This is a genomic window from Marinobacter sp. SS8-8 (assembly GCF_030540945.1).
Classification (GTDB): Bacteria; Pseudomonadota; Gammaproteobacteria; order Pseudomonadales; family Oleiphilaceae; genus Marinobacter.
In genome coordinates this window covers 230,686-346,028 of record NZ_JASSVN010000001.1, presented here as the reverse complement: position 1 = coordinate 346,028, position 115,343 = coordinate 230,686, and the positions used below count along the sequence as shown (strand labels likewise).

General features: G+C 58.6%; 102 protein-coding genes and 1 pseudogene (2 of these 103 only partly in view). 59 read left to right on the top strand and 44 right to left on the bottom strand.

Annotated elements, in window-relative coordinates:
- The 6 genes from QPL96_RS01475 to QPL96_RS01450 all read left to right on the top strand — a co-directional run.
- Positions 1–805, top strand: partial view of a putative solute-binding protein gene (locus QPL96_RS01475; protein ID WP_303285087.1) — the 3' portion only. The gene continues 206 nt to the left of window position 1, outside the view; the window shows 805 of its 1,011 coding nt (coding positions 207–1,011); its start codon lies off the left edge, out of view; the stop codon is at positions 803–805.
- Positions 806–820: 15 nt separating this feature from the next.
- On the top strand, positions 821–2,872 hold the full coding sequence (locus QPL96_RS01470; RefSeq protein ID WP_303285086.1) for a TRAP transporter large permease subunit: 2,052 nt from the start codon (positions 821–823) through the stop codon (positions 2,870–2,872).
- A gap of 152 nt (positions 2,873–3,024) precedes the next feature.
- Positions 3,025–5,739: a S8 family serine peptidase gene (locus QPL96_RS01465; protein WP_303285085.1), complete on the top strand. Its 2,715-nt coding sequence runs from the start codon at positions 3,025–3,027 to the stop codon at positions 5,737–5,739.
- The gene (locus QPL96_RS01460) at positions 5,736–6,212 is read left to right on the top strand and encodes a protease complex subunit PrcB family protein (protein WP_303285084.1); all 477 of its coding nucleotides are present in this window, start codon (positions 5,736–5,738) and stop codon (positions 6,210–6,212) included. The genes QPL96_RS01465 and QPL96_RS01460 overlap by 4 nt, the downstream gene beginning before the upstream one ends.
- Before the next feature lie 67 nt (positions 6,213–6,279).
- A complete protein-coding gene (parE, locus tag QPL96_RS01455; protein WP_303285083.1) occupies positions 6,280–8,175 on the top strand; it encodes a DNA topoisomerase IV subunit B in 1,896 nt (631 codons plus the stop codon).
- Positions 8,176–8,270: 95 nt separating this feature from the next.
- Positions 8,271–10,049: an SLC13 family permease gene (locus QPL96_RS01450; protein WP_303285081.1), complete on the top strand. Its 1,779-nt coding sequence runs from the start codon at positions 8,271–8,273 to the stop codon at positions 10,047–10,049.
- On the opposite strand, the gene QPL96_RS01445 is transcribed toward QPL96_RS01450, so the two are convergent.
- The gene (locus QPL96_RS01445) at positions 10,044–11,330 is read right to left on the bottom strand and encodes an EAL domain-containing protein (protein ID WP_303285080.1); all 1,287 of its coding nucleotides are present in this window, start codon (positions 11,328–11,330) and stop codon (positions 10,044–10,046) included. The genes QPL96_RS01450 and QPL96_RS01445 overlap by 6 nt on opposite strands.
- 601 nt (positions 11,331–11,931) lie before the next feature.
- Here QPL96_RS01445 and QPL96_RS19385 point away from each other — a divergent pair.
- Positions 11,932–12,036: pseudogene (locus QPL96_RS19385) on the top strand (hypothetical protein); the annotation flags it as partial.
- Positions 12,037–12,158: 122 nt separating this feature from the next.
- Here the strand turns inward: QPL96_RS19385 and QPL96_RS01435 are convergent.
- Positions 12,159–12,416 carry a hypothetical protein gene (locus tag QPL96_RS01435; protein ID WP_303285079.1) on the bottom strand — a complete coding sequence of 86 codons (258 nt, stop codon included), beginning with the start codon at positions 12,414–12,416 and terminating at the stop codon, positions 12,159–12,161.
- A 266-nt stretch (positions 12,417–12,682) separates the two neighbouring features.
- On the opposite strand from QPL96_RS01435, the gene parC reads away from it, so the two are divergent.
- Together parC and serB are read left to right on the top strand one after the other, a co-directional pair.
- Positions 12,683–14,992, top strand: a complete 2,310-nt coding sequence (parC, locus tag QPL96_RS01430) for a DNA topoisomerase IV subunit A (RefSeq protein WP_303285078.1) — start codon at positions 12,683–12,685, stop codon at positions 14,990–14,992.
- Positions 14,985–16,217: a phosphoserine phosphatase SerB gene (gene serB / locus QPL96_RS01425; RefSeq protein WP_303285077.1), complete on the top strand. Its 1,233-nt coding sequence runs from the start codon at positions 14,985–14,987 to the stop codon at positions 16,215–16,217. The genes parC and serB overlap by 8 nt, the downstream gene beginning before the upstream one ends.
- Positions 16,218–16,228: 11 nt before the next feature.
- On the opposite strand, the gene QPL96_RS01420 is transcribed toward serB, so the two are convergent.
- From QPL96_RS01420 to epmB, 3 genes are all read right to left on the bottom strand, one after another.
- Positions 16,229–18,313, bottom strand: coding sequence for an EAL domain-containing protein (locus QPL96_RS01420; protein ID WP_303285075.1), 2,085 nt, complete (start codon positions 18,311–18,313; stop codon positions 16,229–16,231).
- 193 nt (positions 18,314–18,506) lie between these two features.
- Positions 18,507–20,312, bottom strand: coding sequence for a GTPase (locus QPL96_RS01415; RefSeq protein WP_303285074.1), 1,806 nt, complete (start codon positions 20,310–20,312; stop codon positions 18,507–18,509).
- A 222-nt stretch (positions 20,313–20,534) separates the two neighbouring features.
- Positions 20,535–21,575 carry an EF-P beta-lysylation protein EpmB gene (gene epmB / locus QPL96_RS01410; protein ID WP_303285073.1) on the bottom strand — a complete coding sequence of 347 codons (1,041 nt, stop codon included), beginning with the start codon at positions 21,573–21,575 and terminating at the stop codon, positions 20,535–20,537.
- Between the two features lie 45 nt (positions 21,576–21,620).
- Here epmB and efp point away from each other — a divergent pair, with 45 nt between their 5' ends.
- The gene (gene efp / locus QPL96_RS01405; protein ID WP_303285072.1) at positions 21,621–22,196 is read left to right on the top strand and encodes an elongation factor P; all 576 of its coding nucleotides are present in this window, start codon (positions 21,621–21,623) and stop codon (positions 22,194–22,196) included.
- Positions 22,197–22,203: 7 nt separating this feature from the next.
- Complete coding sequence (epmA, locus tag QPL96_RS01400) at positions 22,204–23,172, top strand: EF-P lysine aminoacylase EpmA (protein WP_303285071.1); 969 nt, start codon at positions 22,204–22,206, stop codon at positions 23,170–23,172.
- A 17-nt stretch (positions 23,173–23,189) separates the two neighbouring features.
- On the opposite strand, the gene asd is transcribed toward epmA, so the two are convergent.
- Positions 23,190–24,062: an archaetidylserine decarboxylase gene (asd, locus tag QPL96_RS01395; RefSeq protein ID WP_303285070.1), complete on the bottom strand. Its 873-nt coding sequence runs from the start codon at positions 24,060–24,062 to the stop codon at positions 23,190–23,192.
- A 179-nt stretch (positions 24,063–24,241) separates the two neighbouring features.
- Between asd and motA the strand changes: the two genes are divergently transcribed.
- Both motA and motB read left to right on the top strand, forming a co-directional pair.
- Positions 24,242–25,093, top strand: a complete 852-nt coding sequence (gene motA / locus QPL96_RS01390; RefSeq protein WP_303285069.1) for a flagellar motor stator protein MotA — start codon at positions 24,242–24,244, stop codon at positions 25,091–25,093.
- 32 nt (positions 25,094–25,125) lie between these two features.
- Positions 25,126–26,085 (top strand): flagellar motor protein MotB, encoded by a 960-nt coding sequence (gene motB, locus QPL96_RS01385; RefSeq protein WP_303285067.1) that lies wholly within the window; start codon positions 25,126–25,128, stop codon positions 26,083–26,085.
- Positions 26,086–26,096: 11 nt separating this feature from the next.
- Here motB and rsgA read toward each other — a convergent pair whose 3' ends face one another.
- Positions 26,097–27,152, bottom strand: coding sequence for a small ribosomal subunit biogenesis GTPase RsgA (gene rsgA / locus QPL96_RS01380; protein WP_303285066.1), 1,056 nt, complete (start codon positions 27,150–27,152; stop codon positions 26,097–26,099).
- 253 nt (positions 27,153–27,405) lie between these two features.
- On the opposite strand from rsgA, the gene orn reads away from it, so the two are divergent.
- A complete protein-coding gene (orn, locus tag QPL96_RS01375) occupies positions 27,406–27,948 on the top strand; it encodes an oligoribonuclease (protein WP_303285064.1) in 543 nt (180 codons plus the stop codon).
- Here orn and queG read toward each other — a convergent pair.
- A complete protein-coding gene (gene queG / locus QPL96_RS01370; protein WP_303285063.1) occupies positions 27,943–29,022 on the bottom strand; it encodes a tRNA epoxyqueuosine(34) reductase QueG in 1,080 nt (359 codons plus the stop codon). The genes orn and queG overlap by 6 nt on opposite strands.
- Before the next feature lie 147 nt (positions 29,023–29,169).
- Here queG and QPL96_RS01365 point away from each other — a divergent pair, with 147 nt between their 5' ends.
- The 11 genes from QPL96_RS01365 to QPL96_RS01315 all read left to right on the top strand — a co-directional run bounded on the left by QPL96_RS01365 (position 29,170) and on the right by QPL96_RS01315 (position 42,223).
- Entirely contained in the window at positions 29,170–30,723 is a 1,554-nt protein-coding gene (locus tag QPL96_RS01365) for an NAD(P)H-hydrate dehydratase (RefSeq protein WP_303285062.1), read from the top strand.
- 5 nt (positions 30,724–30,728) lie between these two features.
- Entirely contained in the window at positions 30,729–31,229 is a 501-nt protein-coding gene (tsaE, locus tag QPL96_RS01360; RefSeq protein WP_303285231.1) for a tRNA (adenosine(37)-N6)-threonylcarbamoyltransferase complex ATPase subunit type 1 TsaE, read from the top strand.
- Positions 31,230–31,264: 35 nt separating this feature from the next.
- Positions 31,265–32,638 carry an N-acetylmuramoyl-L-alanine amidase gene (locus tag QPL96_RS01355; RefSeq protein ID WP_303285061.1) on the top strand — a complete coding sequence of 458 codons (1,374 nt, stop codon included), beginning with the start codon at positions 31,265–31,267 and terminating at the stop codon, positions 32,636–32,638.
- A 20-nt stretch (positions 32,639–32,658) separates the two neighbouring features.
- Entirely contained in the window at positions 32,659–34,563 is a 1,905-nt protein-coding gene (mutL, locus tag QPL96_RS01350; RefSeq protein ID WP_303285060.1) for a DNA mismatch repair endonuclease MutL, read from the top strand.
- A 28-nt stretch (positions 34,564–34,591) separates the two neighbouring features.
- The gene (gene miaA / locus QPL96_RS01345; protein WP_303285230.1) at positions 34,592–35,599 is read left to right on the top strand and encodes a tRNA (adenosine(37)-N6)-dimethylallyltransferase MiaA; all 1,008 of its coding nucleotides are present in this window, start codon (positions 34,592–34,594) and stop codon (positions 35,597–35,599) included.
- A 50-nt stretch (positions 35,600–35,649) separates the two neighbouring features.
- On the top strand, positions 35,650–35,901 hold the full coding sequence (gene hfq, locus QPL96_RS01340) for an RNA chaperone Hfq (protein WP_008170056.1): 252 nt from the start codon (positions 35,650–35,652) through the stop codon (positions 35,899–35,901).
- Positions 35,902–36,019: 118 nt separating this feature from the next.
- Complete coding sequence (gene hflX, locus QPL96_RS01335; RefSeq protein WP_303285058.1) at positions 36,020–37,318, top strand: ribosome rescue GTPase HflX; 1,299 nt, start codon at positions 36,020–36,022, stop codon at positions 37,316–37,318.
- A gap of 83 nt (positions 37,319–37,401) precedes the next feature.
- Positions 37,402–38,607: an FtsH protease activity modulator HflK gene (hflK, locus tag QPL96_RS01330; RefSeq protein WP_303285056.1), complete on the top strand. Its 1,206-nt coding sequence runs from the start codon at positions 37,402–37,404 to the stop codon at positions 38,605–38,607.
- Positions 38,608–38,609: 2 nt separating this feature from the next.
- Entirely contained in the window at positions 38,610–39,485 is an 876-nt protein-coding gene (gene hflC / locus QPL96_RS01325; protein WP_303285054.1) for a protease modulator HflC, read from the top strand.
- A gap of 178 nt (positions 39,486–39,663) precedes the next feature.
- The gene (locus QPL96_RS01320) at positions 39,664–40,845 is read left to right on the top strand and encodes an ATP phosphoribosyltransferase regulatory subunit (RefSeq protein ID WP_303285053.1); all 1,182 of its coding nucleotides are present in this window, start codon (positions 39,664–39,666) and stop codon (positions 40,843–40,845) included.
- Positions 40,846–40,927: 82 nt separating this feature from the next.
- Positions 40,928–42,223, top strand: a complete 1,296-nt coding sequence (locus QPL96_RS01315) for an adenylosuccinate synthase (protein WP_303285051.1) — start codon at positions 40,928–40,930, stop codon at positions 42,221–42,223.
- Positions 42,224–42,275: 52 nt separating this feature from the next.
- On the opposite strand, the gene cmoB is transcribed toward QPL96_RS01315, so the two are convergent.
- Genes cmoB through QPL96_RS01290 form a run of 5 tightly spaced genes read right to left on the bottom strand, consistent with a single transcriptional unit; the run spans position 42,276 to position 45,900 of the window.
- Positions 42,276–43,268 carry a tRNA 5-methoxyuridine(34)/uridine 5-oxyacetic acid(34) synthase CmoB gene (gene cmoB / locus QPL96_RS01310; RefSeq protein WP_303285050.1) on the bottom strand — a complete coding sequence of 331 codons (993 nt, stop codon included), beginning with the start codon at positions 43,266–43,268 and terminating at the stop codon, positions 42,276–42,278.
- Positions 43,269–43,270: 2 nt separating this feature from the next.
- A complete protein-coding gene (gene cmoA, locus QPL96_RS01305; protein WP_303285049.1) occupies positions 43,271–44,050 on the bottom strand; it encodes a carboxy-S-adenosyl-L-methionine synthase CmoA in 780 nt (259 codons plus the stop codon).
- Positions 44,043–44,411, bottom strand: a complete 369-nt coding sequence (locus tag QPL96_RS01300) for a kinase (RefSeq protein ID WP_303285048.1) — start codon at positions 44,409–44,411, stop codon at positions 44,043–44,045. Before QPL96_RS01300 ends, cmoA begins: the two co-directional genes overlap by 8 nt.
- A 40-nt stretch (positions 44,412–44,451) precedes the next feature.
- On the bottom strand, positions 44,452–45,468 hold the full coding sequence (locus QPL96_RS01295; protein WP_303285047.1) for a serine/threonine protein kinase: 1,017 nt from the start codon (positions 45,466–45,468) through the stop codon (positions 44,452–44,454).
- Between the two features lie 9 nt (positions 45,469–45,477).
- On the bottom strand, positions 45,478–45,900 hold the full coding sequence (locus tag QPL96_RS01290) for a hypothetical protein (RefSeq protein ID WP_303285046.1): 423 nt from the start codon (positions 45,898–45,900) through the stop codon (positions 45,478–45,480).
- 151 nt (positions 45,901–46,051) lie between these two features.
- Here QPL96_RS01290 and QPL96_RS01285 point away from each other — a divergent pair, with 151 nt between their 5' ends.
- On the top strand, positions 46,052–47,161 hold the full coding sequence (locus tag QPL96_RS01285; protein WP_303285044.1) for an NAD(P)/FAD-dependent oxidoreductase: 1,110 nt from the start codon (positions 46,052–46,054) through the stop codon (positions 47,159–47,161).
- A 161-nt stretch (positions 47,162–47,322) separates the two neighbouring features.
- Here QPL96_RS01285 and QPL96_RS01280 read toward each other — a convergent pair whose 3' ends face one another.
- A complete protein-coding gene (locus QPL96_RS01280) occupies positions 47,323–48,057 on the bottom strand; it encodes a ComF family protein (RefSeq protein ID WP_303285043.1) in 735 nt (244 codons plus the stop codon).
- A 50-nt stretch (positions 48,058–48,107) separates the two neighbouring features.
- Here QPL96_RS01280 and bioB point away from each other — a divergent pair, with 50 nt between their 5' ends.
- The 8 genes from bioB (at position 48,108) to QPL96_RS01240 (ending at position 57,427) form a co-directional block, all read left to right on the top strand.
- Complete coding sequence (gene bioB, locus QPL96_RS01275; RefSeq protein WP_303285041.1) at positions 48,108–49,166, top strand: biotin synthase BioB; 1,059 nt, start codon at positions 48,108–48,110, stop codon at positions 49,164–49,166.
- Between the two features lie 299 nt (positions 49,167–49,465).
- Positions 49,466–50,641, top strand: a complete 1,176-nt coding sequence (gene bioF, locus QPL96_RS01270) for an 8-amino-7-oxononanoate synthase (RefSeq protein ID WP_303285040.1) — start codon at positions 49,466–49,468, stop codon at positions 50,639–50,641.
- Positions 50,638–51,396, top strand: a complete 759-nt coding sequence (locus tag QPL96_RS01265) for an alpha/beta fold hydrolase (RefSeq protein ID WP_303285039.1) — start codon at positions 50,638–50,640, stop codon at positions 51,394–51,396. Before bioF ends, QPL96_RS01265 begins: the two co-directional genes overlap by 4 nt.
- Positions 51,384–52,220 carry a malonyl-ACP O-methyltransferase BioC gene (gene bioC / locus QPL96_RS01260; protein WP_303285038.1) on the top strand — a complete coding sequence of 279 codons (837 nt, stop codon included), beginning with the start codon at positions 51,384–51,386 and terminating at the stop codon, positions 52,218–52,220. Before QPL96_RS01265 ends, bioC begins: the two co-directional genes overlap by 13 nt.
- A 60-nt stretch (positions 52,221–52,280) precedes the next feature.
- Positions 52,281–52,973 carry a dethiobiotin synthase gene (bioD, locus tag QPL96_RS01255; protein ID WP_303285037.1) on the top strand — a complete coding sequence of 231 codons (693 nt, stop codon included), beginning with the start codon at positions 52,281–52,283 and terminating at the stop codon, positions 52,971–52,973.
- Positions 52,974–53,024: 51 nt separating this feature from the next.
- Entirely contained in the window at positions 53,025–53,267 is a 243-nt protein-coding gene (locus tag QPL96_RS01250; protein ID WP_303285036.1) for a flagellar biosynthesis protein FlgE, read from the top strand.
- A 358-nt stretch (positions 53,268–53,625) separates the two neighbouring features.
- Complete coding sequence (locus QPL96_RS01245) at positions 53,626–55,425, top strand: acyl-CoA dehydrogenase C-terminal domain-containing protein (RefSeq protein ID WP_303285035.1); 1,800 nt, start codon at positions 53,626–53,628, stop codon at positions 55,423–55,425.
- A gap of 211 nt (positions 55,426–55,636) precedes the next feature.
- Positions 55,637–57,427 (top strand): acyl-CoA dehydrogenase C-terminal domain-containing protein, encoded by a 1,791-nt coding sequence (locus QPL96_RS01240; RefSeq protein ID WP_303285034.1) that lies wholly within the window; start codon positions 55,637–55,639, stop codon positions 57,425–57,427.
- Between the two features lie 80 nt (positions 57,428–57,507).
- Here QPL96_RS01240 and QPL96_RS01235 read toward each other — a convergent pair whose 3' ends face one another.
- The 5 genes from QPL96_RS01235 to leuS form a co-directional block, all read right to left on the bottom strand.
- Positions 57,508–58,143, bottom strand: coding sequence for an endonuclease (locus QPL96_RS01235; RefSeq protein ID WP_303285033.1), 636 nt, complete (start codon positions 58,141–58,143; stop codon positions 57,508–57,510).
- Positions 58,144–58,330: 187 nt separating this feature from the next.
- On the bottom strand, positions 58,331–58,594 hold the full coding sequence (locus tag QPL96_RS01230; protein WP_303285032.1) for a hypothetical protein: 264 nt from the start codon (positions 58,592–58,594) through the stop codon (positions 58,331–58,333).
- Positions 58,595–58,704: 110 nt separating this feature from the next.
- On the bottom strand, positions 58,705–59,712 hold the full coding sequence (holA, locus tag QPL96_RS01225; protein ID WP_303285031.1) for a DNA polymerase III subunit delta: 1,008 nt from the start codon (positions 59,710–59,712) through the stop codon (positions 58,705–58,707).
- The gene (lptE, locus tag QPL96_RS01220; RefSeq protein WP_303285029.1) at positions 59,709–60,296 is read right to left on the bottom strand and encodes an LPS assembly lipoprotein LptE; all 588 of its coding nucleotides are present in this window, start codon (positions 60,294–60,296) and stop codon (positions 59,709–59,711) included. The genes holA and lptE overlap by 4 nt, the downstream gene beginning before the upstream one ends.
- Position 60,297: 1 nt before the next feature.
- Entirely contained in the window at positions 60,298–62,883 is a 2,586-nt protein-coding gene (gene leuS / locus QPL96_RS01215) for a leucine--tRNA ligase (protein WP_303285229.1), read from the bottom strand.
- Positions 62,884–63,381: 498 nt separating this feature from the next.
- On the opposite strand from leuS, the gene QPL96_RS01210 reads away from it, so the two are divergent.
- Positions 63,382–63,930: a zinc ribbon-containing protein gene (locus QPL96_RS01210; protein ID WP_303285028.1), complete on the top strand. Its 549-nt coding sequence runs from the start codon at positions 63,382–63,384 to the stop codon at positions 63,928–63,930.
- Here the strand turns inward: QPL96_RS01210 and lnt are convergent.
- The 6 genes from lnt to QPL96_RS01180 all read right to left on the bottom strand — a co-directional run bounded on the left by lnt (position 63,899) and on the right by QPL96_RS01180 (position 70,719).
- Entirely contained in the window at positions 63,899–65,461 is a 1,563-nt protein-coding gene (gene lnt / locus QPL96_RS01205; protein ID WP_303285027.1) for an apolipoprotein N-acyltransferase, read from the bottom strand. The two genes, QPL96_RS01210 and lnt, sit on opposite strands and share 32 nt — an antisense overlap.
- Complete coding sequence (locus QPL96_RS01200) at positions 65,451–66,296, bottom strand: HlyC/CorC family transporter (protein ID WP_303285025.1); 846 nt, start codon at positions 66,294–66,296, stop codon at positions 65,451–65,453. The genes lnt and QPL96_RS01200 overlap by 11 nt, the downstream gene beginning before the upstream one ends.
- The gene (gene ybeY / locus QPL96_RS01195; RefSeq protein WP_303285024.1) at positions 66,293–66,766 is read right to left on the bottom strand and encodes an rRNA maturation RNase YbeY; all 474 of its coding nucleotides are present in this window, start codon (positions 66,764–66,766) and stop codon (positions 66,293–66,295) included. Before ybeY ends, QPL96_RS01200 begins: the two co-directional genes overlap by 4 nt.
- Positions 66,763–67,746 (bottom strand): PhoH family protein, encoded by a 984-nt coding sequence (locus QPL96_RS01190; RefSeq protein WP_303285023.1) that lies wholly within the window; start codon positions 67,744–67,746, stop codon positions 66,763–66,765. The genes ybeY and QPL96_RS01190 overlap by 4 nt, the downstream gene beginning before the upstream one ends.
- Positions 67,747–68,191: 445 nt before the next feature.
- Positions 68,192–69,538, bottom strand: a complete 1,347-nt coding sequence (gene miaB, locus QPL96_RS01185; protein WP_303285022.1) for a tRNA (N6-isopentenyl adenosine(37)-C2)-methylthiotransferase MiaB — start codon at positions 69,536–69,538, stop codon at positions 68,192–68,194.
- Between the two features lie 164 nt (positions 69,539–69,702).
- Positions 69,703–70,719 carry a nucleoid-associated protein gene (locus tag QPL96_RS01180; protein WP_303285021.1) on the bottom strand — a complete coding sequence of 339 codons (1,017 nt, stop codon included), beginning with the start codon at positions 70,717–70,719 and terminating at the stop codon, positions 69,703–69,705.
- 620 nt (positions 70,720–71,339) lie between these two features.
- Between QPL96_RS01180 and QPL96_RS01175 the strand changes: the two genes are divergently transcribed.
- Positions 71,340–72,551 (top strand): alginate export family protein, encoded by a 1,212-nt coding sequence (locus QPL96_RS01175; RefSeq protein ID WP_303285020.1) that lies wholly within the window; start codon positions 71,340–71,342, stop codon positions 72,549–72,551.
- A 66-nt stretch (positions 72,552–72,617) separates the two neighbouring features.
- On the opposite strand, the gene cysN is transcribed toward QPL96_RS01175, so the two are convergent.
- The 3 genes from cysN to QPL96_RS01160 all read right to left on the bottom strand — a co-directional run bounded on the left by cysN (position 72,618) and on the right by QPL96_RS01160 (position 75,793).
- Positions 72,618–74,276 (bottom strand): sulfate adenylyltransferase subunit CysN, encoded by a 1,659-nt coding sequence (gene cysN, locus QPL96_RS01170; protein WP_303285019.1) that lies wholly within the window; start codon positions 74,274–74,276, stop codon positions 72,618–72,620.
- A 59-nt stretch (positions 74,277–74,335) separates the two neighbouring features.
- Positions 74,336–75,244: a sulfate adenylyltransferase subunit CysD gene (gene cysD / locus QPL96_RS01165; RefSeq protein ID WP_303285018.1), complete on the bottom strand. Its 909-nt coding sequence runs from the start codon at positions 75,242–75,244 to the stop codon at positions 74,336–74,338.
- Between the two features lie 138 nt (positions 75,245–75,382).
- Positions 75,383–75,793, bottom strand: a complete 411-nt coding sequence (locus tag QPL96_RS01160; RefSeq protein WP_303285017.1) for a PilZ domain-containing protein — start codon at positions 75,791–75,793, stop codon at positions 75,383–75,385.
- Between the two features lie 315 nt (positions 75,794–76,108).
- Between QPL96_RS01160 and rimO the strand changes: the two genes are divergently transcribed.
- Positions 76,109–77,461: a 30S ribosomal protein S12 methylthiotransferase RimO gene (rimO, locus tag QPL96_RS01155; protein ID WP_303285016.1), complete on the top strand. Its 1,353-nt coding sequence runs from the start codon at positions 76,109–76,111 to the stop codon at positions 77,459–77,461.
- Positions 77,462–77,770: 309 nt separating this feature from the next.
- Here rimO and gatB read toward each other — a convergent pair whose 3' ends face one another.
- Genes gatB through gatC form a run of 3 tightly spaced genes read right to left on the bottom strand, consistent with a single transcriptional unit; the run spans position 77,771 to position 81,059 of the window.
- Positions 77,771–79,222, bottom strand: a complete 1,452-nt coding sequence (gatB, locus tag QPL96_RS01150) for an Asp-tRNA(Asn)/Glu-tRNA(Gln) amidotransferase subunit GatB (protein ID WP_303285015.1) — start codon at positions 79,220–79,222, stop codon at positions 77,771–77,773.
- A gap of 32 nt (positions 79,223–79,254) precedes the next feature.
- The gene (gene gatA / locus QPL96_RS01145; RefSeq protein WP_303285014.1) at positions 79,255–80,712 is read right to left on the bottom strand and encodes an Asp-tRNA(Asn)/Glu-tRNA(Gln) amidotransferase subunit GatA; all 1,458 of its coding nucleotides are present in this window, start codon (positions 80,710–80,712) and stop codon (positions 79,255–79,257) included.
- 59 nt (positions 80,713–80,771) lie between these two features.
- Positions 80,772–81,059: an Asp-tRNA(Asn)/Glu-tRNA(Gln) amidotransferase subunit GatC gene (gene gatC / locus QPL96_RS01140; RefSeq protein WP_008170132.1), complete on the bottom strand. Its 288-nt coding sequence runs from the start codon at positions 81,057–81,059 to the stop codon at positions 80,772–80,774.
- A gap of 373 nt (positions 81,060–81,432) precedes the next feature.
- On the opposite strand from gatC, the gene QPL96_RS01135 reads away from it, so the two are divergent.
- From QPL96_RS01135 to QPL96_RS01105, 7 genes are read left to right on the top strand one after another with little or no spacing between them, the layout of a single operon-like run.
- Positions 81,433–82,473, top strand: coding sequence for a rod shape-determining protein (locus tag QPL96_RS01135; protein ID WP_070973515.1), 1,041 nt, complete (start codon positions 81,433–81,435; stop codon positions 82,471–82,473).
- 29 nt (positions 82,474–82,502) lie between these two features.
- Positions 82,503–83,399 (top strand): rod shape-determining protein MreC, encoded by an 897-nt coding sequence (gene mreC / locus QPL96_RS01130; protein ID WP_339750720.1) that lies wholly within the window; start codon positions 82,503–82,505, stop codon positions 83,397–83,399.
- Positions 83,399–83,875, top strand: coding sequence for a rod shape-determining protein MreD (gene mreD / locus QPL96_RS01125; protein ID WP_303285013.1), 477 nt, complete (start codon positions 83,399–83,401; stop codon positions 83,873–83,875). The genes mreC and mreD overlap by 1 nt, the downstream gene beginning before the upstream one ends.
- A gap of 2 nt (positions 83,876–83,877) precedes the next feature.
- Positions 83,878–84,483: a nucleoside triphosphate pyrophosphatase gene (locus QPL96_RS01120; protein ID WP_303285012.1), complete on the top strand. Its 606-nt coding sequence runs from the start codon at positions 83,878–83,880 to the stop codon at positions 84,481–84,483.
- Positions 84,480–85,961 carry a ribonuclease G gene (rng, locus tag QPL96_RS01115; RefSeq protein ID WP_303285011.1) on the top strand — a complete coding sequence of 494 codons (1,482 nt, stop codon included), beginning with the start codon at positions 84,480–84,482 and terminating at the stop codon, positions 85,959–85,961. Before QPL96_RS01120 ends, rng begins: the two co-directional genes overlap by 4 nt.
- Before the next feature lie 40 nt (positions 85,962–86,001).
- A complete protein-coding gene (locus QPL96_RS01110) occupies positions 86,002–89,754 on the top strand; it encodes a YhdP family protein (protein WP_303285009.1) in 3,753 nt (1,250 codons plus the stop codon).
- Between the two features lie 15 nt (positions 89,755–89,769).
- Positions 89,770–90,612 (top strand): carbon-nitrogen hydrolase family protein, encoded by an 843-nt coding sequence (locus QPL96_RS01105; RefSeq protein ID WP_303285008.1) that lies wholly within the window; start codon positions 89,770–89,772, stop codon positions 90,610–90,612.
- Positions 90,613–90,665: 53 nt separating this feature from the next.
- Here QPL96_RS01105 and yjgA read toward each other — a convergent pair whose 3' ends face one another.
- From yjgA to QPL96_RS01045, 12 genes are all read right to left on the bottom strand, one after another.
- Complete coding sequence (gene yjgA, locus QPL96_RS01100; RefSeq protein ID WP_303285007.1) at positions 90,666–91,202, bottom strand: ribosome biogenesis factor YjgA; 537 nt, start codon at positions 91,200–91,202, stop codon at positions 90,666–90,668.
- 62 nt (positions 91,203–91,264) lie between these two features.
- On the bottom strand, positions 91,265–92,626 hold the full coding sequence (mgtE, locus tag QPL96_RS01095) for a magnesium transporter (RefSeq protein ID WP_303285006.1): 1,362 nt from the start codon (positions 92,624–92,626) through the stop codon (positions 91,265–91,267).
- 130 nt (positions 92,627–92,756) lie between these two features.
- Positions 92,757–93,026 carry an HPr family phosphocarrier protein gene (locus QPL96_RS01090; RefSeq protein ID WP_303285005.1) on the bottom strand — a complete coding sequence of 90 codons (270 nt, stop codon included), beginning with the start codon at positions 93,024–93,026 and terminating at the stop codon, positions 92,757–92,759.
- 7 nt (positions 93,027–93,033) lie between these two features.
- Positions 93,034–93,918, bottom strand: a complete 885-nt coding sequence (gene rapZ / locus QPL96_RS01085) for an RNase adapter RapZ (RefSeq protein WP_303285004.1) — start codon at positions 93,916–93,918, stop codon at positions 93,034–93,036.
- A gap of 27 nt (positions 93,919–93,945) precedes the next feature.
- A complete protein-coding gene (ptsN, locus tag QPL96_RS01080) occupies positions 93,946–94,416 on the bottom strand; it encodes a PTS IIA-like nitrogen regulatory protein PtsN (RefSeq protein ID WP_303285002.1) in 471 nt (156 codons plus the stop codon).
- Positions 94,417–94,502: 86 nt separating this feature from the next.
- Complete coding sequence (gene hpf / locus QPL96_RS01075; RefSeq protein ID WP_303285000.1) at positions 94,503–94,811, bottom strand: ribosome hibernation promoting factor; 309 nt, start codon at positions 94,809–94,811, stop codon at positions 94,503–94,505.
- Positions 94,812–94,911: 100 nt separating this feature from the next.
- Positions 94,912–96,438, bottom strand: coding sequence for an RNA polymerase factor sigma-54 (locus QPL96_RS01070; RefSeq protein ID WP_303284999.1), 1,527 nt, complete (start codon positions 96,436–96,438; stop codon positions 94,912–94,914).
- Between the two features lie 207 nt (positions 96,439–96,645).
- A complete protein-coding gene (lptB, locus tag QPL96_RS01065; RefSeq protein WP_303284998.1) occupies positions 96,646–97,371 on the bottom strand; it encodes an LPS export ABC transporter ATP-binding protein in 726 nt (241 codons plus the stop codon).
- Positions 97,349–97,915 carry a lipopolysaccharide transport periplasmic protein LptA gene (gene lptA, locus QPL96_RS01060; RefSeq protein WP_303284997.1) on the bottom strand — a complete coding sequence of 189 codons (567 nt, stop codon included), beginning with the start codon at positions 97,913–97,915 and terminating at the stop codon, positions 97,349–97,351. The genes lptB and lptA overlap by 23 nt, the downstream gene beginning before the upstream one ends.
- Positions 97,899–98,492 (bottom strand): LPS export ABC transporter periplasmic protein LptC, encoded by a 594-nt coding sequence (gene lptC, locus QPL96_RS01055; RefSeq protein ID WP_303284996.1) that lies wholly within the window; start codon positions 98,490–98,492, stop codon positions 97,899–97,901. The genes lptA and lptC overlap by 17 nt, the downstream gene beginning before the upstream one ends.
- Positions 98,489–99,049, bottom strand: coding sequence for an HAD family hydrolase (locus tag QPL96_RS01050; RefSeq protein ID WP_303284995.1), 561 nt, complete (start codon positions 99,047–99,049; stop codon positions 98,489–98,491). Before QPL96_RS01050 ends, lptC begins: the two co-directional genes overlap by 4 nt.
- 1 nt (position 99,050) lies before the next feature.
- Entirely contained in the window at positions 99,051–100,031 is a 981-nt protein-coding gene (locus QPL96_RS01045) for a KpsF/GutQ family sugar-phosphate isomerase (RefSeq protein WP_303284994.1), read from the bottom strand.
- A 187-nt stretch (positions 100,032–100,218) separates the two neighbouring features.
- Between QPL96_RS01045 and QPL96_RS01040 the strand changes: the two genes are divergently transcribed.
- The 11 genes from QPL96_RS01040 (at position 100,219) to QPL96_RS00990 (ending at position 109,005) form a co-directional block, all read left to right on the top strand.
- Positions 100,219–101,031, top strand: a complete 813-nt coding sequence (locus QPL96_RS01040; RefSeq protein ID WP_303284992.1) for an ABC transporter ATP-binding protein — start codon at positions 100,219–100,221, stop codon at positions 101,029–101,031.
- The gene (gene mlaE / locus QPL96_RS01035; RefSeq protein ID WP_303284990.1) at positions 101,028–101,810 is read left to right on the top strand and encodes a lipid asymmetry maintenance ABC transporter permease subunit MlaE; all 783 of its coding nucleotides are present in this window, start codon (positions 101,028–101,030) and stop codon (positions 101,808–101,810) included. The genes QPL96_RS01040 and mlaE overlap by 4 nt, the downstream gene beginning before the upstream one ends.
- Before the next feature lie 34 nt (positions 101,811–101,844).
- Positions 101,845–102,303 (top strand): outer membrane lipid asymmetry maintenance protein MlaD, encoded by a 459-nt coding sequence (gene mlaD / locus QPL96_RS01030; protein WP_303284989.1) that lies wholly within the window; start codon positions 101,845–101,847, stop codon positions 102,301–102,303.
- A gap of 16 nt (positions 102,304–102,319) precedes the next feature.
- Complete coding sequence (locus tag QPL96_RS01025) at positions 102,320–102,973, top strand: phospholipid-binding protein MlaC (RefSeq protein ID WP_303284988.1); 654 nt, start codon at positions 102,320–102,322, stop codon at positions 102,971–102,973.
- Positions 102,970–103,302: a lipid asymmetry maintenance protein MlaB gene (locus QPL96_RS01020; RefSeq protein ID WP_303284986.1), complete on the top strand. Its 333-nt coding sequence runs from the start codon at positions 102,970–102,972 to the stop codon at positions 103,300–103,302. Before QPL96_RS01025 ends, QPL96_RS01020 begins: the two co-directional genes overlap by 4 nt.
- Positions 103,303–103,409: 107 nt before the next feature.
- Positions 103,410–103,652, top strand: coding sequence for a BolA family protein (locus tag QPL96_RS01015; RefSeq protein WP_303284985.1), 243 nt, complete (start codon positions 103,410–103,412; stop codon positions 103,650–103,652).
- Positions 103,653–103,680: 28 nt separating this feature from the next.
- Positions 103,681–104,943 (top strand): UDP-N-acetylglucosamine 1-carboxyvinyltransferase, encoded by a 1,263-nt coding sequence (murA, locus tag QPL96_RS01010; RefSeq protein ID WP_303284984.1) that lies wholly within the window; start codon positions 103,681–103,683, stop codon positions 104,941–104,943.
- A 29-nt stretch (positions 104,944–104,972) separates the two neighbouring features.
- A complete protein-coding gene (gene hisG, locus QPL96_RS01005; protein WP_303284983.1) occupies positions 104,973–105,620 on the top strand; it encodes an ATP phosphoribosyltransferase in 648 nt (215 codons plus the stop codon).
- A gap of 118 nt (positions 105,621–105,738) precedes the next feature.
- The gene (gene hisD / locus QPL96_RS01000; protein WP_303284981.1) at positions 105,739–107,046 is read left to right on the top strand and encodes a histidinol dehydrogenase; all 1,308 of its coding nucleotides are present in this window, start codon (positions 105,739–105,741) and stop codon (positions 107,044–107,046) included.
- 113 nt (positions 107,047–107,159) lie between these two features.
- Positions 107,160–108,212 carry a histidinol-phosphate transaminase gene (gene hisC, locus QPL96_RS00995; RefSeq protein WP_303284979.1) on the top strand — a complete coding sequence of 351 codons (1,053 nt, stop codon included), beginning with the start codon at positions 107,160–107,162 and terminating at the stop codon, positions 108,210–108,212.
- Positions 108,213–108,261: 49 nt separating this feature from the next.
- Entirely contained in the window at positions 108,262–109,005 is a 744-nt protein-coding gene (locus QPL96_RS00990; RefSeq protein ID WP_303284978.1) for a Nif3-like dinuclear metal center hexameric protein, read from the top strand.
- A gap of 92 nt (positions 109,006–109,097) precedes the next feature.
- Here the strand turns inward: QPL96_RS00990 and QPL96_RS00985 are convergent, their stop codons facing one another.
- Positions 109,098–109,538 carry a YhcB family protein gene (locus tag QPL96_RS00985; RefSeq protein ID WP_303284977.1) on the bottom strand — a complete coding sequence of 147 codons (441 nt, stop codon included), beginning with the start codon at positions 109,536–109,538 and terminating at the stop codon, positions 109,098–109,100.
- Between the two features lie 194 nt (positions 109,539–109,732).
- On the opposite strand from QPL96_RS00985, the gene zapE reads away from it, so the two are divergent.
- The 4 genes from zapE to QPL96_RS00965 all read left to right on the top strand — a co-directional run.
- Complete coding sequence (gene zapE / locus QPL96_RS00980) at positions 109,733–110,866, top strand: cell division protein ZapE (RefSeq protein WP_303284976.1); 1,134 nt, start codon at positions 109,733–109,735, stop codon at positions 110,864–110,866.
- An 85-nt stretch (positions 110,867–110,951) separates the two neighbouring features.
- Positions 110,952–112,136: a thiolase family protein gene (locus QPL96_RS00975; protein WP_303284975.1), complete on the top strand. Its 1,185-nt coding sequence runs from the start codon at positions 110,952–110,954 to the stop codon at positions 112,134–112,136.
- A gap of 522 nt (positions 112,137–112,658) precedes the next feature.
- Positions 112,659–114,524, top strand: coding sequence for a DUF1302 domain-containing protein (locus QPL96_RS00970; protein WP_303284974.1), 1,866 nt, complete (start codon positions 112,659–112,661; stop codon positions 114,522–114,524).
- A 33-nt stretch (positions 114,525–114,557) separates the two neighbouring features.
- Positions 114,558–115,343, top strand: the 5' portion of a protein-coding gene (locus QPL96_RS00965; protein WP_303284973.1) for a DUF1329 domain-containing protein. Its footprint extends 576 nt past the window's final position; the window shows 786 of its 1,362 coding nt (coding positions 1–786); it begins with the start codon at positions 114,558–114,560; the stop codon falls past the right edge of the window.

The following is a 115,343-nucleotide window of genomic DNA, read 5'->3' as shown; positions in this document are numbered from 1 at the left end:
TTTCAATGCCGGCCAGTGCGATGCGGTGGCCGCCACGGACATTCGCACCCGCCCGTTCAACAGGTTCACCGGCAGTATCAGCGCGGTGGGCGCCATTCCCAGCTACGATGACCTCAAGACCCTGCTGGCGACGCTGGCCCAGCCAAAAGCGGCTCCCCTCATGAAAGCCAATGGCTATGAGGTATTGGGTATTATCCCTGTTGGCGCCGGTTACCTGTTTGTGAACGACCGCAGCATTGACACCGCCGGCGAGCTGGCCGGCAAGCGTATGGCAACACTGGATTACCAGAAAGACGCCATTCACATGGTGAACTTTGTGAAGGCCACGGTGGTGCCTTCGGACATCACGAATTTTGCGGGCAAGTTCAACAACGGGTCCGTAGACACAGCCTATGCGCCCGCTTTTGCCTATGAGGCGCTGGAGCTTTACAAGGGGGTCGGCGACAAGGGCGGCATAGTGGATTATCCGCTGGCACAACTGACCATTCAGATCATTGCGCGGGAAGACATACTCGCCGGTGACACATCCCAGAAAGCACGGGAAGTCGCCTGGAACATGTTCCCGCAGGCCATGAACCTGATCACCAGCCAGGAACAGGCGATCCCGGAGGAGAAATGGATTCGCATCCCCGAAAAGGACATTCAGGGCTACCAGGAGATGTTCCGCCAGAACCGGATTGAGATGCGCGATGGGCTCAACGGGGCGCCGAATGTCTACCACCCCAAGATGCTTGGCTTGCTCAGCAGGATCCGTTGCGCCAGTAATCCGTCTGCGTCCGAGTGCACCTCGGCCAATCGCGAATAAAGGGGCGCAACGGCGATGAACTGGCGCGCACTGACGGCCCCGGCGGCCAGGACCCTGTACCCCGTGCACCGGCTGCACGGGGCAGTACTCTTGTTGTTGCTCCTGTCCACGCTTGTTCTGGGGATGGGTAATTCACTCCACTCCCGCCTGCTGTGGGTCGGTGAGCAGACCTGGCCAAACTATTACCTGCTGAACCCCGACGCCACTGAGCCGACCTGTCAGCTGGAAATGGACGTTGACGCCGAAGTGCGCAAACGGGTGGAAGCCTACAAGCCCGATCCGGATGATTTGTTCAGTTCGCCGCCCAATCCGGAGGCTATCCGGACCTCCCTTGAACGCAACCTTGAGCTTTGTAGGCAGGAGCACGCGGCTTACAAACAGAATCTCAGGCACGCCACCCCGGCCCTCGGGGTGTTCAAGAGTGTGGAGCAGGGGCTGGCGGATTTCCTGCTGGAAAACATCGGGCTCACCAAGTATCTGTTCATCGCCATGTTCGCCCTGGCGGCGGCGGTTGCGGCCCTGGATGCCGACCATATCGCATTGCGTCTGCCAAGGAATCGCGCTGAGTGGCGGTTGAGTCAGGCGGTTCAGTTTGCCGTAAACGGGCTGATGGTGGCGTCTCTGAATGCCTATCTTGGCCGGTTGGCCGGTTCGCCGGGATCGGAATCGACGAGCCAGCTCCAGTACGCCTGGGCGGCTGTGTTTGGCCTGTTTATGGTGATCAATGCGGTGCGTTTTGTGAACGTGCCGGAACGGATGAAGGCGGGAAGTCTTGCACTGTCCTCTGGCCTGGTCCTGCCGCTGCACAGCGTCATGGGCCTGATTGCCATGAGTTACTTCTTCCTGGTGGATGGCTACGCCTCCGGGCTCGCCATCTACTTCGGGATGATGTCGAACCTGTCCTCGATGTTTATCAACATCGGCTTGTATGTCCTCGTGGGTATGGTCCTGAAGCAGACTCGCCTGCCAGAGCTGCTGCTGGACGTGATCAAACCCTGGAATCTTCCGTCGCCCATGCTGGCGTCCGTGATTATTTTCGCAACCGCCTTTCCCACCGCGTTCACCGGCGCCTCGGGAATATTTATTCTCGCTGTGGGCGGCGTGGTTTACGACGAACTCCGCCGCGCCGGTGCCGGGCGCCAGCTTTCCCTGGCCACGACGGCCATGTCGGGGAGCCTGGGTGTCGTGCTCAATCCATCCCTGTTGGTTGTGGTCGTCGCGGCACTGAACAAGGAAGTCACAACCACGGAAATGTATGGCTGGGGTTTCTGGGTATTCATCATGTCAGCCACGCTGTTTTCCCTGGTTGTCTGCAAGACCGAGGGAAACTGGAAACCCAGGCCCGCGCCCGGGGCGTTCCGCGCATCGGTTCTCCAGATGAAACCGCTGTTACCCTACGTGTTGGTTACCGCCGGTGTCATTCTGGCTATCTGGGGAGTGCTCGGGCTTCGGTTCAATGAATACAGCGCGCCGCTGATTCTGCCGCTGGTAATGCTGGCGCTGGTTTTTCTGGATGCCAACCGGGACAGCCGGGGCGATGATGAAACCCGCCTGAAGGCGCTCTGGAACCGGAGTTCCGCTGCCGCCAGCGACTCCGCCGTTCATATCGGCGCCTTGCTGGCCCTCATCGGTTTTTCAATCAGCCTCGGGGGGATTCTTGAACGCTCGGACGTCGTCCACGCCCTGTTCCCGGAGAGCCTGACCAGCCCGTGGATTGCCATGCTGGTGATTGTGGTGATGCTCACGGTCATCGGCATGGTCATGGATCCGTTCGGTGCGGTGATCCTGGTGTCAGCAACCATTGCCCAGCCGGCGATTCAACTGGGGATTGATCCGCTGCATTTCTGGATTGTCTGCCTGGTGGCGTTCGAGCTCGGCTACCTGAGCCCGCCGGTGGCACTGAACCATCTGCTGACCCGCCAGGTGGTGGGCGAGACGGAGGTGCTGGCGGCCGAACGCACCGGCTCCTTCTGGCACCGCTACGAGCGCTTGCTGCTGCCTCTGGCGGTGATGGGGCCGACGCTGCTGGTGGCGGCGTTTGTGCCGTTGCTGTTCTACGCGTTGTAACGTTGAAAGGCTAATTTGCAAGCCGTCTGGAGGGAGCTTCAGGCGGCTTTTTTGCGCCCAGGGGGCTCCAGCCCACATATCGGTTAACACTCAGTAAATAACACATCGGTTGGGATGGGGTATGCTGTTGAAAAAGGTGGGGAGTGTTGTTTATGGCGCTGGCGTCGGTTCCCGGCAAGGTTGGTAAAACATCCATGACCATGGCGCTTGGTTTCGTACTGGCCGGGTGTGGTGGAGGCTCCGGGGGCGGAGAGCCATCAGCTCAGGTTGCTCTCGCCGGAACTATCGACATCGAGGCGGGCACCCGTGTCGATGCTGATAACGCGGATGCCTTGCTTGGGCGTGACCCGCTGACCACGGCGCAGCTCTTACCGCCTGAGTTTATTCTTGCTGGCTATGTGAGCGATACCTTGCAGGTCAGGGACTATCCCCTATTGCCCGGGCAGTTTGACGCCTTCCGGTACTTTCCTGATCGAGAGGATCGGTATATGGCATCGTTGCAGGCCGGTTTGGAACTCACCCTGCAGAGCTTTACCACGAGGCTTGGAACGGCATCTGATATGCTGCTGAGCGTAGAAGCGCCTGACGGCACGACTGTCGGGCAGGCAACTGCACCCGGTAACGGGGCGTCCGTAAGCATCGTCCTTAACAGCGAACAGGTGGGTGACTACACAGTCTCTGTTAAAGCGCTTGGTGAGTCGCCTATGCTGTATATCCTCTCTTCATCGAGAACAGAAACCATCAACGCTACGGCCTATGACTGGCCAAAACACCCATTCGTTCAGGATGAGGCGATTGTTTCCCTGCGCGATCCCGGCGTCCGAAGCAGCGGGCTTCCAGCCAGTGCACTGATGGCATCAGGGCACCAGATTGCCCCCGGGCTCTGGACGGTCCGGCGACCCTCCGGCGTTGCTGCCATGGGTCAGGGTAGCCGGGCGGAACAAACCCTTGCCTGGATCCGGCGTCTGAAAGACGATCCGACGGTTGAGCATGCCTCGCCAAATTACATGACCCGCGCGCTGGCCACGCCGGTGGATGAGCCCTTTTACGCGAGCCGGGTGCTGGGGCAGCAGTGGCATTACAGCCTGATTAACGGCCCGGTGGCCTGGCAGCTCGCCCCCGGTGGCGGAGCGGGTGTTAACGTTGCGGTCCTGGACACTGGCTTGTTCCGGGATAGCGGGCAGTGGCACCCGGACCTGATGGCCAATGTCATTGCCGGCTTCGATGCCATAGACGGCGATGGTTTTCCCGCCGATCCAGGAAATGCTGTGGGCGGCAGCGTTTACCACGGCACCCATGTTGCTGGCACCGTGGCGGCTGCCGTTAATGGCAGTGGCGGCGCCGGTATTGCCTTTGGCTCAAGCCTGATGCCGGTGCGGGTGTTGGGCGAGGGTGGTTCTGGCACGCTGGCTGATCTGCTTGAGGGCATGCAGTGGGTGCTGGGTGATCAGTCGAGGCGGTCCGCAGATATCGTTAATCTTAGCCTGGGTGGATTGCCTTGCGGTGATCCCGCTATTTCCTCGGTCAATCCTGATGACAACTTCACGAGTCTCCAGGAATTTATCAATGCAGGTGTCGCCGACGGTATTGTCTATGTTGCCGCAGCGGGCAACTCGGCCACCAGCGAGCCTTCCTGTCCGGCGGCCCTGGAAAACGTATTCTCGGTCAGCGCCGTGGATGGTGCCGGACGCCTTTCATCCTATTCAAATTTTGGTGGCGCGATTGATCTTGCCGCGCCGGGGGGCGACGCCAGCCGTGATGGCAATGCCGATGGGCAGGGCGACCTGGTCAGCAGCACCAGCGCCGCTTTCGTGAATGATCGACTGCAGCCGGTCTATCGCGGGTTACAGGGAACGTCCATGGCCGCGCCCCATGTGTCTGGCGTCTTGGCGCTTATGAAAGAAGCCAGTCCGATACTGAATTCTCCCGCCATCGAAGGCTATCTCAGAAATGGAGATCTGACTGCACCACCCTGTGAACCGGGCTGCAGCCGAACCGACCAGTTGGGCTATGGTGTTCTGGATGCGGGCAAAGCTGTTCAGGCTGTGCTTTCCGGAAATCCGCCGGAGCTACTGACGGCATCGCCGGCGGTAGTGAACCTCTCCTCGGAGGCTGGATTATCAGCAAGCGAGAGCATTGAACTGTCACCGTTGGGCAATTATGCGATCACGATCACCGGGATTTCTGCTTCAGATGACTGGTTTACCGCTTCATTGGCATCCGGAACGCTTCCATTTGAGATGAATTCGGGCAACTCGCCTGCCCAGCTAGCTCTGGTCCTGGACCCGGCGGAGCTCAAGCCCGGGGTGTCTTCCCGAGGTGTTCTTGGAATTACCTACGATTCCGGCACCGAATCTCAGGCGATTCTGACGGTACCCGTGATCGGCCGACAGGTCACCGATCAACAGGCCCGGGACGCTGGCCGGCATTTTGTTTTGCTGGTGGAACCGGAACCCGATCCTCAAACCAATACTTTTGTGACCGTGGGCCAGGCGGTCGCCACGGTAAACGAAGGCCGGTATCAGTTTGAGTTCCTTCCGGACGACGGCCAGGCCCCAGAGCTGCAGAACGAAGTGCCGCCGGGCGAGTACTTCCTGGTTGCCGGAACCGATCTCGATAACGATGGGTTGATCTGTCATTCTGGCGAGGCTTGCGCCGAATACCCGGTTGCCGGTTTGCGGCAGGTGGTCGAAGTGCGCGAGAACCAGCCGGTGACCGGGCTTCGCATGACCACGAGCTATTCCAGACCGGCCCTGTCTGTGAATTTGCCTGCGCTTCTGCCCAGGCCGGATTTCACCGGTTACCGGTTACTCCCGGAGCAGGCGGGTAGTCAGTCCACCCGCGTCAAGGCGATCCAGGCTCCATGAACGTGAAACCGCTGATTCGTGGCAGTCTGATGGCGGCCGTGGTCCTGAGTGCCGGCTGTGCTGTCAGTCAGACCGGGACCGCTGCCGGCGCGCCTTTGGCCAGGCAGGTTGCCCAGTCGGGCCATTGCGGTCTGACTGCGCCCGGGTATCTCCATATCGGCAGCCCGGAGGGGTTGGCGCGTCTTGAGGCGCTGCCGGCGCGCACCTTTTCACTGCAGGCGCTCCGGGATATTGATTATCAGCGAGAACATGTTGTGCTTGCCTCCATCGGGCAACAGCCAACAGGAGGCTTCGGAGTGACACTGGAGGGTTCGGAAGTTGCGGATGGAACCCTGCAACTCACCATAAGGGTTACCGAACCGGCCCCCGGAACCATGGTCACCCAGGCCCTGACCACCCCCTGTGCGGTTATTGCAGTAGCCGCCGAAGGCTGGAACGATATCCGGATCACCCGCGCCGAAAACAACCGTTGATCTTTCTTTGCGAATCCCTAAGCTATGGCTCAGCTTTTCATATCAATCGCGGAGTCAGTTCCTGCCCATGAGCCAGCAACAATATAACGCCGATGCTATTGAAGTACTGAGTGGCCTGGATCCGGTGCGCAAGCGCCCAGGGATGTACACAGACACCAGTCGGCCCAATCACCTGGCACAGGAAGTGATTGATAACAGTGTGGATGAGGCCCTGGCGGGCCACGCCCGACGTATTGACGTGGTGCTTTACAGTGATGGCTCTCTGAGTGTCGAGGACGATGGCCGGGGCATGCCGGTGGATCTTCATAAAGAAGAGGGCCTGCCGGGGGTTGAGCTGATCCTGACCCGCCTCCACGCCGGTGGCAAGTTCTCCCAGGGCAACTACAGCTTCTCCGGTGGCCTGCACGGTGTGGGTGTTTCCGTAGTGAATGCCCTGTCCTCGCATCTGGAAGTCACTATCAGGCGGGACGGCCAACTGCACCGGATGACCTTTGCCAATGGCGAGAAGGCCTCCGAGTTGGAAGTGATCGACACGGTGGGCAAGCGCAACACCGGTACCCGCCTGAAGTTCACGCCCGACGTGACATACTTTGACAGCCCCAGTTTTTCCGTCAGCCGGCTTCGCCATAACCTGCGCGCCAAGGCCGTTTTGTGCCCGGGCCTGACGGTGACTTTCCTGCAGGAAAAGACCGGCGAAAAAGATGAATGGTGTTATGAGGGCGGCTTGCGGGATTACCTGCTGACTGCGTTGGCCGACATTGAAGCCGTGCCACTGGAACCGTTCACCGGCAGCTTTTCCGGTAACAAGGAAGCCGTGGACTGGGCCATTCAATGGCTGCCGGAAGGCGGTGAATCGGTCATGGAAAGCTATGTAAACCTGATTCCGACCGCCCAGGGGGGCACCCATGTGAACGGTCTGCGCACCGGCCTGCTCGAAGCCATGCGTGAGTTCTGTGAATTCCGCAACCTGCTGCCCCGTGGCGTGAAACTCTCCCCTGAGGATATCTGGGAGCGGGCGGCGTATGTACTCTCCTTCAAGATGCAGGAGCCGCAGTTTTCCGGGCAGACCAAGGAGCGCCTTTCCTCCAGGGAAGCGGCGGCCTTTATCTCCGGCGTGGTCAAGGACGCCTTCAGTCTCTGGCTGAACCAGCACACCGACGTGGCGGAAGCACTGGCGGAGCTGTTTATCAATAATGCCCAGCGTCGTCTTCGAGCCAGCAAGAAGGTGGCACGTAAAAGGGTGACATCCGGCCCGGCCTTGCCCGGCAAGCTGGCGGACTGCTCTGGTAGCGATACCGCCCGTTCCGAACTGTTTCTGGTGGAGGGTGACTCCGCCGGTGGCTCCGCAAAACAGGCCAGGGATCGTGAATTTCAGGCGGTGATGCCACTGCGAGGCAAGATCCTGAACACCTGGGAAGTGGACTCGGGCGAGATCCTGGCGTCCCAGGAGGTGCATGATATCGCCGTGGCTATTGGCGTGGATCCTGGCTCAGATCAGCTGGACGGTCTCCGTTACAACAAGGTTTGCATCCTCGCGGATGCCGATTCCGACGGCCTGCACATTGCCACACTCTTGTGCGCGCTGTTTGTCAAACACTTCCGTCCGGTGGTTGCCGCCGGCCACGTCTTCGTTGCCATGCCGCCCCTGTACCGGGTGGATCTGGGCAAGGAAACCTTCTATGCCCTTGATGAGCACGAGAAGCAGGGCATTATTGACCGCATTGCGGCAGAGAAGCGCAAGGGCAGGATTTCAGTTACCCGCTTCAAGGGTCTCGGTGAAATGAATCCGCTGCAGCTTCGTGAAACCACCATGGCACCGGATACCCGGCGCCTGGTGATGCTGACCATTGAAGACGGTGACGATACCGACAGCCGCATGGATATGCTGCTCGGCAAGAAGCGCGCATCTGATCGCAGGGCGTGGCTGGAAGCCTACGGCAACATGGCGGATATCGCAGTCTGATATTCCCTTGCGCGCTATAAAAAGCATCCTTTATTCTTTCTAAGTATTCTTCAAACTCGTTATCCTGCCAGTTTTCTGATCGGGAAGAACCGTTGATGGACTGGCAAGGCTGGTTTGCGCTGGGCCTCGCAGGCACTGCGCTGATACTGATGAGCTCAGGGCGATTTGCGCCCCATCTGGTTATGATGGGTGTGCTTGTGGTGCTCAGTGTCAGCGGTATTGTCTCTGCCGACCAGGCCCTGGCCGGTTTCAGTAACAGTGGTCTTATCACCGTTGTCGCCATGTTTGTGGTGGCGGCTGGCATCCATCACTCCGGCGGTGTGGATCTGCTGGTACACCACCTGCTTCGCAATCCCAAAACAGTCCGTTCCGCCCAGGTGCGGATTGCGCTTCCGGTGTCTCTTTTGAGCGGCTTCCTGAATAACACCCCTGTTGTGGCTACCATGATTCCGGCGGTCCACGCCTGGTCCCGGAAAATTGGCATTTCCCCCTCCAAGTTAATGATTCCCCTGAGCTATTCAGCAATTCTCGGGGGTACCCTCACGCTGATCGGCACCAGCACAAACCTGGTGGTCAATGGTCAGTACCAGCAATTGACCGGCGGGCAGGGCTTCTCCATCTTCTCCATTACCGCCGTGGGTCTGCCGGTCGCAATTATCGGCGTGTCCGCGTTGCTGATCTTTATGCCCAGAGCGCTTCCTGACCGTAAGGATCAGCAGAAGTTCGGCAGCATGCGGGAGTTCACTCTGGAAGTGGCGGTATCGTTCGACGGCCCTCTGGTGGGCAAAAGCGTTGGCGAAGCGGGACTTCGGGAGCTGGAACGGCTTTATCTGGTTGAAATTGAGCGTGATGGCAGCGTGGTAACGGCGGTGCCGTCCGAAGAACGGCTCAGAGGTGGTGATCGCCTCGTGTTCGCCGGTGATACCCAGGCTATTTCGGATCTGCTTCGTATCAACGGCATCGTACCCTCCGTTCATGAAGATGAGCCGAGCCTGAGCAAGGACAGGGCGGAGCGGCGCCTGGTCGAGGCGGCCTTGTCGCCCCAGTCTGATGTGCTTGGACTGACCATCCGGGATGCCCGTTTTAGGGACCGTTATGGCGCGGTGGTCCTGGCCGTTGCCAGGGGAGGGGAGCGGGTATCCGGCAATTTGGGCAACATTCGCCTGAAGCCAGGCGACGTGCTGCTGCTGGAAGCCCGGCCAGCGTTTGTCAGTCGCCAGCGCTACAACAAGGATTTCCTGCTGATCAACGACCTGGAAACAGAAACCCCCCGGCATGATCGCGCCTGGCTGTCCTGGGGTATCCTGTTGGTTCTGGTTGGCCTGGCAGCCTGCGGCATCCTGAGCCTGCTGAACGCCGCATTGCTGGGCGCGGCGCTGATGATTCTGTCAGGCTGCTGTTCGGTCGGTCAGGCCCAGAAATCGGTGGATGTGCCTGTGATTCTGACCATCGCTGCGTCTTTTGCGATGGGTGCGGCGCTGGAACAGACCGGTGCCGCAAGCTTTGTCGCCAAGGGCATCCTGGAACTCAGCCAGGGGCATGAGTTGCTCACGATCTTTCTGGTTTACTTTGCTGTGTCGGTGCTGACGGAAGTGATCACCAACAACGCCGCGGCTGTACTGATTCTTCCAGTTGTACTTTCCATGACTGGCAGTATGGGAGTGGCGCCAGAGCCGTTTGTGATTGCCGTAATGATGGCCGCGTCGGCGAGCTTTGCCACGCCTTTGGGGTACCAGACCAACATGATGGTGTTCGGTCCCGGCGGTTATCGGTTCAGTGATTTTGTTCGTGTCGGGGTGCCAATGAATGTGTTTATTGGGCTGGTAACGGTTGCGGTTATTGCCATGGTCTACGGCATAAACCCGGGCCTATAAGGGCGGCGTTGCGGGGTTGGCGAGAATGTCGCAGCACAGGACCTGCAACTTTCCATTCTGGCAGTAGCCGAGTGAAAGGGTAATGCACATGTAGGCGCCGGTAACACAGAGGTAGGGTGCCGTTACGTGCAGGTTTTCTGGCTGGGCCAGTGCCTGGCGCAGATACTGCTGGCGGAACCAGTCAGCGCTGCTGGTGCTCTCCAGGGGTTTGAAGCGCGGGTCCAGGCTGCGGGTGCCGGTGTCGGATATCAGTGTGTCATCAATCTGTACGCCCTTGTCATCCACCAGATAGCACCTCGAAACTGCCGGGTGGTTCAGCAGTTCCAGGCAGGATTCCTGCATACTTTGGCCGTTACGCAGCTTCGTGATGGCATGATCAAAGAAACCGCTGAAAAACTCCACCAACTGGCGTGTCGGGTCCAGGGTGACCTGATTGCGAGTCTTGTATTCCTGCAGCAGTTGGTCGAAATCCGCAGGTGCGTGGGCAAGCTGGTCCAGGTCTGTGCTTGGCTTGCGGAAATAGAAACCCTGAACAAAGTCGACACCCGCATCAATGGCGATCATCGCCTGGTCATGGGTTTCCACGCCTTCCAGCAGTACCAGGCAGCCGGACTGATGCAGAAGTGACACAATCCCGTTGAGAATCTGGCGGGCCTTGTGATCTTCTGTTGCCCGGGTCAGCAGTTTCCGGTCCAGCTTCACGATATCCGGCGACAGATTCCAGATCCGCTCAAAGTTGGAATGGCCGGCGCCAAAGTCGTCGATGGCGGTGAGACAACCCAGTTTTTTGTAATAGGCGACTGTTTCCCGAAGCCTCTGTGCGTCATCCGTCGGTTGCTCCACGATCTCCATCACAATTCGGTGCGGAGGAAGGCCGGTTTTGGCGAGTAGCTGTCCAAAAAAAGAATCTGCCTGACTGCCGCTGGTGACTACCTGCGGCGATACGTTCAGAAACAGCCAGTTCAGTTGGTCGCTGATGCCACTGTAGTTGCGTATATGAAGATACCGGCAGAGACGGTCCAGCAGCAGGTTCTCCGCGGTGGAATCGGGAAGCTGAAACAGGTGCAGCGGGAGAACGGCCGAGTTGTCGTTGTCAAAGGCGCGGATAAGCGCTTCGTAGCCGACGATCCGTTTATGGGAAATGCTGTAGATGGGCTGAAGCGCCGTTCTGAGTGTAAGCCCCCGGAAATCAGCGGTCCATCTGTCGCCTTCCCTTTTCAGCATAGGGGATAACAGCTCCACTTCCGGAGCCGTCAGCTTTTCAGGGAGGCGTTTCGACATAGATGATTCTGGTTAATTAAACGAATGCATCAGCCGCCCGAATCAGACGCCTGAACTGTCTTGTATCAGTACGGATATTTCTGAAAAATCCTGAAGTTACTGATAGTTGGAAGGAAGACTGCCAAAAAATCGCGGCTATTACCACTGTTTCATGTAGAAACTGGAAACGGTTTGTATCTTTTGTGGCCAGGCAGTGCAGATTGCGGTCAGTCTGATCATGCAGAGAATTAAAACCCGACGGCCCGGGAGGACCGCCAGGCAATCAGTTGTTGCTGGGCACAACCACGCTTTCGTCGAATTCAAGTTCCACGTCTTGTCCTCTCGGTCAATGAGGCCCCCCGACGGGGCATTGAAATATGCTTAAAGTTTATCGTTGCTATAATTTTGAGCAATCCGTAATACCCGTATGCGACCAAAGGCAAAGATTATGAGAGATTGGTCAGAAATTCAGAGGTAAGGCAGCAGCAAAAATTCGCGTAACGCCCGGGAGTTGGGCATCAATGAAATAAACATGGAAAATAAGCATGGAAAAGGCCCTGCCTGCTTGCGCTGTAGCGATGGCACTTGCGGGCGCAGCTCATGCCGATGAACACAGTGGCACCTGCGCAGCGAAGACTTCCTTTACGTTGATGAGTTCCGGCTGGCCACATTCAGGCGCAGGCGGGTGGTGGTTGATGGTGAAGGTGACGCCGACATTACTGGCGACCTGACCCTGCGGGGCGTTACCAGGGAAGTGACGCTGGATGCGGGAATGGTCGGCCACGGTGCAGACCCCGGGTGTTCATTTCCTTCCTGGGTCCCCGTTCATTTCTGGGTAAGGGGAGTAATTCAAAGCGGGGACTTACCGTGTGACGGATCGTGGGATTCTTGTGCCGGTTCACACGGCTTGCAGAGGTGGCGCTGGCGCCAGAACTGTCCCGCAAAGATGACCAGCCAGATCAGTAAGCCCGCCCAGAGATAGGGCTCGGGGACCTGGAAGCTGCCACTGATTGCAAACTCCACGAGGAGCATCAGCGCCACTGCCAGAACCGCATTCACCAGGGCCGTGGCCATGGCGAGCCCGCAGGCTTTGAGATTGGGTTTCATAGTGTTCCGCTTGTCAGATGAGTAAAACGGTCTTCTATTCACTGTTGGCGAGCATACGGTGCACCTTACAGACTCTCCATGCGGGAATTCCGCTATTGGAATCAGTCCCCTCTGCGACAAATCGCCGGTTTTGGCCAATAAATCCGCAGGTTGTTGGTGTATCGACGCTGCGCTCCATATAATGTGGCCTCTCTCGCGCCGGTGACTGTTTCAGGCGCGGGGAGTAGCATCACTGGCGTTATTCAAATCAGGCAAAAGAGGCATCCATGCCAGAGTTCCAGACAACGGATGAAGGCTTTGAGCGGGTATCGCTCCGGGATTACACGGAAAAGGCCTATCTCGACTATTCCATGTACGTCATTCTTGACCGGGCGCTTCCCAATGTGGGCGACGGGCTGAAACCGGTACAGCGTCGGATTGTCTACGCGATGTCCGAGCTGGGGCTGAAATCCACGTCCAAGTACAAGAAGTCTGCCCGTACTGTGGGTGACGTGTTGGGCAAGTTCCACCCCCACGGTGACAGCGCCTGTTATGAAGCCATGGTGCTGATGGCGCAGCCGTTCTCCTATCGTTATCCACTGGTGGACGGGCAGGGTAACTGGGGGTCGCCGGACGATCCCAAATCGTTTGCCGCCATGCGCTACACCGAATCCCGCCTGGCGCCTTTTGCCGAAGCACTGCTGGGCGAGCTCGCCCAGGGCACGGTGGACTGGGTGCCCAATTTCGATGGCACCATGGATGAGCCCTCGGTACTGCCCGCCAGGCTCCCTCACGTGCTTCTGAACGGCACTACCGGTATTGCCGTCGGTATGGCCACCGATATTCCGCCCCACAACGTGCGGGAAGTCACCGCCGCCTGCATCCGTTTGCTGGACCAGCCCGATGCAACCGTTGATGAGCTCTGCGAGCACATCAAGGGGCCGGATTTCCCGACCTATGCGGAGATTATTACCCCGCGCAAGGATATCCGGCAGATGTATGAAACCGGCCGCGGTTCGCTTCGCATGCGTGCCCGCTGGATTCGTGAAAGCGGCGAAATTGTGGTGACGGATCTGCCGCATCAGGTGTCCGGCGCCCGGGTGCTGGAGCAGATTGCCCATCAGATGCAGACCAAAAAGCTGCCGATGGTGGCAGACCTCCGCGATGAATCCGACCACGAAAATCCGACCCGTCTGGTCGTTGTGCCCCGCTCCAGCCGGGTGGATCTCGATGGCCTGATGGCACACCTGTTTGCCAGCACCGATCTTGAGAAAACCTATCGGGTGAACATCAATGTGATCGGCAATGATGGCAGGCCGGGCGTCAAGGGCCTGCATCGGATCCTGACTGAATGGCTGACGTTCCGCAGGACCACCGTTATCCGTCGTCTTGAGCATCGTCTTGAGAAAGTCCTGGCGCGTCTGCACCTCCTCGAAGGCCTGCTGATTGCCTATCTCAATATCGATGAGGTTATTGAGATAATCCGCAACGAAGACACGCCCAAGGCCAAGTTGATGGCCCGCTTCGGGTTGTCTGCAGACCAGGCCGAGGCCATCCTCGAACTGAAGCTTCGTCATTTGGCCAGGCTTGAGGAGATGAAAATCCGTGGTGAGCAGGATGAGCTGTCAGCGGAGCGGGATGAACTTCAGTCGATTCTTGGCTCCGAAGATCGTCTGCGGGAACTGATCAAGAACGAATTGAAGGCGGACGCCGAAAACTTCGGCGATGACCGTCGCTCTCCGATTGTAGAGCGAGAGGAAGCCCGCGCCTTCAGTGAAGTGGATCTGATCTCGAATGACCCGGTCACCGTGGTGCTGTCCGATAAAGGCTGGGTTCGTGCCGCAAAGGGCCATGACATCGAGCCCGAAGGCCTGAGTTACAAGGCCGGCGACCGATTTGCGCTGGCGGCGAGAGGGCGAACCAATCAGCAGGCGATCTTCCTGGATTCCACCGGACGCGCCTATTCGCTGATGGCCCATAGCCTGCCGTCGGCCAGGGGGCAAGGGGAGCCTCTAACCGGCCGGATCAACCCGCCTTCTGGTGCCAGGTTCGCGGGACTGTTGATGGGAGATCCGGCTCGCAAGACCTTGTTGGTCACTGACGGCGGCTATGGTTTCGTGACGTCACTGAACGACATGATCAGCAAAAACCGCAACGGCAAGGCGGTGGTGAGTGTCCCCAGGGGAGCAAGGATCCTGCCTCCTGTCGTCATACCGGCCACCGGAAAAACGCTGTATCTGGGGGCTGTGTCCAACGAGGGGCGAATGCTGGTGTTCCCGCTGGGCGAGTTACCGGAACTGGCCAAGGGCAAGGGAAACAAGATCATCAGCATACCGGCTGCACGGGTTCAGAACCGCGAAGAATACGTGGTCTCGGTTGTGGTATTTGCCGAGGATGACCAGCTCGAGATCCGGGCTGGAAAACGCAAGATGGGGCTGCAATTCAGCGACCTTGAGCATTACCTCGGTGAGCGTGGGCGCCGCGGTCACAAACTGCCCCGGGGCCTGCAGCGGGTCGACGCCATTGAGGTGATTCCTTCCGCCGCCCGGGTCCGGGAAGAGGCGGGTTCCGAAAGTGAGGGGTCCGAAAGTGAGTGAACTGGTACTGATCAATGTTTCCGGGCGGGACAAACCCGGCCTCACATCGGAAATCACCGGCATCATGGGTCGCTACGATGTGCGGATTCTCGATATCGGCCAGGCGGTGATTCACGATCATCTCACCTGGGGTATCCTGATCGATATTCCGGACGAATCCAAATCCTCACCGGTGATCCGGGACCTGCTGTTCCGGCTCCACGCCCTGGATCTGCAAGTCCGGTTTGCGCCGATCAGCGTTGAGGAATACCAGTCCTGGGCCGCGGCCCGGAATCGCGCCTGTTACATCGTGACCCTGCTTTCCCGGGACATCAAGGCCGAACAGATCGCCCGGGTATCCGCCATTACAGCCCGCCATGGGCTGAACATCGACAACATCTCCAGGCTCTCGGCGAGGCCATCACTGAACGCCTCCGATAACCGGATCGCCTGCGTGGAGTTCTCGGTTCGTGGCACGCCTTCGGACCTTGGGCAATTGCGCGCGGACTTCCTCCATATTGCCGGTGAAATGAATGTGGATATCGCCTTCCAGGAGGATTCGATTTTCCGGCGCAACCGCCGCCTGGTGGTCTTCGATATGGATTCCACGCTGATCGAAGCCGAGGTGATCGATGAGCTGGCCATGGAAGCCGGAGTAGGGGAGCAGGTGGCGGATATTACCGAAAGGGCCATGCAGGGCGAGCTGGATTTCAGCCAGAGCTTTGCCGAGCGCCTGGCGCTGCTCAAAGGGCTGGATGAATCGGTACTGGAAGATATTGCCAATCGTTTGCGCATGACCGAAGGGGCGGAGCAGCTCATTCTCAGCCTCAAGGCCCTGGGTTATCGGACCGCGATTCTGTCTGGCGGGTTTAGCTATTTCGCCCGTCATCTGCAGCGCAAGCTGGGGATCGATTACATCTATGCCAACGAGCTGGAAACCGAGAACGGTAAGGTGACCGGCCGGGTCGCCGGGCAGATTGTCGATGGCAAGCGCAAAGCCGAACTGTTGCTGGAAATTGCTGAAAAAGAGCACATCTCCAGGGAGCAGGTTATTGCGGTGGGCGATGGCGCCAACGACCTTCCGATGCTGAGCCAGGCCGGGCTGGGTGTTGCGTTCCGGGCCAAGCCCCTGGTTAAGGAATCGGCCCGTCACTCCATCTCGACACTGGGGCTGGATGCGATCCTGTATCTGATCGGTTTCCGGGAAAGCGAAACCAGTCAGGGGCTTGATCAGGCAGACAACTGAGCCGGTCCGGCTCAGTTGTCGCCGAAGTCGTAGTTCATTTCCGGAACCGGGGCCTGAAGGTAGTAGCCCTGGATGTAGTTAACACCCGCCTGCCAGAGGGTGGCGAGTACACCCGCATTTTCCACCAGCGGTATGATCGTCAGCTTTCCGTTATTCTGCAGGCTCTTGACCATCGCCTTCACCTGTTCCTTGGCTTCATCGCTCTTCTGGATTTCCTCCGTAAAGGAGCCATCAATTTTCACATAGTCCGTATCGATATGTTTGAGCGTGTTGAACGGGTTGAGGGCACAGCCAAACTGGGCGATGGAAACCTTGCAGTGGAGTTCATGAACAGCTTTGGTGAAGTCCCTGGCCTGCTTCATGTAGTTATTGGCATCGCCTTCACGGATCTGGAAAACCAGTGAATCACCTGGCAACCGCGCAGCCTTCAGAGCGACGCTGAGCCAGGGGGTGAAGGTTTTGTCCTGGAGCGTTTCCGCGGTTACATTCAGGAACAGGCGGGTATCGTGACCCCGGGAGCGGTGGCTGGAAAGCTGCCTGATGGTCTGCAGGATGACCCAGCGGTCGATCTTGATGGCGGTGTCGCTCGGTCCCATCGGTGGCAGGAAGTCATAGGGTGAGACTTCCTTACCGTCCTTGTCGAGCATCCGCACGAAAGCTTCGTAATGCTCCTCGCCTTCTCCGCGCAGGTTAATGATCGGCTGGAACAGAAGGCGGAAGCGGTTCTCTTCCAGGGCTTTCTGAATGGCCTCCACCGAATTGTTCTCATCCAGTGTTTCAAAGTCCGCCGGGTTATAGGCTGAGACCCCGTTACCGTGGGTATGGCCTTCCAGTTTGCGGACGTCCGCGGACGCCATGTGGGCCCGTGCCATCAATTCCTCGGCCTTTGGCGAGTTCTCGGTAATCGCGGCAACCCCGATGCTCACGGTGAGTTGAACGGTGCGGCCATTGATGTCGAACAAATGGTCTTCAACGGCCTTGCGGATGCGCTCGGCGTGATCCACCATGGCTTTTTCATTGCAGGGCTGGCACAGGAGACTGAAGGCGTCGTCGCTCAGTCTGGCGAGGGCCAGGTCGTCTCCGGCCTGCTCCCTGAGCAGGTTTGCCAGATCGCCAAGTAGCAGGTCCGCGCCGGATATGCCCACCTGGCTCTTCATGCTCATGAAGTTGTCCAGGGCGATATAGGCAAGCGCACCCGTTTCGTTGTTCTTGCCGGCATTGGAGATCGCTTCGGCGAGTGCACTCATCAGGTACTGACGGTTATAAAGACCGGTCAGCAGATCCTGGCTGCTGATCTGGCGCAGTTTTTCCTCGAGTTCTGCATCGCTGTGCTCCGGTTGCAGCACAATCTGGGTGCAGGCCTCACCATCATAGGTTGCGGCGGAAACCGACATGGTGACGTTCAGTTCGTGGTCGTCACTGCGGCGCGCCGTGCAGTTCATGGCCATGCCATCTTCGCCCTTTTCAGCGAAGGATTTCATGAAGTCCTTGTACTTGTCCTGGCTTTCCGGGGTAAGGGTGTCCAGTACCGGGACGCAGATAAGATCATCGATATCGTCGTAGCCAAGAAACTCCATATAGGACTGATTGGCGTAGACGTGCATGCCGTCATTAATGTAGGCGATCGCGTCCTTGGAGCTTTCAAGCAGTAACTGGCAGCGCTGTTCCGCCTCCCTGAGGTGGGACTCGAGCACCCGGCGCCGGCGGCGCTCACCGAGGGCTGCCAGTTCGCGGTTAACCACCAGCACCAGGAGATCCGTGCACTCAAACGGTACGGTGTCCTGGGCGCCGGCCTTCATGATCGCGACCGTACGTTCGCGACTTTCCTGCTCGGTCAGCAGAATAAACGGAATGTCCTTGTCGATCCGGCGGATCATGGCCAGCGCGTCGTCGGCCGAAAATTCCTGCTCCAGATCGCGGGCCAGGAGCAGGTCCCAGTTACCCGCTTTCAGGGTTTCTTCGAGGTCTTCCTCGGACGTGATGCGATGGGCCCTGGTGGCCTTGCCTGAGTTACGGAGCAGGCTGACCAGCGATTCGGCATCGTTTTGAGATGGATCAAGAATCAGCAGGTGTACGGTCGCGTTCTTTTTCTGCATTCGTAAGGCGTCTCGTGATTCACATTGGCGGAGGCGGCCACCGTTAGCAGTCTGCGATCTGTTTGAATACAGGAACTTGCAGTCAACGGTTTGCGGGTGTCGCAAGGCCGGTCATTCACTATCGCTGAATGATGCAGGGGATGAGGTTCAATAACAACCCTCTCCGGGGCTCCGGCGTCTCAGTTTGGCAAGATTATAGCGATGGCCAGAGGGAGTCGAACTCATCCTCACTGGCGGGGGATGGGGCCACCGGTGTACCGGTGGCCAGTGCTGCGGCATTCTGTAACCTGAGTTCGAACTGGCTAATGCTGCCTGTGGAAGACACTTTGCGCGACAGTTGCCCCTGGTCCTCCCGGCCGTCGTGGAGTAATGAAATCCGGCTGCCTGACTGGAACGGCAACCTTGGTGTAATCAGGGTGGCCGACTGGTTCACCACGCTGATTTCCGGCAATAGCAGACCCCGGAGATACTCGCTGCTGTTGCCTATTTTCTGGATCAGGCGCACGCCGCAGGGCGAAGCGCTGGGCGCAAGAAGCTCTATGCCCACCTGGGTGCCGTGGTTTTTGATCTGGCGTATCCAGCGAACAACCGCGACGCTCCAGGGGTGGCTTTTCTGTTCCCGGACCCCGAGAACCTCGCCGGCCTGAAGCGAGGGGGGCACGTTGCTCTCCCAGGCGACACAGTAACCGCCCGGGCTCGTGTTTACCAGAAGACAGTGGTGCGACTTTGGGCGGTTTTTGTCAATACCGGGACTTTGAGCGTTGCCGTATTTGCCGCGGAAGTTAATCGGGGTATCGGCCGAAAGAAGTCTGTCGTTGCCTGGCTCGGCATCATGGGCACCCGACCAGGCGTCCTGCTTCTGCCGCGAGGCACGGATAAACGGGTTTTCCTCGTCTTGATAAGTATTGTCGTTGCCGTTCACGAATTCGGTGAAGGTTTTCTCGCCGGCAATAAAATAGTGCGTGGCCGTCAGGCCCACGCAGACTTCCAGGGACCCCTGGCTGGCAATACGGTTGAAGTTTCTTTTCGCGAGAATACCCAGCGCCTGGCTGAGATGGGTAAGCAGGGTATCGCTGATTTTCGCCGGAACCGTCAGCCCATGGCTGGTTTCCTTGTGTTCCCGGCGGGCATGCAGTGTGTCCGAAAGCATGGCCGATAACTCGCGGGTGTCGAAACCGAAGCTGCCATCGCCCGGTTTCCTGTCAAGCAGGCTGCGATACATTGGCGGATTGTCCGTTTCCATATTGACGATGAACAGACTGTCGTCGCCGATGTCCGGCCCGCAACCCGCGTGGTCTGTCCAGGACTCGAATAACTCGTACACCTGGAGAAGCTCTGACTGCCTGAGTTGGTTTGGCCGGGCGCAACCGAGCAGGAGGATGCGTTTATAGCTGTCGGCAACGGAACTGGTGCTGCGGTGTTGCAGGGTGTCGTCTTCAACCTGGATGAAGGACAGTTTGTTGCGCCAGGCGAAGCGGAACAGGCGGTGGCATTCGAGCCAGCTCCGGGCCGGGCTGGGACAGTAAAGCTGGTGCGACCTCAGAATGGTTGCTGCCAGTTCGTAAATGGCCCTGTGAGTGGCGTTGGCAATCTGCCTGCGGTTTTTTTCCAGCCCGCCGTTGTCGATGAGCTCAAGAACGCACAGCTTGTAACCACCCGCCAGGTGTAACTGCAGTGCCTGTGACAGGTTGGCGATTTTCCGCTGTTTCTCGGGAAGTGCGACGGCAAGACCCAGGTAGTGTCGCGAAAGCTCGTTGCAGACGAAGTGGATTTTTTCGCGGATGACTTCCAGAAACTGCATCCGTGGGTGCGGCGCCAGGAACAGATGATTCAGTTCAATGATGGCATGGTAGAGTTGCCGGGAAACCTCACCGATATTGGCCATCGGCAACTGGTCCGTCCAGGCCCTGAATGCTTTGGGCGTTGTGTCACAGAACGACAGGCTGGCCGTTTTCTGTTCGGGAACGCGGAGATCTGGTTTCAGGGTCATACCTTCCATGAATTTATGCCGATATCGGGTCCACAGGTGGTACTCCGGGGTTGGCCCGGCCCGGCTGGCGGTTAATCACTGTCCGCCGGCCTGCCAGGATAACGCCCTAAATACATGTTTTATTGTTAAACGTTACTGGACTTTAAAGTAGCAAACCCGTTTCAAAAAGCGAGAAGATCACGAGTTGACAATCTTTGACAAGTGATTTTGTGGCCCTTTTTGCGAAGCTTATCACGGGAACAGGTTGATCGGGGTCTTGCTATCCTTTCCTGGCTCTTCACGTACAAGCCTTGGCACCAGGAACCCGGGCAGCCTTCCCAGCAGTTCATGCATCAGCGCCCTCGCCTCCTGATCGGGCACATTGTAATGGTGCGCTCCGGCCACCGGGTCGAAGGCGTGGAGGTAATAGGGTAACACACCGGCATCGAACAGGGCCTCGCTCAGGGCTTCAAGAACAGAAGCTTCATCATTCACGCCCCGAAGGATAACGCTCTGGTTCAGCAGCGTGGCACCGGCTGCCCTCAGATAGCCCAGTGCCCGGCGGGTTGGGGTATCAATTTCCGCCGGGTGGTTGATGTGCAGAACAATAACCACCTGCAGGGGCGTTGTTGACAGCCACTTCAGCAACTCATCGCAAACCCTCTGGGGAATCACCACGGGCAGGCGGGTGTGCAGACGCAGGCGGCGAATGTGCGGTATGCCACTGATCGCTGATGCCCACTGGGCGAGAAGCCGGTCATTGACCGCCAGTGGGTCGCCACCGCTGAAAATGACCTCGTTCACCTCGGGGCTGGCCGCCAGGGTGTCGATAACACGTTGCCGGTCTTCCGGGCTCAGGCGCTGTTCGTCATAGGGGAAGTGCCGCCGAAAGCAGTACCGGCAGTTGATCGCGCACTGGCCGGTGACCATGAGCAACGCCCGGCTGCGGTATTTGCGGATCAACCCGGTGGTTGGAATGGCGCCCACCTCCTGCAGGGGATCGTTCACAAAACCCGGCACATGGCCGGTTTCATCCTCAAGTGGCAGCACCTGCCTGAGCAGCGGGTCGGCCGGGTTGCCTTTTTCCATTCGGGCCAGGAACGGTTCTGGCACCCGGATCGGAAACAGCCGGTGACCCTGCCGTGCGCCGGAAAGCCAGGGGTCGTCAGGAAGTCCCAGGCGCTGGAGCAGTTCCTCAGGCGAGGTGACCGACTCCGAGAGCAATTGCTGCCAACTGCGTTGCTCCTGGTCAGAAAGGCGGGCTTCTATACGGGCGGGGGTTCGCTGTATCATAGCGACCTTTGAATTTTAAACAGCATTTTGTCAGGTGGACATTTCATGGCTTCATATTCTACCAACGAATTTCGCAGTGGTCTCAAGGTTTTGCTTGATGGCGACCCCTGCATCATTCTCGAGAACGAGTTCGTAAAACCCGGAAAGGGGCAGGCCTTTAACCGCGTCAAGTTGCGTAACCTCATGACCAATCGCGTCTGGGAGCGCACCTTCAAGTCCGGTGAAAGCCTGGAAGCGGCGGATGTCATTGACCAGGATATGGAATACCTCTACACCGACGGCGAATTCTGGCATTTCATGCTCACTGATGGCTCCTTCGAGCAGTACCCGGCTGATGCCAAGGCCGTTGGCGACACCCTGAAATGGCTGAAAGAGCAGGATGTCTACACGGTGACCCTGTACAACGGTGCGCCGCTGTCCGTTACGCCGCCCAATTTCGTTGAGCTCGAAGTGGTCGATACCGATCCGGGCATGAAGGGCGACACCGCACAGGGCGGCTCCAAGCCGGCCACCCTCTCAACCGGTGCCGTGGTCAGTGTGCCGCTGTTTATCACCACCGGTGAAGTGCTCAAGGTAGATACTCGCTCCGGAGAGTATGTCAACCGGGTCAAGAGCAGTTAATCCTGACATGACCAAAGAACCTGTCTGGCAGCCCTCTGCCTCGCAGGCGGCCCTGGAAAGCCGTGCACAACAACTGGCGTTTGTGCGCGGCTTTTTTGCACAAAGGGGGGTGTTGGAAGTTGAAACACCGATTCTCGGGCAGCGTGGTGTCACCGATCCGAATCTGGACGGCATCCAGGCGCACGTGGCGGCCGGCACCCGAACCGGCGGCTGGCTACAGACCTCTCCTGAATACCACATGAAGCGCCTGCTGGCTGCGGGCTACGGCTCGGTTTACCAGGTTTCCCGGGTGTTCCGTAATGGCGAGCTGGGGCGGCGCCATAACCCTGAGTTCTCCATGCTGGAATGGTATCGCGAAGGGTTTGACGACGTGGCATTGATGGCCGAGGTTTCAGACCTGGTATGTGGCTGGCTTGGTTGCCAGCCGCCGGAGGCCATCCGTTACAGGGACGCGATGGAATGCTGGGCAAAGGTCAACCCCTTTGAGGCCACAGACCGCGAGCTGGCGCGTCGCTGCGAGCAGTGGCTGGAACCGGAACAGCTGGCGGACCTGGGGCGCGATGGCTGCCTGGACCTGCTGATGAGTTTCGCGGTTGAACCGAACCTTGGTATGCAGCGGCCGGAATTCATAACTGGCTATCCGGCCTCTCAGGCCTCCCTGGCTCGCGTCTCCATGTCGGGTGGTCATGAAACTGCGCACCGGTTCGAGCTTTACATAAATGGCCTTGAGCTTTGCAACGGCTACTGGGAGCTGACGGATCCGCAGGAACAGCGTCGCCGCTTTGAAGCGGATAATGAGCAGCGCAGGCGTTCCGGGAAGCCGGAAATGGCGCTGGATGAGGCCTTTCTTGCAGCCCTCGGGCAGGGGCTGCCCGAGTGTTCCGGGGTCGCGCTCGGGCTGGATCGCCTGCTGATGGTCAAGTTGGGCGCCAGGGATATACGCGAGGTGCTGGCATTTCCGTTTGAGCGGGCATGATCCCGAAAGTCTTTCTCCTACACAGGGGACTGTGTCCGGGATAGTGTGCCAAAGGCCTCGCCCATGCGCACGGTCTTGCCGGCGACCTGATCGCTGTTCCAGGTGACTGCACCCCTGGGCATGACCATGATCACGGTCGAGCCCAACCGGAAGCGGCCCATTTCCTCACCCTTGGCAAGCGTCACGGCCTGCTCACCTTGGTAATGAGTTGCGGTAACCTCTTTGCTGCCCGGCGCCACGACCCCCGCCCAGCGGGTTTCCACGCTGCCTACAATCATGGCGCCCACAAGTACCAGGGCCATGGGACCTGCGTCTGTGTCGAAGAGGCAGGCAACACGCTCATTGCGGGCAAACAGGTTGGGAACGTTTTCAGCGGTCACCGGGTTTACCGAGAACAGCTTGCCCGGAATGTGGATCATCTCCCGAAGGGTGCCGGCCATGGGCATGTGGATCCGGTGGTAATCCTTGGGCGAGAGGTAGATGGTCGAAAATTCGCCCCCGGCAAACGGCGCGGCGGTTTTCTCATTTCCGCCGAGCAGCTCGCTCAGGCTGAAGGACTGGCCCTTGGCCTGGAACATCCGGTCGCCAGTCACCTGGCCGAGCTGGCTGATCACGCCGTCAACGGGGCTGACCAGTGTTTTTTCACCTTCGGCCAGCGGTCGGATACCCGGTTTCAGTGCCCGGGTGAAGAAAGCGTTGAAGCTCGGGTAGGCTTCCGGGTCCGGCTCGGCGGCTTCGCTCATGTCTACCCCATAGTGGCCGATAAACCAATGGACCACCCGGTTCTTGAGCGCGGGGGAGCGGTTATCGTCGGCCAGACGACCGGCCAGGTGGGAAATCGCCCGTTGCGGGGCAATGTACTGGCTCAGAACAAAAAACTTGTCAAACATTAATAGTGATCCTTTGCGCTCAAAGGCGCGAAGTTTAACAAAGACTGCGACCTGTATAGAAATTGTTTCATGGCTTCGCGGTTCTGTGGGGGGCTTGCTATTATCAGGGCACCTTTTGCGTTGCGTGAAGGCTTCCGACTCCGGTCGATAACCAAGAATATAAGGCGTGCTTAGTTACCATGTTGCTGATCATCGGTGCGGTTATTGTTGTTGCCAGTGTATTTACTGGCTTTGTTCTCCATGGTGGCAATCTCATGGTGCTGTGGCAGCCAACAGAAGTGCTGATCATTTTTGGCGCAGCTCTGGGGTCATTCATCATTGCCAACCCCATGCATACCCTGAAGGAAACGTTTAGCCGCGGCTTTCAACTGCTTACCGGTTCGCCCTACAATAAATCGTTCTACATGGATCTTCTCAGTCTGCTTTACGAGATTTTTGACAAGTCCCGAAAGCAGGGCGTTATGGCAATAGAAGAAGACATCGATAATCCCGAGTCCAGCCAGATCTTCAGTCGTTACCCTGCCATCATGAAATCTAAGGAATTGCAGGCATTTATTACCGATTACCTGCGCATCATCAGCTCTGGCAACATGCCGACCCATGAGCTGGAAGGCATGATGGAAAACGAGATCGACAGTCGCCGGCACGAGATCGAAGAGTCCGCGCACGCCGTCAACAAGATTGCGGACGCGCTGCCCGGCCTCGGGATTGTGGCCGCGGTTCTTGGTATTGTCATCACCATGAACTTCATGAGCGAGGGCCCCGAGAAGATCGGCCTGAGTGTTGCCGCGGCGCTCGTAGGTACCTTCCTGGGTATTTTCATGGGCTACGGCTTCGTTGGTCCCACCTCCATTGCCATGGAACACGCCGCCAAATACGAACTCAAGGCCTACGAATGCGTAAGGTCGGCTATTGTAGCCACGGTGTCGGGGCAGGCGCCCCAGATGGCGATTGAATTCGGTCGCAAGGCATTGCCGACGGACAAGCGCCCCGGTTTTCAGGAACTGAATGATCACGTCCGTTCCAAGTAATACCGCCTGCAACCGATCTCCGGAGCCGAATCGTGGAAGAACAGCCGATCATAGTCAAACGCAAAAAGGTTGTCGCAGCCGGGCACCACGGTGGTTCCTGGAAAGTTGCGTTTGCCGATTTCGCTACCGCCATGATGGCGTTTTTCCTGGTGCTCTGGCTGACGGCGACGGCGTCTCCTGAACAAAAGCTGGCCGTGGAAGGATATTTTCGTGATCCGGTAGGATTTACCGAGGGGGGCTCACCGAACCCGGTGGATCTCGATGGCAGCGCCTCGGTCATAAACGAGGCGAGTCCCGATATCGAATCTAGCCAGATTCAGATCGAAGACCAGGTAGTGGACGAGCTCTCGGAAACCCTCGAACAGCGTCGTATGGAGGAGTTATTCCAGGAGCTGAAAGACCGCATCGAGCAGAACAAAACCCTGCAGGAGTTCAAGGACCAACTGCTGATTGATATTACCGATGAGGGCCTGCGCATCCAGATCGTCGACCGGTCAGGCCGCCCCATGTTCGACAGCGGCCGCGCCGAGCTCAAGTACTACTCCCAGGATATCCTGTTTGAACTGGCCAAGACGCTGGGTTCCGTGGATAACAGGCTCAGCATCACCGGCCATACCGATTCGACACCCTTCAGCGGCCGGCCCGGCTACACCAACTGGGAGCTTTCGGCTGACCGCGCCAATACAGCCCGCCGGGCGCTCGTCGCTGGCGGGGTTCGGGGAGAGCAGATAGCCCGGGTGGTAGGGTTGAGCGACTCCGTGCTGTTTGATCAGGAAGACCCGACCGCGCCGGTGAACCGCCGCATTTCCATTATCGTTCTGAACAAGAAAACCGTAGACAACATCCAGAGCAGCGCGGGCCGTTCCGATGAGCCGTTGATCGACCTTACCCGCTCGTCAGAAGCTGAGCAGGAAGCCATCCGAGAGCGGCTTGAAAGCGGGGAATGGCGCAAGGAAACAGAACAGCCGGCACCGGGCGAGCTGAACTGGTAAGGCGTGACCCGTTAGTCCGCTTTCAGCCCCCGGGCCCGCTGTTCCGACATATCCTGAAGAATCCTGTGGAAACTTTTCAGCCGCTGCGGGCTGATCTTGCCCTGATCCGCCGCCGCATCAATCGCACAGCCGGGATCCCCCATGTGCCGGCAGTTGCGGAATTTGCAGTTACCGATTACGTCCCGGATCTCCCGGAACCCGTGCCCGATCTCCTGCGGTGTCATGTGCCACAAGCCGAACTCACGGATACCCGGCGAATCGATCAGATCCCCTCCCATCGGCAGATGGAACAGCTTGGCCGTTGTGGTCGTGTGCACACCCTTACCAGTACTCTCCGATACGGCGCCCACGCGAATTGCCTCACCCGGCATCAACGTCTGGATAATCGACGACTTGCCCACGCCGGACTGCCCGACGAACACGTTGGTCTGATCCTTGACCAGGGCCTCAACCTCCGGTGACGGCTGATCGCCAGATTCGGCTGCAGATGTACGCACAACCTCATAACCCAGCGCTTCATAGCGCCCGAGCAGGGCGTCAATAGCGCCCCTGTTGCGCTCAGTAATCAGATCTGTCTTGTTCAGAAGGATTACCGCCGGAATGTTCGTGATCTCAGAGGCCACCAGGTACCGGTCAATCAGGTTGTCGTGGGGCGCCGGCTCCGGGGCTATCACCAGAATAATATGATCAATATTTGCCGCCACCGGTTTCAGGGCGCCAAAATTATCCGGCCGCTGCAGCAGATTCTGCCGCTCGCAGCGGGCAACAATAACGCCGGTTTTATTTTTCCCCGGCCGCCAGACAACCTTGTCACCGGTCACCAGACTGTCAATGTTGGTTCGAACAAAGCACCGGACTACATCACCGGTTTGCTCACCTTCCAGTGCTTCCACGTCCAGCTGTTGCCCATAGTGAGCAATGACTAACCCTTCCTGCTCCGGCCCAAGCTCACCGGCGTCGGCCTGCTCCTGAACCTTCCTTTCCTTGCGCGCCGCGCGGGCCGCTCGCTCTTCCTGGACCCTCTTGATGCGGAATTGCTGCTGTTTGTTCAGTCGCCGTTTTGCCATTTACGTCCCGGATAACCAGATGAAAGTTTTGCCTGTGGTGTGCCATCATACTGGAATCGTGCCTATTCGGCTTGGACGTTGCCAAGACGATAAAGACATATCTCCAAATTTCGGAGCGGGGCTGGCATCGGCTTTCCGGAAATGTCGGAGGCCATGGATGGCCGGAGTCAAGCGCACATGGATGTGCTTGTAGCGGTTTCCGGAAAGCCGATGCCAGCCCCGCCTCCCCTAAATCTAGAAGGCTGGAAAAATAATGGCAGATAGTGATCGCCTGGTTTGGATCGATCTGGAAATGACAGGCCTGGACCCCGAAAAAGAGCGGATCATTGAGATGGCAACCATCATCACCGATTCGGAATTGAACGTCGTGGCTGAAGGTCCGGTGATCGCTGTCCATCAGCCAGACACGCTTCTGGATGCCATGGATGAGTGGTGTACTAAAACCCACGGTGCAAGTGGGCTCACCAGGCGCGTTCGGGAGAGCGACGTCTCTGAATCGGAGGCTGAGCAGTCAACTATCGAGTTTCTGAAAAAATACGTTGAGCCCGGTCAGTCACCACTGTGCGGCAACAGCATCGGCCAGGATCGACGTTTCCTGGTCAGGTACATGCCAGAGCTGGAAGCCTTCTTCCACTACCGGAATCTGGACGTGTCTACTGTTAAAGAGTTAGCCCGCCGCTGGCGGCCGGATGTGCTGGCCGGCGTCAAAAAGAAAGGCAGTCATCTGGCTTTGGACGACATCCGGGACTCCATCAACGAACTGCGCCACTACCGGGAACACTTCTTCAAGTTATAGGCCGTGCTGCCGCAGGGCCCAGCGGACATGCTCACGGACCATTTCGGAAGGGTGGTCCACGCGCTTTTTCAGGGCTTCAATAACCGGAATGGTTGAGGGTGCGTTGCCCAGCCCAACGGCCAGGTTGCGAAGCCAGCCCTCATAGCCGGTTCTGCGAATGGCAGAGCCTTCTGTTCGTTTCAGGAACTGTTCCTCGGTCCAGAGGAACAGTTCGGCCAGGTCGGTGTTATCCAGCCCGTGCCTGGGCTGGAAGTCCTGCTCGTTCGTCGGCTTGCTGAACTTTTGCCACGGGCAGACCAGTTGGCAGTCATCACACCCGAAAACCCGGTTGCCCATCAGGGCCCGCAGCTCCTCCGGAATGCTGCCTTTGAGTTCAATGGTCAGATAGCTGATGCAGCGCCTCGCGTCCAGCTTGTGCGCACCTGCAAATGCATCGGTGGGGCACCTGTCCAGGCATGCCGAACAGCTCCCGCAATGGTCTTTCTCGAATGGTGCGTCAACGGGCAGCGGAGCGCTGGTAAAAATTTCCCCCAGGAAAAAGAAAGAGCCAGCTTTCGGATGAATCAGCATGTTGTTCTTGCCGATCCAGCCAAGACCGGCTCTCTGGGCCAGGGCACGCTCAAGCACCGGCGCGCTGTCCACGAAGGCCCGGTAGTCGTATCCGTTCAGCGCCCCATCAATTCTTCCTGCCAGCCGTGCCAGGCGCTTGCGGATCAGTTTGTGGTAATCACGCCCCAGTGCGTAGCGGGTAACGTAGGCCCTATCCCGGTGAGTGAGTGCGTCTTTGGGGCTGTCTGGCGCTGGAAGATAATCCATTCTCACGGAGATGACCCGGATGGTGCCCGGCACCAGCGCGGTGGGCGTATAACGCTTGTCGCCATAGTGCGCCATGTAATCCATTTCGCCCTGATACCCCTCGGCAAGCCAGTCTTGCAGGTGGGTTGCATGCTCACCGGTATCCGGCGTTGTGATGCCCACATCAGAAAAGCCAAGCTCAACTGCCCACTGGCGGATCAGCGCTGGCAGATCAGCCAGCTCCGGGGATGGTTTGTCACAGGTTGACGAGGCGCTCATGGACACTGCCCGCGATCAGATCCGTCCGGAAACGAGGGTACGGATATTTAATTTGATTAAGTTATGACCTTTTCAACTGTTTTGCTATGCTTTACAGATATCTGGCCAATTTTCTTAAACTGGTTTCTGTAACGGGAGCAAAGGTTCATGCCGCCGTCCGCTGCGCACAGTCTACCAGACACTCTGTTTTCCGCCGATTCGGTCAGACAGATTGATCGCTATGTGATTGATCAGCAGGGTGTTGATGGTTTTGAACTGATGCAGTCTGCCGCCCAGGCGGCGTTTCGCTGTCTGGTCCGGCACTGGCGCGGCGGTGATCCGGTGCTCGTTCTCTGTGGTGCCGGAAACAATGGTGGCGACGGCTACCTGGTTGCCGCCAACGCACAACGTCATGGTATGGATGTTCGTTGCGTGGCCGTCGCACCAACCAAAAAACTCACCGGTGATGCGAGAAAAGCCTGGCAAAAGGCGCTGGCAGACGGCGTGCATGTCGATGAACTGGAGACCCTCTCGGAAGCTGGCCTTAACGGGCTGTTTGCCGGTGCCGGAATAATTGTTGATGCCATGCTGGGCACCGGCGTATCGGGGGCGCCCCGCGAACCTTTTGCCGCGCTGATAAGGCGGTGCAACCAGGCGCCAGCGCCGGTGCTTGCGGTGGATTTACCCTCCGGGCTGAATGCGACCACGGGGGCAGCCGGGGGGGACGTGGTAAGGGCAACAATGACTGTCACGTTTATCGGGCTTAAAGCTGGCCTGTTTACGGGGCAGGGGGCCGCAGTGTCCGGTGAGGTTGTGTTTGAGCCTCTCGGCACGGCTGATGGCGTTGCTGGTAGTGGTCAGCAGCCGGTTGCGTACCGTCGCGACTGGGCGTCGGTGATGTCCTGGTTGCCGGAAAGACCGGCCAATGCCCATAAAGGCCGTTTCGGGCATGTATTGGTGGTGGCCGGCGACCGGGGGTATGGCGGCGCCGGTCTGCTGGCGGCAGAGGCCGCAGCGCGCTCAGGGGCGGGTCTTGTGTCCCTGGCAACCCGGCCCGAGCATGTGACTGCGGCGCTGGCCAGGTGCCCCTCGGTGATGGTCCATGGCCTGATCCATGGCTCGGAATTGCCACCGTTGCTGGAGGCAGCCTCGGTTATCGTCTGTGGCCCCGGCATAGGCCGCGGCGCCTGGGGCCAGCAGATGCTGGAACAGGTCATTGCCAGCGGCAGGCCCCGGGTGCTGGATGCCGACGCGCTGAATCTGTTGTCCGGTCGGGTTGCCATACCGGCGGATGACCATATTTTAACGCCTCATCCGGGCGAAGCCGCCCGATTGCTCAACTGCCCGGTGCCGGAAGTGGAAGCTGACCGAATGGCCGCCGCCACTAAGTTGCAGGCCATGTACGGCGGGACTGTGCTACTGAAGGGGGCGGGCACGGTGGTCACCTCGGGGCGCGCAGCGGTCGACATTATCAGCGGCAGCAATCCGGGAATGGCCACCGGCGGCATGGGCGATGTGCTGTCAGGCATTATTGGCGCCGTCTACGCTCAGCTTGGCGAGCCCGGCAAAGCGGCCGTTCTTGGCGCTTCAGTACATCTGGCTGCGGCCGACAAAGCTTCAGAGACCCGGGGGTTCATGGGGTTGATACCCAACGATGTGATTGATGCACTGCCGCTGGTATTCCGCGAGTCTGAACCCACTCGGGTGCCGGGGGATTCATGAGCATGATGGGGAAGATGGGGAATGAGCGCCGCCTGTTTCTCGAAAGCGAGGCTGAAACCGAGCAGCTTGGCCGGGAGTTGGCAAGACGTGTTGCCGAATCCGGCCAAGGTCTGGTGATCCATCTGGATGGCGACCTGGGTATGGGCAAAACCACTATCAGCCGGGGTGTCATGCGTGGGCTTGGCCACACCGGCGCGGTAAAAAGTCCCACTTATACCCTGGTAGAGCCCTATGAGGACCTGGAACCGCAGGCGTACCATTTCGATCTTTACCGGCTAGGCGATGCGGAGGAGCTGGAATATATGGGCATCCGGGATTACTTCGCCGGCGATAATCTGTGCCTGATCGAATGGCCCGGGCGGGGAAAAGGGATTCTGCCCGACCCGGATCTGGAGATTCATCTGGACCGTCAGGGTGAGGGGCGTTCCGTCGTTATCAGAGCCTGTTCCGGGCGGGGTGCCTCGGTGCTCAATGAACTGCAATTGATTGGTCCGGGCCACAACTAGGTCGGGAACCTGATGGAAACTGGCAGGTAAGCTGTATGAGAATCGCTGAACTCAAAACAAGACTGGTCCAGCCGCTGACACTGCTACTGGCGGTTCTGGCGTTCCCCGTTTTAGCCGGAACACAGGTGGCTGGAACACGGGTGGAAAGTGCGCGGATATGGCCGGCGCCAGACCACACCCGCCTGGTATTCGATACCGCCGGGCAGGTAGAGCACAACATCTTTTCCCTGTCAGGGCCGTCCCGCCTGGTTATCGATCTTAAGAATACCCGCCTGAAAGCGGATTTCTCAGGGCTGGACCTTTCCGGCAGCCCGATCAGGCGGATTCGCAGTGCGCCTCGCAACGGCAACGATCTGAGGGTGGTACTGGATCTGGAAGCCGACATCAAGCCCCGGAGCTTTCAGCTTGAGCCGAACCAGCAATATGGCCACCGCCTGGTCGTTGATCTGATTGACGAGAGCGGCAGCCGTCTGGAAAAAGCCGCCAGGCCAACCGTGACCCAGGATTCGGCAGGCAAGCGGGATGTTATCGTGGTGATTGATGCCGGCCATGGCGGTGAGGACCCGGGTGCCATCGGCCCCAAGGGCACTCGCGAGAAAGATGTGGTTCTGAAAATGGCGAATACCCTTGCCGCTCTGATCAATGAGCGGCCAGGCTACACCGCCAAGCTGACCCGAACGGGTGACTACTACATTGGCCTTCGCAACCGGACGCTTTTGGCCAGAAAGTACAATGCTGACCTGTTCGTATCCGTACACGCGGATGCCTTCCGCACACCCCAGCCGAAGGGAGCCTCGGTCTTTGCCCTGTCACAGCGGGGGGCGACCAGTGAAACCGCCCGCTGGCTGGCAAACAGCGAAAACCGTTCCGACCTGATCGGCGGGGCTGGCGGATTGTCCCTCGATGGCCGCGATGACACGCTCGCAGGGGTGTTGCTGGATTTGTCCATGACAGCCAGTATCAACGCCAGCCTGGGGGTTGGCAGCTCGGTCCTTGGTAAGCTCGGAGGCGTTGCCGAGCTGCACAAGCCGGGTGTGGAACAGGCATCTTTCGTGGTGCTGAAGTCACCGGATATCCCCTCTATCCTCGTGGAAGCCGGGTTCATATCCAATCCCCGGGAAGAGAAGAACCTGTCGACTGACTGGTACCGCAACAGGCTGGCCGGCGCCATTATGAAAGGGATTGATGACTACTTTCAGAAAACCCCGCCACCGGGCACATTGCTGGCCTGGCAGAAACAGAATCGTCAGGGTGCAAACAGTGTCAGCCACTACCGGATCCGGCGTGGTGACACCTTATCAGGTGTGGCCAGGAAGACTCAGACCACCGTCAGTGAGCTGATGCAGTTTAACGACCTGCGGGATGACCGTGTTATGGTAGGGCAAACCATTCGTATTCCCGCGTCCTGATCAAGAGGTTTTTCGGTAACATGCCCCCCATTCGATTGCTGTCACCACGGCTCGCGAACCAGATTGCCGCGGGTGAGGTGGTGGAGCGCCCCGCATCTGTCGTCAAGGAACTGGTCGAGAATGCCCTGGATGCCGGCGCCACCCGGGTTGATGTTGAAGTGGAGCAGGGCGGCGTCAAGCTGATCCGCGTACGGGACGACGGCAGCGGTATTGAAGAGGGTGATTTGCCGCTGGCCTTGAGCCGCCATGCTACCAGCAAGATCGCCAGCCTTGATGACCTGGAAGCAGTTGCCTCCCTGGGCTTCCGTGGCGAGGCGCTCGCCAGTATCAGTTCGGTTTCCCGTCTGGCGCTGACTTCCCGGACAGCAGAACAGGAGGCGGCCTCCCGGGTGGAAGTGGAAGGCCGGGAGATGGACGCCAGGATCTCGCCCGCAGCACACCCGGTGGGCACTACCGTTGAAGTGCGGGATCTGTTCTTTAATACCCCGGCCCGCCGCAAGTTTCTGCGCACCGAAAAAACCGAATTCAACCACGTGGAGGAGTGCCTGCGCCGGCAGGCCCTGAGCCGGTTTGATGCCGGCTTCACCCTTCGTCATAACCAGCGGGTTGTTCAAAGCCTGAGGCCTGCCGGTTCGGTCCTTGACCGGGAGCGGCGGATCGGTGCCCTGTGCGGGCAGCCATTCGTCGACAATGCGGTGGTTATCGATGCGCAGGCAACAGGGCTTCGTCTGTGGGGCTGGGTTGCGCTGCCGACATTTTCCCGAAGTCAGTCGGATCTGCAGTATTTCTTTGTCAACGGCCGGGTGATTCGTGACCGGCTGGTGGCTCATGCCGTGCGCCAGGCCTACCGGGATGTTCTCTATAACAACCGGCACCCGGCCTTTGTGCTTTACCTGGAAGTAGACCCGGCCACGGTGGATGTGAATGTGCACCCCACAAAACACGAAGTCCGTTTCCGGGACGGCCGATTGGTTCACGATTTTATCTTCAGAACCCTGCATAAGGCCCTGGCCGATGTTCGGCCGGATGATCATTTCCGAGGTGCGGTCGCCCAATCCTTTGGTCGTGAAGCGTCGGCTCAGACGGAAAGTTCACCGGCCATGACTACTTCTGGGGGCGCTTCCTGGAATGGCCAGCCAGCGCTGCCGAGTTACGGCCATTCCGGCGCACCAGCCGGTTTCGGTGGCCCCTCACAGCCTCGGCAGGAATGGCGCGCCAGCGATCAGATGGCGTTCTATCAGTCCCTGAACGCCGGTGGTGGAACCGCAAGCCCACAGTCGACACCGATCAGTGACGGTTCTGCCAGACCCATGCCGACGCCGCCGGTGGACAGTGATGAGGAGCCGCCACTTGGCTATGCCATTGCCCAACTGCACGGGATCTATATTCTCGCCCAGGGTCGGGCAGGGATGATCGTGGTAGATATGCATGCTGCTCACGAGCGCATAACCTATGAACGGATGAAGCGGGCCCTTGCCGAACAGGACCTGAAAAGCCAGCCATTGCTGGTTCCGCTGTCTCTGGCGGTCAGCCAGAAAGAGGCCGCCCTGACCGAGAGCCACGGCGATGAGCTGCACAGGCTTGGCCTGCAGATAGAACGGATCGGCCCGGAAACCCTGGCTGTCCGGCAGGTGCCGGCGCTTTTGCGAGGCGCTGACGCTGAGCAACTGGTGCGTGACGTGCTGGCGGACCTCATTGAGCATGGTCAGAGCGACCGGTTGGAAGCGGTGACGCACGAACTGCTGGGTACCATGGCGTGCCATGGCTCGGTCAGGGCGAACCGTCAGCTCACCATACCGGAAATGAACTCGCTGCTCAGGGACATGGAAGCCACCGAGCGAAGCGGCCAGTGCAATCACGGCCGGCCGACCTGGACACTGATCACCCTGTCCGAGCTGGACAAGCTGTTCCTGCGGGGGCGTTGAGGTGTCCCTGCCTCCGGCCATTTTTCTGATGGGGCCAACGGCGTCCGGTAAAACCGACCTGGCCATGTCCCTGTGCGAGCAGCTACCTTGCGAGATCATCAGTGTTGACTCGGCCATGATATACCGTGGCATGGATATCGGCACCGCCAAGCCGACGGCGGAAGAACTGGCCCGGGCCCCCCATCGCCTGATCGATATCTGCGATCCGGCACAAACCTACTCGGCCGCGGACTTTCGCCGCGACGCCCTCGCTGCCATGGCCGGGATCACGGCAGCGGGCCGGATACCCCTGTTGGTGGGTGGAACCATGATGTACTTCAAGGCATTGCTGCATGGCATGTCCGGTTTGCCCGCGGCGAGCCCGGACGTGCGCAGGGTGTTGGAGCGGGAGGCTGAGGTGCGGGGCTGGGAAGCGCTGCACCGGGAGCTGCACAGTGGGGATCCTGTTGCGGCGGAGCGGATACATCCGAACAATCGCCAGCGATTGCTGCGGGCCCTGGAAGTCCTCCGAGTGACCGGCAGGCCGATTTCAGGGTTCTGGCAGGCAGAGGTTGCCGGTAAAAACGAGGGCGTGCCTGAGCCTGCCAGCAGAAGCGATATTGAGGATTACACCTATTTCACCCGCTGGCAGGCAGACGAAACACCTTTGCTACCGTATACTGTCGTGCAGCTTGCCATGATGCCACCGGATCGGCGGGTGCTTCACGAGAGAATCCGCCAGCGCTTCCTGAAGATGCTGGACTCGGGTTTTATCGACGAAGTGCAGGCACTGATGCTCAGGGAAGACCTGCACCCTGACCTCCCTTCCATGCGTTGTGTTGGCTATCGCCAGGCCTGGAGCTATTTGTCCGGGGCGGACGACTACGACACATTTGTAAGCAAGGGTATTGCCGCCACACGCCAGTTGGCGAAGCGGCAGTTGACCTGGTTGCGTAAGTGGTCCGATGTGGACTGGCTGGACAGTGAAGACAAACTTATCGCCAAGGCAGCCTTGAAAAAAATCAGACTTCGCACCACATTTAACTCTGACCAATGACGATCTGCACCTGCTGAAGCATCTGCACCCACTAAAACAGGAGAAAACACATGTCAAAAGGGCATTCGTTACAAGACCCTTACCTTAACGCCTTGCGCAAGGAGCGCATTCCGGTTTCCATCTTTCTGGTTAATGGTATCAAACTCCAGGGCCAGATCGAGTCTTTCGACCAGTTCGTGATTTTGCTGAAAAACACTGTCAGCCAGATGGTCTACAAGCACGCTATTTCCACGGTGGTTCCTGCCCGCAATGTTCGCATTCCGCAGCAGGCTCCGGGAGGAGAGGGCGAGTCTGAAGACTGATCCATCCGTTTCCCCGGTATTGCACCCGCGTTCCGGAAGACCCTTTTCTGGGGTCTGATGGCCGCGGGTGTTTGTTTTTATGATATTGACAGTTTCACTGTTCCGGAGTTGATGCCAATTGTTTGAACGTCCTGATGTCGGTGAGCGCGCGATACTCGTCCACATCGATTTTACTGCCCATGACGGCACGGAAGACCCTGGCGAGTTCCGGGAACTGGTGATGTCCGCCGGCGTTGAGCCGGTGGGTGTTGTGACCGGTTCCCGCAAGCAACCCAGCCCGAGATTTTTCGTTGGCGAGGGAAAGCTGGAAGAAATCCGTGACGCCGTGACCACCAGTGAAGCCGATGTCGTATTGTTCAATCATGCGCTGAGCCCGCGTCAGGAAAGAAACATCGAGCATGAACTCAAGTGCCGGGTGCTTGATCGCACCGGTGTGATCCTCGACATCTTTGCCCAGCGCGCCCGTACCCACGAGGGTAAGCTACAGGTAGAGCTGGCACAGCTTGAGCATATGTCAACGCGTCTGGTGCGTGGCTGGACTCACCTGGAGCGGCAGAAGGGTGGCATCGGCCTTCGGGGCCCTGGCGAAACCCAACTTGAAACCGACCGTCGCCTGCTCCGGGAACGGATAAAATCGATCCACAAGCGTCTTGAAAAGGTTCGCCGGCAGCGGCGCCAGGGTCGACGGGCCCGCCAGCGTGCGGACATTCCAGCCGTGTCTCTGGTTGGCTATACCAACGCAGGTAAATCAACCTTGTTCAACCGGATTACCACTTCCTCCGTCTACGCTGCAGACCAGTTGTTTGCAACGCTGGACCCGACGCTGCGGCGCCTGGAACTTCCGGATATCGGGCCGGTCGTAATGGCGGACACGGTGGGCTTCATCCGCCACCTTCCCCACAAGCTGGTCGAAGCATTCCGGGCAACTCTGGAAGAAACGACACAGGCGACAATTTTGCTGCACATTATTGACAGTCACGACAGCCGGCGTGACGAGAATATGGAGCAGGTCGAAGAGGTGCTGGCCGAGATCGGGGCAGATGAGATTCCCGTACTGCAGGTGTTCAACAAGATTGACCTGCTGGAAGACTTCACGCCGAGAATCGAGCGCAATGAAGACGGTGTTCCGGTGCGGGTCTGGGTGTCCGCGGTGACCGGGGAAGGGCTCGGCGGTCTTTACGACGCCATTGTGGAGAGACTTGCAGAGGACGTTGTGCATCATTTTGTTTTGCTGGGGCCTGCCGACGGCAAGCTGCGCGCGTTGCTGCATGAGGCCGGGTCGGTGCTGACCGAGGAGCACCGCGAGACGGGGGATACGGTGCTGGAAGTTCGTTTGCAGAACCGGGACTGGCTGCAGCTGCTGAGCCGGGCCGGAGTGAAGGAAGAATCGGTCAGGCTCGAGCTGGGCCATGCCTGAAACCGGAACGGCTATTGCCGGGGCGGAGATAAATCCCTAGTATTTGCAGCCATTCTATTTATAAGTCAGTAATGGAGAGCACTATGGCCTGGAATGAACCGGGTGGAAACCGTAACGACAACGATCCCTGGGGTACCGGTGGTGGTCGGCGCGGCAATGATCAGGGTCCACCAGACCTCGATGAGGCACTGAAGAAGGGGCTGGACAAGCTCAACAAGATGTTGGGCGGCAAAGGTGGCAAGTCCGGCGGCAGCGGTGATGGCAGTACCGGCGGAGGCGGCGCTGGTTTTGGCGCTATCCTCGCCCTGGCGGCCATTGTTGTCGTGGGCTATGTCATCTTCCAGTCGTTCTACACAGTGGACGAGCAGGAGCGGGCCGTTGTTCTGCGTTTCGGGGAATACGACCGGACAGAGAGCCCGGGCCTGCGCTTTAAGGTGCCGTTGATTGATGATGTCACCAAGGTGCGGGTAACCAACGTCCGTACCGCCGAGTCGACGGGCCAGATGCTGACTCAGGATGAGAACCTGGTCAGCGTGGATCTGCAGGTGCAGTATCGGGTCAGCAATGCCCGTGACTACGTGCTCAATGTCCGTGACTCCAACCAGGCCCTGGCCTTTGCCACCGACAGTGCGCTTCGGCATGAAGCAGGCGGCGCCACTCTGGATGCGGTATTGACTGAGGGTCGGGTTGAACTTGCGGTAAACGTCGAGCAGCGAATCCAGAGTTTCCTGAAGCAGTACGGCGCTGGCCTTGAGATTGTGCGGGTCAACGTGGAAAGCACCCAGCCGCCTGGCCCGGTTCAGGATGCTTTCCGGGAAGTGCAGCGTGCCCGTGAAGACGAGCAGCAACTCAAGGAAGAAGCAGAGACCTACCGCAACAAGGTTGTGCCGGAAGCCCGCGGCCAGGCCCAGCGCATGGTTGAGGAGGCGGCGGCATACAAAGCCCAGGTGGTTGAGCGCGCGGTTGGTGAGACCGCCCGGTACAAGGATCTGCTGGCCGTGTACGAGAAGGCGCCTGATGTCACTCGCGAACGCATGTATCTGCAGGCCATGGAGAGCGTGCTTGCCAGCTCCAGCAAAGTGCTGGTTGATACCAAGTCCGCCGGTAATATGATGTACCTGCCGCTGGATCGTCTGACCCGTCAGGGCGGCGCCAGCCTGGCGGCGGGCCGGAACGAGAGCGCAGATGCCGGCGGTCTGGCCGGCCAGTCTGATATCCAGTCCCTGACGGATCAGGTGCTTCGCGAACTGCGCAATCGCCAGTCCACCAACACGAGAACGGGGAGATAATCATGGGACCCAAAAGCATTATCGGTCTTGCTGGTACCCTCATCATTCTGTTGTTGGTATCGTCCAGTGTTTACATTATTCCGGAAACCCATCGTGGCGTTCTGCTGCGTTTCGGTGAACTGATCGAGACCAACGTTCCTGCAGGGATTCACTTTAAAGTCCCCGTTATTGATGAAGTGCGGAAGTTTGATGTTCGGGTTCTTACCATGGACCTGCCGGCGCGTCAGTATCTCACCATTGAGAAAAAGCCACTGGACGTGGACTCCTATATTGCCTGGCAGATTACCGACGTGGATACCTACTACCGCGCTACCGGTGGCGACGAGTTCAGGGCCCAGAATCTGTTGTTATCGCGGGTGGATAACGGCCTTCGTAATGAGTTTGGTGTCCGTACCATGCGTGAGGTGGTCTCAGGTGAACGTGATGATGTGATGGCCTCACTCAAGGACCTGGTCAACGAAACGGCGCTCAAAGAGTTCGGTATCCGGGTGCTGGATATCCGTATAAAGGCCATTGAATTACCTGAGCAGGTCCGCACGAACGTGTATCGCCGTATGGCCACCGAGCGGGAAAAGCTGGCTCAGGAGTATCGCTCCCGCGGTCGCGAAGCCGCCGAGGGGATTCGGGCGGATGCTGATCGTCAGCGCACGGTGGTCCTGGCGGAAGCCTTCTCCAAGTCCGAGCAGCTTCGCGGTCAGGGCGATGGTGAGGCTGCGCAGATTTACGCCGATGCCTACAGCCAGGACCGTGAGTTCTTCAGCTTCTATCGGAGTCTTTCCGCATACCAGAATGCGTTCTCCAGCAAGGACGACATCCTGGTGATCGACTCCGAAGGCGATTTCATGAAGTACATTAAGGACTCCCAGGGCGCGAAGTGATACCCGCCTGAGTGTTGAAAAAAACCGGAATACGGGCGTATTCCGGTTTTTTTGTGCCTGCCAACCGTGTAAAATTCTGGCGGTTTTGTGTCGGGTTTTCTGCCCGAGTATCGCCTTAAATTCTGTGTGATCCCCCAGCCAAATGCGCCGGTGCGGATATAACGGACAACGGAATCTCATGACAGTATCTGATCGCTGGTTACTGCCGGACGGGGTAGAGGATATTCTGCCTCCGCTGGCCGGACGGATCGAATCCCTTCGCCGGGATGTAATGGATACCTGCCAGCGTTGGGGTTATCAGCTGGTAATCCCGCCGCTTATTGAATACCTCGAATCCCTGTTTACCGGAACCGGACACGACCTGGAACTGCAAACCTTCAAGCTGACCGATCAGCTGACAGGGCGGATGATGGGTGTTCGGGCGGATATGACGCCCCAGGCAGCCCGTATCGATGCCCATACCCTGGGCCAGGATGGCATAACCCGCCTTTGCTACGCAGGCCATGTGCTGCATACCCGCCCGCGCCACATGCTGACTGGACGGACGCCGATACAGGCAGGCTGCGAGCTCTTTGGCAGTGCCTCCGAAGCTGCGGATATGGAAGTGATCAGCCTGATGCTGGAAACCCTTCGGGTTGCCGGGCTGCCGCGTATTCACCTGGATCTGGCGCACGTGTCGATTTACGAGAGCCTGATCGGCGAAGCGGATGTTGACCGCGACACCGAAGCTGCGATCTTTGATGCCATGGCTCGCAAGTCGGTGCCCGAGCTCGACGGGTTGTTGGGCGAATGCGCCTCAGGCTCTGCCGGTGCTCGTCTGCGCGAGCTCGCCCGTGTCAGTGGCGGCCCGGAAGCGCTGGCCGGGGCGCGCCGTGTCCTGCAAGGTGCATCCGACAATCTGGATGCGGCACTGGATCAGTTGGGCCGTGTGTCGGACCTGCTGGGCCGGGACTACCCGGAAGTCAGTTTCGGCTTCGACTTCTGCGAGTTGCGTGGCTACAACTACCACACCGGCCTTGTGTTCGCGGCTTACGTTCCCGGCCATGGCGACTCGGTCGCCAAGGGCGGGCGCTACGACGCCATTGGCAGTGATTTTGGTCGGGCGCGGCCCGCGACGGGGTTCAGCCTCGATATCCGCGCACTGGTTTCCCTGGGTGAGCGGCGGGTACGGAAAGCTGGCGCGGTCTGGGCGCCGGCGGATGATGACCCTGCATTGGACCGGGTGATTTCCGGCCTGAGAATGACAGAAACCGTTGTCCGTGCCTTGCCCGAGGATAACGGTGTGGATCCGGCCGCCAGAGGTTGTGACCGGAAACTGGTTAAACAGGGCGGCCGGTGGGCCGTAGAGGCGCTGGGCTGATGCCCCCGGGCTTCGGTGACTTCACTTACAGGTAAACTTGCGAAACGCCTGTCCTGCGGGGCAGCCGCATTGAGAGAGAATCATGGGTAAAAACGTTGTTGTGCTGGGCACCCAATGGGGTGATGAAGGCAAGGGTAAGATTGTTGATCTGCTGACCGACAAGGTCGCGGCCGTTGTTCGCTTCCAGGGCGGACACAATGCCGGCCATACCCTGGTGATTGACGGCAGGAGAACGGCGCTTCATCTGATCCCTTCCGGTATCCTGCGTCAGCATGTTCACTGTCTGATTGGCAACGGCGTCGTCCTGTCGCCGGAGGCGTTGCTCAAGGAAGTGCGTGAGCTGGAAGCCAATGGCGTCGCTGTTCGCGACCGTCTCCGGATCAGCCTGGCGTGCCCCCTTATTCTGCGGACCCATGTCCGAATTGACCAGGCCCGGGAACGGGCCCGCGGTGTCGATAAGATTGGCACGACCGGCCGCGGTATTGGTCCGGCCTATGAAGACAAGGTTTCACGTCGTGGCCTCCGCCTCGGCGACCTGTGTAACCCGGCGGAGTTCGAGGTGAAGCTGCGCGAGATCATGTCGTACCACAACTTCATCCTGACCGAGTACTTTAAGGAAGAGGCCGAAGACATTGATGCGGCCCTTGAAGAGCTGAAACAGATGGGCGAAGAAATCCTGCCGATGGCGGCGGATGTTACCGATATGCTCCATGATTTCCGTAAGCGTGGTGAAAACATCCTGTTTGAGGGCGCTCAGGGCTCCCTGCTGGATATTGATCTTGGCACCTACCCGTATGTGACCTCTTCCAACACCACCGCCGGAGGTACCGCCACCGGTTCCGGTTTCGGTCCCCTGTTTCTCGACTATGTGCTCGGTATCACCAAGGCCTACACCACCCGCGTTGGTTCAGGCCCGTTCCCCACCGAGCTGTTTGACGACATGGGTCAGCACCTGGCCGTCAAGGGTAATGAGGTGGGGACGACCACCGGCCGCTCCCGCCGCTGCGGCTGGTTTGATGCGGTTGCCCTGCGCCACGCCATCCAGATCAACAGCGTTTCCGGCATCTGCCTCACCAAACTGGATGTTCTGGACGGGATGGAGACGGTTAAGGTGTGTGTCGGCTACAAGACGCCGAATGGCGAAATTACCCGGCCACCCATTGGTTGTGACACCTACAGGGACATCGAGCCGGTGTATGCCGAGCTGCCGGGCTGGAGCGAGAGTACTGTCGGCCTGACCAGCCTGGACCAGTTGCCCGAAAACGCCAGGGCCTATATCCGTTTCCTTGAGGAGCAGATTGAGGCGCCGATCGACGTAATCTCCACCGGGCCGGACCGGGTTGAAACCATCACGCTCCGTCACCCGTTTGGTGAATAAACACTGACGGAAGAAAAGCCGCCCTGCTACACGGCACGGCGGTTTTTTTGTGTCAGGGTTTCTCGGCGATTAACGTTGCGCGAAGGGGCCCCGGATAGCCTTCAACTGTTTTCGACGGATCGTCCGGGTCCAGAAAATCCTGCAGGGAATTGAATCGCATCCAGTCGGTGCTGCGCTGTTCTTCGGTTGTCGTGGCGGTAACATCAACTACTCTGGCATTGCGGTACCCGGTGCGGTCCAGCCAGCGCAGCAGGGTGTCGCAGGTGGGCAGGAACCAGACATTGCGCATCTGCCCGTAGCGATCCCCGGGCATCAGGCTGAAGCCCTCGGGGCCTTCAACCACCAGGGTTTCCAGCACCAGCTCGCCACCTTTCCGGAGCGTACCCTTCAGTTCGAGCAGATGGTCCAGCGGTGACCTGCGATGGTAGAGGACGCCCATCGAAAACGTGGTGTCAAAGGTTTCAAGACCCTCCGGAAGATCCTCCATCCTGACTGGCAGCAAGTCCACGGGCACATGGCCCAGGTAATCCTTGATGCTCAGGAACTGGAACATGAACAACAGGCCTGGATCGATGCCGATGACCCGGCCAGCACCATTACCCAGCATCCGCCAACAGTGGTAGCCGGAGCCACAACCGACATCAAGAATACGACGGCCAGACAGGTCTGAAAGGTAGGGGGAGACTCTGTCCCACTTCCAGTCGGAGCGCCATTCGGTATCAATCCGGGTGCCGAAGAGCTCAAAAGGACCCTTCCGCCAGGGCATCAGCCCGCGTAACCCCTGCTGCAAGTGCGCCTGCTGCTCCGGTGTCGGGGCATGTGCCGCTGTCAGGGTTACAGCGGACCGGTCCAGGTGCGCCTCCACACCGGCCATAGCCGGCAGGCGGGCGAGGGCGGCTTGCCAGCGATCAAGATCGCCATGGGGATTGTCGTCAAAGCGGCGAATCAGTTGCTGCCTGAGCGTTTGAGCCCAGGCATCGAGATCGTCACCTGAAAGCTGATCAAGAAGCGGCCCGAATCGGGTTTGCCAGTCAAATTCTGCCATGGTCAGTCGGTGTCGGGTGTATTGGCCTTGATGGCGAGCATGGAAACAAAGTTAAAGCACTGGTACCAGACCAGAACCTGATCGAAGCCTGCCGCCTGGAGTCGTGCCTTGTGGGCGGTGGTTGTTTCCGGAATCAGGACCTGCTCAATGGCCGTTCGTTTCTGGCTGATTTCCAGATCTGAATAACCATTGGCGCGCTTGAATTCGTGGTGCAGGCGGGTCTGTATTGCCTGTTCGCTTTCGGTTTCAAACCGGATTTTTTCCGACAGGATCAGCACGCCCCCGGGCCGGGTTGCCGTGGCAATCCGGGTAAGCAGGCCGGCCCGCTGCCCTGGGTCGACAAACTGCAGGGTGAAATTGAGCGTTGTGACCGAGGCGTTACTCAGTTCGGTGTCCAGAATGTCCTCGCAACGCAGGGTAACGGGGAGGTTGTTGTCGTCCAGGGCAATGTAATGCTCGCAGCGCTCGATCATCGCCCTGGAGTTGTCCACGCCCACAAGGATACAGTCCCGATGTGGGATTCCGTGCCGCATTGCCAGGGTCGAGGCACCGAGCGAGCAGCCCAGGTCGTAGCAGTGGGAGCCGGGCTGGGCGTATTGCTCGGTGATCACCCCGATCATCGGAATGATGGTGGTGTATCCGGGCACCGAACGGCGGATCATGTCGGGGAAAACCCGTGCTACCGACGCATCAAACCGGAAATCCTCCGGGCGGCGCTCGGTGGCGAACAGCCGGTCCGTCACCTGTTCGGGGGGGGCGGAAGGTTTGCGGGGCCTAGTCATTGCCGTCTTGTGTCTCCGGCTGCCGTGGAACCTTCGGCCCGGTTGGTGAAGGGCGTCTGCATCGCACACCGCGGTTCTTGTAATCGACCAGGATGCCCCGGAACGACGGGTCCACATCCGCTGCAATGGCCAGGTAGCCGTTCTCGCACACGGCATGCAGTTCCGAGGCTTTCGGAGACATACGGAAGGTCTCACCCCCGGTGATATGAATGGCTTTGAAATCGCCAACCGGGACGTTGTCCTTGTTCTTTGTGTGGTTTATCCTGCCCGTCATCTCAAGCACCAGGACAGTGCCGATAATGGCAGCCAGCGCGGTCACGATCAGGCTTCGGACGGTGTAACGGGCCTCATTCTGGCTCATGCCTACCTCATTTCAAGCGTGTTAGCGTGTTTATGTGCGGTCAGTACTGCCCTGGAACCGTAATTGCCGGTGACTGCAGGGCGGAGAGCTGTTCCCGGAGCGAGAGAATCTGATCGGACCAGAATCTGGGTTGGGCAAACCAGGGGAAAAAACGTGGAAAGGCGGGGTCATCCCAGCGTTTAGCCAGCCAGGCGCAGTGTGCGATTTGCCGGTAGCAGCGTAATGGCTCGATCAGGTGGCGTTCACGGCGGTTAAAATCACGGAACATCTCGTAACCTTCCAGCAGTTCGCCGAGCTGGGCGCCGCGCTCGAAGTCGTCACCATTAAGCAGCAGCCACATATCCTGAATGGCCGGCCCGGAGCGGCAATCGTCCAGATCCACGAACAGCATCTGTTGTTCCCGGCAGAGAATATTGCCCGCGTGGCAGTCGCCATGCAGGCGCAGGGTCTCAACGGGGCCCGCTTCATCAATACGGGCAGCACTCAGAGCCTGAAGATCCGGAATCAGGCTGTCCCATGCGGGCCGGAGATCCGCTGGAATCCAGCCGCCTTCCACTAACAGCCGATTGCTGGACTCAATGCCATCGAGTAATGAAATGCCTGGCCGGTGGGCAAAAGGCTTGCGGGCACCGATGTTGTGTATCTGGCCCAGCCACTGACCTAGCCTGTAGAGGGTGTCTGTCACGCTGGTGTCCGGAGCCTGGCCCCCGCGCTGCTGGAACACGGCAAACAGGAATTCGCCATGGTGACCGAGAGTATCTCCGGAGTCCTGCCGCATAGGCGCCACGACCGGTATGTCTGCCTGCGCCAGTTCGCCAGTGAAATCATGTTCTTCCCGGATCTGTGCTTCGCTCCATCGCCCGGGCCGATAGAATTTTGTAATCACCGGCGGGCCTTCGTCCAAACCCACCTGATAGACCCGGTTCTCGTAACTGTTCAGCGCAAAAAGCCGGCCACTTACTGCAAACCCGGCGTCTTCCATCGCGTCCAGAATGGTGTCCGGGGTCAGGGAATCATAGGGGTGGGTGGATGCTGCAAGTGCGGGTTCATGGGTCATGGTGGAAGGTCAGAGCCTTGTGTCGTATTTGGATTTCATGAACTGCAGATGATACCAGTTTTCATCCAGCTCCCAGCGAATACGGGATATGCCGGAAGCGCCAAGCACAACATCCCCTGCATGGGCCTGCACCTGGGCCAGTTCACGCTCTGCGCGCTGCCAGTCCCGGTGACTGTCCCCGAGATTTCGCATGCTGGGGAACACAGCGCTCAGTGCATGGCGGGTAGACGTTGAGTGTGAGCGCAGTGAGCTCATGATGGCGGTATCACCCTCCACCCTCAGTACCCGATGTTTGTAGGGGTAGCTGGACACCACATCGTCGGCTTTCAGGCGCTCATTAAGACTGACAACCTCAAAACCGCGCCAGCCGAGCCAGCCTGCAAACAGGGCGGCCACCACCATTACCAGTACAAACTGCTTCCTGTCAGACATCCTCGCTGGGCTCCATGCACTTATTTCCGGGGCCAAGTATAACCGGTATGAGTCCCTGAGTAATGTGTTCAGACCCCGGAGGCTGGTTTCCGCTGGCGTGTGAGGATGGGGTATGCTCCGGTAATCGGCAGCTAAGCGGGAGCAGGAAGAGATGCCTGGAGAACTCCTTGAAACAGAAACCGTTGTCATTGGAGCGGGTGTCGTCGGCCTGGCCATTGCGCGCGCATTGGCAAAAAGCGGGCACGATGTGATCGTTCTCGAAAGCGGAGACCGGTTCGGAGAAGGTACTTCGTCGCGCAACAGCGAAGTCATCCATGCCGGGATCTATTACCCGGAGCAGTCACTGAAGGCCCGGTTGTGTGTGGAAGGCCGTCAGCGCCTTTATGATTACTGCCAGAGCCACAAGATCAACCACCGGAAATGTGGCAAATGGATTATTGCCGCCAGCGATTCGCAGGCCCGGAAACTTGAGGATATCCAGGCAGCCGCCACCCGCAATGGCGTCAAACTGGCCATGCATGACGCGGATGCCGTTACCCGTCAGGTTCCTCAAATCAACGCCTGCGCCGGCCTCTGGTCACCCGAGACCGGCATCATCGACAGCCATGGCCTCATGCTCTCGCTGCTCGGAGAACTGCAGGGTGTCGGAGGCCAACTCGTCCTCCGGTCACCGGTCGTCGCGGCAGAGTCCGTTGATGATCACCACCTGCTGAGCCTGGAAGGCGGCAACCCGCTGACCCTAAAGGCGATCAACGTCATCAATGCCGCCGGACTGGGCGCGGTTCCCCTGGCCAAAACCTGGGCGGGCCTGCCCGAGCAATACAAGCCCCGGCAATGGTTCGCCCGCGGCGTCTACTTCAGCTACAGCGGCCGCCATCCCTTCAACACCCTGATCTACCCCGTCCCCGAACCCGGCGGCCTGGGTGTCCACCTGACCCTGGATCTGGCCGGCCAGGCCCGCTTCGGTCCCGACGTGGAATGGGTTGAACAGGAAGGCTACGCCGTCAACCCCAACCGCCTTGAAACCTTTGCCAAGGGTATCCGCCAATGGTGGCCAACCTTGGACCCATCCCGTCTCCAGCCCGCTTACGCCGGCATTCGACCAAAACTGTGTGGACCGGATGGCGGTTTTGCGGATTTTCGAATCGATGGTCCGGAAGATCACGGCGTACCGGGGCTGGTAAACCTTTTTGGAATTGAATCCCCGGGGTTAACTTCCTGTTTGGCAATTGCCGAACGCGTGAGAGCAATGCTGGCCTAACTGAGAACTCCGGGCGCCGCGCCGGCAGGCTCTTCCGGGATTGTTGAGGGCCATGGATGGCCCGAATCAAGCGCTCAGGGATGAGCTTGTAGCGTATCCCGGGAGAGCCTGCCGGCGCGGCGCTCCCACCCCCAGAGTCAGAGGGGAGTCTGGGGACAGCTTCAGCCAGGAGTCCGAGCCAAAGCCCAAACCTGAATATCCCGCGCCCCCGCCTCCCGCAAAACCCCCGCCAAAACCCGAACCGTCGCCCCCGTCGTCACCACATCATCCACAATCGCCACCCGCTCAGGCACCTCCGACGTCACCTTAAACACCCCACGAAGATTTGCCAGCCGCTCCTCCCGGTTCAATTCCCGTTGCGACCGCACCCGGCGAACGCGTTGCACCAGTCCGGTATTCACAGTAATCCCAAGGTGCCTCCCTGCATTCTCGGCAATATCCTGGGCCTGATTGAAGCCGCGCTGGCGCCGACGTCGCGAATCCATGGGGGCGGGCACCAGTACGTCCGGTCTTGATATCGTTCCGCTGCCCAGTTCCTGTTCAAGAAAGCTGGCAAAATCTGCGAGCAGCGGCCGCGCAAACTTTCGTTGCCCGTTGTATTTATAGCGGCCGATCATGCCATCCAGGGGATACTGATAGCGCCAGGGAATGCAGGATGTCTTGAACGGAGGCGGGAATTTCAGACAGTCGCCGCAAAGCAGGTCCGAAGAAGGGAAGGCCAGGGGCAGGGCGCAACAGCGGCAGTGCCAGCGGTTAACCGGTAGGCCCTCCCGGCATGGCGGACATAAGCCACTGAAAGCGTTGGAAGAAAGGCAGGCGACGCAACGTCCGCCCTGCTTGAAGCTGTTAACCTTTCGTTCAATGAAGGTTGACAGCCAGTTCAGTCCCTTTATCATCTGATTCATCCGTAAACCCCGAGACCGGGAAAGGTTAACAGGACTTTTACATGACCGCTACAGAGCTCCGTCACGACTGGACACTGCAGGAAGCCCGCGAGCTGTTTGAGCTTCCCTTTAACGATCTTCTGTTTCGTGCCCAGAGTGCGCACCGGGAGCACTTTGATCCCAACGAGGTGCAGGTGAGCACGCTGTTGTCGATCAAGACCGGTGCCTGCCCGGAAGACTGCAAATATTGCCCTCAGAGCGGTCATTACAACACTGGCCTCGAGAAAGAGAAGCTGCTGGAAATCGAGAAGGTGGTGGCCGAGGCTCAGGCGGCAAAGCAGAAGGGCGCCTCCCGGTTCTGTATGGGCGCGGCCTGGCGCAGTCCTTCGAAGAAAGACATGCCCTATGTTCTGGATATGGTCAGGCAGGTGAAATCCCTCGGGCTGGAGACCTGCATGACCCTGGGCATGCTGAAGGAAGAGCAGGCGGCAGAGCTGGCCGAGGCCGGTCTGGATTATTACAACCACAACCTGGACACCTCCGAGAAGTACTACAGCCACATCATCACAACCCGGACCTACCAGGACCGTCTGGATACGCTGGATAACGTCCGCAAGGCCGGTATGAAGGTTTGCTGCGGCGGCATTATGGGTATGGGCGAGGATGAGGATGATCGCGTCGGCCTGCTGGTCCAATTGGCGAACCTGCCTCACCATCCGGAAAGTGTGCCGGTGAATATGCTGGTGAAGGTGAAGGGCACGCCGATGGAGGATGTGGAGGATCTGGATCCGTTCGAGTTCGTTCGCATTATTGCGGTGGCCCGGATCATGATGCCGGCTTCCCACGTGCGCCTGTCGGCGGGCCGGGAGAATATGAATGAGCAGATGCAGGCGCTGTGCTTTATGGCGGGTGCCAATTCTATTTTCTACGGTGAGAAGCTGTTGACCACTGCCAACCCGGAAGCCGATGCCGATATGCTGTTGTTCAAGCGTCTTGGGATCCGGCCGGAGCAGCGGGAGCAGTGTGCCTCCGAGGAGCAGGAAGAGGAGGCGATTGCCGAGGCGGTGGAGTATGAGGCGACTCGCCATATGTTCTATGACGCTACTCGGGAATCTGCCTGATATTAGTGGTTTTTTGGGCCTTCAGACTTTGGGGGGAGCAGGCTGCGGGCAGGGACCTCCGGGATACGCTACGAGCACCCCGGGCGGGGTCCAGCCAGCAATCAAAGATTGCTGTCGTTCGGCTGTCGTATGAAGCTTCGCTTCATGGGCACTCGGCCTCACCCATGTGCGCTTGTTTCGGGCCATCCCTGGCCCTCTACAATCCCGGAGGTCCCTGCCCGCACCCTGCCGGAAACTTCGGGTATCTTCGGCAGCTTTCACCAGGCTATACGCGCAACCCCTAATCCGGAGCCATGCTCGTGCGGGACTTTGCCCTTGAACTTGAACAGCGTAAACAGGCCGGTTTGTACCGGACGCGCCGGCTGATCTCAGGTCCCCAGCAGCCGTCTTTGGTTGCCAACGGCAAATCTTTGCTCTCCTTCTGCAGCAACGATTATCTTGGTCTTGCCAATCACCCCACCAACATTGACGCACTTCGTGACGCGCTACCGGACACCGGTCTCGGGGGTGCGGCTTCCCATCTGATCTGTGGCCATCATGATGCGCACCACCAGTTGGAGCAGCGTCTGGCGGAATTCACCGGGCGCAGTTCGGCATTGTTCTTCTCGACCGGCTACATGGCCAATATGGGTGTGATTTCGGCGCTGGCCGGTCGCGGGGATACGATTTTCTCGGATCGGCTGAATCATGCGTCCATTATCGATGGCTGTATTCTGAGCCGGGCCCGGGTTCGCCGGTATGCCCACGGGGACGTTGCCGCGCTGGAGGCGATGCTGGCGAAAACGTCCGGGCACAAGCTGGTGGTGACGGACGGTGTGTTCAGTATGGATGGCGATGTGGCGCCGCTGGCCGGGCTGGCGCGGGTTTGCCGGGCCCATGATGCGCTGCTGGTGGTTGACGATGCCCACGGCCTTGGCGTTCTCGGGCCCCAGGGGCGGGGGAGTGTGGCTGAGGCGGGACTGTCGGAAGTGGATGTTCCGGTGCTGATCGGCACCCTGGGCAAGGCGGTCGGTACCAGCGGTGCGTTTGTTGCAGGGCCGGCGCTGCTGATGGATTATCTGGTTCAGAAAGCGCGAACCTACATCTATACTACGGCCATGCCGCCGGCGCTTGCCTTGGCGACGATTTCGAGTCTTGACCTCATTGAGCGGGATAATGGCCGTCGTGATCAGGTGCTGGGCCTCGTTTCCCGGTTCCGGCGAGAGGTCTCTGCCATGGGGTATCAATTGATGCCCTCACATACGCCGATTCAGCCGATCATGATTGGCGATAACCACGATGCACTGGCGCTGAGTCAGGCGCTGGAGGACCGGGGGTTGCTGGTCTCTGCGATCCGCCCGCCTACGGTCCCGGTTGGTGAGGCGCGTTTGCGGGTTACGTTCAGTGCCGCACATACTCAGGAGAATCTCGATTGTCTGTTGAACGCGCTGTCGGAATGTCGTCACCTGGCTCAGGGCACGGAAGTGGCGATATGAGTTCCGCGAAAGTCTGTCCGCGTCTGGTGGTTGTCGGTGGCTGGGGTGTCCGGGCGGAAATGCTGGCCGGGCTTTATGGTTTCTGGCCGGGTGAGGTGATGCCGGTTTCGCTGGACGATGAACTGCTGGTCCGCTGCAGTTCCGTGCCTGAAGTGGCCGAGGAGTTGCTGTCGCTGTATCCCGAACCGTCGGTCTGGATGGGGTGGTCCCTCGGCAGCCAGATTGTGGTGGAAGCCGCCTACCGGGAAACCGGTTCGGTGTCCTGTGCGATCACTCTCGGCGGTTTTCCGAAATTTGTCGCCGATGAGGGCTGGCCCCATGGAATGCCGGCCCGTGAGTTCAGGGCTTTTGCCCGGGGCATTCGCCAGGACCCGCAACGGTACTGGCTGCATTTTCTTCTGTTGATGATCAACGGAGCGGCTGACGAGAAGCAGGAGCGGCAAAAGCTCAAGCCGTGGCTCGAAAAAGGCACCCTGGTGTCAAACGATCATCTCTGCAAGAGCCTTGCATGGCTGGCGGCCGGCGATCAAAGAGCGCTTTGGCAATCGCTTGCCACGCCCGCCCTTCATGTGATGGGGGGGCAGGACATTGTTGTCAGGCCCTGGGCCGGTGATCTTGAGATTCCGGTCGCCAGTCGCCAGACGGTGGTCAAGGGTATGGCGCATTGGCCGGGAGGGTGTTCGGCCGCCGATTGCTGGGGGGTAATCCAGTCTTTTCTGGCTTCGAAGACGGAGTTGGCATCATGGGCGTCATGAGTTCCGTGACCGGTAGCCGGAGCGGCCTGAAAGGCGCCTCCCGGGCGCTCAAGGCGGATATTGCCCGGGGCTTTGGCAATGCGCGGAGCACCTACGAGAGTGCCTCGAGATTGCAGCGTTTCATGGGTAACACCATGCTGCACAAGCTCCAGGCCCGCAACGCGGAGGAGGCAGGTTCGGGAGTTTTGGACCTTGGTTGCGGCACTGGCTGGTTTGCCCGCAAGCTGGCAGCGATGGGGCAGGTGGGGGCAGTGACAGGGGTAGACCTGTCTCAGGGTATGGTGCAGGAAGCCCGGAAAAAAAGTTCTCAGGACGTTGGCTGGATCGTTGCCGATGCCGAGCACCTGCCTTTGCAGGATGCAAGTTGCGACCTGATTTTCAGTAACCTGATGATCCAGTGGTGTGAGGACCCCCGGGCGGTGTTCCGGGAATGCCGGCGGGTACTGCGCCCTGGTGGACGGCTTATGGTCTCCAGTCTTCTCGACGGCACGCTGAAGGAACTGAAACGCGCCTGGAGGGCTGCCGATCCGGAGCATGAGCACGTAAACCGTTTCGAGACTGAGGCGGCCCTGCGTGCAAAAGTGAGCGCGGAACTGCCACAGGCGACCATTGAAACCCGAACCATCCGCCTGCCCTACAGCTCGCCCATGATGCTGGCGAGTGAGCTCAGGCATCTTGGTGCAGGTTTCCGGGGCGCTGAACGCCGCAAGGCTGTGACCGCGCCGGGCAGGATGCGGGACATGTGCCGGCACTATTCCAAAGAGCCGGACGGAACGGTTATGGCAAGCTATGAGGCTGCCTGGATTTACTGGAAGAAAGCCTGAGGCCTTACCGGAGAACAGGACATTGGCCGGCATACCTTGTGCCCCTGACAGGACTGAAACATGGCGACAAAATCCTATTTCGTAACAGGTACCGATACCGGTGTAGGCAAGACCATGGTCTCTGCCGCAATTCTGCACGCCGCACGGGCCATGAGGAAGCGGACCCTGGCAATGAAGCCCATTGCCTCGGGCTGCGAGCGGACAACCGAAGGCCTGCGCAACGAAGATGCGCTGATCCTGCAGAACGCCATCTCGGAACCATTGGCTTATGAGTTGATCAATCCAGTTGCTCTGGAGCCGGCCATTGCGCCCCATGTGGCCGCTGAACAGGCCGGCCGGCACATTACCGTTGACCGCCTGGCAGGGTTCTGCCGTGGCTTGCAGACTCGTCCTGCAGACCTCCTGCTGGTGGAGGGTGCCGGTGGCTGGCGGGTCCCACTTAATGATCGGGAAACTTACGGAGAATTTCCGCGCCAACTGGCCATGCCAGTGATTCTCGTGGTCTCGCTCAGGCTGGGCTGCATCAATCATGCCTTGCTTACGGCAGAGGCCATACGCAATGACGGGCTGGTGCTGGCGGGCTGGGTTGCCAACCGGACCGGGCCGGAGCCCATGAGTTGTGAGCAGGACACCCTGGATTACCTGGTCAATCACATGGCATCGCCGTGCCTGGGAATACTGCCGTGGCTTGAGCAGTCGCGCCCGGAGCTGCTGGCAGGTTACCTCAACATTGATTCCCTGTTTGAAAAATGACCAAAAATGTGGCCTAATTGAGTCAAATAATGGTCATCGGGCAGAGCGGTTATGATCAACAGCGCACTCACAGTTGGTATCCGGGGCATTCAGGATGGCATGGTCGGCATGGAAAATGCCGCCCGCAAGATTGCCCGCGGCGGCGTAGATGGTCCCCAGGGGACTGCCGGGGCGGGGAGCCTGATCGAGCCCATTGTTGACCTCAAGATATACGAGCGCAGTGTCGAAGCCTCGGCGCAGGTGGTGAAAACCGCCGACGAGACGCTCGGAACGTTGCTGGATATCATGGCCTGAGCCTGGGGCCAGGAAAGTACTTTCCTCACTCCCTCCTGTTATTTCCAACGGTCTCTCCAGCGGTCTCTCCCGCGCCCTTCGGAGCATCTTCTGCTGTTCGGGGCAATCCTCAGGCCACCATCCAGAAAACGCGGATTGTCCGGGCGATTGCTCTGCGCACTGTTAAGGCGCGTGAGCCTGTGACATGCGGCAACACAATTTTTGCATTCGGCTATTGACAATTCCGTACCTCTAAACGTATGTTTCAAACAAGTGTTTAAATAAGACTGCGGCGCAGTGCGCTGCGGTGTATGAGCAAACCCAAGGCCAGAAGCTGTCAAACCTGTTTCAGCTGAGACCGAAAACCGAGGTGGATTCCATGCCTGAATACAAAGCGCCCCTGCGTGATATCAAATTCGTAATGAACGAGCTGCTGAACAGCGAGCAGCACTACGCCAAGCTCGAAGGTGCGGAAGACGCAACTCCGGATATGGTGGATGCCATTGTTGCGGAAGGCGCCAAATTCTGTGAGCAGGTTCTGTCTCCGCTGAACCAGGTGGGTGACAAGGAAGGCTGTTCCTGGAGCGAGGACGGTGTAAAAACGCCAGCTGGCTTCAAAGAAGCCTATCAGCAGTATGTGGATGGCGGCTGGCCGTCCATGACGGCTGACCCCACCTACGGTGGTCAGGGCCTGCCGCAATCCCTTGGGCTGGTTATGAGCGAAATGGTGGGTACCGCCAACTGGTCATTCGGCATGTATCCGGGATTGAGCCACGGTGCGACCAATACCATCGAAGAGCATGGCACCGAAGAGCAGAAGCAGACTTACCTCACCAAGCTGATCAGCGGTGAGTGGACCGGCACCATGTGCCTGACCGAGCCGCACTGTGGTTCCGATCTGGGTACCCTGCGGACCAAGGCAGAGCCGAATGCCGACGGCAGCTACGCCATCACCGGTACCAAGATCTTTATCTCAGCCGGTGAGCACGACATGGCCGAGAACATTATTCATATCGTGCTGGCACGTCTGCCGGGCGCGCCGGAAGGCACCAAGGGTATTTCCCTGTTCATCGTTCCCAGGAACCTGCCGAACGACGACGGCTCCTCCGGCGAGCGCAATGCGGTTTCCTGTGGCTCCATCGAGCACAAGATGGGGATCCACGGCAACGCCACTTGCGTGATGAACTTCGACGGCGCCAGGGGCTGGCTGATCGGGCCTGAGAACAAGGGGCTGAACTGCATGTTCACCTTCATGAACACGGCCCGTATCGGCACCGCTATCCAGGGCCTGGGTGCGGCCGAGCTGGGCTTCCAGGGCTCCCTGGCCTACGCCAAGGATCGTCTGGCCATGCGCTCTCTGAGCGGCCCGAAGAACCCTGAAGGTATCGCCGATCCGATCATCGTTCACCCGGACGTACGTCGTATGCTGCTGACCCAGAAAGCGGTTGCCGAAGGTGCCCGCGCCCTCATTTACCTGACTGCGCAGCAGGCGGATATCGTTCACAGCGGCAAGACCGGGGATGAACGCAAGGCGGCTGACGAGGCGCTGGGCTTCCTGACCCCGATCGCCAAGGCGTTCCTCACGGAAATCGGCTATGAAGCGGCCAACCTGGGCTTGCAGGTGTTCGGTGGCCACGGCTATATTTCCGAGTGGGGTATGGAGCAAAACGTACGTGATGCCCGTATCGGCATGATCTACGAAGGTACCACCGGTATCCAGGCGCTGGATTTGCTGGGCCGCAAGGTACTGATGACCCAGGGTGAGTCCCTGAAGGGCTTCACCAGGCAGGTTCACCTGTTCTGCAAGGAAAACGCCGACAACGAACAGCTCAAGGAGTTCCTGGAGCCGCTGGCGGCCCTGAACAAGGAGTGGGGCGACCTGACCATGAAGATCGGCATGACCGCCATGAAGAACCGCGAAGAAGTGGGTGCCGCGTCCGTTGACTACCTGATGTACTCCGGTTATGCGGTCTTCGCCTACCTGTGGGCGCGGATGGCCAAGGTTGCACTGGACAAGATGGTCGAAGGCACTACCGAAGAAATGTTCTACAACGCCAAGGTTCAGACTGCGCGCTTCTACTTCAAGCGCATGCTGCCCCGGGCCAAGAGCCACGCAGAAAGCATGCTGGCCGGCGCCGACAGCCTGATGGACATGCCGGAGGAAGCCTTCGCCATCTAAGGCGCGGGCACCGAAGGACGGTTCTACAGGACAGGAAGCCCGCACTCCCCGGAGGCGGGCTTTTTTCATGAGTCAGGGGCCGCTTTTGAGGTAGAATAGGCGCCCATAAAAAATAATCTTCAGCGGACATACAGCCCAGGCAGGTGTGACTGGCCGGAATCAGGGCCCCTTGCCACCTGGACAGACTGACAGAATTTTTGGAGAGTTTTAGATGGCTGATTATCAGGCACCCCTACGTGACATGCGCTTTGTTCTGAACGAGGTTTTTGACGCCCCCGCCCTGTGGGCGTCGTTGCCGAAAATTGCCGGAAATGTTGATCCGGATACGGCCGATGCCATCCTGGAGGAGGCTGGCAAGATTGCCAGTGGCGTTCTTGCCCCGCTGAACCGTGAAGGTGATGAGCAGGGCAGCCAATGGAGCAACGGTGAAGTAACTGCCCCGGAGGGCTTCAAGGAGGCCTACCAGACCATCGTTGAAGGTGGCTGGAACGGTCTGGGCGGTAATCCGGAGTTTGGTGGTATGGGGATGCCCAAGACCCTGGTGGCCCAGTTCGAGGAGATGATGCAGGGTGCCAACATGGCCTTTGGCCTGGCGCCCATGCTGACCGCCGGCGCCTGCCTCGCCCTGGACGCCCACGGCAGCCAGAAACTGAAAGAAAAATACCTGCCCAGCATGTACTCCGGCGTCTGGTCCGGAGCCATGGACCTGACCGAGCCCCATGCCGGCACCGACCTGGGTATTATCCGTAGCAAGGCCGAGCCCAACGACGACGGTTCCTTCAATGTCACAGGTACCAAGATTTTCATCACCTGGGGCGAGCACGACATGGCGGAAAACATCATCCACCTGGTGCTGGCCAAGCTCCCGGGTGCTCCAAAAGGACCCAAGGGCATTTCCCTGTTCCTGGTGCCCAAGTTCCTGGTGAACGATGACGGATCCCTGGGCGAGCGCAACAGCTTCAGCTGTGGCTCCATCGAGAAGAAAATGGGTATCAAGGGTTCCGCCACCTGTGTGATGAATTTCGATGGCGCCAAAGGCTGGTTGGTCGGCGAGGAGCACAAAGGCCTGGCCGCCATGTTCACCATGATGAACTACGAGCGTCTGGGCGTTGGCATCCAGGGCATCGGTGCCGCTGAAGCCTCACTGCAAAGTGCCCGGGAATATGCCCTTGACCGCATACAGAGCCGCGCGCCCACCGGTGCCCAGCAGCCCGAAAAAGCGGCGGATCCGATTCTGGTGCACCCGGATGTACGTCGCATGCTGCTGACCATGAAAGGCTATGTCGAAGGCGGCCGCGCTTTTTCAACCTACGTGGCCCAGTGGCTGGATATTTCCAAGTATGCCGAGGACGACGGGCGGCGCAAGCACGCAGAGGGCATGGTGGCGTTGCTGACACCGGTGGCCAAGGCGTTCCTGACTGATCGTGGCCTGGAAGCCTGCATCATGGGCCAGCAGGTGTTCGGTGGCCATGGTTTCATTCGCGAGTGGGGGCAGGAGCAGTTGGTTCGTGACTGCCGCATTACCCAGATCTATGAAGGCACCAACGGCATCCAGGCCCTGGACCTGATGGGCCGAAAAGTGGTTGGCAGCCAGGGTAAGCTTTACGAACTGTTTGCCCAGGATGTGGCGACTTTCCTTGACGAAAACAGCGATAACGAGCACCTGCGCCCGTTCCTGGAACCTCTCGCCGCCGCGGTTGAGCGCCTGGATGACGTGACCGAGCATGTGATCAAACAGGCCGGCGACAACCCGAACGCCGTTGGCGCTGCCTCGGTGGATTACCTCGACCTGTTCGGCCTGACGGCCCTCGGCTACATGTGGGCGAAGATCGCGAAGGCGGCTGCACCCAAGGCCGGGAGCGATACCTCGGGCTTCTACAGTGGAAAACTGAAATCAGCGCGGTTCTATTTTGACCGCCTGCTGCCAAAAACCGTTTCCCTGGCCGAAGGTATCCGCAGCGGCAGTGATTCGATAATGGCTCTGGCTGCTGAAGAATTCTGATTCCAGAGTTAAAGCGGATATAAAAAGGGGGCACCCAGTTAATAGGGGTCAGATGAAATTTTCATCTGACCCCTTTTTCATCAGAGTCTTTCCAGTCGCTCGGGATCTGTGACGAAAGGGTTTTCGTTCCCCTGAATTTCGGCAACGCGCCGATGGCGCGTCAGCTCACCGTCGTCAGGTGGGTCCAGCTGATTCCAGCCCTTGAACACAGTGGCAGCGCCCAGCCAGGGCAGTTTGTAGGTGTCGACCATGTAGGCAACCGTGCGGGCAACATCGCCTTTGACCCGAGCAGGGGGTTCAAAGAACTGGGCGCTTTGGCGGATGCCGCACTCGTCTGCCTTGATGGCAGGACCCAAATCCTCATAACGGACATTGCGGCGCCCCATTTCTGTCCGGCTGCGTACCGGGACCATGTTGTGCATGTCGGAGGCTATCTGCCGGTAACGGTTGTCTTGTTCACACTGACGTGAGGTGCCGCAGTTCAGCGCGCTGCGCACATCGGCCAGCGGGTATACATACCCGTCGGTCAGTACGAAGCCTTTACTGGTAAATGGGAGGTCACAGAAGAATGAATTCCCTCCGCCGGCATAGAGATCGCCCCAGAAATATTCGGAAATAACGGTTTCCGGATCACTGAACCGGGTATTCTGGCCAATCACGAGGGTGGTGGTGAGCAGGAGGGTGAGTGCGGTGGGTATCAGTAGGAATTGTTTCATACGCCATTTATACCTCGCAGTGTGGTCAAGCGCCCTGGCAATTCAGGCCCAGCTGGTCAGGATTTGATCAGGTGGGTCAAAACTATGACGCTTTGTTCACTGATACTGTGAAGTATGGCACAGAGACTCCGGTGCAAGGAGTCTCTGGCGTAGAGATTTGTGGCATAGTGTTAACCTGTTAACACTATTATTTCAGTTTGTTACGGATATTCTGGTAGCCGGTTTTCAGGTCTTCGCCCAATTTCCGGGCAGTCTGGCGCGCCTCTTGGGTGGCATTTTCCGCATCGTGCAGAACCTGGTCGATCCTGGTTCTGAACCGGTCCCAGTCCTGCTCAAGATCATCCCATTCGTCCTTCACATCTTCGCGGGCCAGGTGCAGTTGCACGCGCGCCTCGTCCCGATACTCTTTTACCTTTTCCGACAGTCTCCTGAGCTCTTCCTGAATACTCATTTCAAGCACCTCCTCGGATTGTTGGTGCACTTACAATGCGCCAGACTGTAAAAAACTGTCAAGGGGTTGCCGGGCCGCAAGATGGCAAGGAGTAAAGCGTTTGACCTGGGTCAGGCGCGGGCGGCCAGGAGCGCCGACATATCTCTGAGATAATGCCAGGGGGAGAGCGGGTCGAAGCCTTTGGCAGCCCGGTCGATCTTGCTGCAAAGTGCAATGGCGTCGTGCAGCTGAGCGCGGTTCAGCCGGCGGGCAGCCTGTTCCATCGCTCGTGCCCGCTGAGGCTGGAACACGCCTCTTTTCTTCAGGAACGAGGCTGGATTCTCAGCCTGGCCGCCTGGAGATTTCAGTTCAAGCAACAGGTTCAGGTCGCGGCTCAGGACCGCCAGCAATCCCAGCGGGTTTTCACCTTCCTGCTGCAGCACACTGATCACTTTGCAGGCATGGGGCGCCCGGCCGGATATCAGCTCGGTGACCAGCTCGAAGCCACTGAACCGGGCGCTGTCCTGAACGGCCTGTTCAACGGTTTCTTCGTCAATCGCTGTGCCGTTCGCCAGCAGCGCCAGCCGGTCGAGCTCCTGGCTGGCGGCAAGCAGGTTGCCTTCCAGGCGTTCGCTCATGATTGCCAGGGCGCCGCGGGTCAGGCTGAGGCCGCGGTTACTGGCCCTTTGTTGAAGCCAGCCCTGGAATTTATCTGCGTCTACTGGCCAGACCGGTACGTGCACACCTGTGGCCTGGAGCTCCTTGTACCATTTGCGGCGGGTTTCCGCTGCATCCAGGCGGGTACTGATCAGCAGCAGAATGATGTCCTCAGTGGGAGATTGAAGCACGCGTTCGAGTAAGGCGCGGCCGTCTCCGAGCTTGCCGGTTGGCAGATGAATTTCTATGCGGCGTTTTTCGGCGAACAGGGACATGGCGCTGAACTCGTCCGCGACCGCGTTCCAGTCCAGTTGATGATCGGCATGGAAGGTCAGGCGGTCATGGAATCCGGCGTCTTTCGCGGCCTTTCGGACCTGATCGCAACATTCCTGAACGAGCAGCGGTTCATCCCCGGAAATCAGATAGACCGGGGCGAGGCCCTTTCTCAGTAGCTGGGATAGCTGTCCCGGATTGGTCTTCATGGCTTGCCCCTGGCTGGAGCGCCGGCATCCGGAGTGCGAGGGTACTCCGCCCGAATGGCGTCAATTCGTTGGGCGCTCAGCGGGGCCAGGCGGAAAATAACCTGTTGGGCCAGCCGCTCATTCAACTGCTGGCGCAGCGATTCCTCTTCCCGCTGCCTTGCCAGAACGTTGGTTTCATCGTACCGGTAACTTTCGCTGGTGGTCACGCGGGTGGTGGCAACCATGGGGATACGGTCGGCACTGAGTACTTCAAGATCCACGGAATGACGAAGTATGTACTCCGCGGCAGCTGCCCGGCCGGTGATGGCACTTGCGCGCCGGTCCTGATCAAAATTGTCCAGGCGCAGGGTAAAGTCTGCGTCTTTCGCCAGGGTGAGTTCTACCCCGCCAAGAGTAAGTTGCTCCCGGACCGCCAGGCAAAGGGTTTCGGGAACCTCAGAGGAGCAATACAGCGCCAACGGCTGAAGGGCCGCCGATACCGGTGGCGCTCCCCGTAACCGGAAGCCGCACCCCGCCAGAAGTGCCACCATGACAGCGGCGGACACCAGGAGGGTTGCGGATCTAAAAGCGGAGCCTTGGGGCATGTCAGTTGGCCACCACGTTCACCAGTTTGCCGGGCACCACGATCACCTTGCGTACCGTTGCACCCTCGGTGAAGCGCATGACGTTCTCGTTCTCCAGAGCCAGCTTTTCCAGATCGGACTTGCTGATGTCGGCGGGCACATCCTCCTTCGCGCGTACCTTACCATTAACCTGCAGCACGACCTGGATCTGGCTGCGAACCATCGCGGACTCATCGGCTTGCGGCCACGGCGCATCCACGACCGGCTCTTCGTGACCCAGCGCCTGCCACAGAGTGTGACAGATGTGTGGAACTATGGGTGACAGCACGAGTACCGCAGTATCGAGTGCCTCCTGGCGGACGGCCCGGGTCTGGGGCTCGTCGCCCTGGAGCTTGCCGACATCGTTGAGCAGTTCCATCACGGCGGCAATGGCAGTATTGAAGGTCAGGCGGCGACTGATATCGTCACTGACCTTGGCGATGGTCTCGTGGGTCTTGCGCCGCAGATTCTTCTGGGCATCGTTCAGGGTTGCTGCTTCGACAGCAGGAGCAGCGCCAGCGGTGACATGCCCGTTCACCAGGCGCCACAGACGCTTGAGGAAGCGGTGCGCACCCTCAACCCCGCTGTCGGACCATTCCAGGGACTGCTCCGGGGGCGCGGCAAACATCATGAACAGGCGAACGGTGTCGGCGCCATGCTGGTCAATAATGGCCTGGGGATCAATGCCATTGTTCTTGGACTTTGACATCTTGGTCACGCCGCCGGCGATCACCGGCTCGCCATCGTCCTTGTGTACCGCGTGAATGAACTGACCCTTCTCATCACGCTCAATCGTGACATCCGCGGGGGAGATCCACACCTTTCCGCCCTTGCTGTCTTCGCGGTAGTAGGTGTCTGCCAGAACCATACCCTGGCAGAGCAGGCGGTTAAACGGCTCGGAACTGGTGACCAGGCCGACATCCCTGAGCAGCTTGTGGAAGAAACGGGCGTAAAGCAGGTGCAGGATGGCGTGTTCGATGCCGCCAATATACTGATCCACCGGCAGCCAGTAGTTGGCCGCGGACGGGTCCAGCATGCCCTGGTCGTAATTGGGGCTGCAGAACCGGGCGTAGTACCAGGAAGACTCCATGAAGGTGTCGAAGGTGTCGGTTTCCAGGGTCGCCGGCTGACCGTTGTATTCGGTCCTGCACCACTGCGGGTCGGCCTTGATGGGGGACTGGACACCGTCCATCTCCACATCTTCCGGCAGGAGGACGGGCAACTGGTTATCGGGCACCGGCATCTCGGTGCCGTCTTCCAGGGTCATCATCGGAATCGGAGCGCCCCAGTAGCGTTGGCGAGACACGCCCCAGTCGCGGAGGCGATAGTTCACCGTGCGCCTGCCTATGCCGTTGTCTTCCAGGTACTTGGCAATCTCGTCGAACGCTTCTTCGCTGGTCAGACCGCTGTATTTGCCCGAAGACACCAGCGTGCCTTTCTCGGTAAAGGCCTGTTCCTGTATGTCAATCTCACGGCCATCGCTTGCTGCGATCACCTGCCTGATGGGCAGTTTGTACTTGCGGGCGAACTCATGGTCGCGCTCGTCGTGGCCCGGAACCGCCATCAGCGCGCCGGTACCATAGTCGGCCAGAACAAAGTTGGCGATCCAGACCGGAATCTCCTCCTGGGTCAGCGGATGCATGGCCTTGAAACCGGTGTCGATGCCGCGTTTCTCCATGGTGGCCAGCTCAGCCTCGGCGGTCTTGCTGTTGCGGCACTCCTCGACAAATCCGGCAACATCCCGATGACGCTCTGCGGCTTCCCGCGCCAACGGGTGCTCGGCGGCCACGGCCATATAGCTCACGCCCATCAGGGTGTCCGGGCGTGTGGTGTAGACTGTCAGGCCACTGTCCCTGTCCTTGAGCGGAAAGGTCAGCTCGGTACCCACCGACTTGCCGATCCAGTTGCGCTGCATGGTCTTGACCTGTTCAGGCCAGTCTTCCAGCTCATCAAGGTCGTTCAGCAGTTCCTCGGCGTAATCGGTAATGCGGATAAACCACTGGGGAATCTTCTTTTGCTCCACCAGGGCGCCGGATCGCCAGCCCCGGCCATCCACCACCTGCTCATTGGCCAGAACCGTCTGGTCCACCGGGTCCCAGTTCACGGTGGACATCTTCTTGTACACCAGGCCTTTCTCATAAAGACGGGCGAAGAACCACTGCTCCCAGCGGTAGTAATCCGGCTTGCAGGTGGCCAGCTCCCGGTCCCAGTCGTACCCGAAACCCAGCTGTTTGAGCTGGTTTTTCATGTAGTCGATATTGGCGTAGGTCCACTTGGCCGGAGCCGTCTTGTTGGCAATGGCGGCATTCTCCGCGGGCAGGCCGAAGGCGTCCCAGCCCATGGGCTGCATCACGTTTTTGCCCTGCATGCGCTGGTAACGGGAAACAACATCGCCAATGGTGTAGTTGCGGACATGCCCCATGTGCAGCTTGCCACTGGGGTAGGGGAACATGGACAGGCAGTAGTACTTGGGTTTGCCCGGTTCTTCCCTGACCGTGAAGGTCTTGCTCTTTTCCCAGAAATCACGGGCATTCTGCTCTACGTCACGGGGATTGTATTGCTCGTCCATTCCTGCCATTACCGAAATTACCTTGTGTGGAAAATAAAAGCCTGTATCAAAATCATGTCCGGAGCGGGCCGGACATTCTAACGCACACTTGGCTTTACAGGTAGTCTGCCAATTTTCCCTTCTTGTGCCAGACTTTCTTGTGCCAGACTTATAGTGTTGGCGGGAGACGGCGGCCGGTGCAGCTTCCTGAGACACGCCGTGAATACGTCCATGTAGGCTTGAGCGCAGCATCCATGCTGCGCACAGTCTCAGGAAGCTGCACCGGCCGCCGCCCCGAACCCTGGGAGCTATTGTCAAGGAACGGGAGCACCAAACGTCTGGGAGACAGGGTGTGTCAGGCCCTTCCGGAACTGTCTGCAGCATGGATGCTGCAGTCAAGCGTACATGGACGTATTCACAGCGTGTCCCGGAAGGGCCTGACACAGCCTGGCTCCTGCCCCAACTGTCCGGATTTACGCTTGTTTTTTGGAACCCCGAGGTTCGTTTGAAGGAGCAGTTATGACAAAACCAGAAAGAAGCCATCTCTCAGGAAAAGCCCTGGAAGTGTATGACCGAATGCTGGAGCGGGTGAAAACGCGTCTCCATGAATTAGAGGAAACCTCGCTGCAAACGCTGGAGGACGAAGTACGCAAAGCCGTCGAGTTCGAGTACGAACTGGAGGAGATGACCCGGGAAGAGGCGGATCTTCTGGGAGCCTATCTGCAGCGGGATCTTGAGCACCTGCTGCACTTCGTCGAGGAAACCGGTGAAGGCTTGCGTGAATGGTTGCAGCTTGATATTGCCTTGCTGGAGCACCAGTTGGCGGACAGCCTGTTCTCGGTTGCTGACAAGACTGTGGTCGATTTCCTGGAGCTCAAGCAGAAACTGGAAAGCAAGGAAGTTGGCCAGTACATCTCGGGCGAAGTGGCCACCGCCGGTATGTTCCAGTGCCTGAATTGTGGCCACATGCGCTGCCTGACAGCCACCAGCCACCTCGAGCCCTGCGAAGCCTGCGGTTCCCACTACTACGAGCGGGTTACGAGCCGCTGGCCGAAACGGGAGGAATGATCCGCTCCCGGACAAACACAATCAGGATGGCCGCCAGCGTCAGTACCGGCCAGGAACCGGTTTGCATATAAGGCGTACTGCCCTTGGCGGTGTATACCTCGCCGGTCAGGGTGGCGCGCTCGAATTGCGGGATGGTCTCGGTCAGCCTGCCCCGGTGGTTAATGATCGCGGTGACGCCGTTGTTGGTGCCCCGGAGCATATAGCGGCCGGTTTCCAGGGCCCGCATTCGGGCAATCTGCAGATGTTGCAGTGGTCCGATGGAATCCCCGAACCAACCATCGTTACTGATGGTGAGCAGAAGGCCGGAACCCCGGGCGTTGAAGGCGACGAAATCCGGGTAGGCAACCTCGTAACAGATGAACGGCATGATATTGGTGCCATTTGCCCTGAGCGGATCCTGCCGGGCCGGGCCCGGGCTGAAATCGCTCATGGGCAGGTTGAAGAACCCGATCAGCCCTCGGAGCAGGTTTTGCAACGGCACGTATTCACCAAACGGGACCAGCTTCTGCTTGTGGTAGATGCCCTCGCCATTGCCAATCGCAATAATGCTGTTGTGATAGGTGAAGTCCTCAAGACGGTCACTGAAGCCGTACCAGGGTATCCCGGTAATCAGTGTGCTGTTCTCGCCGAGCTCAGTGCTGATGTGCTCGATGATTTTGCCGGCCTGATCCTGTGGAATGGGAATGGCCGTTTCCGGCCACAGGATCAGGTCTGTGTTCCAGTGGCCTTCTGTCATGCCCAGGTACGTCATAATCTGGTCTTTGAGAAATTCCGGATCCCACTTGATCTGCTGGGGAATGTTGCCCTGAATGGCGGCAACGGTTGTGGCTTGGGTGCTGAGCTGGGTCCAGTCAATCCGGTTCATGGCCGGGGCGATCAGCCACGGAATCAGCGCAATCACCAGGGTTACACCGGCGGCGACCGGTCTCAGCTGTTTAACCAGCCAGCAGCCCGCGTAGAGTGCAGCGCCGGTTGCAGTAATCCAGAAAGTGATGCCGTGGACGCCTGTTACCGGCGCAAGGCCGGCAAGCGGGCCGTCGGTATGAGCGGTACCCAGGTACAGCCAGGGAAAGCCGGTCAGCAACCAGCCCCGGAGCCAGTCCCCCAGAACCCAGATAGCCGGGAACAGGATCAGCCGGCGGATGGCCCTGTGCTTTGCAAGCTTGCCCCAGAGCCAGAACGCCAGGCCGTGGAACAGTGCCAGGCCAGCCACAAAGGCGGCGGTCAGCAGGATGGCGACGGGAATCGCCGTGTTGCCGTGTTCACTGATGCTGATATACACCCAGCTGGCACCGCTGCCAAACAGACCAAGGCCGACAAGCCATCCGGCCCTGAACAGTTGCTGCGGCGCCAGGGGAATGGTAACCAGCAGAATCAGCAGAACCGAGACCGGCCCCAGCCACCAGAGCTGGAACGGGGAAAAGGTCAGAGTTTGCAGGGCGCCGGCAACCACGAGGGTTGCCGCGCCGAGCCAGCGGTTGGTTGATAGCGGGGTATTCAGGACTTTGGCGTTTGTAACGTCATTGCTCACTGCGGGTTACCTGCAACAGACGGATGACACGGTTATCGGCGTTGGCAATAGTAAAGCCCAAGCCACCGAATTCAACCGATTCGCCCCGTCTGGGCAGATGTCCGAACTCCTTGAGTACCACCCCACCGATGGTGTCGAACTCTTCTTCGTCGAATTCGGTCTCGAAGAATTCGTTGAAATCATCGACCGGCGTTACCGCCTTGACCGCGTAGCTGCCATCGCCTCGTGCCTTGATGTGGGTCTCCTCATCGAAGTCATGCTCGTCTTCGATTTCCCCGACAATCTGCTCAAGCACGTCCTCAATGGTGATCAGCCCGGCGGTGCCGCCATACTCGTCCACCACAATGGCCATGTGGTTGCGGTTTTCCTTGAACTCCTTGAGAAGCTGGTTCAGGCGCTTGCTTTCGGGAACAAAGGTTGGCGGCCGCAGGATTTCCCGGATGCGGTTCCAGTTCAGGTCGTTGCTCAGGGCAAGGGGAAGCAGGTCCTTGGCCAGCAGGACGCCGATCACGTCATCCTGGCTGTCGCCGATCACCGGGAAGCGGCTGTGGGCAGAGGAGATGATTTCTGCCAGAAACTCTTTCGGGTCCTGGGATGCCTTGACGGTGACCATCTGGGAGCGGGGAATCATGATTTCATCCACCCGCATGTCGATCACCTGCATGGCACCTTCGATGATGCTCATGGCATCGGCGTCGATGATGTTCTGGGACTCGGCGTCCCGCAGGATTTCCAGCACGTCCTCGACGGACTCAGGCCCGCTGGAGAAGGCCTGTGATATACGTTCCAGCCAGGACTTGCTGCCCTGGCTGCGACTCGACTGATCGTCGCTCATGAGTCTTTTTCCGTTTCCTCTGCTTGGTAGGGATTGCCAAATCCGAGCTGTGCCAGCAACCGGACTTCGAGGGCTTCCATGACATCGGCATCTTCGTCTTCAATATGATCGTAACCCTGGAGGTGCAACATGCCGTGCACCACCATATGGGCCCAGTGCGCGTCAAGGGATTTCCGCTGCTCCCGGGCCTCATCCTCAACAACAGGCGCGCAGATCACCAGATCTCCGGCCAATGGCACCGTTATACCGGCTGGCGGCTCAAATGGGAAGGACAACACATTGGTTGGCTTGTCCTTGCCCCGATACTGGCGGTTCAGCGCCTGGCTCTCCTCGGTTCCGACAATGCGCACCGTTACCTCGCACGGATCCTCCCCCTGCCAGGCCAACCGCGCCCATTCCTGAAACGCGCGTTCCGGTGGAACCCCGGGTGCCTCGAAAACCTTTTGAAAGTCTACTGTCACCTCGCTCACTGGCCGGTCGCGCTCCCGTCGTCAAAAGAATCGTAGGCTTCCACAATGCGCTGGACCAGCGGGTGACGCACAACGTCTTTCGCTTCAAACCGGGTAAAGCCGATGCCCGGCACCTTGCTGAGCACGCTGGCGGCATGAATCAGCCCTGAATTCTGCCCCCGGGGCAGGTCCACCTGGGTGGTGTCACCGGTAATGACGGCGGTTGAACCAAAGCCGATCCGGGTCAGGAACATTTTCATCTGTTCCCGGGTCGTGTTCTGGCTTTCATCGAGAATGATAAACGAGTTGTTCAGTGTGCGGCCGCGCATGAACGCCAGTGGTGCAATCTCAATCACACTTTTCTCAATCAGCCGGGTCACCTGTTCAAAGCCAAGCATTTCATACAGGGCGTCGTACAGCGGGCGCAGATACGGATCCACCTTCTGAGCCAGATCCCCCGGCAGGAACCCCAGCTTCTCGCCGGCCTCCACCGCGGGCCGGACCAGCAGAATCCGCTTTACCTGCTCGTCTTTCAGGGCCTCCACCGCACAGGCAACCGCCAGCCAGGTCTTGCCGGTACCGGCCGGTCCGATGCCAAAGTTGATATCGTGGGTGCGAATGTTGTGAACATACTTTTGCTGGTTTGCGCCCCTGGGCTTGGCCTGCAGCTTGGGCGTTTTGATCACCGTGACAGCGCCATCGTAGGGCACGTCTTCCGGCAGGCGCTCAAAGCCGGTTTCCCGGATAAACAGATGTACCGTATCCGGCGGAATGTCATCCGTGGCCTCGGTCTCCCGATACAGATGCCGGATAACCTCAACGGCCGCCGCTACATGCTCGGTCTCACCCTCAACCCGGAAATGATGACCCCGCCTGCCGACTTTCACATGCAGGCGCTTTTCAATCATCTTCAGGTTTTCATCGAACTGGCCACAAAGCGTCGCCAGCCGACGCTGGTCCACCGGGTGCAGGTCAAATTGTCTGTGATCGTTGGCGTTCAAAAGTGCTCCGTTTCGTTTACTCCCCATGGTTTCTTGTTTGGGAGTACGTGTTTCTGGTGTTCGGTTAACGGGCAAGGGCCGGGCGGACTTTCCAAAAAAACGCCCGTGAATACATCCCTGTAGGGCTCGGTCGCGCCATCCCTGGCGCTCCACGTTTTTTGGAAAGTCCGCCCGGCCCTTGCCCTGATCATTCTATGTGCAGGCCCGAATGCTAAAATACAAGTAGATCGGATTACGACTTTGTCTAATCCAACCTACGAATGCGCAGTTTGTACCAAGCAGACGGGTGTGCAGCCGCCGGAGAGTGGTGGGGCTCCCCTCCCAAAAATGTCGGCGGCCAAGGATGGCCGACGTCAAGCGCACATGGAGGTGCTCGTAGCGGTTTTTGGGAGGGGAGCCCCACCGCTCGCCAAACGCCAAACCCAAGACGAATAGGATCCGAGCTTTAGTAAAACTCCGAGTTCACGGGCACACCGCGAAGAGAGTTGGGATAGGCCTCAACAATATCGACATCGATAAAGTGCCCCACAACCTCCGGATTCTCATGCCGGAAATTCACAATCCGGTTGTTCTCGGTACGCCCCGCGTACTCCCCGGGGTCCTTCTTGGACAGGCCAGTCACCAGAATCCGCTGGGTACTGCCAACCATTTTGCGGCTGATGTCCATCACATTCTGGTTCAGCCGGTCCTGCAGGATGCTCAAACGCTGCTTTTTGACCGCCATCGGGGTCTCATCCGGCAGATCCGAGGCTGGCGTGCCCGGGCGGGCGCTGTAGACGAAACTGAAGGACATATCGAAGCCGATGTCGCTGATCAGCTTCATGGTGTCTTCGAAGTCCTTCTCGGTTTCACCGGGGAAGCCAATGATGAAATCCGAGGAGAAGCTGATGTCCGGCCGGAGCTTGCGCAGGCGGCGGAGTTTGGATTTGTACTCCAGTGCCGTGTGGCCACGCTTCATGGCGGCCAGGATGCGATCAGAACCGCTCTGGACCGGCAGGTGCAGGTGGCTGACCAGCTCGGGGACGCGTTCGTAGACGTCGATCAACGCATCCGAGAACTCCACCGGGTGCGAAGTGGTGTAACGGATACGGTCGATACCATCGATGGCGGCAACCAGCTCGATCAGTTCCGCCAGGTCCATGGTGTCGCCGTCGTGGGTCTCGCCGCGGTAGGCGTTGACGTTCTGGCCGAGAAGGTTGACTTCCCGAACGCCCTGGCCGGCGAGATGCGCGACTTCGGCAATCACATCGTCCGCCGGGCGGCTGACTTCCTCGCCACGGGTGTAGGGCACAACACAGAAGGTGCAGTATTTGCTGCAGCCTTCCATGATGGACACAAACGCAGAGGGACCGTCTGCGCCGGGTTCGGGCAGATTGTCGAATTTCTCGATTTCCGGAAAGCTGACGTCCACCACGCCCACGCCATTGCCCTTGGTGCGGACTTCGGCAATCATGTCCGGCAGTCGGTGCAGGGTTTGTGGGCCGAAAACCATGTCTACGTAGGGTGCGCGGTCGAGGATGGCCTGGCCCTCCTGGGAGGCAACACAGCCGCCAACACCAATGATCATGTCAGGCTTTTTGGTCTTGAGCTTTTTCCAGCGGCCGAGCTGGTGGAAAACCTTCTCCTGGGCTTTCTCCCTAATCGAGCAAGTGTTGAGCAACAGGATGTCGGCATCATCGGGCGAGTCGGTCATTTCGACGGTTTCGCCGGTTTTGAGCAGGTCTGCCATGCGGGCAGAGTCGTACTCGTTCATCTGACAGCCGTGGGTTTTGATGTACAGCTTTCTGGCCATGGGTCTCACGTAATCTGGTGGATGTTGCGCCGGGAATTGGGTGGCTGAAACTTGGCGCCAGCAAAAAGTAACTGGGTATTATAACGAGGTGCTCATTCTTCAACCACCTTTGTCTTGCCTTGTTACCGCTCTTCTCGACAGGTCGGACGGCCACCTCGAAAGCCTCACTCCCCGCGAGCCTCCAGGTAACGCTGCAACTGCTCCCGCAACGCCCTGGGAAGCCGGGTAATCGTCAGCGCGTCTTTGTCCCGGTCGTAATAGACCGCCTGATTCACCAGGTCGGATGAAAACGACACGCTCATGCCGCCGCCCGAGCCCGCGATACGCACCAGTTTCTTCACCTTGCGGTGGTCCGGGTGCAGTACGCCGCTCTCCGGAAGTTCTGCGGTTTTCGATGCAAAGTCCCTGAAACGTTGCGGCTCGTTTTCGTCCAGATAGCCGGACAGTGCCTCGATTTCCACCGGTTCACCCAGGGCATGCTGTTCCTTGCAGAATTCGTAAGCCTTGTTGCGAACCTCGCCGGCTTTCTCCGGTTCGGAGGATTTGGCAAAGGCCTCCACTGCGTCGAGAAAAGTCAGCGTCTCCTTTTCGACATCCACCTGGTTGGTGAACCCGCACAGCCGGATGAAGTGATCCCCGGTCTCGCCGGTGCCGCGGGCATGGACGAGAGTCAGGTAGTTTTCACTCCTCTGGTCGCCCCGCCAGTCATCCAGCTCAATCCTCATTGCCAGATTAAGCCGGGACAGACTGAGGACCTCGATCGTATCAAGCGCTTGCCGGCCATCGAATCGCAGGGCGCTGTCGGTCTCAAGCACCAGCAGGTATATCACCTCGGAATCGGCGAGGGCCTCATGGACGAGCATAAGGTGGCCATGGTGTTCCTCCTGGCTGCCAGTCAGCAGTTCCTGCCACTGGCTGAACAGGCGGCCGGTGAGGGAACCGAAGGTCTGCCGGTCGCTGAGATAATCCCCGAGCCAGGCGCTGAGTGGTGATTCGCCCGTATCCTCGGAGAAGCGGCCGTATTTCTTCCCCGGCTTGCTGTTGAACAGTCGCTTCATCTGCCTGAGCAGCCCCTCGTAATCGCCGCCGGGCTCCCTCAGTGAGTCTCCGGCACTGAGATGGGCTGCCTGGTCCGGCTGGAAATGCGTGAAAAAGGCAGACCTCAGGTGTTTGATTGCCATGGTTAATTGCCCTGTTGCCGTTGTCCTGGCTGAAAAGCGTCCATGATGAGCGTTTCATCGGGACGGTAAAGCCAGTCAAATCCAATGGGTTGCGTAGTGAGTGATAGGGTTGGGAAGGCCATAGCCCAAGGAGCGGCAGCTTATTATGAAAAGCGCGGAAATCCAAATTTCCAGCCATCCTGATGCAATATCGTTCAAGGCCGGTTTTGACAGGTGCGAACTTCACAATGTCGCCTTTTCAGCTCTGAAACCGCCTTCGGAACCGGCACCTTGACTGGTCCATGTCTGTGCCTGTGCCTGAATAAGGGGCGGTTTTCAGGCCTGGCAGGATTGGGCTCGCGGTTGGGAGAGACTGGGAACAGGGTCGGGAGCGCCAGGATAAAGGCCTGAACAGGAATTGGCGCAATCCATGCTTGGGTTCAGGGCAGCGGGAAGCGTCGCGTTGTGCAGAGCGACACAATTCTCGTAGAATAGGTCACTCAAGCAAAAGCGCTGATTGACCCGGAGATTTCTTCGGTTCAATAGGCGCTTTTTTTTTGGGCAAATGGTCAGTGAGGCGGCCCTGAATTATTCGGCGGTCTCCTCATGATCGGTGGATTTAACAGAAACGGAGAACAGCAATGCAGCGCGTGATAACGAAAAAGGCCGGATTAGCGATAGCGGTTGCCCTGATGAGCAGCTCAGTGCAGGCCACACAGACCGGGTTTCATGAAGCTCTGAGTAAGGGCAAGGTATACGGAGACCTTCGCTTGCGTTTCGAACAGGTGCAACAGGACAATGCACTCAGAGACGCGGAAAGTCTGACTTTGCGGACCCGCCTAGGCTATCGTACTGCGGATTACAATGGATTATCCGGACTTGTCGAATTTGAGGACGTTCGGAACGTGGCTGGGCTTGATAGCTACAATGACACGCTGGGAAAGAATCCAAATTACTCTGTTATTGCCGATCCCGAGACAACAGAGCTGGATCAGGCCTATCTCAAGTACAGGCTCGGAGATATAACCGGTCGATTCGGGCGTCAGGTCATAACTTATGACAACCACCGGTTTATTGGCGATGTTGGCTGGCGCCAGGATCGCCAGACTTTTGATGCCGCCCGCCTGACCTACACCCCGTCAGGCAACCTTGAAATAGACTATGCCTATCTGAGTCAGCGGAACCGCATCTTTGCCGAGAGCCAGGATCTGCCGTCCAGGGATCACATACTCAATGTTGCCTATCAATCGTCCCTCGGAAAGCTGACCGGCTATGCCTATCTGCTGGAAATCGACGAAGGCATCGAGAACTCGCTCGACACCTTCGGGCTTCGTTATGTTGGCCGGCAGGACCTTGAGTCGCTGGGGATAATCTACGAAGCCGAATACGCGATTCAGGAGTCGGAATCGGGCGGTGCTGATTTTAATGCCGAGTATTACAAACTGAATGCGGGAATTGATATTGCTGGGGTCATTGTTTCAGCGGGCCTTGAAGTACTTGGGTCGGATAACGGCAACTATGGTTTCTCAACACCACTGGCAACATTGCACGGTCAGAACGGCTGGGCCGACCAGTTCTTGAACACCCCGCTGGCCGGGTTGGAAGACGCGTCGGTCAGCGTAAAGGCTCCTGTGGCAGGCGGCGGCCTGACTCTCAAGTATCATGATTTCACCGCCAGTGACTCGCCTGGCGGTGCCAGTGACCTGGGTAGCGAGCTTGATATGGTCTATGAGCGCAAGTTTGCCGAGAACTACTCAGCCGGTATTAAATACGCTCGCTACATGGCCGGAGATGCAGCAGCAGGAAAAGTGGATACCGACAAGCTCTGGCTGACTCTGGGTGCCAGGTTCTGAAGCTGATATCGGAAAAAGGCCCCGGCGGCATACACTGCCGGCGGGGCCTTTCCTCCGTCATTCAGCTCAGATTCGCTTGTTGCGCACCAGGTCTTGCACCAGTTTGCTGACCGCGCCTGCAATTTCCTCACTGTCGTCTGCGAAGATGGAAGCCGAGGCGATGTCCGAGCCGAGGTTTACCGCAATCGCAATGACGCCGTGGGCGCTGATCACCTGCGCGGAGCGGCGGCGATCATCAGCGTTGCCGGCATTGTCTTCGCTGAGCACGATGGTGGTTTTACCCTGGTCAAACAGCGCCCGTTCCAGGGCCAGTGCCAGGGCCGATGCCTGCTTGCCATTGCACGCGATGATCGCAGGCTTCTGGGCCAGGCGTCGCTCGCGTTCTTCAGCGGACACCGGGTCCAGGGACTCGCCGGCATCCGCCAGGCCCGCCACCATACCGGCACCGATGGTGACGTTGGTCAGCCGGTCAATCACGATAAAGCTGCCGGTGGCGTGATTCCGCTGGTAGGCATCGAAGGCAATCGGCTGGTTCAGGGTCAGTTCGCACAGGCCGATCTCATTCAGTTGCAGGGCAGAAGGATTCTCGTTCCTTTCCAGGCTGTTTACATCGGTCTGATGGTGAATCTTTTTCACCGTGCCGGAGGTAAAGGTGGGCCCGAGCTTGATGTCATACAGGCGGCCGGTTTCCAGCGGTGCGTCGGTCATCCACACGATGTTGGCATTGAAACGGTTGCCGACTTCAGGCTCATCTTCCGCTTTCACCAGCATGTCGCCACGGCTTACGTCGATTTCGTCGGTCAGCGTGAGGGTGACCGCCTGGTCGATGTAGGCTTCGTCAAGGGTGCCGTCGAAGGTCACCACCTCTTTCACCGTGCTGGTCCGCCTGGAGGGCAGTGCCATGACTTTCTCGCCCGGGCGGATCACGCCGGAGGCGATGGTGCCGCAGAAACCGCGAAAGTTCAGGTTCGGGCGGGTTACGTACTGAACAGGGAAGCGGAAATGCTCCAGATTCTTGTCCCGGCCGACTTCTACGGTTTCCAGGATTTCCATCAGCGGCTGGCCGGTGAACCAGGGCGAGTTCTCGCTCTTGTTCACCACGTTATCGCCTTCCAGGGCGGAAATCGGCACGAAGCGAATGTCCTTCAGGCCCAGTTTGGCGGCAAACGCCAGGTAGTCGTCCCGGATTTCGTTGAAGCGCTTTTCACTGAAATCCACCAGATCCATTTTGTTGATGGCGACCACAATGTGGCGGATGCCCAGCAGCGATGCAATGTAGGAATGCCGGCGGGTCTGGGTCAGCACGCCGTGGCGGGCATCGATCATCAGGATCGCAACCTGCGCTGTGGATGCGCCGGTGGCCATATTCCGGGTGTACTGCTCGTGGCCCGGGGTGTCGGCGATAATGAACTTGCGCTTGTCGGTGGAGAAATACCGGTAGGCAACATCAATGGTGATGCCCTGCTCGCGCTCCGCCTGCAGGCCGTCCACCAGCAGGGCCAGGTCCAGCTTCTCGCCGGTGGTGCCCATCCTGGCACTGTCGGTTTTCAGGCTGGCCATGTGATCCTCATAGATCATCTTGGTGTCATGGAGCAGGCGGCCGATCAGCGTGCTTTTACCGTCGTCCACGCTGCCGCAGGTAAGCAGGCGCAGGAGTTCCTTGTTTTCGTGCTGTTTCAGGTAGGCCTGGATGTCTTCGGCGATAAGGTCTGATGTATGTGACATGCTTGGAACCCTTGGAGATAAAATCGGGGTCAGATGAAGGTTTTCATCTGACCCCTGTTTCAGAAGTAGCCTTCCCGCTTTTTCTGTTCCATGGAGCCGGCTGAATCATGGTCGATAACGCGACCCTGACGCTCGGAACTGGTGGCCAGCAGCATTTCCTGGATGATCTCCGGCAACGTGGTGGCTTCGGATTCAATGGCGCCGGTCAGCGGGTAGCAGCCGAGGGTACGGAAGCGGATGGATTTCATCATCGGCTTCTCGCCCTCTTTCAGCGGCATTCGGTCGTCGTCCACCATGATCAGGGTGCCGTCGCGCTCAACTACCGGGCGCACCGCGGAGTAATAAAGGGGAACGATCTCGATATTTTCCAGGTAGATGTACTGCCAGATATCCAGCTCGGTCCAGTTGGACAGCGGGAATACCCGAATGCTTTCGCCCTTGTTGATCTTGCCGTTGTAGATGTTCCAGAGCTCGGGGCGCTGGTTCTTGGGGTCCCAGCGGTGGTATTCGTCGCGGAAGGAGTACACACGCTCCTTGGCCCGGGATTTTTCTTCGTCCCGGCGGGCGCCGCCGAACGCCGCATCAAACCTGTACTTGTCCAGGGCTTGCTTGAGAGCCTGGGTTTTCATTACGTCGGTGTGCTTGGCACTGCCGTGGGTGAATGGGCCAATACCCTGTCTGATGCCGTCCTCGTTCTTGTGAACGATCAGGTCCAGACCGTATTCCTTCACCTTGCGGTCCCGGAAGTCGATCATATCCCGGAATTTCCAGGTGGTGTCCACGTGCATGAGAGGGAAGGGCGGTTTACCCGGATAAAAGGCCTTGCGGGCCAGGTGCAGCATTACCGCGGAGTCCTTGCCGATGGAATACAGCATCACCGGGTTGTCGAACTCGGCTGCGACTTCCCGGATGATGTGGATGCTTTCCGCTTCCAGCTGTTTCAGGTGCGTAAGGTTGTATGTGGTCATGGTAATCCGTTGCCGCCGTGCGGGCCGTTGTGGCTATGCGAATTGATAGCGCAACTATACCAGAGCCAGCAAGGGCATAAGAAGACGCTCAAATAGACATTGACGCTATAACAATATAGCAGGTGGCGGGCGCCGGGCTTAGGTTGGATTGCGGGAGTCGGCCAGTAGTTTGGCAACGTAGCGGTCGACATAGTCGAAGCCGTTGCCCTCGAATTCGGCAAACTGGATGCCTAGCTGGAATTCATCTCTGGCAATCCGGCGCATATGAACGATATTGCCGTCTGCAACAATGGAAACCGGTTGCGTGGCAATGACGGGCACCGAGAACCGGGCTTTGACGGCAATCCAGTTGCCGGGGGCAGGCGCCTTTTGCTCTGGAATCAACCGCTTCACCGTTTCCTGATTGCAGGAAATCATCACGCCGGTGCGTGAAAGATTGGAAATCGAACAGGTAAGGCAGCAGCCGTCCGGTTTTTCAAGGGTGATGTCGGTGGCTACGTCCACCCGCTGCTGGTTGCGCAGATTCAGTTTGGCGGCGACAGGTTTCATGTTGACTCTTCTGGCGTGTCTGGTTACGAATGAGGCTGCCTTTCCCATAAATCCCTTCCAGAAAAACGCTTAAACTCATGATAAGCGCATGAAAGTGTAATTGTTTACTTTGTGATCAGCAAGAAGTCTGCCGCTTATTGTGGCAGTTTTATTAAACCTTTCTGAACGAAGCGTCACAAAAATTGACGCCTGTCAGTATTATCCACTGGAAATGCCAGTCCGTCTTTTGCTGCAGGCGGCACCCTGGCTAGTGTAAAATGCCGGCCTTCATTCATTTGTGGGCTTTTTCTGAGCTCCGGGAACCCCAAGCTTTTTATGACAGACAACACCCAGAACCCCGCTACGGAAACCGGACATGGCAAGGTCGGCTTCATCAGCCTGGGCTGCCCCAAGGCCCTCGTGGATTCGGAGCGCATCCTCACCCAACTCCGGCTCGATGGGTATGACGTGGTCCCCACCTATGACGACGCCGATATCGTGGTGGTGAATACCTGTGGCTTTATTGATGCTGCCAAGCAGGAATCCCTGGATGCGATTGGTGAGGCCATCAGTGAAAACGGGAAAGTCATCGTCACCGGCTGCATGGGAGTCGAAGCCGACAGGATCCGCGAGACCCACCCCGGCGTTCTGGCGGTTTCCGGTCCCCATGCCTACGAAGAGGTGGTTGGGGCTGTTCACCAGTTCGTGCCCCAGAAAAAGCAACACGACCCGTTCACCGATCTGGTTCCGCCCCAGGGCATCAAGCTGACCCCGAGGCACTATGCGTACCTGAAAATTTCCGAGGGCTGCAACCACCGCTGCACCTTCTGCATCATCCCCTCCATGCGCGGCGATCTGGTGAGCCGGCCCATCGGCGAGGTGATGGATGAAGCCCGGCGCCTGGTGGATGCCGGCGTCAAGGAACTGCTGGTGATTTCCCAGGACACGTCTGCGTATGGTGTCGATACCAAATACCGCACCGGCTTCTGGCAGGGTCGCCCACTGAAAACCAGGATGCAGGCCCTGTGCGAGGCCCTGGGTGAAATGGGCGTCTGGGTGCGTTTGCACTATGTTTACCCCTACCCCCATGTGGACAACATCATCCCGCTGATGACCGAAGGCAAGATCCTGCCGTACCTGGATATCCCGTTTCAGCACGCCAGCCCGAAAGTCCTCAGGGCCATGAAACGCCCGGCCCACGACAGCAAAACCCTGGAGCGCATCCGCAAATGGCGGGACATCTGCCCCGAGCTGACCATTCGCTCCACCTTCATCGTCGGCTTCCCCGGTGAAACCGAGGAAGACTTCCAGTACCTGCTGGACTGGCTCGACGAAGCCCAGCTGGACCGCGTGGGTGCGTTCAAATACAGCCCGGTGGAAGGTGCCAAGGCCAATGAACTGGAAGGTGCAGTACCTGAAGAAATAAAAGAAGAACGCCTGGCCCGCTTCATGGAAAAACAGGCGAAGATTTCCGCCGCCCGCCTGCAGGCCAGGATCGGCCAGACCATCGACGTTCTGATCGACGAAGTGGACGAAGAAGGCGCCATCGGCCGTTCCAAAGCCGATGCGCCGGAGATTGACGGGATGGTCTACCTAAACGATGAGACGGATCTTGTGCCCGGTGAGATTGTTCAGGCCGTGGTTGAGCATGCCGATGAGCATGATCTTTGGGCCCGGCTTGTTCGGTAGCCTTTGGGGTGGGCACCTAGCCCGATGGTTTCGGGGGAGGCGTTGGTGAGAGGCTTCTCCCAAAAACCGCTACGAGCACGTCCATGTGCGCTTGTTTCCGGCCATCCTTGGCCTCCAACATTTTTGGGAGAAGCCTCTCACCAACGCGTCAGAAAGCCCGGATATAGTCGACAGGAATAAAGGTAGGTCGGACAGCAGACTATAGCTGAGAAGTTTAACAGCGCGGGAAGGCTCCACCCTCCCGTGCGTTAACTCCAGGAAAAGAAGGCTAGGGCCGCAGCCAAAAAACCACGACCCAAAGCCCAAGGCTTACCCCCCAAGCTTGCGAACCAATATCTCGTTAAACAGCTTGGGATTCCCCTGACCCTTGGAGGCCTTCATCAAAGGCCCCATGAAGCCTCCAAGCATCTTCTTGCGCTTCTTCGGGTCCTCCTCATTCTGGTACTGGGCTACCTGATCCGGCATGCCGGCCAGAACCTTGTCCACCATGGCCTCCAGTGCACCGGTGTCAGACACCTGCTTCAGGCCCTGGGCGTCAATGATGGCGTCGACATTGTCGCTTTCACCAGACCAAAGCGCCTCGAACACCTTCTTCGCACCGGCGGATGAAATCGTATTGTCGGCAATCCGTACCACCAGGTCACCCAACTGGGCGCCGGTAATGGGGGAGTCGGCAACGGTTTTCTCCTCGGCATTCAGGCGGGCGGAAAATTCGCCCTGGATCCAGTTGGCCACGAGCTTGGCGTCTTTGCCGTGGCTGGCGGCGTCCTCGAAGAACGCGGCCAGTTTTGAGTCACCGCTGAGCAGGCCGGCGTCGTAGTCGTTCAGACCGTACTGCTCCATAAAGCGGGCTTTGCGCGCGTCCGGCAGTTCCGGCAGGCTGTTTCGAGCCTCTTCGATGAATGAGTCATCGATCTCCACTGGCAATAGGTCCGGGCAGGGGAAGTAGCGATAGTCGTTGGCTTCTTCCTTGGTGCGCATGGAGCGGGATTCGTCCCGATCACCATTGTACAGGCGGGTTTCCTGCACAATCCTGCCGCCGTCTTCGAGGATGTCCATCTGTCGTTCCACTTCGTGGGCAATGGCCTGTTCCATGAATCGGAAAGAGTTCAGGTTCTTGGTTTCGGTACGGGTACCGAGGGTGTCCGAGCCTTTTGGCTTGAGGGAGATGTTCACGTCGAAGCGCATGGAGCCCTGGGACATATCGCCGTCACAGATGCCCAGAGAGGTCACGATGCCGTGCAGTTTTTTGGCGAAGGCCACAGCTTCCTCTGCGCTGGTCATATCCGGCTCGGTGACCACTTCGATCAGCGGCGTGCCGGCCCGGTTGAGATCCACACCGGTCATACCGTGGAAATCCTCATGAAGGGATTTGCCGGCATCCTCTTCCAGGTGGGCGTGGTGAATCCGAACGCGCCTGGTCTCGCCGTTCGCCAGCTCAATGTCCACGTGGCCGGGGCCGACAATCGGGCGCTCCAGCTGGGTGGTCTGGTAGCCTTTGGGTAGGTCCGGGTAGAAATAGTTCTTGCGCTCGAACACCGAGCGGCGCTCAATCTGGGCATTCACCGCCAAACCAAACATCACCGCATAGCGGAAGGCCTGCTCATTGGGTACGGGCAGGGTACCGGGCATGGCCAGGTCAACGGCATTGGCCTGGGTGTTGGGCTCGGCGCCATAGGCGGTGCTGGAGCCGGAAAAAATCTTGGTCTTGGTGGCGAGCTGAACGTGAATTTCCAGCCCGATCACAATATCCCACTGCATGGTTGCTCTCCTGTTCTGGGCCTGTCCCGGACTTATTGCGGTTCACGCTGGTGCCAGTCGGTCACCTGCTGGAATTGATGGGCGGCGTTCAGCAAGCGGGCCTCGGAGAAGTAATCCCCGATAATCTGCAACCCCACCGGCAGACCATCCACGAAACCTGCCGGCACCGACATGGCCGGAATGCCCGCCAGGTTGATGGCGATGGTGAACACATCCTCCAGGTACATGGTCACCGGGTCGCTGGTTTTCTCGCCCTGGATAAAGGCCGGGGAGGGCGTGGTCGGACTCATCAGCACGTCCACTTCCCTGAAGGCATTGATGAAATCCTGCTGGATCAGGCGGCGAACCTTTTGGGCTTTCAGGTAGTAGGCATCGAAATACCCGGCGGACAGAGCGTAAGTGCCTACCAGAATCCGACGTTTCACCTCGGTGCCAAAGCCCTCGGCACGGGTGCGGGTGTACATATCCATCAGATCCTTCGGATCTTCGCAGCGGTAGCCGTAACGCACCCCGTCAAAACGGGACAGGTTGGCGGAGGCCTCCGCCGGCGCAATCACGTAATAGGCGGCAATCGCAAGCCGGGCGTTAGGCAGGGATACCTCTTTCACGGTGGCGCCCAGTTTCTCGTATTCTGTTACCGCATCGCGAACCTGTTGCTCCATCGCCGGGCTGAGCTGGTCACTGAAATACTCCCTCGGCAAACCAATCTTCAGACCTTTTAACGGCTCGTTCAGGGTGGCGGTGTAATCCGGCACCTCTCGATCAATGGAAGTCGAGTCCTTCGGATCAAAGCCCGCCATCACATTCAGCATAAGCGCATTGTCCTCAGCGCTGCGGGCAATAGTACCGCCCTGATCAAGACTGGAGGCAAAGGCAATCATTCCGTATCGGGACACCCGGCCATAGGTCGGCTTCAGCCCGGTAACGCCACACAGCGCCGCCGGCTGGCGAATGGAGCCGCCGGTATCCGTCGCCGTAGCCGCAGGCACCAGCCGCGCCGAGACCGCCGCCGCGGAACCGCCGGAAGAACCACCCGGCACCCGCTTCTCACCCTGGCCAAGCCCCCATGGATTGGTCACCGCGCCAAAATGGCTGGACTCGTTGGAGGACCCCATGGCGAACTCATCCATGTTGGTCTTGCCCAGACACACCGCACCCGCCTGGCGGAAATTCGCGGTGACCGTTGCATCGTAAGGCGGAACAAAATTCTCCAGCATCTTCGAGCCACAAGTGGTGCGAACACCGCTGGTGCAGAAAATATCCTTGTGGGCAAACGGAACCCCCGTCCAGGGCGTCGCATTCCCCGCCGCCCGCCGCTCATCCGCCGCCCTGGCATCGGCAAGCGCCTGCTCCCCGGTCACGCTAATAAAACTGTTGTACTTGCCATCCTCCTGCCTGATGCGGTCGAGAAAATGCTGGGTCAGCTCCACGCTGGACACCTGGCCGCTGCCCAGTTCCCGGGAAAGCTCTGCTACGGATTTGTTATGCATGATGAATCCTGAAATCGCTGTTCGTCAGATCGTTCAATTCCCATGAATCATTCGATGGCTTATTCAATCACTCGGGGAACCAGATAAAGCCCGTTCTCGGTAGCCGGCGCAATCGCCTGGAACGCCTCCCGCTGGTTGGTCTCGGTTACCTCATCAGCGCGCAGACGCTGGACCGCATTCAGCGGATGGGCCATGGGCTCAACTGAATCGGTGTCGGCCGCCCCCAGCTGATCCACCAGATCCAGGATATTGCCCAGATCCTTCTCCAGAGCCGAAACCTGCTCGTCATCCACACGAATGCGGGCGAGCACAGCGACTTTCTCAATGTCCTCACGGGAAATGGTCACGCATTAGCCTCCCAGGTAAATAAAATGTCGGTAATAAATCTTTCGAGATTGAAGGCGCTTTTGAAGTGTGGGGTCGCTCGGAGATTGCCTTTCAAAACTGTTGAGGGCCAGGGACGGCCCGAAACAAGCGCACAGGGATGTGCTCGTAGCGTGTTTTGAAAGGCAATCTTCGGGCGGCCCTCCACCCAAGCCAAAAAATTAAAGCGACATGGTAACAGATTCGAACAATGGCGGGAGGCCCCAGCCCATAAGGTAAATGTGTGAACCGTAAGGCGTGAGGCCGGTTCGCGCCTTGCCTGCCGGGGTGCTCACTGCTAAAGTTGCCGCATCTTTTCTCTGCGACTGCAACTCTCAGGTTGAAACTACACGAATGTTGATAAAAAGACTCCGAGGCTTATTCTCAAGCGACCTGTCCATCGACCTGGGCACCGCCAACACCCTGATTTACGTCCGTGAGCGCGGAATCGTTCTGAATGAGCCATCCGTTGTGGCCATTCGCACCAGTGGTTCCCAGAAAATGGTCGCCGCCGTCGGTGCAGAGGCCAAACGCATGCTGGGCCGCACCCCCGGCAACATCACCGCCATCCGTCCCATGAAAGACGGCGTGATTGCAGATTTTGTCGTTACCGAAAAAATGCTCCAGCACTTCATCCACAAGGTGCATGAGAACAGCTTCATTACCCCGAGCCCGCGGGTGCTCGTGTGCGTACCCAGCAAGTCCACCCAGGTAGAGCGCAAAGCCATTCGCGAATCCGCCCTCGGCGCCGGCGCCCGCGAAGTGTTCCTGATCGAAGAGCCCATGGCCGCGGCCATAGGCGCCGGCCTGCCAGTGGAAGAAGCCAGTGGCTCCATGATCGTCGACATCGGCGGTGGCACCACCGAAATCGCCATCATCTCCCTGAACGGCATTGTCTATGCCGAGTCCGTTCGGGTGGGTGGTGACAAGTTCGACGAAGCCATCGTTACCTACGTGCGCCGCAACTACGGCAGCCTGATCGGCGATTCCACCGCCGAGCGCATCAAACACGAAATCGGCTGCGCCTATGAGGGCCTCGAAATCCGCGAAATCGACGTGCGTGGTCGCAACCTGGCCGAAGGCGTGCCCAGGGCCTTCACCCTGAACAGCGAGGAAATCCTCGATGCGCTGCAGGAATCCCTGGCCCAGATTGTCCAGACCGTGAAAAGCGCCCTGGAACAATCGCCGCCTGAACTGGCCTCCGACATCGCAGAGCGCGGTATCGTACTGACCGGTGGCGGGGCGTTACTGCGCGGGCTGGACAAACTGATCAGTGAGGAAACCGGCCTGCCGGTGATCATCGCAGAAGACCCGCTGACCTGCGTCGCCCGTGGTGGCGGCAAGGCGCTGGAAGTGATTGACCGGGGTGGCATCGGAATGTTCTCCCAGGAGGGGTAATCCCGTGGGGAGGGCTCGACATTAAAACCATCTTCGTCCAGGGGTCTGTTCCCGGTTTCAGACTCCTCATCGTTTTTCTCGTATCGGCAGCCCTGGTGGTTGCCGATGCGCGTTTCGACAAGGTCTCAACCGTGCGTAGCACCATTGCCACAGGTCTGGCTCCGGTGTACTGGCTCGGCAATGCACCCTATGAATTCACCGACTGGGTGGCTGGGCTGTTTGAAAACAAGAAGGACCTGCAGCAGGAAAACGAAGACCTCCGGGCCCGCCTGATGATCCTGGAACGGCGCGCCCTGAAATACGCGGCCCTTGCCTCCGAAAACAACGAACTGCGCCGCCTGATGAACTCCTCCGAGGTGCTGGACGACCGCGTCATCGTGGGCGAAGTGGTCGGTGTCTCTCCGGATCCATTCTCTCATGAGGTCATTATCAACAAAGGCCGGCGCGATGGCGTCGTGCCAGGCCAGGCCATTCTGGATGCGCACGGATTGATGGGGCAGGTGGTACGGAGCAGCCAGTTAACGTCTCGGGTACTGCTGGTGTCTGACAGCAGCCACGCCGTTCCGGTGGAAGTGGTCCGCAACGGATTGCGGGCTATCCTGCTGGGCACCGGCGATAGCGTTACCCTTGATCTGGTCCATGTGCCAGACACCGCGGACATCCGGGAAGGGGATCTTCTGGTAAGTTCCGGCCTGGGTGGCCGGTTCCCCCGGGGCTACCCGGTGGCAGAAGTAAGCCGCATTTCCAAGGAGCCGGGTGAGCCGTTTGCCTCCATCGAGGCAACGCCGAAAGCGCAACTAAACCAGAGCCGTCTGGTGCTGGTAGTGTTTCCGCCGGAAGCATCGACATCGCCCGACGGTGAGGCCGCTGAAGGCGAGACCGCCGCGAGCGGTGAGGCAGACGCCGCACAGGGAGGACAGGACTGATGTTATCGGTAATCAGCTACCCGGTTTTCGCACTGTCCGTTGTTGTCGCCCTGGTTTTCAGCATTTCCCTGTTCCCGGTTGGCTGGTTCGAGTTCCGTCCTGAGTGGCTGGGGCTGGTTGTTTTCTACTGGACGTTCCGGGCGCCGGCCCAGTTCGGTATTCTGCTGGCCTGGTGTCTCGGGCTGCTGCTGGACGTTCTTGAGGCTACCCCCCTCGGTGTAAACGCCATGGCCATGGCACTGATCGCCTTCCTGGTGCTCACCATTCACCAGCGCCTTCGCATGTACCCGATGCCCCAGCAGTGCCTGATAGTGTTCCTGTTGCTCGGGATCAACCAGATGCTGGTACATTTCCTGAAGCAACTGATTGGTGCCGAGGATGCCGGCTTCAGCTACCTTTGGCCGGCCCTGACCAGCGCCCTGGTATGGCCAGTGCTTTCCATTGTGCTGGACAACATTAACCGCAAACTGGGTTAGCCATGTCGCCAATCATTCTTGCCTCGGCTTCTCCCCGCCGGGCAGAGCTGTTGCAGCAGATCGGCCTGAGCTTTTTGGTTCGTCCGGCGGATATTGATGAAACACCGGGGGCTGGCGAAACGCCGGAACACTATGTGGAGCGGCTGGCCCGGGCGAAGGCTCTGGCGGTGGCGCAATCCTCTCCGGAATGCCTGGTACTGGGTTCGGATACGTCCGTGGTTCTTGATCGTGTCATCCTCGGTAAACCCTCCGGCGCCAGCGAGGCCAGGGCGATGCTGGCCCGGCTCTCTGGTGCGACCCATCAGGTGATGACCGCTGTGGCGCTGGCTTGGGATGGCGTATGCCACTCCCGGCTCGTGGTGACCGAAGTCCGATTCAGGGCTTTATCTGCTGGCGAAATCGAGGCCTACGTTGCCAGTGGTGAACCAATGGACAAGGCCGGAAGTTATGGAATTCAGGGCCTTGGTGGTATTTTTGTCAATGAGCTCCGGGGCAGCTACAGTGCCGTGGTTGGATTGCCTGTGCAGGAAACAGCAGCACTGCTGGCCGATGCTGGTTACCCGGTCTGGAGAAACTGGCCGCGCAGTCTGGAGAGCCAAACATCATGAGTGAAGAGATCCTGATCAACGTCACACCCGTGGAAACCCGCGTGGCTCTGGTCGAGAACGGCATGCTGCAGGAAGCCTATATTGAGCGCACCAGCAGGAAAGGCATTGTCGGGAACATCTACAAGGGCAAGGTGGTGCGGGTATTGCCGGGCATGGAAGCGGCGTTCGTCGATATTGGTCTGGAGCGGGCGGCGTTTATCCATGCCTCCGATGTGGCTCCGAGCCAGTCCAATGGCGGCGATCCGGCCGATACCCCGAAAACCGTTCCGGACATTCGCAGCCTGCTTCGTGAGGGCCAGTCTCTGGTCGTCCAGGTCACCAAAGACCCGATTGGCACCAAGGGCGCGAGGCTGACAACCCAGCTCTCCATCCCCTCCCGGTACCTGGTGTTCATGCCCGGTGTCAGCCATGTGGGTATTTCCCAGAGGATTGAAGACGACACCGAGCGGGCACGACTGAAATCGGTAGTCGAAGAAGCCGCCGCAGGGGACTCGGATGTTCGGGGTGGCTACATCATCCGGACCGCTGCCGAGGCAGCATTACCGGAAGACCTGGCTGGCGACATGACCTACCTGCACCGGTTGAGTCAGTCCATCCATGAGCGGATTTCCCGCGTTCAGGCACCGGCGGTAGTCTACCAGGATCTGCCTCTGTTCATTCGTACCATCCGGGATCTGATCCGGCCCCAGACCGAGAAAGTCCGCATCGACAGCCGTGAAAGTCACCAGCGGGTAATGGAGTTTGTGGATGAGTTCGTGTCGGAATTTTCCGACAAGGTTGAGTGTTATCCGGGAGAGCGGCCCATATTCGATCTCTACTCGGTGGAAGACGAGATCCAGAAAGCCCTGAGCCGCAAGGTCCAGCTCAAGTCCGGCGGGTACGTGATCATCGATCAGACCGAGGCAATGACCACCATCGATATCAATACCGGTGCGTTTGTGGGCCACAGGAATCTGGAAGAAACCATCTTCAAAACCAATCTCGAGGCCGCCCGCGCCATCAGCCGCCAGCTGCGTTTGCGAAATCTCGGTGGCATCATCATTATTGATTTTATCGACATGGAAGATCCCGAACATCAGCGTCAGGTGCACCGCATGCTGGAAAAAATGCTGGAGCGTGATCACGCCAAAACCAAGATTACCGGCGTATCGGAACTGGGCCTGGTGGAGATGACCCGCAAACGCACCACAGAGAGTCTCGGCCAGGTGCTGTGTGAGCCCTGCCCGATCTGTGACGGCCGCGGATTCCTCAAAACCACCGAGACCGTGTGCTACGAGATCTTTCGGGAGATTCTCCGGGTCAACCGCGCCTACGATGCCGAGAGTTACCTGGTGATGGCATCACAGAGTGTGGTCGACCGCCTGCTGGATGAAGAATCAGACAACGTGGCCGATCTGGAGACTTTTATCAGCAAAACCATTCGTTTCCAGGTAGAGCCGTTATACAGCCAGGAGCAGTACGATGTCGTTTTGCTCTGAGCCCGGGGCAATCCGCCGGGTTGTGGAGTAAGGTGCCCGGATGTCCTCCACCGATCACGAGCCGCCGCTTCCGGAGAACCTGTCAGAGAGCCCTCCGGTTCGGCTGGCGGCACGCCTTGCCAGCCTGATCTGGTGGTTGCTGTTGGTCGTGCTGGTGCTATTCGCCCTCTATGCTGGCCTGGGCCGCCAGTTGACCCGGAACGTAGACAGCTTTCGCGACGATCTGGCTCGTGAACTTTCTGACCGACTGGGGCACAACGTCAGTATTGGCAGTCTTTCCTCCCGCTGGTACTGGCTTGATCCTTCCTTTTCCGCCCGTGATATCCGGGTCAGCAACACTGAAACCGGTGTTGTTGTGGCAAACCTGGAGTACCTCAATATCCGGCTTGATGCCCTGGCATCCCTGAGGCGATTGAGGGTTGTGTTCGAAGATTTTGAAGCCGAAGGGCTGGAACTCACGGTTACCCGGGAACAGAGCGGCAATGTGGCAGTGCTGGGTGCCGACATTCCGGGGCTGGTCAGCAACCAGCTGCATGAGTGGCTGGAGCTTGCCGGCAACTGGCTGTCTGATCCCCATGTGAAGTTCACCCGGGTGGATCTTGGTATCCGGGACAGTCAGGGCAACCGTCGCCATCTGGACATTCCCCAACTGGATCTGGAGTATCGCCGTGGACTGTTCCATGCCTCTGGCCGGGCCATGCAGTCTGGCACGACCCAGCAACTGGCCAGCTTCGCCCTGGTGGGGGAGCACTTCTTCCGGGGTGATTTTACCGGCCAGCTGTATCTTGATGTGGATTCGGGACGGCTGTTCGACGACCTGATCGACGAATACCAGTGGCGGATGCTTCGACTGGAGGGGTTTGATCTTGGTGGTGAGGCCTGGCTGACGTTCCGGGACGGTCAGTTGCAGCAGGTGACGGGCAGTGTCCGGACACCGTACCTGCAACTGGGTGTGGGGCATGAGTCACTTGCGCCTCTGGAAGACATTCGCGCGCGATTTGGCTGGCGTCGCCACCATAGCGTTATGGCCGATGAGAAACTGAGCGGGTCCGACTCCTTCGCCCTGGGGGAATGGCATATCAAACAGCTCCAGTGGACCTGGAATGGTGACGTAGTTTCCCCGTTTAGCCTGCGCCTGGCGCCTTCGGATGGCGGTATGTCGGTGATCGCCGATGCGCTGCCCCTTGCGCCCACCCGCCGCCTGGCCTCGAGACTTCCGATCCTGCCGGAACCGGCCCTGAGGGCCCTGCGCAATTATCGCCCTGGCGGATTCCTTGACCAGCTTGAAGTGTACCTGCCTGACCAGTCTCCGGAGAAATTCGAGCTTTCGGGCCGGCTCCGGGATGCCAGTGTCCGGGCCTACGGCGGGGCACCCGGGGTCACGTCTGTTAACGGCACTATCTTTCTGGACAGAAATAGCGGCTATGTTCGGGTTGCGACCGGGGAGGCACCCGTAAGCCTCGAGTTTCCTGAACTGTTTGGTGGCGCCTGGTCATTCCCGGCACTTGAGGGCCAGATCGCCTGGCAACTGGACGGTCCCATCACCCGGGTATTCTCCGATAGTGTTCGTATGGTCTACAACGAGAGCACGGAAATCGAGGGCGCGTTTGACCTGAAGCTGGACCGCGAGGGCGAGGACAACCTTGGCCTCAGGGTGTCGTTGAAGAACGGCACCGCCGGGATGCTGGCCGATTTTGTGCCGGTCAAAGTGGTCAACCCCGGATTGTACGAGTGGCTGACAACAGCCATCCTCGAGGCGGATATCACCTCCGGAGTCTACTACGGTCATGGCCAGATAGGTCCTGATGCTCCGCGGGGCACCTTCGTTTCCTCTATGGGTTTCCAGTTCGACCAGGCCACTGTTCGTTATGACGAAAACTGGCCGGAGGTTCGCTCTGCCCGGGGCCGGGTGGAAGTTCATAACGGCAACACACTGGTCAGCCTCGACGCTGGCAAGACCGGGGGGCTGAACCTGAATCCGAGTTCGGTCAGGGTCATTCCCGGGGAAAATGCCCGGGTCAGGGTCGATGTCTCGGCAAGGGTACCCGGAGAGTCGCTGGGTTACTGGATGGACAACAGCCCACTGGGGGAGATGGCCGGAAGGGAAGCCCGAAAATTGCAGTACGGTGGCCAGTACCAGCTCGTTCTCGGTATTGATCTGCCGCTTGGCTCGGGGCAAGCTCCCGTGGTTGAGGCCAACATTGCTGTTGCTGACGGTTCTGTTGTGTACCCCTCCGCCGGTCTGGCCTGGGAGGATGTTCACGGCGAACTGACCTACCACAGCGAAGACGGCTTTTCCGGTGGCCCGCTGGCGGCGAAGTTTTTCGGTGAGCCCGTCACCATGGCGTTCAGTCGGGCCCGCTCAGGGGCCGCCCTGAGCGTCAGCCAGTCAGGCGAACTTCCGGTGCCCGGTGTGTTTGCCAGCGCGGGTCTTTCGGCAAAGGCCGGTCTCGGCCTCCAGGGAAGGGTGTCCTACATCGCCGAACTGGACATGGGGGTGGATTCGACCTCCGGCATCCGGGTGCGCTCCAGCCTCGAGGGCCTGGCCGTTGAGTGGCCGGAGCCGCTGTCAAAACCCGCTGGTGAAGCGGCGCCCCTCAGGGCGGTTATCAAACCCTCTGCTGCCGGCGGCCTGAGCATCACCGGAGAATGGGAAAACCGGCTGGCATTCGATCTGTTGTGGAAGAAGACCGGATTTGACCTTCGCCTGGACCACATCTACCTCGGGAACCAGCTGTTGACCGATATTGACATCAATGCCCTGGATCTCGGCGACCGCTGGGTCGTCAAGACCGACTCAAAGCGCGCGAGGGGTCAGGTGCTGATCCCGGACAATGGCGATACGATCATGGCGGATTTTGAGGTTCTGCGACTCATGCGCGGCGAGGGAACTGCGAAGGAGCCCGCGGATTTTCTCACCCTGAACAAACAGCTCGAAGCGTTCCGGGCCCTGGATATGGGCAACTGGCCAGACATTGACGTAACCATCGCCGATCTCCAACTGAACGCTGATTCATTGGGCGGCTGGGCCTTCCGACTTCGCCCCGAGCCGCACCGGCTCAACGTCACTGACATGGAGGGGCGGTTAAACTCCCTGACACTGACGGGTAACATGACCTGGAGTATTGTTGACGAGCGGGAGACAAGCCGGTTTTGGGGGGCTATTACCGGTGGTGCCCTGGCAGATCTGAACAACCTGTTCGACACCGACATGCCGGTTACCAACGAGGCCACCAACATTCAACTGGATCTGGACTGGCCCGGTCGTCCGGATGAATTCTCGATAGCGGAGCTCAATGGCTCGGTCAGTCTGAGACTGGATGAGGGGGTGATTCTTGAGCGTAACAATAGCGCCCAGTTGTTCCGCATTTTCAATCTCCTGAACTCGGATACGCTGTGGCGGCGGCTTAAGCTCGATTTTTCCGATCTGTACGAGCGAGGCGTGGCATTCGATGCCATTTCTGGCAAGGCTCAGATTACCCGCGGCTTACTGACGATGGATCCCGAACTTCAGGTGGTGGGCCCCTCCGGTGCCTTCAAACTCAGTGGAGCCACCAATATGGCCAGTGAGCAGCTAAATATGCGGTTGGTGGTTGTGTTGCCCCTGACCCAGAATCTGCCCCTGGCGGCACTGCTGATGGGAGCCGGCGCGCCCATTGGTGGCGCCCTGTTTGTGCTGGACAAGGTTCTGGGTGATCCTCTGAGCAAGCTGACCAGTGCGACCTACCGTGTTACAGGTACATGGGGTCAGCCGAAAGTGGATTTGCAGCGGGTATTTGATACCGGTCAATAAGAACGGGAGACGGTCATGAGCGAAGGTGTTTGCAGTCGGGTTGCAGCCATTCAGATGGTCAGCAGCCATGATATCCGGGCCAACCTGGCCGAAGCGGAGCGATTGCTGGCGGAGGCCGCGGGACAGGGGGCCGGGGTAGCGGTGCTGCCGGAAAATTTTGCGGTCTTGGCAAGCAGCCAGATGGTTGATTGTGGCCGCAAGGAAGCCGGCCCCGACCCGGTGATACGGGCCTTTCTGGCGGAACAGGCCCGGAAGCTCGGGATCTGGATCGTCGGCGGCTCGATGCCGCTGGCGCAACGCCCGGATGGTTCAGATATCGAGGCCCGGGTCCGTGCAACCTGCCTGGTGTTTGATGACCAGGGAATAGAGGTTGCCCGTTATGACAAGATCCACCTGTTTGATGCCATGGTTGAAGACGCCCATGGCCAGTATCGTGAGTCCGACACCTTTGAGCCGGGGGAGCAGGTCGTTACCGTGGACACGCCGGCTGGGAAGCTGGGACTTGCCATCTGCTACGATCTGCGCTTCCCGGAGCTGTTCAGGGCGCTGAGAGAGCAGGAGGCCGACTGGGTATGCCTGCCTAGCGCCTTCACCTGGCAGACCGGCGATGCCCATTGGCACCCATTGATCCGGGCCCGGGCCATCGAAAACCAGGTCTGGGTGGTGGCCGCCGGGCAGGGTGGTCAGAACAGTGAACGGCGGCAGACCTACGGCCATAGCCTGATCTGCGATCCCTGGGGCAGGGTAGTGACTGAAATTGGCGAGGGTCCGGGTGTGGTCTCCGCGGAACTCGACCCAGAGCAGATTGCCAACCTCCGTACCCGAATGCCGGTCTGGGAGCACCGTCGGCTAAGCTGAAAATGGGGTCAGATGAAAAGTTCATCTGACCCCATTTTCATCTGACCCCGTTTTCACACAGCTTCAGCGTCGTCGATGCACTCCCGAAGATAACGGAACAGTTTCCGGGACTGGCCGGTGTTTTTCTGTTTTTCGACATCCTTGCGGGCGTTCCGGGCCAGATTGCGCAGGTGCTGCATGTCTGCCCCCGGGCAGTAGCTGAAGAATTCCCCCACCACCGAATCGCCCTCGGCAATCATCCGGTCGCGCCAGCGTTCGGCCAGGTGGTGTCTGCGGGTGTGTTCTTCACTACCGGCATCAAAGGCGTCGATGGCTTTTTTCAGGGCCTCGGGATCGTCTTCCTGGCGGATGATCTTGCCGATGTACTGGAGGTGCCGTCGCCTGGCCTCATTCTGGCGGATGCGCCGGGATTCCTCGATGGCAGCCCTCAGGCTATCACTGATCGGCAGGGTTTCCAGTTGATCCTTGCCCAGGTCGAGCATCCGCCTGCCCAGGTCCTGCAGTGCATGCATTTCCCGTTTGAGCTGGGACTTGCTGGGGCCGTCGTATTCCGGCGCGTCGTTGTCGGGGTTGTCGTGGTTGTCTTTCATAAATCCAGTAGCCGTAAAGTCGGGGTCAGATGAAAGCTTTCATCTGACCCCATGTTCGCCTATCAGGCGTAGAAAATGGTCGCCAGGCCAAGAAAGGCCATGAATCCAACCACATCCGTCACGGTTGTCAGTATCACGCTACCAGCCAGAGCCGGATCGATATTACGTGACTTGAGAAACAGCGGCAGCACCGTGCCCACCAGCGCCGCTGCAACAAGATTGATCACCAGGGCGGCCGCAATAATGGCTCCAATCAGCACCTCCTGGAACCAGAGCATGGCAGCACCGGCGACCACCGCCGCCCAGAGCAGCCCGTTAAGGATGCCGGAAAGAAACTCCCGGTTCAGCAGCCAACGAACGTTGGCGCCGCTGATTTGCCCGACGGCCATGCCCCGGATGACCAGAGTCAGGGTCTGGCTGCCGGCAATGCCGCCCATGCTGGCAACAATTGGCATCAGCACCGCAAGCGCCACTACTTTGGCGATGGTCGCCTCGAATATGCCGATCACTGCCGATGCCGTAAGCGCGGTAACCAGGTTAATCCCGAGCCAGATCGCCCGGCGGCGCGTGGTTTTCCAGACCGGAGCAAAGGTATCTTCATCTTCGTCCAGACCGGCCATGCTCATCAGCGAGTGATCCGCATCCTCGCGGATAACGTCAACCACGTCATCGATGGTGATCCGGCCCAGCAACCGGCCTTCGTCGTTCACCACCGGTGCCGAGATCAGATCGTAGCGCTCGAACAGTGTCGCGACCTTGGTGTCGGAGAGGCTAACGGGAATGGGCTCGATGTCGGTGTCCATGACTTCCCGTACGGTCGAGGCAGGGTTGGATACCAGCATCTTGGTGATCGGCAGCATACCGATGAATTCATCGCGCCGGCTGACCACAATCAGGCTGTCGGTCATGGGCGGCAAGGTACGGTGCCGGCGAAGGTAACGCAGTACAACGTCAATGCTGATGTCCGGGCGCACCGTGATGGTGTCCGTGTTCATCAGGCCGCCGGCGGTGTCCTCCGGGTAGGAAAGGACCTCTTCCACACGCTGGCGGTCCTGCTCGTCCATGGTGTCCAGAACCTCCTGGATCACCGTGTCCGGCAACTGCTGCAGCAAGTCGGCCAGGTCGTCCGACTCGAAATCCTCAATAATGTCCGCCAGTTCCTGGGCGTTCAGTTGGCTCAGGAAATATCCGCGAATATCATCGCTCAGGTACTGGAGGACTTCCCCTTCCAGTTGCTTGTCGACCAGATTCCATAACAGCGCCCGCTGCCGGGGCGGCGAAGATTCCAGCAGGTGAGCAATGTCGCTGGGGCTCAGGCCACCGTTCAGGATGCGTGCAACCTGCTTCAGCGCGCCACTGTCCAGGGCTTCGCTCAGGGAGCGAAGGCGCTGGCGGGCCTGGCTTTTTTCCAGAATATCGGTCATGAATCACCCGGCGTGAGAAAACGCCTGTATTATAGCGGAGTTAGGCGCTATCGGTGAGAAAGAGTTGTAGGAAATTAAATCGGGGTCAGATGAAAATGGGGTCAGATGAAAAGTTCATCTGACCCCATTTTTATTCGCCCTCGCCAAAATAATCGTTGATGAGCTCCACCAGTGCATCGATGGCCTGCTCCTCGTCCGGTCCGTCGGCAATGAGCTCCACATCCGTGCCTTTGCTGGCTGCCAGCATCATCACCTGCATGATGTTTTTGGCGTCTACATCCCGGCCCTTGCCAGCGATTCTCACGCTGCTGTCGAATTCGGAGGCTGTGGCAACCAGCTTGGCGGTGGCACGGGCGTGCAACCCCAGTTTGTTGATAATGGTAATCGGGCGGCGAATCATGGGCTGGTCAGATCTCTTCCCGTGTTTGCAAATGTGGCAGTTCGGTGTGCCGCACCTGGACATTGTTGTAGCGTTGCCGGAAGTGCTCTCCCAGTTGCTCGCACACATACACAGAGCGGTGCTGGCCTCCGGTACAGCCAATGGAAATGGTCATGTAGCTGCGGTTGCTGTCCGCGAAGGAAGGTAACCAGGTGCCCAGGAAAGTCTTGAGATCATCGATCATCTTCCGGCTTGCCGGTTCTTTCTCCAGGAACTCAATCACCGGCTGATCGGTGCCCACGTATTTCCTGAGACTGGTATCCCAGTAGGGGTTGGGCAGGCAACGAACATCGAAGACATAGTCGGAATCCAGCGGCACACCGTGCTTGAAGCCAAACGACTGGAACAGCAGGGCAAGTTCCTGGTCCTTCCTGCCGACCACCCGCTGCTTCACCATATCCCGGAGTTCGTACATGGACATACCGGTGGTGTTCACATACAGATCGGACAGCTTGGAAAGTGGTTCAAGAAGTTTTTTTTCGCTGGTGATGGCTTCCCGCAGAGAGGTCTTGTCGTCGCTCAACGGGTGCTTTCTGCGAGTCGCATGGAAACGCTGCAGCAGGGATTGTTCGTCGGCATCCAGGAAGATGATCTCTAGGGTCACCCCTGTTTCCTGGAGGCGGCGATAGATCTCTTCGAAGTTGGCCAGTTCTCCAGAGAGGTTGCGGGCGTCGATGCTCACGGCCATCTTGCCGAGCCGGCCCGGTGTTGTCTGGCTGGCGGCTTCCCGGGTAAGGGGGAAAAGCAGGCCGATCGGGAGGTTGTCGATGCAATAGAAGCCCAGATCTTCCAGCACATGAAGTGCGGTACTCTTGCCCGACCCTGACCTGCCGCTGACGATAATCAGTTTCATGACCACGTACCTCCACTGCAATGAATGTCATCCGCCCGAGGCGGTCATGCGCTCATACAGGGTGCTGGCGTCCTCGGATTGTCGCAGGCGATCACAGAACGACCGCTCGTTGAATTTTTCCGCCAGCTGGCTGAGCAGTTCCAGGTGTTCGCTGGTGGCCTCCTTGGGCACAATCAGAGCGAAGATCAGATCTACCGGCTGGTTGTCGATGGCGTCGAACTCGACACTTTCTTCCAGCGTCATCAGTACGCCCACCACGTGATCCAGGCCTTCCAGGCGGCAGTGCGGGATGGCAATTCCCTGGCCAATACCGGTGCTGCCCAGACGTTCCCGTGAGATCAGGTTATTGAATATCTGGGTTTCACTGAGGGTATTGTCCTGGTGATTTATCTGCTCGGCAATAAACTCCAGAGCCCGTTTCTTGCTGGATGCCGACACCCGACAGAGGGTGAGCTCCGGTGCAAGTATGTTGTCTATGGTCAGGGATGTGTCGCTCATGGATCGACTGCATTTCCGTTAAAAAAAGGCTGCGACACGTAAGCCATGTCGCAGCTCGATTGGATGACTTGCATGAAAACAGCCAGTTAGCGAGAGCCGTTTCCGTGCATCCGGTCTACATTCTTTTCCTTGTGTTTGAGGATCTGGCGGTCCAGTTTGTCGATCAGGGCATCGATGGCTGCGTACATATCCTCATTTTCTGCCTTTGCGTGAAGGTCACCACCAACCACGTGCAGCGTGGCTTCCGCTATCTGGCGTACTTTTTCCACTTCCAGGGTTACCTGGCAGTTGCTGATATGGTCAAAGTGACGCTCGAGTTTCTGGAACTTCTCTGAAACATAATCCTTCAGTGCGGGAGTCAGTTCTACGTGATGGCCTGAAATATTGAGTTGCATAGGCGTCTCCTGTTGTCATCGTTCCGGCTCCTGGGAGCCGGTCTGGGTGCTGGTGCATTGTGCGCCGGCGAATAGTGCGTTGCGCCCGGACCCCGGGTGTTCAGACCAGTCGTTTGCGTTCGTTCGAAGGCGGAATGTGCATGGCCTCCCGGTACTTGGCAACTGTGCGTCGCGCAACCTTGATTCCCTGTTCCCCTAGCATGGCTGCAATTTTACTGTCGCTCAACGGCTTTTTGGGCATTTCCGCGGCAATCAGCTTTTTGATCATCGCGCGGATTGCCGTGGAAGAACATTCACCGCCTTCGTCAGTGCTGACATGGCTGGAGAAGAAATATTTCAGCTCGAAAATTCCCCGGGGGGTGTGCATGTATTTCTGGGTGGTTACCCGGGAAATCGTGGACTCATGCATCTCAACCGCCTGGGCGATATCAGAAAGGATCAGCGGTTTCATGGCTTCTTCACCCTGGTCCAGGAATCCTTGCTGGTGCTCGACAATGCGGGTCGCTACTTTCAGCAGGGTTTCATTACGGCTCTGCAGGCTCTTGATAAACCATTTCGCCTCCTGCAGCTGATCCCGCAGGTAAGTGTTGTCGGCACTGCTGTCCGCACGCCTTATAAGAGAAGCATAGCTGGCATTGACGCGGATGCGCGGGGCAATTTCCGGGTTCAGTTCAACGCGCCAGCGGCTGTTGTGCTTGCGAACAATCACATCCGGAATCACATAGTCAGGTTCGGCGCGGTCAATCACGTCACCGGGACGGGGATTGAGGCCGGTAATCAGGGCCAGTACATCCCGCAGTTGGTCTTCTTTCAGGCGGCTTCGGCGCAACAGTTGGGCGTAGTCGCGGTTGCCGAGCAGATTGATGTAATGGGTGATGACCAGGCGAGCCTGGGCCAGCCAGGGCGTCTCCGGCGGCAACTGGTTGAGCTGGATCAGCAGGCATTCCTGCAGGTCCCGGGCGAACACGCCAGGAGGGTCAAAATGCTGCAGCCGGTGCAGGACTGCCTCGACTTCATCCAGCTCAAGGGGGTCTTCTTCGTTTTCATCCAGCAACCCGGAATGAATCTCTTCCAGGGAACTGGTCAGGTAACCGCGCTCATCCACTGCATCCATCAAGGCGTGTGCAATGGCCTGGTCCCGTTCGCTCATCGGGGTCAGGTTCAGTTGCCATTCCAGGTGATCCTGAAGCGTGTCAGTGGGGGAGTTGCGGGTCTCGAAATCGTGATCGTTTTCGTCATCGTTCCGGGCGGCAGGTGCCGGTGCGGACTGGTAGATATCGTCCCAGGCGGTGTCGACCGGAAGATCGTCCGGAATGTTATCCGGGATTTCGTTTTCCGAGGACCAGTCCGGACCGTTTTCGCTTTCATCCCAGTCGGGTGAAGGCTCGGGAGCCGTTTCAGCGGCAGACTCGGTGGCATTGGCCTCCCGTTCGTCATTGCCGGTGTCGGTTTCCGGCTGATCCTCATTCTCGGACGTTTCCAGCATGGGGTTGGATTCCAGGGCCTGCTGGATTTCCTGCTGAAGGTCGAGAGTCGAAAGCTGTAGAAGCCGGATCGCCTGTTGCAGTTGGGGCGTCATGGTCAGGCTTTGACCCAGCTTTAACTGTAAGGAGGCTTTCATCACCATGGTTCAGGATCCGTCACTCATCAGCTCCCGGTGTCGTGGGTAGTGAAAAAAATCTTTATATGTCGGTTACTTGCCTTGGCTCTTTATTACCCTAGCAAGTTCTTTGCCGAGTTTACTTGCTACCGATCATCAAAACAATCCGGGGGTCAGATGAAATTGGGGTCAGATGAAAAGTTCATCTGACCCCAATTTCATCTGACCCCAATTTCACAGCCGGAACTCATCGCCCAGGTACACTTCCTTTACCTGCTGGTTGGCCAGAATGGATTCGGCATTACCGGAGGCGATGATGTGGCCACCGGAAACGATGTAGGCATTCTCGCAGATGTCCAGGGTCTCCCGTACGTTGTGGTCGGTAATCAGTACACCGATGCCCTTGTCCCGGAGATGCCGGATGATGTGTTTGATATCACTCACGGAAATGGGGTCGACACCGGCGAACGGCTCATCTAGGAGGATAAAGGCCGGCTCCATCGCCAGGGCCCTGGCAATTTCCACACGCCGGCGTTCGCCGCCGGACAGGGCCATGCCCATGCTGTCACGAATGTGGGTAATGTGGAATTCTTCGAGCAATTCTTCCTGCTTTTTTTCCCGCTCGGCCTTGCTCAGACCCTTGCGGGTTTCCAGAATGGCCATGATGTTGTCGCGCACCGACAGTTTGCGGAATACCGAGGCTTCCTGGGGCAGGTAGCCGATGCCCTGGCGCGCCCGGCCGTGCATGGGCAGATGAGTGATGTCGCGGCTGTCGATGGTGATCCGGCCGTGGTCGGCCGGAACCAGCCCCACGATCATGTAAAAGCAGGTGGTTTTACCGGCGCCATTGGGGCCCAGCAGACCCACAATTTCCCCGCTGCGGATTTCCAGGGAAACGTCGATCACCACTTTTTTCTGTTTATAACTCTTTGCCAGATTACTGGCCCTCAGAACTGCCATCGGATTCCTGTCTATCAGTGCGTCTGTCAGTGCTGCGTGGCTGAATCACCATTTCTACCCGGCCGGACCCTTCGCCGCTATCGGCGCCGCCTTGGGCCGTGACGACCCGGCGGGCGGTATCATAATGGATGATGTCGCCACGGAACAGGTTGCCATTCTGTTCGATGACCGCTTGCCGTTCAAAGATCAGACGCTGGTCAGCGGCCGACCAGGTGATATTCAGCGCCCTGGCGTCGGTTTCACCTCCGCCTTCACGGCTTGGCTGGCGGTAACGGGCCGGATTTCCGAAGGCTTCAATCCGGTTCAGCCCGTTTTCGTCGCGGTACAGAACCACACGCTTCGCACTCAGATGGGTCTCGCCCTGTTCCAGCTCTACATCGCCGGTGTAGGTGGCGATACCCTGGTTGTCGTCGAGGCGGGCGTTGTCTGCGGTTACTTTGATGGGGATGTCAGAATCAAGCTCGAAAGCGGCTGCCGGCCCGGTCAAGGTGATGGCCAGCAGGGCAGCCATCAGGCCCCGGTTTCGGTTAGTTTCCGGTTTCATAGAGTCCTTCCACCTGGGAGTTCAGTTCCAGAATCCGCTCGTCGATCCACGCTTTCATGCCTGTGGCACGGGTGGTTCCTGTCACGTCGCGTATTTCTACGGGTGCATCTGTGTATGCCAGGCCCCGGTCGTTGTCCAGGGTCAGGGTTGGCGTTGTCAGGGTGGTGTCCCGACCGTCCACATTCCGGAGTATCCGGACATTGCCAGTCAGGTAAAGCAGGTTTTCATTTTGCAGGAGACTGCCATTTTCGGCCTCCACAATCCAGGGCAGGGTGTCGGCGCCGTCCGTGACGCTGTAGAGCTCGGCCCTGGGCGATTCCATGGTGGCCAGGTTACCCTCCTCGAACTGCTCGATCCGCGGGCTGGTAAAACTGACCTTGGGGTTGCCGGCTTCATCGAACGAGGTGTACTTGCCATTGACCACGAATCCGTCGGGTTCGGTATCGCCTCTCAGATCGGCGGCCTGCCTGTCGATAACCGGGGGCTCATCACTTCGCCACAGCAAAAACACCGCCGCAACAATGGTACCCGCCAGTGCCAGTGTTTGCAGTCGGGGCCGGTCCGGCAGCCAGTTCACCTGCCAGCCTCCTGATCAGGCTCCAGGTAGGGCGCCAGCGCTGCGTCCAGCTTTCCGTGGGCGCTAAGCAGCAGATCGCAAGCCTCCCTCACGGCGCCGTCTCCTCCCCCCGCCCGGGTGCAGTAATCCGCATGCTGGCGAACCAGCCAGTAGCCGTTGGGTACGGTGATTCCCAGGCCCGCAAACCTCAGGGCTGGCAGGTCTGGCAGATCGTCGCCCATGTAGGCGATAGCTTCGGGGCGGATGTTCATGGTACTCACCAGTTCCTGCAGGGCTGCTTTCTTGTCCTCTCGTCCCTGCACCAGGTGCGGGATACCGAGGTCCCGCATGCGTTTTTCTGTCAGTGGTGACTTACGCCCGGTGATGACAGCGACAGTTATACCCGCAGCTATCAACTGTTTCAGGCCCAGGCCGTCGAGAATGTTGAACGCCTTGAGCTCATCGCCGGTGGCGCTGAAGTAGAGCTTGCCATCGCTCATGATGCCATCGACATCCAGGGCAATCAGTCGGATTAACGCCGCTTTCGCCAGCAGGGACTCGGGCCATTGGTTCTGCATGTCAGATAACCCCGGCCCGCAGCAAATCGTGCATGTTAATGGCGCCGGTCAGGGCACCGTTCTCATCGGTAACCGGCAGGGCGTTGATCTTCATTTCTTCCATCACGTTCAATGCCTCTGCCGCGAGATGATCGGCCTGGATGGTTTTTCCATGCCGGGTCATTACTTCATGAATGGGCGTATTGTGGATGTCTACTGAGCGGTCCAGGGTCCGGCGAAGGTCGCCGTCCGTAAATATTCCTGTGAGCGCACCCTGGTCATCAACGACCGTGGTCATGCCAAGGCCCTTGCGGGAGATTTCCAGCAGCGCACCGCTGAGGGGCGTGCTCTCGCTGACCACCGGAATACGATCACCGGTATGCATGATGTCAGAGACCCGCAGCAATAGCCGCCGCCCCAGGCTTCCGCCCGGATGGGAAAAGGCAAAATCTTCGGCGCTGAAACCTCTGGCCTCAAGCAGGGCGACCGCCAGAGCATCACCCATCACCAGGGTTGCGGTGGTGGACGACGTTGGTGCCAGGCCCAGGGGGCAGGCTTCTACCTGTACGCTGACATCCAGATTGGCTATGGCTTCCCGTGCCAGGGTGGAATTCGCATTGCCGGTCATACTGATCAACGGGGCGCCCATCCGTTTGATCAGTGGCAGAATGGTGACCACCTCGCTGGTGTTGCCACTGTTGGAAATGGCGATAACCACGTCTTGAGAGGTAATCATACCCATGTCGCCGTGGCTTGCCTCGCCCGGATGAACGAAGAACGAGGGCGTGCCGGTGCTGGCCAGGGTTGCGGCGATCTTGTTCCCGATGTGGCCGGACTTGCCCATGCCGGTAACCACCACGCGGCCCGTGCACTTCATAATAACTTCACAGGCCCGGGTAAAATGATCGTCGATACGGCTCTCAAGAGCGTTGATGGCGTCTCGCTCGATGCGGATGGCACGCAGGGCGGGCGTTCGGAAATCGGTCGGAGTCTGTTCGTTCATCGGGCTTGGGGCCTGGCTGTTAAGACATTGGAAATGGTCGGAGGAGTATATCATTTTCGCCCGGCAACGAGGCCCGGTTACCGAAAGTTCAGTCAAACTGATCATTGCTATCAGTACATTTTGGGTTCTTTGGATTGAGCTTGGGCGTTCCTTGGCATAATGTAGCCCTCTTTGAAAGGTAGGGACTATGGATTCATCGGCTTACATATCGCTTGAGGATGTTGTGTTTTCCCGCTCCGGGCGCCGGATTTTCGACGGTGTCAGCCTGGAAATTCCCCGAGGCAAAATTACCGCCATCATGGGCCCCAGCGGAACCGGTAAAACCACACTCCTGCGCCTGATCGGCGGTCAACTCCGGCCCGATTCCGGCCGTGTGGTGGTAGATGGCCACGAGGTGCCCAAGCTCAGACGCAAGGCCCTCTACGCATTCCGGGAAAAAATGGGGATGTTGTTCCAAAGTGGTGCCCTGTTCACCGATCTGAGCGTATTCGAGAACGTTGCCTTCCCCCTGCGCGTGCACACCCGTCTTCCGGAAGACATGATCCGGGATATTGTGCTGATGAAGCTGGAAGCGGTCGGGCTGCGTGGTGCCAGGCATCTGATGCCCTCGGAACTGTCCGGAGGCATGACCCGACGGGTCGCCCTGGCGAGAAGCATTGCCCTGGATCCGGAACTGATCCTGTACGACGAGCCTTTTGCCGGCCAGGACCCTATCGCCATGGGCGTTCTGGTCAAACTGATCCGGGACCTGAACAGTTCCATGGGGCTGACCAGTGTGCTGGTTTCCCACGATGTGCCGGAATCCCTGAGCATCTGCCATTACGCCTGCATCATCGCTGATGGCAGGGTTATCGGCGAAGGCTCGCCGGAGCAGCTTCGCGAACACCCCTCCGGACAGGTCCAGCAGTTTCTTCAGGGGCAGCCAGACGGGCCGGTGCCTTTCCATTATCCGGCAGAAGGTGCCGCCAGGGATTTCGGGCTTTCCGGGGGTGTGTCTTGATCGAAAGAATTGCCGCATTCGGGCGCCTTGGCCTGGATGGTGTCTCGTCGTTTGGTCGTTCAGGCCGCTTCCTCGCGGGTGTGTTGGGCGGCGTGCCAAGGCCGGCAACCGGTTTTCCGCTGTTGATGAAACAGCTGTACGCAGTGGGTGTGCTGTCGCTGCCGATTATTGTGGTCTCCGGTCTTTTCATCGGTATGGTGCTGGCGCTGCAGGGTTACACCATCCTCAGTGATTACGGCTCCGAAGCCGCCATCGGCCAGATGATTGCCCTGACCCTGGTGCGTGAACTGGGCCCCGTGGTGACTGCGCTGCTGTTCGCGGGCCGCGCCGGCTCCGCCCTGACAGCGGAAATCGGCTTGATGAAGGCCACCGAACAGCTGTCCAGTATGGAAATGATGGGGGTCGACCCGCTGCGCCGCGTGGTGGCGCCCCGGTTGTGGGCCGGCTTTATTGCCATGCCGGTGCTTGCCGCCATTTTCTCCGTTATCGGTATCTGGGGCGGCATGCTGGTGGGTGTAGACTGGCTGGGCGTGTTTGAGGGCTCATTCTGGGGCAATATGCAGTCGTCGGTGGATTTCGTTGACGACGTACTCAATGGCATGGTCAAAAGTGTCGTATTCGGCTTTGTCTGCACCTGGATCGCTGTTTACCAGGGCTACGACTGTGTGCCGACATCGGCAGGCATCAGCTCCGCGACCACCAAGACTGTGGTGTACTCGTCCCTGGCGGTGCTGGGGCTGGATTTTGTACTGACCGCTGTCATGTTTGGCGATTTCTGAACCATCGATTAACGAGACATTACCGGAGCCGGAAATGGCACAAAGAACGACTGAAATCCTTGTGGGCCTGTTCATGATCGCAGGCATTGCAGCCCTGCTGGTTCTGGCGCTGCAGGTGAGCGGCCTGTCGCCGAAATCGGCCGAGAGCACCTACACCATTTACGCCAATTTCAACGATACCGGTGGGCTCACGCCCCGTGGCCGGGTCTCGATGGCGGGGGTGACTGTTGGTACTATCGAATCCATCACCCTGAACAAGGAGACCTTTCAGGCGAGAGTCAGGATGTCGATTTCCTCTGACGTCGATAATATTCCGGCTGACAGTTCCGCAGTTATACGTACATCCGGCCTGCTCGGTGAGCAGTACATTGATATATCCATCGGCGCCGAGGTGGAGTCGCTGAAAGAGGGCGATACTTTCTATTCCACCCAGTCGGCCATGAATCTTGAGCGACTGATCAGTAACTTTGCGTCTGGCCGGGCCGGCAACTAATTAACAGGAGACCCTGATGTCCGCACTGAAACACCACATTCTCGTTGGCTTCGTAATGGCGCTGTTCCTGATGGCGCGTGTTCAGGCCGGAGAGGCTGAGGATCTCCGTGACTATGTGGATGAAAACACTCAGCGGCTGGTCGAAAAGCTCAATAGCGAGCGGGGGCTCTATCAGAGGGATCCCGAGGCCTTCTATGAAAGCATGGATCAGGCGCTGACTGATTTTGTGGACTTCCGTCGTATCGCTGCCCGGGTCATGGGGCGGTATGCCCGCCAGACCACGCCCGAACAGCGGGACAAGTTTGTGGTTGCGTTCAAGCGCAGCCTGTTCGACAGCTACGCCCAGGCGCTGGTGAACGCCCAGGACTTCCAGATCGAGGTAAAGGGGGCTACCATCAACCCGCAGAGCAACGACCGGGCGTCGGTCCAGATGGAAGTGATCAGTGCGTCCGGTAACCGGTACCCGGTAACCTATTCCATGTACAAGACCGGTAATGGCCGCTGGTTGATGGAGAACGTCATTGTTGAAGGCGTAAACATCGGGCTGGCCTTCCGGGATCGGTTCAGCCAGGAAATGGAAGAGAACCGGGGCCAGATTCAGGCAGTGATTGATGGCTGGAGTGACGCTGCCAAGTCCCTGGACCTGGAGCAGAAAGTGGACAAATCATGAGCTCCGGGGAGCCGCGGGTTCAGTTGGCGGACGGCATTCTGATCGTGACAGGTAAAGTGAACGCGGATACCGTGGTGGCCCTGAGAAAACAGGGTGAAAAGCTGATCAGTACCGCGTCCGGAAATCTGATTGTCGATCTGGACGGCCTGGTCACCGCCCACAGTGTTGTCTTGTCCATGTTGCTCTGCTGGCAGCGACTGGCGCGTCAAGGGGGCATTTCCCTGTCATTCCGGGGTGTCAGTGGCCGTTTGGCCTCACTGGCCGCCCTGAGCAACCTGGAAGACCAGCTTGCCGGCTTCGGCCCCGAATCCGTGCATCCCGCCCACTGACCACCCCTCCGGTGCCGATCCCTTTGGTTACAGGACAGTAAAGCTGACCCGGGCTTCGGAATTGGTTACAATCCCGCCGCTGATTTCAAAACCCCCGAGGATTTTCTATGGATGCCACCGAAGTGACCGAGCTGGTCAAGGAAGCACTGCCCGGCTGTGACGTTCAGGTGCAGGTTGACGGTACCCATTATATGGTCGTCGTGGTGGGTGACGTATTCGAAGGCCTGCCGACCATCAAGCGCCAGCAGTTGATCAACAAGGCGCTGTTCCAGCAGATCATGGATGGCGCAATTCACGCACTCCATCCGAAAGCCTTTACTCCGGCTGAATGGGCTGAGCGCCAGGGCTGAAGCGCCCGCACAAGACAGGAACTTTATCGTGGACAAACTTCTGATCAGGGGCCGCAAGCCCCTGGATGGTGAAATCCGGATTTCCGGTGCCAAGAATGCAGCACTGCCAATTCTGGCAGCCACCCTGCTGGCGGATGAGCCGGTGACCGTCGGCAACCTGCCACACCTGCACGACGTGACCACCATGATCGAGCTGCTGGGCCGCATGGGCGTTGAAGTGATCATTGATGAGAAGATGAGCGTGGAAATCCATGCCAACACCATCAAGCACTTTCACGCGCCCTACGAACTGGTGAAAACCATGCGGGCGTCCATTCTGGTGCTCGGCCCGCTGGTGGCCCATTTTGGCGAAGCGGAAGTGTCCCTGCCGGGTGGCTGCGCCATTGGTAGCCGCCCGGTAAACCTGCACATCCACGGCCTGGAAATGATGGGCGCGGATATCAGGGTCGATAATGGTTACATCAAGGCCAAAACCAATGGCCGCCTCAGGGGCGCCCACATCTTCCTCGACACGGTTACGGTAACCGGCACAGAAAACCTGATGATGGCTGCTGCGCTGGCAGAGGGTAAAACCATCCTGGAGAACGCCGCCCGTGAACCGGAAGTGGTGGACCTGGCCGAGTGCCTGATCGCCATGGGCGCGGATATCAGGGGCCACGGCACCGCAACCATCGAAATCAACGGCGTCGAGCGCCTGCACGGCTGCCGTTACAACGTGCTGCCAGACCGTGTCGAAACCGGTACCTACCTGGTTGCCGCAGCAGCCACCGGTGGCCGGGTAAAGCTCAAGGATACCCGCGAAGAACTGCTCGAAGCGGTTCTGCTCAAGCTTGAGGAGGCCGGTGCCCATATCAGCACCGGTCCGGACTGGATTGGGCTGGACATGAAAGGCAATCGTCCGAAAGCGGTAAGTCTGCGCACGGCGCCTTATCCGGCGTTCCCGACGGACATGCAGGCCCAGTTCGCCGCCATGAACGCCGTTGCCGAGGGCACGGGCACCATCGTGGAAACCGTGTTCGAGAACCGTTTCATGCATTTGCAGGAACTGATCCGCATGGGCGCGGATATCGCCCTTGAAGGCAACGCCGCCATCATCAAGGGCGTAGACCACCTGACCGGTGCGCCTGTTATGGCCACGGACCTCAGGGCATCCGCGAGCCTGGTCATCGCTGGCCTGATGGCCGACGGCGATACCATCGTAGACCGTATTTACCATATTGATCGCGGGTACGAGTGCATCGAAGAGAAACTGCAGTTGCTGGGTGCCACCATCCGCCGCCTGCCAGCGTGAGAGACATCAACGGGAAACTGGAAGAATCCATGACAGATTCCATCACAATCGCCTTGTCGAAGGGACGAATCCTGGAAGAAACCCTGCCGCTGCTCGCGGAAGCCGGCATTGAGCTGGTCGACGACATCAGGAAATCCCGCAAACTGGTGTTTCCGACGACTGATCCCAGCGTGCGGGTGCTGATCATCCGCGCTACCGACGTGCCAACCTATGTGCAGTACGGCGGTGCGGATCTGGGTGTGACGGGCAAGGATGTTCTCATGGAGCACGGTGGGGAAGGGCTCTACGAGCCCCTGGACCTGAACATTTCCCGTTGCCGCCTGATGACGGCCGGTCCGAAGGGTCAGACTCCGCCGCCGGGTCGTATCAAGGTGGCTACGAAGTTTGTAAACCTGGCTCGCCGGTATTATTCGGCACAGGGGCGCCAGGCCGACATCATCAAGCTCTACGGTGCGATGGAACTGGCGCCGATTCTGGGGCTGGCTGATGAAATCGTCGACATTGTTGATACGGGGAATACGTTGAAGGCAAACGGCCTTGAGGCCCGTGAGTTAATCGAGCATATCAGCAGCCGGTTGGTGGTGAATCGTGCGTCCATGAAGATGAAGCATGAGCGTATCAATCCCATCATCGAAAAGATGTCGGCTGCGGTTGAAAAACGCCGGGCTCCTGAGTAGAGGCCGTCCTGGAAAGCCCTGTGGAGGTAGGGGTCAGAAGAAAGCCTTCTTCTCACCCCGGAAATTTGGCCGCAGTAACAAGACTAAAGCAATGTTCTCCTGCAGCAGGAACGATGAAATGACCGACGCAACCATCAAACGACTGAGCGCCTCTGAAAGTGACTTCAACAGCTCGCTGGCCAGACTTCTGGCCTGGGACGACAGCGTTGATCATCAGGTGAACGAGTCGGTGCGTCACATCCTGCATGAGGTTAAAACCCGCGGTGATCAGGCCGTTTTGGAATTCACGGAGAAATTTGACCGTTTGAAGGTTGGCAGCGTCTCCAATCTGGAAATGGACCAAAGCCGTTTGCAGCAAGCGTTGGAAACCATTCCCCGGGATCAACGCGTGGCTCTTGAGAAAGCGGCCGAGCGGATTCGGGATTACCACGAGCGGCAGAGCCAGAAATCCTGGCAGTATGAGGACGAAGACGGCACCGTGCTTGGCCAGAAAGTGACGCCGCTGGATCGGGCAGGGTTGTATGTGCCCGGCGGTAAGGCGGCTTATCCGTCATCTGTGCTGATGAATGCAATTCCGGCAAAAGTGGCAGGTGTGAGCGAAGTGATCATGGTTGTTCCAGCGCCCGAGGGTGTAGTGAACGACCTGGTCCTGGCGTCTGCTGCCATTGCCGGTGTCGACCGTGTCTTCACCGTAGGCGGTGCCCAGGCAGTGGGTGCCCTGGCCTATGGCACGGAAACCATTCCGGCCGTCGATAAAATCGTGGGCCCCGGCAACATTTTCGTTGCCACTGCCAAGCGGGAAGTCTTTGGAGTCGTTGGCATCGACATGATTGCGGGTCCCTCGGAAATCCTGGTGATCTGTGACGGCAAAACCAATCCGGACTGGATCGCCATGGACCTGTTTTCACAGGCCGAACACGACGAGCAGGCCCAGTCCATCCTGGTCAGCCCGGACGCAGAGTTCCTGGATGCCGTCGAGGCCAGCATCAACAAACTGCTGCCCACCATGGAGCGAGCCGATATCATCCGCACCTCCATGACCGACCGCGCCGCGCTGATCCAGGTCGCCGATCTGAAAGAAGCCGCTGTTGTCTCCAACCGCATCGCGCCAGAACACTTGGAACTGTCGGTGGAAGACCCCGAGGCCATGCTCGAACACATCCGCCACGCCGGCGCTATCTTCATGGGCCGTTACACCGCTGAAGCCCTCGGAGACTACTGCGCTGGCCCGAACCATGTACTGCCCACCAGCGGCACTGCACGGTTTTCCTCGCCGCTGGGCGTCTACGACTTCCAGAAGCGGTCCTCCATCATTGGTTTCAGTGCCGAAGGTGCCGACCGAATGGGGCGTGTGGCGTCAGTGCTGGCCCGGGGTGAAGGGTTAACCGCCCATGCCCGGTCCGCGGAGTATCGAATCAAAGAGTAATGTGATCGGACCGGGGAGGGGTCAGAAGAACGCTTTCTTCTGACCCCATGTTCACGAAGTTTGCAGACAGGTGGGCGGAGCCTCGCCTACCTGCCGTCTACTCGGAGCCAAAAATGAGCAAATTCTGGAGCCCCCTGGTAAACGACCTGGTCCCGTATGTCCCGGGCGAACAGCCAAAAATGGCCAATCTGGTGAAGCTGAACACCAACGAAAATCCCTTCGGCCCCTCACCAAAAGTCATCGAAGCCATCCAGGCTGAACTGAACGACAACCTCCGCCTCTACCCGGACCCGGAAGGTGAAAGCCTGCGCCAGACGATTGCCGCCTACCACGGCATCAGGCCCGGGCAGGTATTCCTGGGCAACGGCTCCGACGAAGTCCTGGCCCACATTTTCTACGGCCTGTTCCAGCACGGCGACCCCATCCTGTTCCCGGACGTTACCTACAGTTTCTATCCGGTATACTGCGGGCTCTACGATATCCCGAGCAAGACGGTTCCGCTCACCGGCACCTTTGAAATCAATCCGGAAGACTACAAACAGCCCAATGGTGGCGTCATCTTCCCGAATCCGAACGCCCCGACTGGCCGTTACCTCGGATTGCAGCGTGTCGAAGAAATCCTGTGCGCCAATCCCGACCGGGTAGTGGTCGTGGATGAGGCCTACATTGATTTCGGCGGCCAAACCGCGATCAATCTGGTTGACCAGTACCCGAACCTGTTGGTCTCCCAAACCCTCTCCAAGGCCCGCTCTCTCGCCGGCCTGAGGGTTGGTTTTGCGGTAGGGCACCCGGACCTGATTGAAGCCCTCAATCGCGTAAAAAACAGCTTCAACAGCTATCCGCTGGACCGTCTGGCCCTGGCGGGTGCCCAAGCGGCCTACGAAGATGAGGCCTGGTTCCGGAAGTGCTGTGATGGCGTGATCAGCGAACGGGAGCGGGTAACAGAGGCCCTTGAGGGTCTTGGTTTTCAGGTCTTGCCTTCAAAGGCAAACTTCATCTTCGCCCGCCATAAAGGGCGGTCGGGCGAAGCTTTGGCCAAAGGCCTGAGAGAGCAGGGCATTATTGTCCGGCATTTTAATAAGGCCCGTATCAGCGACTTTTTGCGCATCACCATTGGCACGCCAACTCAGAATGATTCATTGATTGCAGGCCTCAAATCCCTCTAACCTGCCTTACTCGTCGAACTACTCAGATAGAGTCTCTAAAGGAACCTTTATGGCAAATCGAATCGAAATCCTGAAGAGAATTGAGCAATGGCTTCAGCCCGGTGACTTTCAGGACTACTGTCCGAATGGACTACAGGTTGAAGGAAAGCCCGAAATCAACACCGTTGTATCCGGTGTAACCGCCTCAAAAGCCCTGATCGAAGCCGCGATTACCGCAAACGCCGATATGATCCTGGTCCACCACGGCTATTTCTGGAAAGGCGAAGACCAGCGTATCCAGGGGATGAAACGCGAACGCCTGAAACAGCTTCTCGATAACGACATCAATCTCGTCGCCTACCATCTGCCGTTGGACGATCATCCCGAATACGGCAACAACCGCCAGTTGGCGGATGTCCTGGGCATCAAAAATCCCCGCCCGCTGGGTAGCCTGGTCTGGGAAGGCGAGCTTGAAGAGGTCATGTCGCCAGAACAATTCGGCTTGCACCTCGCCAGGCATCTCCACCGTGAACCCTTGCGGGTAGGCGAGGGGCCCGGCTTAATCAAGCGGGTAGGGTGGTGCACCGGTGCCGCACAAGGGTTTATTGACATTGCCCTCGAAGCCGGCCTGGACGCCTACATCAGCGGCGAGATATCCGAGCCGACGACGCACGCCGCCAGAGAATGCGGTATCCACTATTACGCAGCCGGTCATCACGCAACCGAACGCTATGGAGTGCAGGCTCTGGGGAGGGCGTTGGCTGAGGAGTTCGGGGTGAGCCACAAGTTCATTGATTGTGACAACCCGGTATAGCGGCGAATTTGGGGTCAGATGAACTTTTCATCTGACCCCAAATTTCACAGCCCCGCTCCTGCACCGAAACATACAATCCTGCTGTTTCAGTGTCACGCCTGCTGAGCTTTATCACCGCTCTTGAGGCCAAAGTCCTCGGCCAGCGTCCCGGAATCTTTCGGGTCCGACTTGGGAGCATAATCCCGAGGCGGCTCGGCGGCGTCCTCGCGAACCTCCTCCAGACGCTTCCTGGAAGTCTCCTGCGCCAGTTCCTCCAGCCACTCCTCGTCATTGCATAGCCGATTGGCACCGCGGGCCATATGCTGGTTCACATCCCGGTAGGCATCATTGAAGCGGCGCAGCAAGTGGGCCGACTCCATGAAATGCTCATTCACCTGAGCCTGGTAGCGTGTGTACTCGCTTTTCAGTTCCTCGATCTGCTGTTCCGCCCGGCGCTGGCGAAGTGTCGTTCCCTGCCCGGAACGGCCAACAAATACCCCGATGACAATGCCAACAACCAATGCGGCAATCGCTGCCAGAATCAGGTTTGTCATATGCTGTGTCGTCCTTTTACCTAAAAGTGAGCCAAGCCCTGTAGCACGAGTATAGCGTCCCGGGCGCCATCATCCCATGATTGTGGCCTGCGCCAATCGTCGTATTGCTCCTGTGGTGCCCAACGTGGCGAAAAATCGCCAAATGCGAGACAATACAGCGCCCAAATTTACGATCAACTTCCGGGAATACCTTGATGGCAGCCGTAATGTCCCCCGAAACCAGTGCGCCCAAGACCCCCTGGCAACGTTACCAGAAGGATCTTGAACGCCCGGATTTCCAGAAGGACCCCGCCCAGGAAGATGCCGTCAAGCGCCTGCAGTCACTGTACGACAAACTGATTGAAGCGGAAAGTGATCGTAACAAGGCAATGACCAAACTGCGCCGCAAACTGAAAAAAGGCCAGGAAGAGCCGGTCAAAGGCCTGTATTTCTGGGGAGGGGTAGGCCGCGGTAAAACTTACCTGATGGACACCTTTTACGAATCCCTGCCTTTTGATCGCAAGATGCGGGTTCACTTCCACCGCTTCATGCAGCGTGTCCACAACGAACTCAAATCCCTCAAGGGCGAGAAGAACCCCCTGGAGCTGGTTTCCAGGAAGTTCGCCGATGAAACCCGGGTTATCTGCTTCGACGAATTCTTTGTCTCCGATATCGGCGACGCCATGATCCTCGCCACCCTGATGGACAGCCTGTTCAGCCGGGGTGTTACCCTGGTGTGCACCTCCAATATCGTACCGGACGGTCTCTACAAGGATGGCCTCCAGAGGGCCCGGTTCCTGCCTGCCATCGATCTGGTCAAAAAGCACACGGATGTGGTCAACGTCGATGGCGGTGTGGATTACCGGTTGCGAACCCTCGAGCAGGTCGAACTGTTCCATTCGCCGCTGGATGAGGAGGCAGACGTCAGCCTCCGGAAAAGCTTTGATGGACTGGCGGTTGAAGCCGGGAAACACAGTAAGACCATGGAAATCAACGGCCGCAAAATCCCGGCCCGGGCTCACGCGGACGACGTGGTCTGGTTCGATTTCAAAGCCGTCTGCGACGGCCCCCGCAGCCAGAATGATTACATCGAAATGGCCCGGCAGTTCCACGCCATTATCGTTAGCAATGTGCCGGTACTGGGCAAAGACAAAGACGACCAGGCCCGCCGGTTCATCAACATGATTGATGAATTTTACGACCGCAACGTCAAGGTGATCATCTCCGCCGCCGCCCCCATCACCGAACTCTACACCGGCGGCCGCCTGAGCTTTGAATTCGAACGCACCGAATCCCGCCTGCTGGAAATGCAGTCCCGTGAATACCTCGAAGCACCCCACAAACCATGAAATCGGGGTCAGATGAAAATGGGGTCAGATGAAAAGTTCATCTGACCCCATTTTCATCTGACCCCACTTTTAGGAGAGATTGGATATGAGCAGTGACAACGTAGTCATCGTAAGTGGCGCCCGCACCCCCATGGGCGGTTTCCAGGGCAGTCTGGCCGACGTCAGCGCCACTGACCTGGGGGCCATCACCATCGCCGAGGCGGTGAAGCGTGCCGGATTGCAGCCTGCCGATGTGCAGGAGGTGATCATGGGTAACGTCCTGCCCGCGGGCCTGAAGCAGGGGCCGGCCCGCCAGGCCATGCGTAAGGCGGGTCTTCCGGATAACACCGGTGCCACCACCATCAACAAACTCTGCGGCTCCGGAATGAAAGCCGCCATGTTCGCTCACGACCTGATCAGGGCCGGCAGCAACGACATCATGGTGGCCGGTGGCATGGAAAGCATGTCCAATGCCCCCTACATCCTGCAGGGTGTCCGCAGCGGTTATCGCATGGGTTCGGGCCAGGCGCCGCAGGATCACATGTTCCTGGATGGTCTGGAAGATGCCGAAACCGGTCGGCTGATGGGCGCCTTTGCCCAGGAAATGGCGGACAAGAAAGGCTACACCCGGGAAGAAATGGACAAGTACGCCATTACCTCCCTCATGCGCGCCAAGAAAGCCATCGAAGAGGGCCTGCTGAAGGAGGAAATCGTCCCGGTTACCGTAAAAACCCGCAAAGGTGACCTGGTGGTCGAAGACGATGAACAACCTCACAACGCCAACATCGAAAAGATTCCGAGCCTGCGACCGGCGTTCGCCAAAGATGGCACGGTAACCGCCGCCAACGCCTCCTCCATCTCAGACGGTGCCTCCGCGCTGGTGCTGATGCGTGAATCCGAAGCCGAAAAACGCGGCCTCAAACCCCTGGCCCGCATCGTTGGCCACAGCACCCAGTCCCAGCATCCCTCCGAGTTCACCTGCGCCCCGGTTGGCGCCATCGAAACCCTGCTTGGCAAAACCGGCTGGAGCAAGGACGACGTCGACCTGTTCGAAATCAACGAAGCCTTCGCCATGGTCGCCATGATGCCCATTCGCGAACTCGGCCTCGATCCCGAGAAAGTCAACATCCACGGCGGCGCCTGTGCCCAGGGCCACCCTGTCGGCTCCACCGGCTCCCGCCTGCTGGTGACCCTCATGTACGCCCTCCAGCGTTACGGTAAAAAGAAAGGCATCGCGGCGCTCTGCATCGGTGGTGGTGAAGCCACGGCGATGGCTATCGAGATGCTCTAAGTCGTTAGCCTGGATAACCCTTTGCTGTGGTTGTTCGGCAAGGGGCTGTTGCCTTTCTGAAACGCGCCGTGAATACGTCCTTGTAGGCTTGGCGGCAGCATCCCTGCTGCCGACAGTTTCAGAAAGGCAACAGCCCCTTACTCCAAAGTCTGAGAAGGCTTTTCGAAGTTTTGGTAGTGAGATTGGGTTTGGTTTTTCGAATCTGATGACGGTTGAGTCGCGGATTACATCTCAACTATGGGCGGCAGTGCTTTCACCCCAGTCAAAAACAGCAAGAAAGCGCAAAAACAACCGCCAAAGCCAAAGTGGTTGCAACCAAAATTGTTGTCTATAGTGATTTTGTGCGACGAAACCCGGCGGTAAGCGAAGTGTGAGAGTAAAATCATACTTTTGACTGATCAAAGCGCCCGAAGGCGTTAGCTATAGTGCCAACATCACGAGCACTGTGCATGAAGCCTCCAATACATCGTGAATACCAATAATCAGAGCAGCGACTCAGAACAACAATGGAGTAGCCTTCCAATGACAAGAAAAATACATCAACGGCAGCGTTGGACCAAATTACCGCTGGCCGTGGCGGTGGCAGCCGGTATGTCCGGTCAGGCAGCCGCCTATTCCTTTTACATGGGAGATGTAGAAGCCCAGTTCAACACCACGCTGTCTGCGGGTGCCGGTTGGCGAGTCGAGGATCGCGACAAACGCCTTATCGCCCAGGGTAACCTTGGCCCCGAGTACGCGCCGGGCGGCCCCCTGGAAAATATCGGTGCCTCCACCAACAACTACGACGACGGCAACCTGAACTTCGACAAAGGCGATACCTACTCCAAAATCGTCAAGGGTAACAGTGAACTGTATTTGAACTACGACCTGGACAACCCGTTTCTGACAAGGGTTGGTGGTCTTTTGCGTGGCCGCTACTGGTATGATTTTGAACTGAAGGACGAAAGTCGTGCTGTTGATTATGTTGGCCAGCGCCGCGAGCTGAATCGATACGCCAAGGACTATGCCTCCGGTGGCGAGATTCTGGATGCCTATGTGTTCACGGACTGGTACTTTGGTCAGGTTCCTGTCAGCCTGCGTTATGGTAAGCAGGTTCTCAGCTGGGGTGAAAGTACCTTTATTCAGGGTGGCATCAACATTATCAACCCTATAGATGTCCCGGCTTTCCGGGCTCCGGGCTCCGAGATAAAAGACGCACTTCTGCCGGTCGAAATGTTCTATATGTCTGCAGGCGTGACTGAGAGCCTTACCGTGGAAGCCTTTGTACAGAATGGTTGGGAGCCGGTCCGCCCGGATAACTGCGGAACCTTCTTCTCAACCAACGATTTCGCGGCCGAGGACTGTGGCCCGGTTCTGCTTGCCGGTCAGTTGCCTGATTCACAGGCGCTCGCACAGGGCCTGGTTGCAGACCGTGTTGGAGACAGGCAGGCGGATACCAAGGATCAGTTTGGCGTTGCCATGCGCTGGTTTTTACCGCAACTGAATGAGTCAGAGCTTGGCTTCTACTATATTAAGTACAACAGCCGCCTGCCGTATGTCAGCGGTATCGTCCGTGATCCGAACAATGGCCAGAACCTGCCGCTATATTTCATTGAGTACCCGGAAAACATCAACCTTTACGGAGTGAGCATCAACACGATCACTCCGGGCGGATGGTCTCTGGGGGCTGAGTACTCCTACCGCGACAAGCTGCCGCTGCAGTGGAACGCCTTTGAACTGCTCTTTGGCGGCAACGAGGTTGTAAACCCGGAAACCGGATTGCCGGCAAGCCAGCTCCAGGTGATGCGCGAGGCGCAGGCCGGCGGACAATCCCTTAACGGTGAGGCCGTTCAAGGGTATGATGAATACGGTGTGTCCCAGGCACAGTTCACGCTGATCAAATTTATTGAGACGGTGATGGGGGCGGATCGTCTCACCATAGTTACCGAGTTTGGCGCGACATACGTACACGACCTGCCCGATTACGACACCGCCCGTTATGGCAGGTCAGGCACATTTGGCATAGGTCAGCTCCCGGGCGGGGCGTGTGAGGGTTCTGGCCAGACAGGCCAGGCACTTAACATCAACACCAACTACTGCAACAATGAAGGCTTCACGACCGATTTCTCCTGGGGCTACCGCGCCCGGTTTGTGTGGAGCTATCTCGACGCATTTGCCGGCATAAACCTGTTGCCGCAACTGGCCTGGAGTCACGATGTTAAAGGGTATAGCCCGCAGCCTGGCGGAGCATTCAACGAGGGCAGCAAGGCAATTGGCCTGTCCGTGGAGGCGGTTTATCAGAACGTTATCAGTGCCGATATCGGTTACACGAACTACTTCGACGGAAGGCCGTATAATGAGTTGACTGACCGCGATTACGTAACTGCCAGCATTTCATACTCATTCTGACCCGGTACGAATTCGTTGAACGAGGGAATTTAAATGAAACTGAACAAGAAACTACTGGCCACAGGCGTTCTGGCAGCGGGCATTCTTGCCGGCCAGGCCTGGGGTGCGGTTTCTGCTGAAGAAGCGGCCAAGCTGGGTAGCTCGCTGACACCAATGGGTGCGGAGAAAGCCGGCAATGGCGGTGAAATCCCCCCGTGGACAGGTGGCCTGACTACGCCTCCAGCCAACTACAAGGGCGACGGTATCTATGTGAATCCCTTCCCGGATGAGCAGCCAAAATTTACCATCGACCAGAGCAACGTTGATCAGTACAAAGACAAACTGTCCCCGGGGCAGGTTGCGATGATAAAGCGCTACGATGACTACTTCATGCCGGTGTACGAAACCCACCGCACCGCCGCCTATCCTGAAGCGGTGATGGAGCAGACCATTAAGAATGCAACCACCGTTGAGCTGATCAAGGATGGTAATGGCCTGGGCAACTACCAGTCCGACACCCCTTTCCCGATTCCCCAGAACGGTCTGGAAGCGATCTGGAACCACATTACCCGCTATCGTGGTGGCTCTGTCCAGCGCAACGTCGGCCAGGTAACGCCGACCGAAAGTGGTGACTTCTCGGTGGTGAAATTCCAGGACGAGCTGACCTGGCGCACCTACCTCGAAGATTACAGCCCGAACGAAGATCCGAACGTGCTGTTCTACTTCAAGCAGGCTATTACCGCGCCAGCCCGCCTGGCGGGTAACGTACTGCTGGTTCACGAAACCATTGACCAAGTTGAGGAGCCACGCCGTGCCTGGGTATACAATGCCGGTCAGCGC

Bases quoted from the DNA above. Each gene is read 5' to 3' on its own strand.
- QPL96_RS01470 (WP_303285086.1), top strand. From the start codon at position 821: ATGAACTGGCGCGCACTGACGGCCCCGGCGGCCAGGACCCTGTACCCC.
- QPL96_RS01465 (WP_303285085.1), top strand. From the start codon at position 3,025: ATGGCGCTGGCGTCGGTTCCCGGCAAGGTTGGTAAAACATCCATGACC.
- QPL96_RS01460 (WP_303285084.1), top strand. From the start codon at position 5,736: ATGAACGTGAAACCGCTGATTCGTGGCAGTCTGATGGCGGCCGTGGTC.
- parE (WP_303285083.1), top strand. From the start codon at position 6,280: ATGAGCCAGCAACAATATAACGCCGATGCTATTGAAGTACTGAGTGGC.
- QPL96_RS01450 (WP_303285081.1), top strand. From the start codon at position 8,271: ATGGACTGGCAAGGCTGGTTTGCGCTGGGCCTCGCAGGCACTGCGCTG.
- QPL96_RS01445 (WP_303285080.1), bottom strand. From the start codon at position 11,330: ATGTCGAAACGCCTCCCTGAAAAGCTGACGGCTCCGGAAGTGGAGCTG.
- QPL96_RS01435 (WP_303285079.1), bottom strand. From the start codon at position 12,416: ATGAAACCCAATCTCAAAGCCTGCGGGCTCGCCATGGCCACGGCCCTG.
- parC (WP_303285078.1), top strand. From the start codon at position 12,683: ATGCCAGAGTTCCAGACAACGGATGAAGGCTTTGAGCGGGTATCGCTC.
- QPL96_RS01420 (WP_303285075.1), bottom strand. From the start codon at position 18,313: ATGCAGAAAAAGAACGCGACCGTACACCTGCTGATTCTTGATCCATCT.
- QPL96_RS01415 (WP_303285074.1), bottom strand. From the start codon at position 20,312: ATGGAAGGTATGACCCTGAAACCAGATCTCCGCGTTCCCGAACAGAAA.
- epmB (WP_303285073.1), bottom strand. From the start codon at position 21,575: ATGATACAGCGAACCCCCGCCCGTATAGAAGCCCGCCTTTCTGACCAG.
- efp (WP_303285072.1), top strand. From the start codon at position 21,621: ATGGCTTCATATTCTACCAACGAATTTCGCAGTGGTCTCAAGGTTTTG.
- epmA (WP_303285071.1), top strand. From the start codon at position 22,204: ATGACCAAAGAACCTGTCTGGCAGCCCTCTGCCTCGCAGGCGGCCCTG.
- asd (WP_303285070.1), bottom strand. From the start codon at position 24,062: ATGTTTGACAAGTTTTTTGTTCTGAGCCAGTACATTGCCCCGCAACGG.
- motA (WP_303285069.1), top strand. From the start codon at position 24,242: ATGTTGCTGATCATCGGTGCGGTTATTGTTGTTGCCAGTGTATTTACT.
- rsgA (WP_303285066.1), bottom strand. From the start codon at position 27,152: ATGGCAAAACGGCGACTGAACAAACAGCAGCAATTCCGCATCAAGAGG.
- orn (WP_303285064.1), top strand. From the start codon at position 27,406: ATGGCAGATAGTGATCGCCTGGTTTGGATCGATCTGGAAATGACAGGC.
- queG (WP_303285063.1), bottom strand. From the start codon at position 29,022: ATGAGCGCCTCGTCAACCTGTGACAAACCATCCCCGGAGCTGGCTGAT.
- QPL96_RS01365 (WP_303285062.1), top strand. From the start codon at position 29,170: ATGCCGCCGTCCGCTGCGCACAGTCTACCAGACACTCTGTTTTCCGCC.
- tsaE (WP_303285231.1), top strand. From the start codon at position 30,729: ATGGGGAAGATGGGGAATGAGCGCCGCCTGTTTCTCGAAAGCGAGGCT.
- QPL96_RS01355 (WP_303285061.1), top strand. From the start codon at position 31,265: ATGAGAATCGCTGAACTCAAAACAAGACTGGTCCAGCCGCTGACACTG.
- mutL (WP_303285060.1), top strand. From the start codon at position 32,659: ATGCCCCCCATTCGATTGCTGTCACCACGGCTCGCGAACCAGATTGCC.
- miaA (WP_303285230.1), top strand. From the start codon at position 34,592: ATGGGGCCAACGGCGTCCGGTAAAACCGACCTGGCCATGTCCCTGTGC.
- hfq (WP_008170056.1), top strand. From the start codon at position 35,650: ATGTCAAAAGGGCATTCGTTACAAGACCCTTACCTTAACGCCTTGCGC.
- hflK (WP_303285056.1), top strand. From the start codon at position 37,402: ATGGCCTGGAATGAACCGGGTGGAAACCGTAACGACAACGATCCCTGG.
- hflC (WP_303285054.1), top strand. From the start codon at position 38,610: ATGGGACCCAAAAGCATTATCGGTCTTGCTGGTACCCTCATCATTCTG.
- QPL96_RS01320 (WP_303285053.1), top strand. From the start codon at position 39,664: ATGACAGTATCTGATCGCTGGTTACTGCCGGACGGGGTAGAGGATATT.
- QPL96_RS01315 (WP_303285051.1), top strand. From the start codon at position 40,928: ATGGGTAAAAACGTTGTTGTGCTGGGCACCCAATGGGGTGATGAAGGC.
- cmoB (WP_303285050.1), bottom strand. From the start codon at position 43,268: ATGGCAGAATTTGACTGGCAAACCCGATTCGGGCCGCTTCTTGATCAG.
- cmoA (WP_303285049.1), bottom strand. From the start codon at position 44,050: ATGACTAGGCCCCGCAAACCTTCCGCCCCCCCCGAACAGGTGACGGAC.
- QPL96_RS01300 (WP_303285048.1), bottom strand. From the start codon at position 44,411: ATGAGCCAGAATGAGGCCCGTTACACCGTCCGAAGCCTGATCGTGACC.
- QPL96_RS01295 (WP_303285047.1), bottom strand. From the start codon at position 45,468: ATGACCCATGAACCCGCACTTGCAGCATCCACCCACCCCTATGATTCC.
- QPL96_RS01290 (WP_303285046.1), bottom strand. From the start codon at position 45,900: ATGTCTGACAGGAAGCAGTTTGTACTGGTAATGGTGGTGGCCGCCCTG.
- QPL96_RS01285 (WP_303285044.1), top strand. From the start codon at position 46,052: ATGCCTGGAGAACTCCTTGAAACAGAAACCGTTGTCATTGGAGCGGGT.
- QPL96_RS01280 (WP_303285043.1), bottom strand. From the start codon at position 48,057: ATGATAAAGGGACTGAACTGGCTGTCAACCTTCATTGAACGAAAGGTT.
- bioB (WP_303285041.1), top strand. From the start codon at position 48,108: ATGACCGCTACAGAGCTCCGTCACGACTGGACACTGCAGGAAGCCCGC.
- QPL96_RS01265 (WP_303285039.1), top strand. From the start codon at position 50,638: ATGAGTTCCGCGAAAGTCTGTCCGCGTCTGGTGGTTGTCGGTGGCTGG.
- bioC (WP_303285038.1), top strand. From the start codon at position 51,384: ATGGGCGTCATGAGTTCCGTGACCGGTAGCCGGAGCGGCCTGAAAGGC.
- bioD (WP_303285037.1), top strand. From the start codon at position 52,281: ATGGCGACAAAATCCTATTTCGTAACAGGTACCGATACCGGTGTAGGC.
- QPL96_RS01250 (WP_303285036.1), top strand. From the start codon at position 53,025: ATGATCAACAGCGCACTCACAGTTGGTATCCGGGGCATTCAGGATGGC.
- QPL96_RS01245 (WP_303285035.1), top strand. From the start codon at position 53,626: ATGCCTGAATACAAAGCGCCCCTGCGTGATATCAAATTCGTAATGAAC.
- QPL96_RS01240 (WP_303285034.1), top strand. From the start codon at position 55,637: ATGGCTGATTATCAGGCACCCCTACGTGACATGCGCTTTGTTCTGAAC.
- QPL96_RS01235 (WP_303285033.1), bottom strand. From the start codon at position 58,143: ATGAAACAATTCCTACTGATACCCACCGCACTCACCCTCCTGCTCACC.
- QPL96_RS01230 (WP_303285032.1), bottom strand. From the start codon at position 58,594: ATGAGTATTCAGGAAGAGCTCAGGAGACTGTCGGAAAAGGTAAAAGAG.
- holA (WP_303285031.1), bottom strand. From the start codon at position 59,712: ATGAAGACCAATCCGGGACAGCTATCCCAGCTACTGAGAAAGGGCCTC.
- lptE (WP_303285029.1), bottom strand. From the start codon at position 60,296: ATGCCCCAAGGCTCCGCTTTTAGATCCGCAACCCTCCTGGTGTCCGCC.
- leuS (WP_303285229.1), bottom strand. From the start codon at position 62,883: ATGGACGAGCAATACAATCCCCGTGACGTAGAGCAGAATGCCCGTGAT.
- QPL96_RS01210 (WP_303285028.1), top strand. From the start codon at position 63,382: ATGACAAAACCAGAAAGAAGCCATCTCTCAGGAAAAGCCCTGGAAGTG.
- QPL96_RS01200 (WP_303285025.1), bottom strand. From the start codon at position 66,296: ATGAGCGACGATCAGTCGAGTCGCAGCCAGGGCAGCAAGTCCTGGCTG.
- miaB (WP_303285022.1), bottom strand. From the start codon at position 69,538: ATGGCCAGAAAGCTGTACATCAAAACCCACGGCTGTCAGATGAACGAG.
- QPL96_RS01180 (WP_303285021.1), bottom strand. From the start codon at position 70,719: ATGGCAATCAAACACCTGAGGTCTGCCTTTTTCACGCATTTCCAGCCG.
- QPL96_RS01175 (WP_303285020.1), top strand. From the start codon at position 71,340: ATGCAGCGCGTGATAACGAAAAAGGCCGGATTAGCGATAGCGGTTGCC.
- cysN (WP_303285019.1), bottom strand. From the start codon at position 74,276: ATGTCACATACATCAGACCTTATCGCCGAAGACATCCAGGCCTACCTG.
- cysD (WP_303285018.1), bottom strand. From the start codon at position 75,244: ATGACCACATACAACCTTACGCACCTGAAACAGCTGGAAGCGGAAAGC.
- QPL96_RS01160 (WP_303285017.1), bottom strand. From the start codon at position 75,793: ATGAAACCTGTCGCCGCCAAACTGAATCTGCGCAACCAGCAGCGGGTG.
- rimO (WP_303285016.1), top strand. From the start codon at position 76,109: ATGACAGACAACACCCAGAACCCCGCTACGGAAACCGGACATGGCAAG.
- gatB (WP_303285015.1), bottom strand. From the start codon at position 79,222: ATGCAGTGGGATATTGTGATCGGGCTGGAAATTCACGTTCAGCTCGCC.
- gatA (WP_303285014.1), bottom strand. From the start codon at position 80,712: ATGCATAACAAATCCGTAGCAGAGCTTTCCCGGGAACTGGGCAGCGGC.
- mreD (WP_303285013.1), top strand. From the start codon at position 83,399: ATGTTATCGGTAATCAGCTACCCGGTTTTCGCACTGTCCGTTGTTGTC.
- QPL96_RS01120 (WP_303285012.1), top strand. From the start codon at position 83,878: ATGTCGCCAATCATTCTTGCCTCGGCTTCTCCCCGCCGGGCAGAGCTG.
- rng (WP_303285011.1), top strand. From the start codon at position 84,480: ATGAGTGAAGAGATCCTGATCAACGTCACACCCGTGGAAACCCGCGTG.
- QPL96_RS01110 (WP_303285009.1), top strand. From the start codon at position 86,002: ATGTCCTCCACCGATCACGAGCCGCCGCTTCCGGAGAACCTGTCAGAG.
- QPL96_RS01105 (WP_303285008.1), top strand. From the start codon at position 89,770: ATGAGCGAAGGTGTTTGCAGTCGGGTTGCAGCCATTCAGATGGTCAGC.
- yjgA (WP_303285007.1), bottom strand. From the start codon at position 91,202: ATGAAAGACAACCACGACAACCCCGACAACGACGCGCCGGAATACGAC.
- mgtE (WP_303285006.1), bottom strand. From the start codon at position 92,626: ATGACCGATATTCTGGAAAAAAGCCAGGCCCGCCAGCGCCTTCGCTCC.
- QPL96_RS01090 (WP_303285005.1), bottom strand. From the start codon at position 93,026: ATGATTCGCCGCCCGATTACCATTATCAACAAACTGGGGTTGCACGCC.
- rapZ (WP_303285004.1), bottom strand. From the start codon at position 93,918: ATGAAACTGATTATCGTCAGCGGCAGGTCAGGGTCGGGCAAGAGTACC.
- ptsN (WP_303285002.1), bottom strand. From the start codon at position 94,416: ATGAGCGACACATCCCTGACCATAGACAACATACTTGCACCGGAGCTC.
- hpf (WP_303285000.1), bottom strand. From the start codon at position 94,811: ATGCAACTCAATATTTCAGGCCATCACGTAGAACTGACTCCCGCACTG.
- QPL96_RS01070 (WP_303284999.1), bottom strand. From the start codon at position 96,438: ATGGTGATGAAAGCCTCCTTACAGTTAAAGCTGGGTCAAAGCCTGACC.
- lptB (WP_303284998.1), bottom strand. From the start codon at position 97,371: ATGGCAGTTCTGAGGGCCAGTAATCTGGCAAAGAGTTATAAACAGAAA.
- lptA (WP_303284997.1), bottom strand. From the start codon at position 97,915: ATGAAACCGGAAACTAACCGAAACCGGGGCCTGATGGCTGCCCTGCTG.
- QPL96_RS01050 (WP_303284995.1), bottom strand. From the start codon at position 99,049: ATGCAGAACCAATGGCCCGAGTCCCTGCTGGCGAAAGCGGCGTTAATC.
- QPL96_RS01045 (WP_303284994.1), bottom strand. From the start codon at position 100,031: ATGAACGAACAGACTCCGACCGATTTCCGAACGCCCGCCCTGCGTGCC.
- QPL96_RS01040 (WP_303284992.1), top strand. From the start codon at position 100,219: ATGGATTCATCGGCTTACATATCGCTTGAGGATGTTGTGTTTTCCCGC.
- mlaD (WP_303284989.1), top strand. From the start codon at position 101,845: ATGGCACAAAGAACGACTGAAATCCTTGTGGGCCTGTTCATGATCGCA.
- QPL96_RS01025 (WP_303284988.1), top strand. From the start codon at position 102,320: ATGTCCGCACTGAAACACCACATTCTCGTTGGCTTCGTAATGGCGCTG.
- QPL96_RS01020 (WP_303284986.1), top strand. From the start codon at position 102,970: ATGAGCTCCGGGGAGCCGCGGGTTCAGTTGGCGGACGGCATTCTGATC.
- QPL96_RS01015 (WP_303284985.1), top strand. From the start codon at position 103,410: ATGGATGCCACCGAAGTGACCGAGCTGGTCAAGGAAGCACTGCCCGGC.
- hisG (WP_303284983.1), top strand. From the start codon at position 104,973: ATGACAGATTCCATCACAATCGCCTTGTCGAAGGGACGAATCCTGGAA.
- hisD (WP_303284981.1), top strand. From the start codon at position 105,739: ATGACCGACGCAACCATCAAACGACTGAGCGCCTCTGAAAGTGACTTC.
- hisC (WP_303284979.1), top strand. From the start codon at position 107,160: ATGAGCAAATTCTGGAGCCCCCTGGTAAACGACCTGGTCCCGTATGTC.
- QPL96_RS00990 (WP_303284978.1), top strand. From the start codon at position 108,262: ATGGCAAATCGAATCGAAATCCTGAAGAGAATTGAGCAATGGCTTCAG.
- QPL96_RS00985 (WP_303284977.1), bottom strand. From the start codon at position 109,538: ATGACAAACCTGATTCTGGCAGCGATTGCCGCATTGGTTGTTGGCATT.
- zapE (WP_303284976.1), top strand. From the start codon at position 109,733: ATGGCAGCCGTAATGTCCCCCGAAACCAGTGCGCCCAAGACCCCCTGG.
- QPL96_RS00975 (WP_303284975.1), top strand. From the start codon at position 110,952: ATGAGCAGTGACAACGTAGTCATCGTAAGTGGCGCCCGCACCCCCATG.
- QPL96_RS00970 (WP_303284974.1), top strand. From the start codon at position 112,659: ATGACAAGAAAAATACATCAACGGCAGCGTTGGACCAAATTACCGCTG.